The 115,343-nt window shown below is 59.0% G+C and carries 101 protein-coding genes and 5 pseudogenes (2 of these 106 cut by a window edge); 30 read left to right on the top strand and 76 right to left on the bottom strand.

Going from position 1 to position 115,343, the window contains the following annotated elements:
• The 5 genes from araH to OYW20_RS11500 all read right to left on the bottom strand — a co-directional run.
• On the bottom strand, positions 1-187 hold the 5' end (the start) of the coding sequence (gene araH / locus OYW20_RS11520; RefSeq protein WP_268800793.1) for an L-arabinose ABC transporter permease AraH. 779 nt of this gene lie to the left of the window's left edge; the window shows 187 of its 966 coding nt (coding positions 1-187); it begins with the start codon at positions 185-187; its stop codon lies beyond the left edge, outside the window.
• A 39-nt stretch (positions 188-226) separates the two neighbouring features.
• Positions 227-1,765: an L-arabinose ABC transporter ATP-binding protein AraG gene (gene araG / locus OYW20_RS11515; RefSeq protein WP_268800792.1), complete on the bottom strand. Its 1,539-nt coding sequence runs from the start codon at positions 1,763-1,765 to the stop codon at positions 227-229.
• A gap of 111 nt (positions 1,766-1,876) precedes the next feature.
• The gene (locus tag OYW20_RS11510) at positions 1,877-2,881 is read right to left on the bottom strand and encodes a substrate-binding domain-containing protein (protein WP_268800791.1); all 1,005 of its coding nucleotides are present in this window, start codon (positions 2,879-2,881) and stop codon (positions 1,877-1,879) included.
• Between the two features lie 174 nt (positions 2,882-3,055).
• Positions 3,056-3,934, bottom strand: coding sequence for an SMP-30/gluconolactonase/LRE family protein (locus OYW20_RS11505; protein ID WP_268800790.1), 879 nt, complete (start codon positions 3,932-3,934; stop codon positions 3,056-3,058).
• 75 nt (positions 3,935-4,009) lie between these two features.
• Positions 4,010-4,717 carry a FadR/GntR family transcriptional regulator gene (locus OYW20_RS11500; RefSeq protein ID WP_268800789.1) on the bottom strand — a complete coding sequence of 236 codons (708 nt, stop codon included), beginning with the start codon at positions 4,715-4,717 and terminating at the stop codon, positions 4,010-4,012.
• A 333-nt stretch (positions 4,718-5,050) separates the two neighbouring features.
• Here OYW20_RS11500 and OYW20_RS11495 point away from each other — a divergent pair, with 333 nt between their 5' ends.
• Positions 5,051-6,193 (top strand): aldose epimerase family protein, encoded by a 1,143-nt coding sequence (locus OYW20_RS11495; protein WP_268800788.1) that lies wholly within the window; start codon positions 5,051-5,053, stop codon positions 6,191-6,193.
• A 363-nt stretch (positions 6,194-6,556) separates the two neighbouring features.
• Positions 6,557-6,781 (top strand): DUF6555 family protein, encoded by a 225-nt coding sequence (locus OYW20_RS11490; RefSeq protein WP_268800787.1) that lies wholly within the window; start codon positions 6,557-6,559, stop codon positions 6,779-6,781.
• A 114-nt stretch (positions 6,782-6,895) separates the two neighbouring features.
• Here the strand turns inward: OYW20_RS11490 and OYW20_RS11485 are convergent, their stop codons facing one another.
• The 3 genes from OYW20_RS11485 to OYW20_RS11475 form a co-directional block, all read right to left on the bottom strand.
• Entirely contained in the window at positions 6,896-7,774 is an 879-nt protein-coding gene (locus OYW20_RS11485) for a LysR family transcriptional regulator (protein WP_268800786.1), read from the bottom strand.
• A gap of 318 nt (positions 7,775-8,092) precedes the next feature.
• Positions 8,093-8,677, bottom strand: coding sequence for a GNAT family N-acetyltransferase (locus OYW20_RS11480; RefSeq protein ID WP_268800785.1), 585 nt, complete (start codon positions 8,675-8,677; stop codon positions 8,093-8,095).
• A gap of 277 nt (positions 8,678-8,954) precedes the next feature.
• The gene (locus OYW20_RS11475) at positions 8,955-9,740 is read right to left on the bottom strand and encodes a sulfite exporter TauE/SafE family protein (protein ID WP_268801105.1); all 786 of its coding nucleotides are present in this window, start codon (positions 9,738-9,740) and stop codon (positions 8,955-8,957) included.
• Between the two features lie 522 nt (positions 9,741-10,262).
• On the opposite strand from OYW20_RS11475, the gene OYW20_RS11470 reads away from it, so the two are divergent.
• Both OYW20_RS11470 and sodC read left to right on the top strand, forming a co-directional pair.
• On the top strand, positions 10,263-10,595 hold the full coding sequence (locus OYW20_RS11470) for a hypothetical protein (protein WP_268800784.1): 333 nt from the start codon (positions 10,263-10,265) through the stop codon (positions 10,593-10,595).
• 298 nt (positions 10,596-10,893) lie between these two features.
• Positions 10,894-11,412 carry a superoxide dismutase [Cu-Zn] SodC gene (sodC, locus tag OYW20_RS11465; RefSeq protein ID WP_268800783.1) on the top strand — a complete coding sequence of 173 codons (519 nt, stop codon included), beginning with the start codon at positions 10,894-10,896 and terminating at the stop codon, positions 11,410-11,412.
• A 52-nt stretch (positions 11,413-11,464) separates the two neighbouring features.
• Here the strand turns inward: sodC and OYW20_RS11460 are convergent, their stop codons facing one another.
• A complete protein-coding gene (locus tag OYW20_RS11460) occupies positions 11,465-11,995 on the bottom strand; it encodes a sterol desaturase family protein (RefSeq protein WP_268800782.1) in 531 nt (176 codons plus the stop codon).
• Between the two features lie 251 nt (positions 11,996-12,246).
• Here OYW20_RS11460 and ppnN point away from each other — a divergent pair, with 251 nt between their 5' ends.
• Together ppnN and OYW20_RS11450 are read left to right on the top strand one after the other, a co-directional pair.
• On the top strand, positions 12,247-13,620 hold the full coding sequence (gene ppnN, locus OYW20_RS11455) for a nucleotide 5'-monophosphate nucleosidase PpnN (RefSeq protein ID WP_268800781.1): 1,374 nt from the start codon (positions 12,247-12,249) through the stop codon (positions 13,618-13,620).
• A 128-nt stretch (positions 13,621-13,748) separates the two neighbouring features.
• Complete coding sequence (locus OYW20_RS11450) at positions 13,749-14,336, top strand: GNAT family N-acetyltransferase (protein WP_268800780.1); 588 nt, start codon at positions 13,749-13,751, stop codon at positions 14,334-14,336.
• Positions 14,337-14,361: 25 nt separating this feature from the next.
• Here the strand turns inward: OYW20_RS11450 and OYW20_RS11445 are convergent, their stop codons facing one another.
• Positions 14,362-17,880 carry a patatin-like phospholipase domain-containing protein gene (locus OYW20_RS11445; RefSeq protein WP_268800779.1) on the bottom strand — a complete coding sequence of 1,173 codons (3,519 nt, stop codon included), beginning with the start codon at positions 17,878-17,880 and terminating at the stop codon, positions 14,362-14,364.
• Between the two features lie 461 nt (positions 17,881-18,341).
• On the opposite strand from OYW20_RS11445, the gene OYW20_RS11440 reads away from it, so the two are divergent.
• Both OYW20_RS11440 and OYW20_RS11435 read left to right on the top strand, forming a co-directional pair.
• Positions 18,342-18,788: a CBS domain-containing protein gene (locus OYW20_RS11440; protein ID WP_268800778.1), complete on the top strand. Its 447-nt coding sequence runs from the start codon at positions 18,342-18,344 to the stop codon at positions 18,786-18,788.
• Between the two features lie 23 nt (positions 18,789-18,811).
• Positions 18,812-19,339 (top strand): GNAT family N-acetyltransferase, encoded by a 528-nt coding sequence (locus tag OYW20_RS11435; RefSeq protein ID WP_268800777.1) that lies wholly within the window; start codon positions 18,812-18,814, stop codon positions 19,337-19,339.
• A 28-nt stretch (positions 19,340-19,367) separates the two neighbouring features.
• On the opposite strand, the pseudogene OYW20_RS26215 reads toward OYW20_RS11435, so the two are convergent.
• Positions 19,368-19,916 (bottom strand): annotated as a pseudogene (locus OYW20_RS26215) (methyl-accepting chemotaxis protein); the annotation flags it as partial.
• A gap of 372 nt (positions 19,917-20,288) precedes the next feature.
• A pseudogene (locus OYW20_RS26210) lies at positions 20,289-21,050 on the bottom strand (cache domain-containing protein); the annotation flags it as partial.
• 540 nt (positions 21,051-21,590) lie between these two features.
• Between OYW20_RS26210 and mltA the strand changes: the two are divergent.
• Positions 21,591-22,757 carry a murein transglycosylase A gene (gene mltA, locus OYW20_RS11425; protein ID WP_268800775.1) on the top strand — a complete coding sequence of 389 codons (1,167 nt, stop codon included), beginning with the start codon at positions 21,591-21,593 and terminating at the stop codon, positions 22,755-22,757.
• Positions 22,758-23,160: 403 nt separating this feature from the next.
• Positions 23,161-24,486, top strand: coding sequence for an OprD family porin (locus OYW20_RS11420; protein ID WP_268800774.1), 1,326 nt, complete (start codon positions 23,161-23,163; stop codon positions 24,484-24,486).
• Positions 24,487-25,077: 591 nt separating this feature from the next.
• On the opposite strand, the gene OYW20_RS11415 is transcribed toward OYW20_RS11420, so the two are convergent.
• The 4 genes from OYW20_RS11415 to OYW20_RS11400 all read right to left on the bottom strand — a co-directional run bounded on the left by OYW20_RS11415 (position 25,078) and on the right by OYW20_RS11400 (position 28,783).
• A complete protein-coding gene (locus tag OYW20_RS11415) occupies positions 25,078-26,460 on the bottom strand; it encodes an ATP-binding protein (protein WP_268800773.1) in 1,383 nt (460 codons plus the stop codon).
• Positions 26,450-27,139 (bottom strand): response regulator transcription factor, encoded by a 690-nt coding sequence (locus tag OYW20_RS11410; RefSeq protein WP_268800772.1) that lies wholly within the window; start codon positions 27,137-27,139, stop codon positions 26,450-26,452. The genes OYW20_RS11415 and OYW20_RS11410 overlap by 11 nt, the downstream gene beginning before the upstream one ends.
• A gap of 139 nt (positions 27,140-27,278) precedes the next feature.
• Complete coding sequence (locus OYW20_RS11405) at positions 27,279-28,073, bottom strand: ABC transporter permease (protein WP_268800771.1); 795 nt, start codon at positions 28,071-28,073, stop codon at positions 27,279-27,281.
• Complete coding sequence (locus OYW20_RS11400) at positions 28,070-28,783, bottom strand: ABC transporter ATP-binding protein (protein ID WP_268800770.1); 714 nt, start codon at positions 28,781-28,783, stop codon at positions 28,070-28,072. The genes OYW20_RS11405 and OYW20_RS11400 overlap by 4 nt, the downstream gene beginning before the upstream one ends.
• Before the next feature lie 98 nt (positions 28,784-28,881).
• On the opposite strand from OYW20_RS11400, the gene OYW20_RS11395 reads away from it, so the two are divergent.
• Positions 28,882-29,487 carry a DinB family protein gene (locus OYW20_RS11395; protein ID WP_328284816.1) on the top strand — a complete coding sequence of 202 codons (606 nt, stop codon included), beginning with the start codon at positions 28,882-28,884 and terminating at the stop codon, positions 29,485-29,487.
• A gap of 54 nt (positions 29,488-29,541) precedes the next feature.
• Here OYW20_RS11395 and mntP read toward each other — a convergent pair whose 3' ends face one another.
• From mntP to OYW20_RS11370, 5 genes are all read right to left on the bottom strand, one after another.
• Positions 29,542-30,105: a manganese efflux pump MntP gene (gene mntP / locus OYW20_RS11390; protein WP_268800769.1), complete on the bottom strand. Its 564-nt coding sequence runs from the start codon at positions 30,103-30,105 to the stop codon at positions 29,542-29,544.
• A gap of 345 nt (positions 30,106-30,450) precedes the next feature.
• Entirely contained in the window at positions 30,451-30,576 is a 126-nt protein-coding gene (locus tag OYW20_RS11385) for a hypothetical protein (RefSeq protein ID WP_268800768.1), read from the bottom strand.
• Between the two features lie 13 nt (positions 30,577-30,589).
• A complete protein-coding gene (locus tag OYW20_RS11380) occupies positions 30,590-31,741 on the bottom strand; it encodes an arsenic transporter (protein ID WP_328284823.1) in 1,152 nt (383 codons plus the stop codon).
• A gap of 95 nt (positions 31,742-31,836) precedes the next feature.
• Positions 31,837-32,958 (bottom strand): metallophosphoesterase family protein, encoded by a 1,122-nt coding sequence (locus OYW20_RS11375; RefSeq protein ID WP_268800767.1) that lies wholly within the window; start codon positions 32,956-32,958, stop codon positions 31,837-31,839.
• 183 nt (positions 32,959-33,141) lie between these two features.
• Positions 33,142-35,511, bottom strand: a complete 2,370-nt coding sequence (locus OYW20_RS11370) for a DNA polymerase II (RefSeq protein ID WP_268800766.1) — start codon at positions 35,509-35,511, stop codon at positions 33,142-33,144.
• A 167-nt stretch (positions 35,512-35,678) separates the two neighbouring features.
• On the opposite strand from OYW20_RS11370, the gene OYW20_RS11365 reads away from it, so the two are divergent.
• A complete protein-coding gene (locus OYW20_RS11365) occupies positions 35,679-36,926 on the top strand; it encodes a M20/M25/M40 family metallo-hydrolase (RefSeq protein WP_268800765.1) in 1,248 nt (415 codons plus the stop codon).
• Positions 36,927-37,100: 174 nt separating this feature from the next.
• Positions 37,101-37,823, top strand: a complete 723-nt coding sequence (gene pcsA / locus OYW20_RS11360; protein WP_268800764.1) for a phosphatidylcholine synthase — start codon at positions 37,101-37,103, stop codon at positions 37,821-37,823.
• Between the two features lie 72 nt (positions 37,824-37,895).
• Here pcsA and OYW20_RS11355 read toward each other — a convergent pair whose 3' ends face one another.
• Positions 37,896-39,143 carry an aspartate aminotransferase family protein gene (locus OYW20_RS11355; RefSeq protein WP_268800763.1) on the bottom strand — a complete coding sequence of 416 codons (1,248 nt, stop codon included), beginning with the start codon at positions 39,141-39,143 and terminating at the stop codon, positions 37,896-37,898.
• Positions 39,144-39,240: 97 nt separating this feature from the next.
• On the opposite strand from OYW20_RS11355, the gene OYW20_RS11350 reads away from it, so the two are divergent.
• Together OYW20_RS11350 and OYW20_RS11345 are read left to right on the top strand one after the other, a co-directional pair.
• On the top strand, positions 39,241-40,143 hold the full coding sequence (locus OYW20_RS11350; protein WP_268801102.1) for a LysR family transcriptional regulator: 903 nt from the start codon (positions 39,241-39,243) through the stop codon (positions 40,141-40,143).
• Positions 40,144-40,230: 87 nt separating this feature from the next.
• Entirely contained in the window at positions 40,231-40,797 is a 567-nt protein-coding gene (locus OYW20_RS11345; RefSeq protein WP_268800762.1) for a GNAT family N-acetyltransferase, read from the top strand.
• A gap of 343 nt (positions 40,798-41,140) precedes the next feature.
• On the opposite strand, the gene OYW20_RS11340 is transcribed toward OYW20_RS11345, so the two are convergent.
• The 4 genes from OYW20_RS11340 to OYW20_RS11325 form a co-directional block, all read right to left on the bottom strand.
• On the bottom strand, positions 41,141-41,668 hold the full coding sequence (locus OYW20_RS11340; RefSeq protein WP_268800761.1) for a DUF3833 domain-containing protein: 528 nt from the start codon (positions 41,666-41,668) through the stop codon (positions 41,141-41,143).
• Positions 41,669-41,732: 64 nt separating this feature from the next.
• Positions 41,733-42,041 carry a class I SAM-dependent methyltransferase gene (locus tag OYW20_RS11335; protein WP_268800760.1) on the bottom strand — a complete coding sequence of 103 codons (309 nt, stop codon included), beginning with the start codon at positions 42,039-42,041 and terminating at the stop codon, positions 41,733-41,735.
• Positions 42,042-42,298: 257 nt separating this feature from the next.
• Entirely contained in the window at positions 42,299-42,733 is a 435-nt protein-coding gene (locus tag OYW20_RS11330; RefSeq protein WP_268800759.1) for a DoxX family protein, read from the bottom strand.
• A gap of 102 nt (positions 42,734-42,835) precedes the next feature.
• A complete protein-coding gene (locus tag OYW20_RS11325; protein ID WP_268800758.1) occupies positions 42,836-44,257 on the bottom strand; it encodes an MltF family protein in 1,422 nt (473 codons plus the stop codon).
• Positions 44,258-44,443: 186 nt separating this feature from the next.
• Here OYW20_RS11325 and OYW20_RS11320 point away from each other — a divergent pair, with 186 nt between their 5' ends.
• Entirely contained in the window at positions 44,444-45,271 is an 828-nt protein-coding gene (locus OYW20_RS11320) for a TatD family hydrolase (protein ID WP_268800757.1), read from the top strand.
• 522 nt (positions 45,272-45,793) lie between these two features.
• Positions 45,794-46,015 (top strand): hypothetical protein, encoded by a 222-nt coding sequence (locus tag OYW20_RS11315; protein ID WP_268800756.1) that lies wholly within the window; start codon positions 45,794-45,796, stop codon positions 46,013-46,015.
• Positions 46,016-46,111: 96 nt separating this feature from the next.
• Here OYW20_RS11315 and OYW20_RS11310 read toward each other — a convergent pair whose 3' ends face one another.
• From OYW20_RS11310 to OYW20_RS11285, 6 genes are all read right to left on the bottom strand, one after another.
• The gene (locus OYW20_RS11310; RefSeq protein WP_268800755.1) at positions 46,112-46,906 is read right to left on the bottom strand and encodes an acyl-CoA thioesterase; all 795 of its coding nucleotides are present in this window, start codon (positions 46,904-46,906) and stop codon (positions 46,112-46,114) included.
• Positions 46,907-47,016: 110 nt separating this feature from the next.
• Positions 47,017-47,784, bottom strand: a complete 768-nt coding sequence (locus OYW20_RS11305; RefSeq protein ID WP_268801101.1) for a CHAD domain-containing protein — start codon at positions 47,782-47,784, stop codon at positions 47,017-47,019.
• Positions 47,785-47,832: 48 nt separating this feature from the next.
• Positions 47,833-49,833: a transglutaminase TgpA family protein gene (locus tag OYW20_RS11300; protein WP_268800754.1), complete on the bottom strand. Its 2,001-nt coding sequence runs from the start codon at positions 49,831-49,833 to the stop codon at positions 47,833-47,835.
• A gap of 13 nt (positions 49,834-49,846) precedes the next feature.
• Positions 49,847-50,830 carry a DUF58 domain-containing protein gene (locus OYW20_RS11295; RefSeq protein WP_268800753.1) on the bottom strand — a complete coding sequence of 328 codons (984 nt, stop codon included), beginning with the start codon at positions 50,828-50,830 and terminating at the stop codon, positions 49,847-49,849.
• Positions 50,800-51,717, bottom strand: a complete 918-nt coding sequence (locus tag OYW20_RS11290) for an AAA family ATPase (protein WP_268800752.1) — start codon at positions 51,715-51,717, stop codon at positions 50,800-50,802. The genes OYW20_RS11295 and OYW20_RS11290 overlap by 31 nt, the downstream gene beginning before the upstream one ends.
• 227 nt (positions 51,718-51,944) lie before the next feature.
• Entirely contained in the window at positions 51,945-52,223 is a 279-nt protein-coding gene (locus tag OYW20_RS11285) for a hypothetical protein (protein WP_268800751.1), read from the bottom strand.
• A 172-nt stretch (positions 52,224-52,395) separates the two neighbouring features.
• On the opposite strand from OYW20_RS11285, the gene OYW20_RS11280 reads away from it, so the two are divergent.
• Positions 52,396-53,454: a patatin-like phospholipase family protein gene (locus OYW20_RS11280; RefSeq protein ID WP_268800750.1), complete on the top strand. Its 1,059-nt coding sequence runs from the start codon at positions 52,396-52,398 to the stop codon at positions 53,452-53,454.
• A gap of 266 nt (positions 53,455-53,720) precedes the next feature.
• Here OYW20_RS11280 and OYW20_RS11275 read toward each other — a convergent pair.
• The 7 genes and pseudogenes from OYW20_RS11275 to kdpF form a co-directional block, all read right to left on the bottom strand.
• Positions 53,721-55,122: pseudogene (locus OYW20_RS11275) on the bottom strand (IS1182 family transposase).
• 367 nt (positions 55,123-55,489) lie between these two features.
• A complete protein-coding gene (locus OYW20_RS11270) occupies positions 55,490-56,179 on the bottom strand; it encodes a response regulator (RefSeq protein ID WP_268800749.1) in 690 nt (229 codons plus the stop codon).
• Positions 56,180-56,228: 49 nt separating this feature from the next.
• Positions 56,229-58,886: a sensor histidine kinase gene (locus OYW20_RS11265; RefSeq protein WP_268800748.1), complete on the bottom strand. Its 2,658-nt coding sequence runs from the start codon at positions 58,884-58,886 to the stop codon at positions 56,229-56,231.
• A 153-nt stretch (positions 58,887-59,039) separates the two neighbouring features.
• A complete protein-coding gene (gene kdpC, locus OYW20_RS11260; protein WP_268800747.1) occupies positions 59,040-59,606 on the bottom strand; it encodes a potassium-transporting ATPase subunit KdpC in 567 nt (188 codons plus the stop codon).
• A 97-nt stretch (positions 59,607-59,703) separates the two neighbouring features.
• Complete coding sequence (kdpB, locus tag OYW20_RS11255; protein WP_268800746.1) at positions 59,704-61,776, bottom strand: potassium-transporting ATPase subunit KdpB; 2,073 nt, start codon at positions 61,774-61,776, stop codon at positions 59,704-59,706.
• Between the two features lie 10 nt (positions 61,777-61,786).
• Positions 61,787-63,481 (bottom strand): potassium-transporting ATPase subunit KdpA, encoded by a 1,695-nt coding sequence (gene kdpA / locus OYW20_RS11250; protein ID WP_268800745.1) that lies wholly within the window; start codon positions 63,479-63,481, stop codon positions 61,787-61,789.
• Between the two features lie 5 nt (positions 63,482-63,486).
• Positions 63,487-63,582 (bottom strand): K(+)-transporting ATPase subunit F, encoded by a 96-nt coding sequence (gene kdpF / locus OYW20_RS11245; RefSeq protein WP_268800744.1) that lies wholly within the window; start codon positions 63,580-63,582, stop codon positions 63,487-63,489.
• Positions 63,583-63,930: 348 nt separating this feature from the next.
• Here kdpF and OYW20_RS11240 point away from each other — a divergent pair.
• From OYW20_RS11240 to OYW20_RS11230, 3 genes and pseudogenes are all read left to right on the top strand, one after another.
• A pseudogene (locus tag OYW20_RS11240) lies at positions 63,931-64,681 on the top strand (response regulator).
• A pseudogene (locus tag OYW20_RS11235) lies at positions 64,678-64,953 on the top strand (two-component sensor histidine kinase); the annotation flags it as partial. The pseudogenes OYW20_RS11240 and OYW20_RS11235, both read left to right, overlap by 4 nt.
• 7 nt (positions 64,954-64,960) lie before the next feature.
• Positions 64,961-65,212: a hypothetical protein gene (locus OYW20_RS11230; protein WP_268800743.1), complete on the top strand. Its 252-nt coding sequence runs from the start codon at positions 64,961-64,963 to the stop codon at positions 65,210-65,212.
• 64 nt (positions 65,213-65,276) lie between these two features.
• Here the strand turns inward: OYW20_RS11230 and OYW20_RS11225 are convergent, their stop codons facing one another.
• The 9 genes from OYW20_RS11225 to OYW20_RS11185 all read right to left on the bottom strand — a co-directional run bounded on the left by OYW20_RS11225 (position 65,277) and on the right by OYW20_RS11185 (position 72,070).
• On the bottom strand, positions 65,277-66,329 hold the full coding sequence (locus OYW20_RS11225) for an AI-2E family transporter (RefSeq protein WP_268800742.1): 1,053 nt from the start codon (positions 66,327-66,329) through the stop codon (positions 65,277-65,279).
• A 117-nt stretch (positions 66,330-66,446) separates the two neighbouring features.
• The gene (locus OYW20_RS11220) at positions 66,447-67,238 is read right to left on the bottom strand and encodes a DUF4892 domain-containing protein (RefSeq protein ID WP_268801100.1); all 792 of its coding nucleotides are present in this window, start codon (positions 67,236-67,238) and stop codon (positions 66,447-66,449) included.
• Positions 67,239-67,428: 190 nt separating this feature from the next.
• Positions 67,429-68,283, bottom strand: coding sequence for an alpha/beta hydrolase (locus OYW20_RS11215; RefSeq protein ID WP_268800741.1), 855 nt, complete (start codon positions 68,281-68,283; stop codon positions 67,429-67,431).
• On the bottom strand, positions 68,280-69,113 hold the full coding sequence (locus tag OYW20_RS11210) for an alpha/beta fold hydrolase (RefSeq protein ID WP_268800740.1): 834 nt from the start codon (positions 69,111-69,113) through the stop codon (positions 68,280-68,282). Before OYW20_RS11210 ends, OYW20_RS11215 begins: the two co-directional genes overlap by 4 nt.
• Before the next feature lie 120 nt (positions 69,114-69,233).
• Positions 69,234-69,554: a hypothetical protein gene (locus OYW20_RS11205; protein ID WP_268800739.1), complete on the bottom strand. Its 321-nt coding sequence runs from the start codon at positions 69,552-69,554 to the stop codon at positions 69,234-69,236.
• Between the two features lie 119 nt (positions 69,555-69,673).
• A complete protein-coding gene (locus OYW20_RS11200; protein ID WP_268800738.1) occupies positions 69,674-70,117 on the bottom strand; it encodes a hotdog fold thioesterase in 444 nt (147 codons plus the stop codon).
• 69 nt (positions 70,118-70,186) lie between these two features.
• Positions 70,187-70,645 carry a phosphohistidine phosphatase SixA gene (sixA, locus tag OYW20_RS11195; protein WP_268800737.1) on the bottom strand — a complete coding sequence of 153 codons (459 nt, stop codon included), beginning with the start codon at positions 70,643-70,645 and terminating at the stop codon, positions 70,187-70,189.
• Positions 70,642-70,968 (bottom strand): DUF4389 domain-containing protein, encoded by a 327-nt coding sequence (locus OYW20_RS11190; protein ID WP_408005510.1) that lies wholly within the window; start codon positions 70,966-70,968, stop codon positions 70,642-70,644. The genes sixA and OYW20_RS11190 overlap by 4 nt, the downstream gene beginning before the upstream one ends.
• Positions 70,969-71,044: 76 nt before the next feature.
• Positions 71,045-72,070, bottom strand: coding sequence for an NAD(P)H-dependent glycerol-3-phosphate dehydrogenase (locus OYW20_RS11185; RefSeq protein WP_268800735.1), 1,026 nt, complete (start codon positions 72,068-72,070; stop codon positions 71,045-71,047).
• A 221-nt stretch (positions 72,071-72,291) separates the two neighbouring features.
• Here OYW20_RS11185 and OYW20_RS11180 point away from each other — a divergent pair, with 221 nt between their 5' ends.
• The 4 genes from OYW20_RS11180 to OYW20_RS11165 all read left to right on the top strand — a co-directional run bounded on the left by OYW20_RS11180 (position 72,292) and on the right by OYW20_RS11165 (position 77,206).
• Positions 72,292-74,214 carry a response regulator gene (locus tag OYW20_RS11180; RefSeq protein ID WP_268800734.1) on the top strand — a complete coding sequence of 641 codons (1,923 nt, stop codon included), beginning with the start codon at positions 72,292-72,294 and terminating at the stop codon, positions 74,212-74,214.
• 210 nt (positions 74,215-74,424) lie between these two features.
• Positions 74,425-74,940: a 3-hydroxyacyl-[acyl-carrier-protein] dehydratase FabA gene (gene fabA / locus OYW20_RS11175; RefSeq protein ID WP_268800733.1), complete on the top strand. Its 516-nt coding sequence runs from the start codon at positions 74,425-74,427 to the stop codon at positions 74,938-74,940.
• Positions 74,941-74,950: 10 nt separating this feature from the next.
• Complete coding sequence (gene fabB / locus OYW20_RS11170; protein ID WP_268800732.1) at positions 74,951-76,171, top strand: beta-ketoacyl-ACP synthase I; 1,221 nt, start codon at positions 74,951-74,953, stop codon at positions 76,169-76,171.
• A gap of 153 nt (positions 76,172-76,324) precedes the next feature.
• A complete protein-coding gene (locus OYW20_RS11165) occupies positions 76,325-77,206 on the top strand; it encodes a pirin family protein (protein ID WP_268800731.1) in 882 nt (293 codons plus the stop codon).
• A 116-nt stretch (positions 77,207-77,322) separates the two neighbouring features.
• Here OYW20_RS11165 and OYW20_RS11160 read toward each other — a convergent pair whose 3' ends face one another.
• Together OYW20_RS11160 and htpG are read right to left on the bottom strand one after the other, a co-directional pair.
• Entirely contained in the window at positions 77,323-78,048 is a 726-nt protein-coding gene (locus OYW20_RS11160; protein WP_268800730.1) for a dienelactone hydrolase family protein, read from the bottom strand.
• Positions 78,049-78,126: 78 nt separating this feature from the next.
• Complete coding sequence (htpG, locus tag OYW20_RS11155) at positions 78,127-80,031, bottom strand: molecular chaperone HtpG (RefSeq protein WP_268800729.1); 1,905 nt, start codon at positions 80,029-80,031, stop codon at positions 78,127-78,129.
• Positions 80,032-80,364: 333 nt separating this feature from the next.
• Here htpG and OYW20_RS11150 point away from each other — a divergent pair, with 333 nt between their 5' ends.
• Positions 80,365-80,595 carry a hypothetical protein gene (locus OYW20_RS11150; RefSeq protein ID WP_268800728.1) on the top strand — a complete coding sequence of 77 codons (231 nt, stop codon included), beginning with the start codon at positions 80,365-80,367 and terminating at the stop codon, positions 80,593-80,595.
• Positions 80,596-80,708: 113 nt separating this feature from the next.
• Here OYW20_RS11150 and brnQ read toward each other — a convergent pair whose 3' ends face one another.
• The 10 genes from brnQ to sdhC all read right to left on the bottom strand — a co-directional run bounded on the left by brnQ (position 80,709) and on the right by sdhC (position 93,916).
• Complete coding sequence (brnQ, locus tag OYW20_RS11145; protein ID WP_268800727.1) at positions 80,709-82,022, bottom strand: branched-chain amino acid transport system II carrier protein; 1,314 nt, start codon at positions 82,020-82,022, stop codon at positions 80,709-80,711.
• A 405-nt stretch (positions 82,023-82,427) separates the two neighbouring features.
• Positions 82,428-83,315: a succinate--CoA ligase subunit alpha gene (gene sucD / locus OYW20_RS11140; RefSeq protein ID WP_265389343.1), complete on the bottom strand. Its 888-nt coding sequence runs from the start codon at positions 83,313-83,315 to the stop codon at positions 82,428-82,430.
• Positions 83,315-84,481 (bottom strand): ADP-forming succinate--CoA ligase subunit beta, encoded by a 1,167-nt coding sequence (gene sucC, locus OYW20_RS11135; protein WP_268800726.1) that lies wholly within the window; start codon positions 84,479-84,481, stop codon positions 83,315-83,317. Before sucC ends, sucD begins: the two co-directional genes overlap by 1 nt.
• A gap of 206 nt (positions 84,482-84,687) precedes the next feature.
• Positions 84,688-86,124, bottom strand: a complete 1,437-nt coding sequence (lpdA, locus tag OYW20_RS11130; protein WP_268800725.1) for a dihydrolipoyl dehydrogenase — start codon at positions 86,122-86,124, stop codon at positions 84,688-84,690.
• 172 nt (positions 86,125-86,296) lie between these two features.
• The gene (odhB, locus tag OYW20_RS11125; protein WP_268800724.1) at positions 86,297-87,541 is read right to left on the bottom strand and encodes a 2-oxoglutarate dehydrogenase complex dihydrolipoyllysine-residue succinyltransferase; all 1,245 of its coding nucleotides are present in this window, start codon (positions 87,539-87,541) and stop codon (positions 86,297-86,299) included.
• Positions 87,542-87,582: 41 nt separating this feature from the next.
• Positions 87,583-90,414, bottom strand: a complete 2,832-nt coding sequence (locus tag OYW20_RS11120) for a 2-oxoglutarate dehydrogenase E1 component (protein WP_268800723.1) — start codon at positions 90,412-90,414, stop codon at positions 87,583-87,585.
• Positions 90,415-90,687: 273 nt separating this feature from the next.
• Positions 90,688-91,392 carry a succinate dehydrogenase iron-sulfur subunit gene (locus OYW20_RS11115; RefSeq protein ID WP_268800722.1) on the bottom strand — a complete coding sequence of 235 codons (705 nt, stop codon included), beginning with the start codon at positions 91,390-91,392 and terminating at the stop codon, positions 90,688-90,690.
• An 11-nt stretch (positions 91,393-91,403) separates the two neighbouring features.
• On the bottom strand, positions 91,404-93,176 hold the full coding sequence (gene sdhA, locus OYW20_RS11110; protein ID WP_268800721.1) for a succinate dehydrogenase flavoprotein subunit: 1,773 nt from the start codon (positions 93,174-93,176) through the stop codon (positions 91,404-91,406).
• Positions 93,177-93,179: 3 nt separating this feature from the next.
• Entirely contained in the window at positions 93,180-93,548 is a 369-nt protein-coding gene (gene sdhD, locus OYW20_RS11105) for a succinate dehydrogenase, hydrophobic membrane anchor protein (RefSeq protein ID WP_268800720.1), read from the bottom strand.
• Complete coding sequence (gene sdhC / locus OYW20_RS11100) at positions 93,542-93,916, bottom strand: succinate dehydrogenase, cytochrome b556 subunit (protein ID WP_268800719.1); 375 nt, start codon at positions 93,914-93,916, stop codon at positions 93,542-93,544. Before sdhC ends, sdhD begins: the two co-directional genes overlap by 7 nt.
• A gap of 365 nt (positions 93,917-94,281) precedes the next feature.
• On the opposite strand from sdhC, the gene gltA reads away from it, so the two are divergent.
• Entirely contained in the window at positions 94,282-95,571 is a 1,290-nt protein-coding gene (gltA, locus tag OYW20_RS11095) for a citrate synthase (RefSeq protein ID WP_268800718.1), read from the top strand.
• A gap of 80 nt (positions 95,572-95,651) precedes the next feature.
• Here gltA and OYW20_RS11090 read toward each other — a convergent pair whose 3' ends face one another.
• The 9 genes from OYW20_RS11090 to OYW20_RS11050 all read right to left on the bottom strand — a co-directional run bounded on the left by OYW20_RS11090 (position 95,652) and on the right by OYW20_RS11050 (position 102,944).
• Positions 95,652-96,257: an START domain-containing protein gene (locus tag OYW20_RS11090; RefSeq protein ID WP_268800717.1), complete on the bottom strand. Its 606-nt coding sequence runs from the start codon at positions 96,255-96,257 to the stop codon at positions 95,652-95,654.
• Between the two features lie 50 nt (positions 96,258-96,307).
• Positions 96,308-96,568 carry a YkgJ family cysteine cluster protein gene (locus OYW20_RS11085; protein ID WP_268800716.1) on the bottom strand — a complete coding sequence of 87 codons (261 nt, stop codon included), beginning with the start codon at positions 96,566-96,568 and terminating at the stop codon, positions 96,308-96,310.
• A gap of 91 nt (positions 96,569-96,659) precedes the next feature.
• Positions 96,660-97,322, bottom strand: coding sequence for a translation initiation factor 2 (locus OYW20_RS11080; protein ID WP_268800715.1), 663 nt, complete (start codon positions 97,320-97,322; stop codon positions 96,660-96,662).
• Between the two features lie 139 nt (positions 97,323-97,461).
• Entirely contained in the window at positions 97,462-98,901 is a 1,440-nt protein-coding gene (locus tag OYW20_RS11075) for an aminotransferase-like domain-containing protein (RefSeq protein ID WP_268800714.1), read from the bottom strand.
• A gap of 218 nt (positions 98,902-99,119) precedes the next feature.
• Entirely contained in the window at positions 99,120-99,935 is an 816-nt protein-coding gene (locus OYW20_RS11070) for an OmpA family protein (RefSeq protein WP_268800713.1), read from the bottom strand.
• Positions 99,932-100,285 (bottom strand): DUF4398 domain-containing protein, encoded by a 354-nt coding sequence (locus tag OYW20_RS11065; RefSeq protein WP_268800712.1) that lies wholly within the window; start codon positions 100,283-100,285, stop codon positions 99,932-99,934. Before OYW20_RS11065 ends, OYW20_RS11070 begins: the two co-directional genes overlap by 4 nt.
• Before the next feature lie 11 nt (positions 100,286-100,296).
• Positions 100,297-101,118: a substrate-binding periplasmic protein gene (locus OYW20_RS11060; protein WP_268800711.1), complete on the bottom strand. Its 822-nt coding sequence runs from the start codon at positions 101,116-101,118 to the stop codon at positions 100,297-100,299.
• Between the two features lie 149 nt (positions 101,119-101,267).
• Entirely contained in the window at positions 101,268-102,194 is a 927-nt protein-coding gene (locus OYW20_RS11055) for an electron transfer flavoprotein subunit alpha/FixB family protein (protein WP_268800710.1), read from the bottom strand.
• Positions 102,195-102,944 (bottom strand): electron transfer flavoprotein subunit beta/FixA family protein, encoded by a 750-nt coding sequence (locus tag OYW20_RS11050; protein WP_268800709.1) that lies wholly within the window; start codon positions 102,942-102,944, stop codon positions 102,195-102,197.
• 528 nt (positions 102,945-103,472) lie between these two features.
• Here OYW20_RS11050 and OYW20_RS11045 point away from each other — a divergent pair.
• Positions 103,473-105,128, top strand: coding sequence for an electron transfer flavoprotein-ubiquinone oxidoreductase (locus OYW20_RS11045; protein WP_268800708.1), 1,656 nt, complete (start codon positions 103,473-103,475; stop codon positions 105,126-105,128).
• A 54-nt stretch (positions 105,129-105,182) separates the two neighbouring features.
• Here the strand turns inward: OYW20_RS11045 and OYW20_RS11040 are convergent, their stop codons facing one another.
• The gene (locus tag OYW20_RS11040) at positions 105,183-106,085 is read right to left on the bottom strand and encodes an AraC family transcriptional regulator (RefSeq protein WP_268800707.1); all 903 of its coding nucleotides are present in this window, start codon (positions 106,083-106,085) and stop codon (positions 105,183-105,185) included.
• Positions 106,086-106,262: 177 nt separating this feature from the next.
• On the opposite strand from OYW20_RS11040, the gene OYW20_RS11035 reads away from it, so the two are divergent.
• On the top strand, positions 106,263-107,315 hold the full coding sequence (locus OYW20_RS11035; RefSeq protein ID WP_268800706.1) for an NAD(P)-dependent alcohol dehydrogenase: 1,053 nt from the start codon (positions 106,263-106,265) through the stop codon (positions 107,313-107,315).
• A 121-nt stretch (positions 107,316-107,436) separates the two neighbouring features.
• Here the strand turns inward: OYW20_RS11035 and OYW20_RS11030 are convergent, their stop codons facing one another.
• From OYW20_RS11030 to OYW20_RS11010, 5 genes are all read right to left on the bottom strand, one after another.
• Positions 107,437-108,243: an IclR family transcriptional regulator gene (locus OYW20_RS11030; protein ID WP_268800705.1), complete on the bottom strand. Its 807-nt coding sequence runs from the start codon at positions 108,241-108,243 to the stop codon at positions 107,437-107,439.
• A 102-nt stretch (positions 108,244-108,345) separates the two neighbouring features.
• Positions 108,346-109,659: an MFS transporter gene (locus OYW20_RS11025; RefSeq protein WP_268800704.1), complete on the bottom strand. Its 1,314-nt coding sequence runs from the start codon at positions 109,657-109,659 to the stop codon at positions 108,346-108,348.
• Between the two features lie 195 nt (positions 109,660-109,854).
• On the bottom strand, positions 109,855-111,003 hold the full coding sequence (gene dgoD / locus OYW20_RS11020) for a galactonate dehydratase (RefSeq protein ID WP_268800703.1): 1,149 nt from the start codon (positions 111,001-111,003) through the stop codon (positions 109,855-109,857).
• Between the two features lie 49 nt (positions 111,004-111,052).
• Positions 111,053-111,691, bottom strand: coding sequence for a 2-dehydro-3-deoxy-6-phosphogalactonate aldolase (locus OYW20_RS11015; RefSeq protein WP_268800702.1), 639 nt, complete (start codon positions 111,689-111,691; stop codon positions 111,053-111,055).
• Position 111,692: 1 nt separating this feature from the next.
• Positions 111,693-112,697, bottom strand: a complete 1,005-nt coding sequence (locus OYW20_RS11010; RefSeq protein ID WP_268800701.1) for a 2-dehydro-3-deoxygalactonokinase — start codon at positions 112,695-112,697, stop codon at positions 111,693-111,695.
• Positions 112,698-113,023: 326 nt separating this feature from the next.
• Here OYW20_RS11010 and OYW20_RS11005 point away from each other — a divergent pair, with 326 nt between their 5' ends.
• On the top strand, positions 113,024-114,187 hold the full coding sequence (locus OYW20_RS11005) for an acyltransferase family protein (protein WP_268800700.1): 1,164 nt from the start codon (positions 113,024-113,026) through the stop codon (positions 114,185-114,187).
• An 87-nt stretch (positions 114,188-114,274) separates the two neighbouring features.
• On the opposite strand, the gene asd is transcribed toward OYW20_RS11005, so the two are convergent.
• On the bottom strand, positions 114,275-115,343 hold the 3' portion of the coding sequence (gene asd, locus OYW20_RS11000; protein WP_268800699.1) for an aspartate-semialdehyde dehydrogenase. It continues 44 nt past the right edge of the window; 1,069 of the gene's 1,113 nt are visible here — the last part of the coding sequence; the start codon falls outside the window, past its right edge; its stop codon occupies positions 114,275-114,277.

Below are 115,343 nucleotides of genomic sequence, written 5' to 3'. Positions count from 1 at the left end.
CGGCAATGCCGACCGTTGAAATCGCCAGGCCCAGCCCGCGCATGTTCAGCGGCGACATGAAGTTGTCGATCAGCAGCGCACACAATACAAAGATGCCCAGTGCGGCCAACAGCATGGCCCAGTCGTCGAGAAAACGACGCATATTCATGCCTTGTCGTGGAGACGTCAGGCTGGTTTCGGTTGACATACGCACCTCATTTTTATTTTTCACGTCGTTAAGCCAGTTTCAACCGCGGGTTCGCGGCAGTGCCAATTGCAGCAAGCGAGACTCGTTGGCCTCGTCGCGAGACAACTCGCCAGTAATTGCGCCCTCACTCATGACCAGAATCCGGTCTGAAATACCCATCACTTCCATCAAGTCGCTGGACACCACGATCACGGCAATGCCGTCGGCGGCCAGGTTATGGATGATCTGGTAAATCTCGGACTTGGCGCCGATGTCGATACCCCGCGTCGGTTCGTCGAGCAGCAGCACCTTCATCGGCATCGACAGCCAGCGGCCCAGAATGGCTTTCTGCTGATTACCGCCGGACAGGAACAGCATCTGCTGATCGGGCGAAGGGGTTTTCACGTTCATCGAGCGAATCTGCGACTGCGCGTTTTCCTTTTCCCAGCGGCCTTGAATCAGGCAGCCAAGGGTCACGTGCCGAGGACGCGCGCCAATGTTGATGTTTTCGGCCACGCTCGACAGCGGCACGATGCCTTCCTTCTTGCGATCCTCGGGGCACAGCAGAATCCCGGCAGAAATCGCGTCGCGCGGGGACCTTAGGTTCAGCGGTTTACCATCCAGTTGCAGCGTGCCTGCCTGGGTGCGGGTCAAACCCGAGAGCAACCGGAACATCTCTGTGCGCCCCGCCCCGACCAGCCCAAAAAAGCCCAGCACTTCGCCCTTCTCCACCGCAAAACTGACGGGTTCCTGCAGCCCCGGCCCTAACAGCCCCGTCACGCGCAGGCTCGGGCCTTGGTGCTGGCGCGGTCGGTAGTTGTAGATGTCCTGAATGTCGCGGCCGACCATGCAAGTCACTAATCGATCGTGGTCCAGATCGGCCATGTCTTCGAACGTGCGGACAAAGCGCCCGTCCTTGAAAACGGTCACGGCATCGCACACCCGGAAGATTTCTTCCATGCGGTGCGAGACGTAGAGAATCACCCGGCCTTCGTCGCGCAGCTTGACGATGATCGCCATCAGGCGGTCGATCTCCCGCGCCGACAAGCTGCTGGTCGGCTCATCGAAGGCAATGACGTGCGCGTTGCGCGACATGGCTTTGGCGATTTCCACCAGTTGCCGCTGACCCAGGGACAGGTCGCCAAGACGTGTGTTCGGGTCGATTTCGTCGGCGAGCCCTTTGAGCAGTTCGCGGCCGCGACGGACCATTGCCCGCCGATTGACCATGCCCCAGCGATTGGGCATATGGCCCAACAGCAGGTTCTCCGCCACGGTCATTTCCGGAACCAGTTGCAGCTCCTGGTGAATCACCGCAATGCCGGCACCGATGCTTTCGGCTGTCGACTTGAAAAGGTAGTGGTTGTCGCCCACTTGCAGGTCGCCGCTGTTGGGCTGGTACGACCCACCGAGGATTTTCAGCAGCGTGGATTTGCCCGCGCCGTTTTCCCCCATCAACGCGTGAACGCTGCCGGGATGCGCCTCGAAGGTGATGTCCGATAGCGCCTTGACGCCTGGGAAGGTTTTGCCGATCCCGTTGAAGCGCAGGCTGCCGCCCGGAAAGGATGCTTGGACTGCCGGTTGTTGAACGGTGTGTTGCATGGAACCCTCCTCCTCGCCCCGCCGGATGTCTGGCGGAGCGAGGCCTTGCAGATGTCAGCCTGAGGAGTGCTCAGGCGTCCCGACTCACACGCCGCAATGCGGCCTGACGCGTTACTTCCAGAGACCGATTTTGGTCAGCACTTCCTGGAAGTTGGCACGCGTGATCAGCGTCACGTCATCCATTGCGGTGTATTTCGCAGGCTCTTTGCCAGTGGTCACCCACTCGTACATCTGCAGGGCGGTGTTGTAGCCCTCTTTGTCCGGGCTCGGCAGCATCGAACCGAAGAAGCCACTTTCTTTCTTCTTCAACTCATCGATGGCGTCGGTGCCGTTGATGCCGATCCCGATCACGTTTTTAGGGCTGAAACCCGCACCGGCCGTGGCGCGCACACCACCCAGGACAGTGTTGTCGTTCATGCCGCCCACGATCAGGTTCTTCGCACCGCTTGGCAGTTTAGGCAACGCGGCGTTGGTGGAGTCCATGCTGCCGGGTACATCGAGGGTTTTCTGAGGGGTGAAGAGGATATGGTCTTCGGGCAGGCCGGCTTTCTTCAGCGCATCCACCGAACCGTCGGTGCGCTTCTTGCCAGTGTCCAGCTCGTTGTAAGTATTGATGATGGCGTAAGTTTCTTTAAAGTCCCAGTTGCGATTCTTCGCTTCTGTGGCCATGGCGGCGCCCTGCTTCTGACCGACCTCAAATGCAGCCATGCCCAGGTACGGCACGTCTTCCATGAAGTTGCCCTTGGCGTCGACGAAACGGTCATCGACGGCCATGACTTTCATGCCATTTGCTTTGGCTTTGGCGACGATCGAAGGGCCCAGTGAAACATCAGGCGGGCAAATGACGAAGCCCTTGGCGCCGTTGGCGGCGAGGCTGTCGATGGCAGAGAGGGTTTTTTCGCCGTCGGGCACGGCAATCTTGATCACTTCAAAGCCGTGGTCTTTTCCGGCTTTTTCCGCAAATGCCCATTCAGTCTGGAACCATGGCTCTTCAGCCTGCTTGACCAGAAAGCCGATTTTGACCTTATCGGCAGCATAACCACTGCCACTCATGCCCAGGATGGCAGTGGCGACAGCGGCACAGCACAGGGAACGAATCCCGTGGCGACTCAACATAGCTAACTCCTTATTTTTATTGAATAGCTACAGCGTCCAACATTTAGTGTCGGTCCAGGCACTCGCCAACCAGACGAGTGCTGAAACGACTGCGAACAGTCATATCATATTATCAATGGAGCGAATGTAACCGAGTGTCACGCCCGCCCCGAGTGCAGCAACAACGTTTTCAACTCAACCCGCGAAGCGATGAGACGCCAGACCGGTGATGCCCGTTTCCATCGACAGCACTGCACCGTCCAGCGCCAGCGCACCAGTGGACGGCCGGGCGCTGGTGACAAACAGCGTGGTCATGTCCGGGCCGCCAAATACACAACTGGTGGGATGACTGACCGGCAAATCGATCACACGATCAACGCTGCCATCGGGTGCGAAACGTATCAGGCAGTTGCCACCCCAGCGGGCGTTCCAGATATAGCCGTCGGTGTCCATCGCCGAGCCATCCGGGTCGCCACGCTCGTGACTTGCGGCCCATACGGTACGCTCGCCGAGCGCACCGTCGGGCTCAAGCGCGTAGCGGTAGATCACGCCGTCGAGGCTGTCGGCGGTCAACAATGAGTCCGCGCTTGCCGGCCACAGCAGGGTGTTGACGATGCCTTGACCACTCAGTAAGTGGGTGACCCCAGCCGTGGCGTCGACTTTGAACAGTCCGCCCGAACGCCGCTCGATCGGTAAGTCCCCGCCTTCGCTGTCCAGGTTGTTTTGCATGCTCCCCAACCAAAGCCTGCCCTGCGCGTCGCAACGGGCCTCGTTGGCGCGATTGCCTGACACTGGATCGGCCACGCAAAACAGCGTGACGCGGGGGCTATGTGGGGGAGAAGACAGGTCCAGGCGGTAAATGCCGCTGGCCAGGGTGACCAGTGCATCGTCGTTTACGGTGGGGATGAATGCGGACACGGGCTCATTGAATTGCCAGTGGCGAAGCTCGCCTTGATGGAGGCGCAACGCACGGAAACCGGCGATATCTACCCAATACAACGCCTGTTGGGCGTCATCCCAGAACGGTCCCTCCGCCAGTGTGTAACGCTGGTCTACGACAGGCAGCCACGTCATCGAAATCTTCCTGTTTTTTATTGTTGTCTACGGTGCAGGCAATCGCCGTGGGCGGTTCATGCCGTGCGCGCCGGTTCAGGTGCGCGGAGATTGCTGTGCGAATGAGCGGGCAATCACCTCATCCGCATTTTCGATCAAACTCATACACGCCCAGACGCCGCGGGCTGTATCACGTGTTGCAATGGCATCTGCCAGATCCTTGTGCAATGGCAAGGTGCGGCCCAGTTCGCCCGGCACACCGGACGACACTTCAAACGAAATCGCGAGCAGCGCGCCCAAGGCGGGCAACATCTGCTCGATAAACTGGTTGTGACTCGCCGCAAGGACCGCTTCGTGAAAACGCTGGTCGGCGTTGTTGTAGTCACCTTTGTCCGTCACGCTGGCCTCAAGCACCTGATACGCCGCCTGCACCTCAGCAATCTGCTGAGGGCTGGCACGCTCACAAGCCCAGCGTACCGCCATCGGCTCGATGGCCCGACGCAAGTCCAGCAAGTCCTTGACGAAGCTTTCCGACAAACCTTTCTCTGCCAGCCAGCCCACCACCTGGGGGTCAAACAGGTTCCAGCTGCGAACCGGCAATACCCGCGTTCCGACTTTGGGTCCAACTTCCAGCATCCCTTTGGCGACCAGCGTCTTGATGGCCTCCCGGATGACCGTACGGCTAACGCCAAACTCTTCGCCCAGCGCCGATTCTACTTTCAGCGACTGACCCGGCAACACGCTACCCTGAACGATCCAGGCCCCTAACCGGTCCACTGTTGACGCATGAAAACTGCTGCTCATGGCTCAGCCTCTGTCCACGGTTGTTCCGCGACGCGAGGCTAATCATCACATGATTGGCTGTCAAACGACCTGTACAGCCCTCCAATCGTGGGCTACACCTGTTGCTCAGCCTGACAAGCCTTAGCTGAGCCAAATAGTATTACAATTTAATTTAAATGGAAGTGGATTTGATCTATAAATTACAGCGGCGGGCTAAATACTCACCAATAGCATGACTATTTTGGAGCGCCGTCCGACCTCATGCTTCACACAGTCTTGCGCTGTCGGTACCCCTCCGGCGTTTCAGACTGCTGCTCACCGCCGCCCATAACAACAACAGAAAGGAACGCACCGATGCGCAACAAACTTATCCCCGGAATCGGACTGTCACTGATGATCGCAGCCCTGCACGCAAACGCCGCCGGCCTCACCAGCGAACACGCAGCGTTCGGCAAATTGCCGGACGGCACTGCCATCGAAAAATACACGCTGCGCAATAGCGACGGCATGCAAGCCACCATCATCACCTATGGCGGCACATTGCAGTCGCTGCTGGTGCCAGACAAGCACGGCAAAACAGAAGACGTGGTGCTGGGCTTCGACGACATCGAAGGTTACCTGAAAGGCACCTCGTACTTTGGCGCCACCATCGGCCGCTTCGGCAACCGCCTGGCAGACGGCAAATTCTCGCTGGACGGCAAAACCTACCAGGTGCCACAGAACGACAAGACCAACTCCCTGCACGGTGGGCCGCAAGGCTTTGACAAGCGCGTCTGGAAAGCCGAAAGCGTCAAAGACAAGAACTCGGTCGGGGTCAAGCTCAGCTACGTGTCGGTAGATGGCGAGATGGGCTTCCCCGGTACGCTGAAAACCGAGGTCACCTACAGCCTCAACGAGAAGAACGAGCTGCGCGTCCAATATCACGCCACCACTGATAAACCCACGGTGCTGAACCTCACCAACCACAGCTACTTCAACCTGGCTGGCGCAGGTAACGGCGACATCCTCGACCAGGTGGCCACGGTGCACGCAGCGCGTTACACGCCAGTCAACGGCAAGTTGATCCCGACCGGCGAATTGGCGCCAGTCGCTGGCACGCCAATGGATTTCCTCAAGCCGGTGGCGTTCGGCAAGCGTATTCGTGAAGACAATGCGCAGTTGAAGTTCGCCGAGCCGAACGAAGGCGGGTACGACTTCAACTGGGTGCTGGACAACAAAGGCGACGTGAAGAAGCTGGCCGCTGAAGTTAGCGATCCGAAATCTGGTCGTCGACTGCAGCTGTTCACCACGGAGCCGGGCGTACAGCTCTACACCGGCAATTTTCTGGACGGCACGGTGAAAGGCAAAGCCGGCAAGATCTATCCGCACTGGGGCGCGTTCACCCTCGAAACACAGCACTTTCCTGATGCACCGAACCAACCTGACTTCCCGTCTACTCGCCTGGACCCAGGAAAAGCCTACACGCAGACTGTGGTGTTCAAGTTCCTCAACAAGTAACACCCACAACTAACAACGCTGAACAAGGGGATGCCGGATTGGCATCCCCTTTAATATTCTTTCCGCACTTCTCGCGTCAGTCCTTTCATGTTCCAGCGCCGTGCAAAATGCACGGACTGTCCTGCAAAACGCACGATCCAATACTTCCCTTAGTACCTTTTCTGCATGTGGCTGACCCAATACCTGCCCCCTTCCAGATGATCTCCATTTCACTCATACATCCATTCGGAAGGTTTTTTCTTGCAGGACACTTCTTGCTGTACCACTTGTAAGCTTTTGGTGACTTGGGAGTTATTTAAAGTGAATTTTCCAAAGCGCTACGACTCAGTGAATTGATAGCGATTGATAGGGAGGTTTCCGAACGTGGGACAATACAAGCATTACCGGATCGATTATTTGCTACACGGTAAGTACAAAAGCTTCTATATCAGCGCGTCCGACATGGACAATGCTGAAGCGTGGCACTGGGCGTCTGTTGATGCGGGATTTGGCCAGATCCCCAAATACCGATCAGACCGTGTTCCCAAGGTCAGCAAGCCCAAAGCCGAGCAGTTGGGCCTTACCGACGTCGAATGGGCGGCGTCCTGAGTGTCCGAGTAGTTACGGCACCTGAACCATTAGATGTAAGCATTCAGAGGGGGAGTGATTAAAAAGTCACTTCCCCTCTTTTTATTGCCAGGATGGCAGCGATACGCCTGGCGCTCAGGGATACAGCTCTGTCAGCACCCGCAAAAATGCCTGTTTGCGCGGATTGTCTGTCGAGTTCCATGCCACTGCGATGCCAGTCCCGGCCATGTCGATCGCCAGAGGACGGGTCACCACTGCTGGGGGCAAGGCGGACGCCGCCCATTCCGGGACGATGCCCAACCCCATCCCTGATGCAACCAGCGCCAGCATGGTCGTGAACTCACCCAGCTCGCGACTGATGCGCAACGTAACGTCGCGCACGTGGAACGCCACCAGCATGTGATCGTAAAGCCCGGGACAGAACTTGCGGGCCAACACGCAGACCTCACGATTGATCAGGTCTGCCGGCTCTATGATTGCTTTGCCGCTCAGCGGATCGTCCAGCGGCATCGCCACCATCAGCGGCTCCTCGAACAGCAGACGCGCATTGAGCCCGGCCGGCTGAAACGGCAAGCGCACCAGCCCGAAATCCAGCTTATCGGCACGCAGGGCGTCGAGTTGCTCGGGGGACGGCATGTCCTTGAGCTCCAGCTCGATGCCCGGCAACCGTTCGTTGAGGGTGCGCAGCAATCGCGGCAGCAGTTCTGCGAGCACCGAGGACACGAATGCGATCTTCAACCGACCGACCTCTCCGGCACCCGACCGCGCCACCACGTCTCGGGCGCGTGCCGCCTGAGCCAGCGTGGCGTGGGCCTCGGGGAGCAGGAGACGGCCTTCTTCAGTGAGCACCACCTTGTGCCGGTCTCGCTCGAAAAGCGCTGCGCCGAGGCTTTTTTCCAGTGCCCGGATCTGCGCGCTTAACGCTGGCTGCACGATGTGCAAACGCTCCGCAGATCGGCCGAAGTGCAATTCCTCGGCCAGTACGGCAAACGCCCGTAAATGTTTCAGCTCCACGTTTTGATTCCTGTCCAGGGCAACCAGCGGTCCGATCGCGCCCGTCCGGTGGAAGCCACGCAGCGTTTCGGAGCGCCTATTCGAAAGGGTGCCTACCGGCGGAAGATGGCACCCATGCGGTTAATAGCAAAAACTGATCATTAAACGATCATTCGCCGAAAGGCCGCTTACTTACCGGTCTACAGCCAGTTATCCACAGACATATTCACCCTTTCCGTGGACAACTATTTGTAACCTGATGCGTTGACTTTTAAATGCAAGGGTTTACCAGGCGATAGCGCAAAGAATAGGTGCTTGGTTGCTCTGTGCGCATCCCATTCAGCGGTGAACGGGGTTGATCAATGAGTTAAGCACGTGGTCAGCCCACTCACCGTTGATGTGCAGATACGCACGGGCCAGCCCTTCACGCTCGAAACCCATGGCGGCGAGAACTCGCTCACTGCGCAGGTTTTCCGGCACGTGACTGGCCATGACCCGATGCAGTCCCAGCGCCTCAAACACATAGGCGATCCCTGCGGTCAGCGCTTCGCGCATCAACCCTTTGCCTTCGGCATGCGCAGCCAGTGAATAACCCAGATGGCAAGCCTGGAAGACGCCCAGCACGATATTGCTGAAATTGCACTCGCCAACCAGCTCACCTTCGTGGCCATCGACTGGCCGGGTCAGCACCAGCAAGTGCAACGCGCGTCCGGCGAGCCTTTCCTGCTCAACGTATTCGATCCTTTGCTCGACAGCCTTGAGCCCGAAGAAACTGACAGACCGCAACGGCTGCCAAGGTTGAAGATGGTGACGATTGACGATGTGGTACTGCTGAATCGCCAACGCATCGGCAGGTACAGGGGGACGCAGGACAAGGCGCTTTGTGGTGAGCTGGATCAACGCGGGGTCAGCGATAACGTCCATCAACGCCGCCCCGAAGATGGGCTAGCCGGGCGATTGCCGGCGTGTGAAGCGAGGGCATCGGAATGTGGCATGGGGTGTCCCCGTGAGGATCAAAAGCTGGACGTCAGTGCGGGTTAACCCGCATGGAGGCTCGCCAATTAAGTTGGCTGCTATCAACCAAGTCTGAACAATTTCTACAGCTATCCGCAATCAATGCAAGAGCGTACGGGCAACGCGAGGACGCAATGGGCTGCCCAGCAGCCCTGAAACCAGAAAGCCTGGCGTTACCTCACTTACTTCAAAACGCCAGCTTATACCCGATCACCACCAGCATAAGCGCCAGACAGGGGCGCAGGATGTTGTCCGGAATCCGACCGGTCAGGTGGCTGCCGATGTAAATACCCGGCAGCGAGCCCATCAACAGGAAGCCCAGCATCGACCAGTCCATGTTGCCCATGCTCGCGTGCCCAAGGCCTGCGACCAGTGTCAGCGGCACTGCGTGAGCGATCTCGGTGCCGACCAGACGCCGTGTATCGAGAAACGGATACAGCAGAAACAATGCCACCGTGCCCAGGGCTCCCGCGCCGATTGACGTCAGCGCCACCATAACCCCGAGGATCACACCGGTAACGACCGTCAACAGATTGAGCGTGCGATCGCTCAATCGATAATGATCGCCCGCATGTTTCTGGGCGAAGGCCAGCAAGCGCTTCTTGAAGAAGATCGCCAGCGCTGTCAGCAACAGCACAACCCCCAACGCCTGCTTGATAATAGAGTTCATGGCATCGGGCGCGGTGTGCAAGGTACTCAGGAACAACAGCGTGAGCGCCGCTGCGGGCACACTGCCCAACGTCATCCAGCCGGTAATCTTCCAGTCGATGTTGTCGTTTTTCTTGTGGACCAGTACCCCGCCACTTTTAGTAATGGCCGCATACAGCAAATCAGTGCCCACCGCGGTGGCCGGATTGATGCCAAACCAGAGCAGGATCGGTGTCATCAACGACCCGCCACCGACCCCGGTCATGCCTACGATAAAGCCCACTACCAACCCTGCGACGACAAAACCCGCGTTGCCAAAATCCATTGCGATACCCGAAACGTGCAAGACAGCGAAAAAACTGGGACGCAGCATATCGATGTTCTTATGAAGAACCTATATCGAAACGCTCTAACGTTATAACCAGATGCTTAAAAATCAGGGCATTTCCAACCTATTCGACGCCCCCCCCATCAACCACGTCGATGAGCACCATGCATCCTGTTGAGTTTTGATTCGAGCGTGGATCGGTAACATAGCGGCCACGCCCACTCGACCGGACTACGTACCATGCTCATTCACGCGATCAACCTCATTGCCCTCACCGCCATTACTGTCTACGCCGTAAACCGTTATTTCTTTTTTGCCGATCTGGTTAAAGCAGCCACCATCGAAGCCGACGAGTGACCCCCCTCTCCGTCGGCCCCCGACAGCGAGCCTGGTCCACCAAGCCGCATCGTGATCTGCCTTTCTATTTTTTCAGCAGCCGTTCACCATAGGCGCCTTTCATGGCGCGCTTTACGGCGAGCCACTACAGTCAGATGCTCCGACGGTTTCAGGATGAAATTGATGCGCTCTATATTGATGACCAGTTCGCTTTTCTTGTTTCTGGCCGGCTGCGGCTCCACTCCCAACAATCCGTCCGTTACCCTGGACACCCAGAAATCGCCTGCTGATTACGCCGCCTGCGTTTTCCCAAAGTGGCAGAAGGCCAAGCCTGATGCGACCCTGACCGAATCCAAAGGTCATTACCGAATTCTGGTTCCGAGCAAAGTTGCCGCTGACGAAATACTCGAAGTCTACAAGGGCAACCCCAATACCCGCGTGTTCATCTACCAGCGCGTCCCCCTGTCCGGGCTGCTTCACGGCAAACTCGAAACTGCCGCCCGCGATTGTCTTTGACAGGACAGGGCCTCGTTAATAGCGAGGCCCTTCAAACCTATAAATTCATCCAGTTACCGCTCGACTGAATACTCTGTTTTTTATTGAACTTATTTTGATGAAGGCAACTAATGCGCATCCCCACGCATTGTGACTTAGTCGTTTTAAATTATTACCTATTCAGATTGGACGAACACCGTCCAGCTCCCTATTCTCAAGAGCGTCTACTCCCGCTGCACGGCGCGCTGTATAGACTTCATCTAATACTCGATCTATTCCAGCGCATTGAAACCATCAGCTAATGACTCTCGAGGCAACTATGAAACGCTATCTCTGGCTCGGACTGCTCGGCACGTTATCCTTCGGCGCACATGCGGCGTCCATCGAAGTCCCCATCAATCTGGTCAGTGCCGACGGCGCACCCAAGGCCATCGGCGAAATTACTGTCAGCGAGACCGCTTACGGTCTTGAGTTCACCCCCAAACTGAACTCACTGCCAGCGGGCGTGCATGGTTTTCACGTCCATGAAAACGGTAGCTGCGAGGCCGGCACCAAAGACGGCGTGAAAGTTGCTGCACTCGCTGCAGGCGGTCACTTCGATCCGGGCAAAACCGGCAAGCACCTGGGGCCCTACGCCGACGGCCATCTGGGGGATCTCCCGGCCATTTACGTGACTGCGGACGGCATGGCGACCAACCCGGTACTTGCCCCTCGCTTGAAGAAGATTTCAGAAATCAAAGGCCATGCCTTGATGGTTCACGCCGGGGGTGACAACCACTCCGACATGCCAAAACCACTGGGCGGTGGCGGTGACCGGATGGCCTGCGGCGTAATCTGATCAGCAATTCCCGCTGCAAGTGGAATCCAGCAGGTAGCGGCCGCTGCCGATGTCAGGCACGGCTGCCACTGTCGGCGTCCAGCTGCAAGCCCGGCTCGTCCAGATGCTCTGGCTGCAGCGGGCGATGGCGTAACTCACGCAGCTGTCGCTTGAGCGTTGCGGTCGACGGTGCATAAAGGAAGCCAAACGATACGCTGTTTTGCCGTCCTTTTACCGCGTGATGCATCAAATGGGCGTGGTATAGGCGGCGCAGATAGCGATGACGCGGTTTGGGCCGAACCGGCCAGTGCCGGTGAACGATGCCGTCATGCACCACCACGTAGATCAGCCCGAATGCCGCCACGCCGGCGCCCACCCACTGCAACGGCTCATGCCCGCTGTTACCCAGCACGATCAGCCCGATGGCCACCGCCGCCAGCACCATCAGATAAACATCGTTGCTTTCGAGGACGCCGAGATGCTCTTCGTGATGCGACCGATGCAGCCACCAGCCGCAGCCGTGCATTACATACTTGTGGCCGAGGTAGCCAGCACCCTCCATGGCGACCAGGGTGCAGAGAAAAATGGCGAAATTGAACATCATCGGCTAACAGTCACTCATCTACGTCATGGACGACCCACTTGACCGCGCCACCTTAGCGCCTTGCGCCGAGGCCTTCCAGCGCTATGGCGACAGATAAACCTGGCGGCGCGGCAACCTTTTCCATCATGTCGTTTGCTTTCCCCACCAAACGCCGTAGAAAATACCGGCCATGCGTGGGCGTCGCGAATGCCCACTGTTCTACTGCCACCCGCCACTGCCGGCCAGGTGGTACCGCTTTCAGGGAATTCAGAATGGCTTCAAGACACGTCATCAATGCCTCGGTCAGCCCCAAGGGTAGCCTCGAAACACTTTCCCAACGTGAAGTCCATCAGTTGAGCGAAGCGGGTTCGGGCAGCATTTACAACCTGTTCCGCCAATGCGCGCTGGCGATCCTCAACACCGGCGCTCACGTCGACAACGCTAAAACCATCCTTGAGGCGTACAAGGATTTCGAAGTCCGTATTCATCAGCAAGACCGTGGCGTGCGCCTTGAACTGCTCAATGCGCCCGCCGATGCCTTTGTCGACGGCGAAATGATCGCCAGCACTCGCGAGATGCTGTTCAGCGCACTGCGCGACATCGTCTATACCGAAAGCGAGCTGGACAGCCAGCGTATTGACCTGAGCACCTCGCAGGGAATCACCGACTACGTGTTTCACCTGCTGCGCAACGCCCGCACCCTGCGCGCAGGCGTCGAGCCGAAAATGGTGGTCTGCTGGGGCGGTCACTCGATCAACACCGAAGAATACAAATACACCAAGAAGGTCGGCCACGAGCTGGGCCTGCGTAAACTGGATATCTGCACCGGTTGCGGCCCCGGCGTCATGAAAGGCCCGATGAAGGGCGCGACCATTGCTCACGCCAAACAGCGCATCAACGGGGGCCGCTACCTGGGCCTGACCGAGCCCGGCATCATTGCCGCCGAAGCGCCCAACCCCATCGTCAACGAGCTGGTGATCCTGCCGGACATCGAGAAGCGTCTGGAAGCCTTCGTGCGTGTGGGCCACGGGATCATCATCTTCCCGGGTGGCGCGGGCACGGCCGAAGAGTTCTTGTACCTGCTGGGCATTCTGATGCACCCGGACAACCAGGGGCTGCCGTTCCCGGTGATTCTCACCGGCCCCAAAAGCACCGCACCGTACCTGGAGCAATTGCACGCCTTTGTCGGTGCAACACTGGGCGAAGAGGCGCAGCGGCATTACGAAATCATCATCGACGACCCGGCCCAGGTCGCACGCCAGATGACTGAAGGCCTGAAGGCCGTTCGACAGTTCCGCCGTGAGCGCAACGACGCGTTCCACTTCAACTGGATGCTGAAGATCGAAGAAGGCTTCCAGCGTCCGTTCGATCCGACCCACGAAAACATGGCGGCCTTGCAACTGAGCCGCGACCTGCCCCCGCACCAACTGGCGGCTAACCTGCGTCGCGCGTTCTCCGGGATCGTGGCGGGGAACGTCAAGGACAAGGGCATCCGTTTGATCGAAGAGCACGGCCCATACGAAATCCATGGCGATGCCGCCGTGATGCAGCCGCTGGACAAGCTGCTGCAGGCGTTCGTCGAACAGCACCGCATGAAGCTGCCCGGCGGCGCTGCCTACGAGCCTTGTTACCGCGTTGTTTCCTAAATCGGCCCCTCACCTGTAGGAGCGCGCTTGCCCGCGAAAACGATTTGCCTGTCTGCATCAACGTCGTAGACAGATCGCCATCGCGGGCAAGCTCGCTCCTACAGTTTCACCTCTTAGCCGGATTCCCCATGATCACCATCCGCCCCATGACCCTCGATGATTTCGAGGCATTCTGGCCCACGTTTCAGGCGGTCGTCGTCGCTCAGCAAACTTACGCCTACGACCCTGCACTGACGCAGGACGACGCTCGGCATCTATGGCTGGACTACCCGCTGCAGACGCTGATCGCTGAAGAAGACGGCGTGTTGCTCGGCAGCTATTACCTCAAGGCCAACGCAGCCGGGCCAGGCAGCCACGTCAGCAACTGCGGTTACATGGTCACTGAAGCCGCCCGCGGACGCGGGATTGCCCGGATGATGTGCGAGCACTCGCAACAACTGGCTCGCGAGCACGGCTTTCAGGCCATGCAGTTCAATTCGGTGGTGGCGACCAACGAAGTGGCCGTCGCGCTCTGGCAAAAGCTCGGTTTCGACGTGGTCGGCCGCCTGCCCCGCGCTTATCGCCATAAGCAACTGGGGCTGGTGGATTGTCTGGTGATGTACAAATGGCTGGGCGAGCCGGACACCTCACGCAAAGCCAAAAGCCCGTTATTGATTGGCCGCAAGAACATCGAGTCCGTGGTGTCCCGACCTCAGCGCGGGCATCAGCCAGGCTGATGCAGTTGCGCTGGGCGCAGTGGGATTACTGAACTTGAGTGGAGGGTGGCAGCCATACCTCGATCACGTTTTTTTGTGGTTTCAGCCCTTCAGCCAGCGGCACGACGTTCCATTGAGTCGAGCCACCGTTGGACCGCAAGGCGTTGGCGCACGCCAGCGAATCGGCGGTGTGATAAATAATGGTCGGCACCGGATATGGCGTGGGCGCACGACGATTGGCACGGCGAGCGGTGTCCTGTACATCCTCGATGGGCGGCACCGATGCCCTGAGCTCTTCGCGCCAAGGCCCGCGCAATGAACGACTGTAATCACGCAATTGTGGCCCGTAGATTTGCAGGTAAACCGTCTGCCCTTCGCAGACCGGCGCTGCGGCTTGAGGGGCAGCCGAGAAACCCGCGTTTGGTTCGTCAATGGATTCCTCGACAGAAACAGGTGCCGGGGCTGGCATCGGTGCCGAGGACGCCCAGTCTGTGGTTTCGGTGATAGTGCTCACACGGCCCACCGGCCAGCAGTTGGACGCTGACAGCGGCTTAACCGACCAATCACGAATCCAGTAAGTCGGCTCGCACACCGGACGCGGCGAAGTCTGCAAGCACTCAGGCGCATCGTCACCGAGTAACACCGCACACGATGGGTGTGGGCTTGGCGATTCACTGCATGCCTCCCTGGTTTTTTCGACCATGAATCGCATCTGCCGCGAGCCGAGAAACGCGTCGATATTGCGCTTGGTGCAAACCTGCTCTCCTACCCGCCACAGCTCGGTCGCCATTTCGCCCAACGGCCCGTCCATGTTCGGATCAGCCCCAGGCCCCGCTGGCGGTAATCTGGCAAAGATCGACGTGAGCTGCCTGAACGCAGTGGGTTCGATTTTCTTCTGCGACGTTTGTTGGGTCATCTCACTGTTAATCATCTGCCAACCCGCCAGCCCCACCGAAGCAATCGCTCCCAGACTGATCGACGCCGACACTGCACCCGTTGAGGCAATTCGCGAAGAAATTCGCTTCGATGAAAACCGCAATCCCACGCTGCCGTCTTCTTTCGTCACGCGGATGGCGCCGTCGTCATCGACGAAGTGGTCCTGGGCAAATGCGCAGATGTCCTTCAACTGCTTGAGTTCGATATTGCACCCCAACGTTTGGCCCAGCTGAAAATAGCTTTCCCACTGCGCTTCGCTAAAGGATTGGTCGGTTGTGGGTTCTTGCGGAAACAACGGGTTGTCCGCCTTGAAATTGACAAGATCGACCGAGGCCCCGTGACACATGTTTGGCTTGACGATGATCATGTGGCCTTTTCGCCGAGTGCGGCCGTAATCTACTCGGGCCAGCGCGAGACAGGCCTGGCTGTCCGCAGAGCCAAGCTCGTTGAGCGAGCCAAACGCCGTAGGCAAACGTGGATCAGCATGTTTGGGGCGCAGAAACGTGATTTCCACCTGCAGGTCGATGCGCGCCTTGCGCACCAGATTTTCTAGATCACCGAAGGCATAGCGCGGGTCAGCGCCACAATCGGCCACCACAATGACCTCGCACTCTTCGCGCAGCAGCGCATAACTGGCGGTGTTTTCAAAATGCCCGCCGTCGCTGAGAAACCAGTCCTGCCGCTGGTCGCCGCTGAACCGGCCGCGCAATTCACTCCACAACTGTCCGTATTTGCCGATACGGCTGACCTTGGACTTTCCCCCGATGCCGGCGCTGTCCCACCAATAACCCAGGCGGATCCCGGCGATGGTCAGCAGCGCAGCGATGCCCGAGCGGGTTGAAGCGCCCAGACCGGGGGCTACGGCGGCACCTGAAATGGCGACCCAGGCGCCCAGACTCAAACTGTTCTCGGGGCAGCCGGGATGCCAGACGTTTTCTGCCTGGGACACGCACCCATCAGAACGCACGGTCAACAGCGTGCCCTTGCGATCCTGGTTGAACAGGCCGCCCAGCGCGTCGCTCGTCTGGTTGACGCACACATTGATCAGATGAACCGGACCGCCTCCCTGATCAGGTCGGTAATCGCTCATCGCCAGATCGTCGCCGCTGTCGACCTGACTCACGCGCAGCGGCAACGTCTGACTGACGGCCTTGCCGGTGCAGCTGCTTTGCTGGCCTGGCGCTGACGGAAATCGCCCCGGATTGGCTGCCCCCAGATAACTGCGAATCAACCGTGCGCGGTAAAAGGCATACAGCGAGGATCGATTGAGGAAATCGCGGTTACCCGCAGACACCAGCACCATGAGCAGCGGCGCAATGCACAGCCAACCCACTGATTGCCACGCCGACCCGAACTGCAAGCCCGCCACACTAGTATCAAACAGCACAACGGTCGCGGCCCGATGTACAACGCTGACCCAGAACACCACCAGCATGAACGTGATCACCACGCCCGCGAGGTTGATGATCTCCATGACCACGCGCCGCGTTCCGGGGATCAGGCTCTTGGGCAGGTCGGAGATCATCGGAACGGTCGCCCTCAGCGCCACGGCAATCACCGCCAGTGTTCCGCCCAACTGGCCTTGAACCACGGTATTGACGTTGGCCAGCATCCACGCCAGAAAATCGATAATGCCCAGCAACACCACGCCCAGCGACAGCTTCAACATTAAGGCCAGGGCATGGGTCAATCGGTTGCGTATGCGGTCCGGGTCGCTCCCCGACTTGAACGTCAGCACGCTGGCCAGGCCAATGCCCAGTATCCATGCCCCCATCAGCGCGATGGCCAGCGCCACCCAACCGCCAGGCAGTATGAGCGTGCCGGTGAAATCAGGCAGAAAAGCCAAAGTGCTGGTTGAGTGACGCAGCAGGATTACGATGCCAAGACCGGCCATCAGCGCCGTACAGGCGCGCTGCATGGCCAGAAAACGGCGCTTGCCCGTCGGCATCGCCCAATAAGTACAGGACAGGATTGCCGCGACCCAGGCGACCGGTATCAGTGCCATCCACACCGTCGGCCAGTTCGAGAAAAAATCGATCACTGTCAGATCCAGCCACTGCGGGCCATCGCAGCCGCCACCAGGCGCCAGACAGTCAGCCCAGCCCCACACGCCCAGGTCGATGCACAACAGCAATCCGGCGAGTATCAACGACATCAGAGCGAGTTCGACGTGAACGCCCAGCAGGTTGCGGCCAAAGTTGGCAATTGCTAAAAGTAAGTCTTGTAATCCCCTGGGAATCAGGTAACGACCATTGGCGCGAAGCCAAAGCGCAAACCAGCGCGCCTGCGCACTTGCAATGTCTTTTTCGAGCTTCATCGGATCCGGCGCGCCGGTCTTGCCTTCGTTGTGAAACAGCTTGCCCAGCGTCGAGCCGATATAACCACCACCTGAAACCGTCGACAGCAGATCAATACGGTGCAGCAGGCCTTTCTCGGCAAGGGCTTTGATCAAACCAAAACAGAACGTGGCGCTGCGGATGCCGCCACCAGACAGCGCCAGCCCCCAAGGTCGCGCGGACAATGAAGCGCGAACGTCGGGAGGAAGTTTTTTACGGCGCTCTTCAAAGAGAAATTTAAGGTCGGAGGGCGGTGTCGTGCCAGAGGCATGTGGGGTGTTGGGGGTCGTCATCTTTGCGATCCTTACCTGGAAGCAAGACGAGGCGAAAACCGGGACAGCACCTGAAGGCCAGTCTCGCTCGCTGTCGTGCCAGAGGCATGTGGGGTGTTGGGGGTCGTCATCTTTGCGATCCTTACCTGGAAGCAAGACGAGGCGAAAACCGGGACAGCACCTGAAGGCCAGTCTCGCTCGCTGCTGAAAGAATGAACGGGTAAGGCACTGCGACGAATGCCGCAGTAAGGCACACCAGGCGTGAGCGTGTGATCGACTTCTTTGGTACGGACCTGAAGCAGAGAGAGCGAAATCAGCCAGCGCACGTAAAACTTACGATAGTCCAGAGTTCGTAGCGGCGCATTTGATTTGATCGGACGACGCTTTCGCACTTGCCTGATTGCCATCTCTCTACGATTCTCTATCCACGGCCCGATCCACACCTGCGGCCGCCCTGACGAATAAGCGCCGGAGAGGCCAGCATGAAGACCGTAGCCGAACTACTGAAGCTCAAAGCCCATCATCACGGGGAAGTCCACACTGTCACGCCTGAGCACATGGTGATCGACGCGCTCAAGTTGATGGCCGACAAGAACATCGGTGCCGTGCCCGTGGTCAAGGATGGGCGCGTGGTCGGCATCCTCAGCGAACGCGATTACGCGCGCAAACTGGTGCTCAAGGGGCTTTCATCCATTGGCACGCCGGTCAGCGACATCATGACGCGCGAGGTCAGAACCGTTGACCCGCAGCACACGCTGGACACGTGCATGGGCATCATGACCGACCTGCGCCTGCGCCATTTACCCGTGGTCGAGGAAGGCAAATTGGTGGGTTTGCTGTCCATCGGCGATCTGGTCAAAGAGGCGATTGCCGAGCAAGCCGAGTTGATCAAGACCATGGAGCAGTACATACGCGGTGAGATTTCCTGAGTGCGCCACATTTGATGCCGAGCATGAGTCCAGCCGTGAGCTATCGCCTCGCCACTGCAGATGATGCGCTGTGCATCGGCGCGCTCGGGACGCAGGTGTGGCTGGATACCTACGCCACGGAGGGCATCCGCCCAGCGTTGGCGAACGTGGTGCTTGAGCATTTCAGCCCTCACGCGGTGTCGGTGACCCTCTCCCAGGCAGACGTTAGCGTGGTAGTGGCTGAACGCGCAGGCCATTTAGTGGGGTTCGCGCAGATACGCCTGGGCGTTGACCACCCGCACACCAACGCCGAGGCCAGTGCAGAACTGGAGCGTCTTTACGTACAGGAGCGCTTTACAGGACAAGGCATCGGCGGAGCGTTGCTCACACAATCAGAAGACCTGGCATGCGAGCGTGGGGCACGCGTTTTGTGGCTGACCGCGTGGGTGCGCAACACTCGCGCGCTAGCCTTTTACCCACGTCAGGGTTACGAAGATACAGGCAGCACGTTCTATTGCTTCAACAATGAGCACTTTGAAAACCGGCTATTCAGCAAACGCCTTGCCGACTGACACCGTCGGCAAGGACGCCACACCACTGTCAGCTCACTTTGAACCGATTGATCATCGCCACCAGTCGCTCATTGGACGCCATCAGCGATTCGACGCTGCTGTCAGTCTGTTTGCCGCAACCGACCAGCTCCCCGACCATGTGCCGGATCGCGACCATGTTCTGGTTGATCTCTTCGGTCACGGCGCTCTGCTGCTCGGCCGCTGTCGCAATGTGTGCGCTGAGGTCGTGAATACGCAGTACTGAACTGGCCATACCATCCAGGCCTTCGTTGACCCGTGAAGTGCGATCGGCGGTCGATTGACAGCTGATCTTGGTTTTTTCCATTGCACCCACGGCCGTGCTCACGCCCTGCTCCAGGCGGTTGAGCATTTCGTTGATCTCCGACGTGCTTTGTTGCGTGCGGCCGGCCAGTGCGCGCACTTCATCGGCCACCACCGCAAAGCCCCTGCCCTGCTCCCCAGCCCGCGCCGCTTCGATGGCAGCGTTGAGTGCCAACAGGTTGGTTTGCTGTGCAATCCCGCCAATCACCCCCAGTACGTCGGTGATGCGCTTGGCATCGACCTGCATTTCCTGAACATATTGGGTCGCATCTTCAACCTCGGCCACCAACGCCAGAACGCTCACCGAAGCCTGCTCCACGACGTCGCGCGAGTGTTGCGCGGCGTCGTTGGCCGACTGAGTGAAACCGGCGGTTTCGTTGGCGCTCTGGGCAACGCTGTCGGCCGTGGCGCTCATTTCGTTGATCGCGGTCACGGCCTGATCGGTTTCCGACGCATGCCTGTTGAGGATCTGGTTGATGTTGCGCGATTGAGCCTGGAGCTGACCCAATTCCAGCGAAATCTGCTCGGTGCCGGCGCGTACGTCGACGATCATGCTCTGTTGGTAGGCGATGAAGGTGTTGACCGACTTGCCCACCGCGTCCAGTTCATCTTCGCCATGAATCGGAATGCGTTTGGTCAGATCGGCTTCACCCGAGGACAACGCATCGATATTGGTACGCAGCACGCCCAGCCGCGTCATCAAGCGGTGAAACGCAAAACCCAGCACCGCGAACAGCAACAGCATCAGCGGAATCTGCATGACGCCGAGGATTTTCAGCACCTCGTCGCTGCGCGCTGTCAGCATGGAGGTCGGCAACGCAGTGGCGATCAACCAGGGCGTGCCCACCACCGGGCGCAGGTAAAAGGTCAGGTCGCCCAGCGCGGGATCATTGTATTCACGGGTATAGACGCCCTCGCCAGACACACGCCCGAGGCCGTCCTGAATCTCTTTGGCGAAGATCGACTGATTGCTGAAGCCGGAGATGTTCTTGAGGATGATTTCCCCCGGAATACGGCTTTGGTTGGTGAGGATCTTGCCGTCACGCTCGACGATCATCACCTGGCCGCTGATGTCTTTTTCTTTCTCCTGGATCAGTCCGTTGAAAAAACCCAGGGTCACGTCGATGGTCGACACACCGTACAGAGCGCCATCTTTATAGATGCCCATCGCGCAGTTCGTGCGCGGTTGCGGGCTGGCCTCGTCCTGATACGCCGCCGCCCAGGCGCATTTGCCTTTGGGTGCATTCTGTCCGGCCTTGTGCCAAGGCTGTTCCCAATAGTTGGGCGCCGGGTCGGAGTTCCAGTAGGTGCTGACCACCAACTGACCGGACGCATCGCGGTGGAAGAAACTGCTGTGCTTGTTACGGCCAGGCGTGCGTTTGTCCGGCATTGGCCAGACGCCACCGCCAAACACCTTGGCGTCACCGTACTGATCCACCAGCCCCGGCAGCACCTTGTCGATGGCATCGCTTTCGAGCAGCGGGACTGCCTGGGTAATGCCGCGCGACTGCGCCTCGACGCGGACCAGATCGGTCAGGATGCGAGTGCCTATCTGATCGACCTTATCCAGCACCACTTGCTCATCGGAGGCACGCACTTTGGGCGTAACGAACCGCTCGATGCCTTGCTCGGTGATCAACCCAATGGCGCCGATCAAGGCAATGAAAATAACCGTGTATCGCGCCTGCACCGTCTTGAACATCGCTTTCCCCTAGTCTTGTTATAGTAGTTTTGCAAAACGTTACAGGATTATCGGCCCGTAATCGCTGAGGTTTAGGGGCGCCGATGAAGGAATACAGACTTTATTTTCGAGCGCTTGAACACGCACGTCGTGAGAGGCCGACTGTATCCGTTGAAGCTTCTGATTTGACGTGATCGCGCAGTTTCACCAAGCTACCGCTCTCGATTTGCCTTTCAGGAAATATCCTGCGTGATAAAGCCAAGCCTGCACTGGCGCCGTTTTGCATTCTGCGTCGCCCCTCTGATTGCCCTGCTTGCTGCCTGCGACGGCGGTGCGCCCAAGCCCAAACCCTCTGAAGTCACCACCTATGTCAGTGTGGCGTGGGACACGCTGCCCACGGTCTCCGATCAAGACCTGGTGGCAGGCTACAACAGCTGGTTCTCGGCGTGCAAGCGTCTGGCCAAAGACCCCGTCTGGGGCAGCACCTGCGCTGCGGCTGCGCAGGTACCGCTGGAGCCGCTGGCTATCCGGGATTTCCTCAAGAACCAGTTGCAGGTCTACAGCCTGCGGTCATCCGAGCATGGCGCCAATGGCCTGATCACCGGCTACTACGAACCCATCTATAAAGGCAGCGAGCAGCGTAACGACGCGCACCAGGTGCCCATCTATGGCGTGCCGGACGACCTGATCATCGTCAATCTGGACAGCATCTATCCCGAACTCAAAGGCAAACGCTTGCGCGGTCGTCTCGATGGTCGTGTGCTGCGCCCTTACGATGATGCCGCCACCATTGGCGAGAAAGGCGTCAACGCGCCGGTATTGGCGTGGCTGGGCTACCCGATGGATTTGCAGTTCCTGCAGATTCAGGGTTCGGGGCGGGTTCAACTGGAGAACGGCCGGCAGTTGCGTATCGCCTACGCCGACCAGAACGGCCATCCCTATAAACCCATCGGCCGTTGGCTGGTCGATCAAGGCCAGTTGAAAAAAGACGAGGTCTCGATGGGCAAGATCCGCGCCTGGGCAGTCGCCAACCCGGACAAGGTGCCAGAACTGCTGGGTAGCAACCCGAGCTACGTGTTCTTTACCCTGCGCCCCGACAGCGATGAAGGCCCGCGCGGGTCGCTTAACGTGCCACTGACTGCGGGCTACAGCGTGGCTATCGACCGCAAGGTCATCCCGCTCGGCAGCCTGTTGTGGCTGTCTTCGTCACGCCCCGACGGCACGCCGCTCACGCGTCCGGTTGCCGCTCAGGACACCGGCGGCGCGATTGCCGGCGAAGTGCGTGCCGACATGTTCTGGGGCACTGGAGATGCCGCCGGCGACCTCGCTGGGAACATGAAGCAGCAAGGGCAGATCTGGATGCTCTGGCCAAAAGGCGCGGCCCTGCCCAATGCGGAAAAACCCGCAAAACCCTGATCGGCGTCCAAAAAAAACCGCCACTAAAACCAGTGGCGGTAACTGCAGAGCAGAAACAATGAAGCGATAAATAAGAGCAAATCGAGCGATGAGAGCCTCAACTTGATTTAACGCTAACATTGTTCAGTACGTCCCTTTGGTTAAATATTATTAACCCTGTTCAGGGCACTTTTTGACTCCCGCTGCACGGCCAGCATGATACAAAGACGGCACGCACGGACGGGATTCAATTGCGCAAACACCTGAGCTCCCGATACCCATAACACCGTGCGACGTAACCGCTGCACTCATAAAGACTTAGCCAAAACTGCCGCTTCGTGCCCGCCATCTGACGAAATCGTTGATGTCGATCAACTCGACGTGGGCACTGTTTGGGCGTCAATAAATCCAGGGGAATGAAACAATGAACGTAAAGCATTGGAGCGCCATTGCACTTGCCGTTTCGTCGGCAGCGTCGCAAATGGCATTGGCAGAAACTGTCAGCAATCAGGCCGATGCCAAAGGATTTATCAAAGACGCCAGCGCCACTGCATTATTGCGCAACTATTACTTCAATCGGGACAGCAAAAGTGGCGGCGTCGATAGCCGCGACTGGACCCAGGGCATTCAAACCAACTTCAGCTCAGGTTTCACTCAGGGCACGGTGGGCTTCGGTGTAGATGCCTACGCCAATGGCGGCCTGAAACTTGATGGTCAACACCAATACGCCGGCACCGGCAACTTGCCCACCGACAATCACGGTAATCCCGAGGACAGCTACGGTTCCATCGGCGGCGATGTCAAAGTGCGTATTTCCAAAACCCAGCTCAAGTACGGCAACATGCAGCCTACTGCGCCCGTCTTTGGAGTGGGCGGCAGCCGTCTGTTGCCACAGACAGCCACCGGCTTCAACCTCAACAGCAGCGAGTTCGACGGGCTTGATCTGGAAGCTGGCCGTTACACCAGTGCTGACAGCGGCCTGACCAGCAACCACAGCCATGACATCTTTGCGACCTATGCAAATGTGACGGCAGACAGTGCAACGTTCGCGGGCGGTAAGTACACAATCAGCCCCAACTGGACCGCAACCCTTTATGGATCGGAGTTCGAGGACGTGTGGCGCCAGTACTACGCCAACACCAACTACACCCTGCCGCTCACAGACGATCAGTCGCTGAACTTCGACTTCAACCTGTATCGCACCCTTGATGAAGGTCAGGCCAAAGCCGGCTCGATCAACAACACCACGTATTCGGCGGCAGTGGCGTACTCGTTCCTGGCGGCCCATACCGTGACGCTGTCGTTTCAGAAAGTCGACGGCGATACCCCGTTCGACTACGTCGGCACCGGCGATAACGGTGGCGGCGAAGGCGGCGACTCGATCTTCCTCAACAACTCGGTGCAGTGGTCGGACTTCAACGCTCCGAACGAGCGCTCGCTCGGCATACGTTATGACCTGAACATGGCGACCTACGGCGTACCGGGCCTGAGCTTCATGGCCCGTTACCTGAATGGTTCGAACATCGACGGCACGCATACTCCGGCCAACAGCGCCTATGCCGATGTGTACGGTGAAGATGGCAAACACCACGAGACCGATCTCGAGGCCAAGTACGTGGTGCAGCAAGGCCCGGCAAAAGACCTGTCGTTCCGTATCCGTCAGGCTTTCCACACCGCCAACGCCGATCAGGGTGAAGGCGATCTCAGTGAGTTCCGCCTGATCGTCGATTACCCGATCACGCTGATGTAAGGCAGCACAGGAGCCAAATTCGTTGGCGAGGCGAAGCCATGGCATAAGTCAGAGCTGGCGCCTCGCGAATGAATTCGCTTTCATCAAACATCAGAGATGTCGTTGATTTAAGAGGCGCTAAAATTTCGCTTCTGCCGCAGGTGTGGGAGCTAGCCGGGCGGCGTCTGAACGACGGGGGATCTCCTACAGTCCTCGGGCAGAATCCACATCCCGAGAACAGCGCAAAACCCTGTAGGAGCGCACGAGCAGCGCGAGGCCGCGATGGCCGCGCAGCGGCCCCAAAACCAGACACCTCGGTTGTGCCTGAAACACCGCGTGTGCGGGATTTGCTGCCGGTGCCCGGCAGATCGTCAGCAAGCTGGACTCCTGCGCCCTTCGGGCAGAAGCAAAATCCAAGAGCACCGCAAAACCCTGTAGGAGCGCACGAGCAGCGCGAGGCCGCGATGGGCCGCGCAGCGGCCCCAAAACCAGACACCTCGGTTGTGCCTGAAACACCGCGTTTTCAGGGTTTGATGCGCGACCGCGCGGCGTCTGGACGACGGGGATCTCCAACAGGATTGGATACAGCGTTCTTGAGCAGGCTATTGCCGGTTAACGGTAAGAGTCACCACCACCGGCAACCATCACCAACACCACCCGCAAACCGGGCGCGGCGTCTTCCAGACGTAAGTCATAGCGATGAGTGCGCGCCACCGCAGCCACAATTGCCAGCCCCAGTCCCCCGCCTGTAACACCCTGCCCCTGCTCGCCCCTGTAGGACTTCTGCATCACGTCTTCACGCTCGTTTTGAGCGATGCCTGGGCCGCTATCCTGCACCTCGATTCGTGTTCCGCGATCATCGTTCAACAACCGCAACACCACGCAACCCCCGGACGGCGTGAACTTCAGCGCGTTGTCGAGGATATTCATCAGCGCCTCGGCGAGCATTTCTCGGTCGCCCAACAGCGGCGCCACGGACGCTTGAGACAACTGAAGATCAATGCCGGCTTCCTGCGCGACGCCCTCATAGTCCTCGAACATCTCGCGCAGCAAATCACCCGTTGAAAACAAGGTCATGCCCGCGCGTCGAGCCTGGCTGTCGATCTCGGCAATGCGCTGCAACGCACGAAACCTGCGCAGCAACACATCAGTGGCCGTCAGGGCTTTCTCGAGCCGCGCCTGTTGTTTCTCCGAAGACGCGTGCCCCCACTGCTCCAGCGTTCGGTGCAGCTGCATGCGCAGGGTATTCAACGGTGTGCGCAGATCGTGAGCGACGTTATCGCCAACACTTTTGACGTTATCAAGCAGCCGCTCGACCTCCTCCATCATCTGGTTGACCAGCGACGACAGCATATCCAGCTCATCACCGCGCCTGGACAACGGCAGACGCTGCGACAGATCGCCCCCGGCAATCCTCTGGCTGACCACCTGCAACTTCGCGACGCGGCGCAACGGCCTGTAGCCGAGAAAAGTGCCCACCGCCAGACCGCCCAGCACGATCAGCGTCGCACTGAGCAACAGTGCGTGCAGCAGGATGCGCCGCAAATGGCTCAGGGTCTTGGTATCAAAGCCTACGAACAGAATCTGCCCCTGGGCCAGACGTTGCCCCAACGCACGGGCGCCTTGCTGGAACCCCGGCGCTTGCCATTCGTAGGACTTGCCGTTAAGCGGCAGGCCTTTGGGCAACGTCTGCACTTCGCCCCCAAGATGCTGACCGCTGGCGCTGAACAGGCCGTAGTAATAGACGTTGCGGAGGTCGCCAATCGCCAGGCGGTCCATCTCGGCAGGCAGCTGGTCCGGGCTCAGGTACAACAACGAGCGCATCTGGCCTTGCAGATTGCCGTCCGCCTGGCGCGTCAGGTACGTGGAAATCTGCCAGTAGATCAGGCTGACCAGCGCCACCACGCCCAAGAGCAGCGCTGCGGAGTAGATCACCGACAATCGAAATGTAGTGGTGCGACGCAGACGCGGAATAGCTTTGCGTTCATGCAGCATCGGGGCGCCCGAGCCTGAACCCCGACCCGCGCAGCGTAGTGATCGTCATCTCGCAGCCCAGGCTTTCGAGCCGGCGCCGCAAGCGCGTCAGGTGAACATCGATGAGCTTGGTGCCAGGATCGAAGTGATAACCCCAGACCGACTCGAAAATCAGCGGCCGCGTTACCACCTTGCCCGCGTTGCGCATCAGAAACTCCAGGAGGCGAAACTCGGTGGCCGGCAGCGCAGCCTGTTGATCGTTGCACGCCACTGTGCGCTGCAACAAATCCAGTTGCAGGTCGTCGATGCGAAGCCAGGTTTCCCTGCTTTCGAGGGGGGCATTGCGGCGCAACAGCACCTCGACCCGGGTGGTCATTTCTTCCGACACGAACGGCTTTACGAGGTAATCATCACCCCCGGCACGCAGTCCGCGAATGCGGTCGTCCACATCGCTAAGAGCGCTGATCATCAATACAGGCGTGCGATTGCCTGCTTCACGCAGGCCGGTGACCACGGCCAGACCGTCGATCCCCGGCAGCATCCGGTCCAGCGTGATGACGTCGAACTGTGACTGCAACGCCCTTTCAAGCCCTCGTGAACCATCATTGACACACTCCACCTGGAACCCGCCGCGACTGAGCTCCGAGGCAATCTCTTGAGCGGTGTCTGTGTCGTCTTCTATGCAAAGTGCTGTACGCATCACATCCTTCCATTTCCGTCAGCCAACAAGCGTAAAGCAACCGCGATGCGATCACTACGCCCGGTTTGGCATGCGAAAACCGTGCACAGCCCTGAGGCTATGCGCGGCCTTGCGCCATCGCCGCTGCCAACGCGGGCGATCAGGCCCGAGATTTCAGCTTGAACAGTAAAAACCGATGGTCCGCCGAGAACAGGCGTCGGTAGGTCAACAACACCGCGCCCACCGTGCCCAGCGCAGAGGCGGCAGCGATCAGAAACATGATCACGATCTGGTAGCGCACCGCGTCCTGCGGGTTCTCGCCGGCCAGCACCTGACCGGTCATCATCCCCGGCAAGCTGACGATACCCACCACCGTCATCTGGTTGAGCGTGGGCATCATGCCGGCCCTGACTGCTTGCCGTGCCGCCTGCTGCGCGGCTTCCCATCGTGTGCCGCCCGACGCCAGAATCATTTCAAGGGTGCCGCGCCCGCTGGTCAACTCCTGCGTCATGCGCTCCATGCCCAGCGACACGCCGGTCAGCGTATTGCCCAGAATCATGCCCAGAATCGGGATCGCATACTGCGGCTCGTACCAGGGATGGATGCGAATCACCGCAAACAACCCGACCGCTGTCACCAGCCACGAGCTGATCCACACCGAAGCGATGCTGTCCAGACGCTGCCCGGCATAGGTGCGCTTGCCGCGTCCTGCCGCCGAGGTTCCGGCGATCAGCGTCATCAGGCACATCAGTGGCAAGACCACATACCAGTAAGCGAACTCGAACACCCAGCCCAACACGTAACCAATAGCCAGCAATTGCACCACCGTCCGGACCGAAGCCCAGATGAGCTGGCGTTCGAGGCCGAGCCTGAGCAGCAGCGACAGTGCGCCATTGATGAGGATCAGGCTGGCGGCGATGGCCATGTCCAGGGCGGTAAGGTTTTGGTAATTCATGAGGTGGCGAGCCCGGCGAGCGTGCCGGCCTCCATGGTCAGACGCCGGTTGCTCATGCGTTGCGCCTGCTCCTCGTCATGCGACACCCAGACGTAGGCCCGCGCTGATGCGGGCTGCCGGTCAAACCAGCTTTGCACCAGATGCTCGACCGCACGCGATGAAGCAGGGTCCAGTGCGGCCGTTGGCTCATCGAGCAACATGACCTGCGGGTCCGTCTGCAGCATCCTGATCAGGGCGACCAACTGGGCTTCGCCGCCAGATAAATCCGCGCTCGACTGCTCCAGAAATCCGGCAGGCTTTCCAGCGGCCGCCAGCAACTCGATGGCGGCCTGTTTGCTGAACCGCTCGCCGGCGAACACCTTGAGGCCGTAAGGCAGGCGCAAGTTGTCTTCCACCGTGCCGTCGATCATCGCCGGCCGCTGCGCCACGTAACACACACGGCGTCGATACTGTGGCACGCGGGCGCTTGTGACCCGCTGACCCTGCCAGAGCAGCTCACCCGAATCAGGCGCATCGAGCAGCGCCAACGCGCGCAGCAATACGCTTTTTCCAGAGCCGGAAGGGCCGGTAATCGCAACGCGGTCCCCGTCGCACAACTGAAAATCCACCGCATGGAGCAGCATTGCATCGCGACGAGCGTCCGCGCGCACAAGGTCTTTGATGTCTATTAAAACGCTGTCTGAGGAAACAGCCGTCGCAGTGCTAATCATGAGTACAGGCCCTGGAGAACGACGTGCAGGATAAACCAAGGCGTGTCAAAAGCAGGTCAAGCATCACTCGCCGGCAGAAGATCGCCTGGGGCTAATCGATGTCCTCTCACCTCTTGCGCTCGACTATGCTGATCGAAACGCTGCCCCAGCACAGAGAACAGGCCATGAACTACTTCCTCGCACAAGCCTTCAACAATCTCTGGGCCAATCATCGTTTGCTGAGCGCCTGTGAAGCGCTGAGCGAAACTGAGTACAAGGCGCCCAGACCCAGCTTTTTTCCGTCGATCCAGTGCACGTTGTGCCACATCCTGGATGTCGACGATTACTACCTGGCTGCGCTTTCAGAGGACCTTGCCGGACAGGATCAGCCCTCATGCCCTGGCAGGACGTTTCTGGAACTGGCAGCGCAACAGCGCACCACCGACCGACTGCTGGTGGCCCTGTGCAGAGAGGTAACGGGCGAAGCCGCCGCGCGGCCGGTCAGACTGGACCGCGCGGACGGCTTGTTCATTGAGCGTGTCGACCGCGTGTTGTTGCACCTGTTCCAGCACCAGATCCACCATCGTGGGCAGGTCCACGGCATGCTCTCCGAGACCAGCGTAGCCCCGCCGCAGCTCGATGAGTTTTTTCTTCGGGCCGATGCGCGATTGCGCGAAGAGGAGATGCGCGTACTGGGCCTTGATGAAACTGACGTGTGGCGATAACAGGCGCGACGTAAATGGCGTCGGCGCCTGCAATTATGCGAAAGCAGCCGTCGATCAGGCCGACAAATGCTCGTAGAGGATCGTTGCGCCGACCAGCATCAACACCACGCCGCCGATGATTTCAGCTCGCTTGCCCACCACGGTCCCGAGCACTCGGCCCAACATCACCCCGATTGTCACCATGGTCATGGTCGCCACACCAATGGCCGCCGCTGCGACAAAGATGTTCACGTCAACAAACGCAAGCCCAACGCCGACCGCCAGCGCATCGATGCTGGTAGCAAAAGCGGTGACCGCAAGGACCATGAACGAGTGCTGGCTCTGCTTCTCTTCGTGCTCGTCTTCGTCTTTCAGCCCGTTGTAGATCATGTGCAAGCCGAGAATCAGCAGCAGCGTGAAGGCGATCCAGTGATCCCAGCTTTCGACAAACTGCGTGGCAGCCTGACCAATCACCCAGCCAATGATCGGCGTGATGGCTTCGATCACACCAAAGATGAGGCCAGTGCGCAGGGCTTCGATAAAACGGGGTTTGTGCAGCGCGGAACCTTTACCGATGGCGGCCGCGAATGCGTCCGTTGACATGGCAAGGGCGAGAAAAATCAGGGAAATGGGATTCACGGTTACGTCCAGTCGGGCTATGAGTCAACGACACAACCACACGCCCGACTTTAGGCATGGATGTGTCGCTGGTCTCACCAACCGAAAAACGGTGTCCGCACCACGGCAGGTTGCCGAGAATGTTGATACGAACGCTTCCAGAACCACTCAGAAGCAGGCTACTCCCCAACGAAGGCCCGCATTCTAGTGTCTTATTTGTGAAAAAAACATTAAGACGTGCCTGTTTGATTTGATTGAGGAGAAAGCACGGAGCGCAGGCGCTTACGCTTCTCCCCGCATCATTCAGAACCTGGCGATAAGAGCGACCCCTGCGATCATCAGTACCGCGCCGATAGCACGTCCGGGCTAAGCGACGGAGGTCGCCATCCAGGGATTGTGCAGCGTCTTGTTGAGTTCTCCACCCATTGCAGCACCCACTGCCTGCAACATGCCCGCCAAGAAGATAAATGGGAAAGCCCAGGAAGCATTCATATCGCTTGTCCTCTCAACCGATGAGCAATCTGATAAGCAGGGCGGCTGCGAGAGCCGGGATCATTGTCACGGTGCCGATTTTGAGGAACGACCAGAACCCGACATCCTCGCCTTCACGACGGATCGCGTTCAGCCAGAGGATCGTTGCCAGCGATCCGGTGATGGACAGGTTAGGCCCGATGTCCACACCGATCAGCAACGCGTCGACCACCAGTGTCGGCGGATGTGCCTGAGCGACCGCCATACTGGCCACAAGGCCTGCGGGCAGGTTGTTCATCAGGTTTGAAGAGAACGCCAGCACAGTGCCTGAAACGCCAGCAGCCCAAATCGGATCTGCGGATGCCTGACGAAGCACATCGGCCACCTGTGCAATGACGCCGGTACGATCCAGTGCCTCGACCAGCACAAACAACCCCGCGACAAGCGGCAGGACTGCCCACGACACCGACTTCATCAGTTTCACCGGCGAGCGCTTCGCCAGTGCACACACACCGAGCATCGTTAGCACGCCTGCGATACAGGTCGGCAAGCCCAGTGGCAGGTCAAGCGCGGACATGCCAATCAGCAGCGCAGCGGTCAAGGCGATTCCGCCAAACGCAGCTTTACCACCCATCGAAAGCGGTTCGCGCTCGACATTGCTTTCACAGGTTCCGGCCAGTCGACTGCGCTGCACCCAGCGCAGTGCGAAGTACGTGACCACGATGGATGCTAGCGCGGGCAGCGCAAAGGAGCCAAACCACTGACTGAGCGGCGGCATCTTGCCGCCATACATCACAAGGTTGGCAGGGTTGGAGATAGGCAACACGAAACTCGCCGCGTTGGCGATCAGTGCACACGCAAAAAGCAGAGGCAGCGGATCAGCCTTGGCCTTTTTCGCGGCGGCATACACTGCCGGCGTCAATACGACCGCTGTGGCATCGTTGGACAAAAAGGTCGTCGTGATAATCCCCGTCACATACACGAACGTGAACAACCGTACGTTCGATCCCTTGGCGTGAATGGCGGCGGTGGACGCCACCCAGTCGAACAAGCCCTGCTCCCGGGCGGTCTCGCTGAGCAGCATCATGCCAATCAGGAAAAGATAGACGTCCATGCCCTTGCCCACCGCGCTCACGGCAGAGTCGATGGGCATGAGTCCGAACACTAATAGCAGCACTGCTCCCATTACCGCCCAGATAGCCTCCGGCAAACGAAACGGTCGGGTGATGACTGCAGCAGTTGAGGCGGCGCATATTCCCCATGTCACGCCGGTCGCCAGGATCACCAGTGCATACCGTTTTTATTAGGGCCCAGTTGCGCTCCCTCCAGGCCATGTTCGGGCCACGCCCCAATGGAATGGACGTCACAACCAAGGGCGACAGGCATGCCGCGCTGGGGGATATTGTCTGGCTCGCGGACGAGAAGCCTGATCGTGTCACGGTCACTGCCGTTGGCCACGGTCACGGCGTGCATGCCCGCGTCGAGATGAACGACACCAGACCACAGCGCAGCATCAGCGAGCGCCGTCATCTCGATGCCTGGAAGATCGTCGCAGGTCAGCATGACGGGACCGTCGGGAACGCCGAAGAGCTTGGCTATTATTTCGATTTTTCCGGGACGGGGAATCTGCTGCGGATCGGCTGGCCGCGTGACCATGCGCAGGTCTGCCGGTGACACGATTTGCACAAATGGCCAAGGCGTATCTGTCTCCTTGAAGCGCCAGCTCGGCACTCGCCCATAGACAGTGATCAGCGAGTAACCGGGTTTGCCGCCGCCCTCCTCGATCTGTCCGGTTGATCTTGTCGCCCCATAAATAACGCGCCCGTCATTGAGCAATTCACTGTAGTGGGTGTGACCGGTGTCGACAAAGGCGACGCGCGCATCGGCTAAGGCCTGTGCGATCAAATCACCTTCGGCAGCGAGATCCCCAGGATAAGCGTGCATGAACACGAGCGGCACTTGCGCTTGAGCTTCCGCGCGGGCCAGTTCTTCCATCAGACGCTTACGGTGGTGCATGGTGAGACGGAAATCCGGGCCGCCTGCACCTTTAGAAATGATGTCCAGAAAAATACACCGGTAGCCCGCAATGACCTCTACTTCAGAGCGATTCTGCTCGGGAAAGCCAGCGTGGTAATTGTCGAGATTACCCGGCTCGAAATCGTGGTCTCCGGTGATCACCCGGTAAGGCAATTGCAGCGGTGCCAAGGCATCCGTGATCGCCCTGTATTGCTCGGGAGTTGCGTGGTTCGCGTTGTCGCCCGGCAGAAAAACAAAGTCGGCAGCGACGCCGATATGCTCGTTGATCTCGCTTACGATTCCCTGCAACCGGTCGCGGCTTTGCCAACCGTCCTCCTCGTCCATGTGTAAATCGCCGATATGCACCCAGGTGATCGCTTGAGTCATCCGCTATTTCTCTCTTCAGTGTTTTTGGCTACTGCACATGCGGGACGTAGCGTGCAAGCGACGCCGAATCAAACTCGACGCTGGCGATATCGAACTGCCCAAAATATAGAAGGTGGGGTAATAGCCGAGTTCCGGTGCAAGACCATGATTTTTTGCTGACCGCATCAACCGGTTAAAGCAGCATCAAAAATCAAAGCTTTGCTGATCTTGGGAACTGAGATCGATTGTCCGGAAAAGCACGAATGGCAAGATGGCGTCGGCAATCGGCTGGAGCTGACGGGAGACGTAGTGGTCGTAGTCAATCGGCGCGGTACGGATCTCCAGCGGTTCCGGGCCGGCGACCGTCATCACGTAACTGATCCAGCCACGGTTCTGATACTGCAGCGGCCTGCCCTGTTGACGGTTATACGCGTCGGCCAGGCGCGCGGCGCGTACGTGCGGCGGGACATTGCGTTCATAGTCGTCCAGTGCGCGACGCAGGCGCTTGCGGTAAACCAACTGGTGGTCAAGGTCGCCCGCCAGCGTGCGCCGCACAAAGTCGCGCACGTAGTCCAGATACGGGCGGCGACTGAAGATGCGCAAATAAAGCTCCTGCTGAAACTCGCGGGCAAGCGGCGACCAGTCGGTGCGCACCGTCTCAAGGCCCTTGTAGACCATTTCATCCTCACCATTGGCGCGGGTGACGAGGCCGGCATAGCGTTTCTTGCTGCCCTCCTCGGCGCCACGGATGGTCGGCATCAGAAAGCGCTTGTAATGCGTTTCGAACTGCAACTCCAGCACGCTTTCCAGCCCGTATTCCTGCAGGACGTGATCGCGCCACCAGACATTTACCTGATCGACCAGCGCCTTGCCGATCTGCGCGGCCTCCTCTTGGTCGTGTGCGCGTTTGAGCCAGACGAAGGTCGAATCGGTGTCGCCATAGATCACCTCATAGCCCAGGCCTTCGATCAACTGCCGGGTCTGGCGCATGATTTCGTGACCGCGAAGGGTGATCGACGAGGCCAGGCGGGTGTCGAAAAACCGGCAGCCGCTGGAACCGAGCACGCCATAAAAGGCGTTCATGATGATTTTCAGCGCTTGTGACAACGGTGCATTACGCTCGCGCTTTGCCGCCTCCCGGCCCTCTGCGACCCGCGACACGATGGCCGGCAGGCAGTGCCGGGTACGAGAAAAGCGTGCCCCGCGAAAACCCGCAACGCTGTGCGCCTCGTCGGGTTCGCGCAGGCCTTCGACCAGCCCTACCGGATCAATGAGAAAGGTGCGGATGATCGACGGGTAAAGGCTCTTGTAATCCAGCACCAGCACGGACTCATACAAACCCGGCCGCGAGTCCATCACAAAACCGCCGGGACTGGCTTGCGGCATGCGCTCGCCCAGATTCGGCGCGACAAAGCCCTGACGATGCATCAGCGGCATATAAAGGTGCTCGAACGCTGCGACCGACCCGCCATTTCGGTCGGCCGGCAGCCCGGTTACCGTCGCCCTTTCGAGCAAAAACGTGAGCAACTCAGTTTTGTGAAAGATCCGCGTCACCAGCTCACAGTCCTTGAGGTTGTAAGTAGCCAGCGCCGGCTTGTCCTCGGCGAACATGCGGTTGATCTCGTCCATCCGCTGATACGGATTGTTGATGGCTTTGCCTTCACCAAGCAGCGTCTGCGCAACGTTTTCAAGGCTGAATGAAGGAAAACTCCACGTCGCGGAACGCAGCCCTTCAATGCCGTCGATGATCAGACGCCCTGGCGCCGAGGCGAAAAAATGGTTGTTTTGAGCGCCATGTTCGCGCCATCCCATTACCTCGCCCCCCCGGCCCAGACGTAAAGGCACTTTCAAGCGCTGCGAATGCTCGTGCAGCACTCGCAGGTCAAACTGTATGACGTTCCAGCCGATGATCGCGTCGGGATCGTGCAACGCGATCCACGCGTTCAGTCGCTCCAGCAACTGCTTGCGGCTGTCGCAATAGTCGAGCTTGAAATCCACGAGCCCATCGTCGCCATTGGCCGGGCCGAGCATGTACACCTGACGCTCGCCGCAACCTTCAAGCGCAATGGAGTACAGCTCACCTCGTTCAGTGGTTTCGATGTCCAGTGAGCAGAGTTTCAGGGTTGGACGGTAGTCGTTGGCAGGCTTGAGTTGCGCGTCCAGCAGCACGCCGTCGGCGTCGGGCGTACCACTGAACAACACCGGCGCGGTAATGAAGCGCTCCATCAGGTAGCGCTCTGGCGGCCGCACGTCCGCTTCGTAGACATCGACGCTGGCGCGGCGCAAGTCTTTTTCCAGGTTCATCAGTTGCCGATGCTGCCGGGTGTAGAGCCCGAGGACCGGACGATGACGAAAATCACACAGCTGCAGCGGCTTGAGTTCAACGTCACGCTCGTTGCACAACACGGCTTGCGCACGCTCCCGATGGGCCTCCGGGATGAATGCCACGGACGTTTGAAACGGCAGACGCAGGCGCCTGGGGCCGTCGTCGGTTGCCAGCCAGAACTCGACTTCCGTGCCAGCGGCCGTGTCCCGCCAATGCCGGGTCAGGACAAAACCCTGCTGAAAATCCACCGATACACCCTCACAAAGCCAAAGCTGAATGCGCGATTCTACGTTTATCGCGGTGGGAAAGCGCGGATGCGTCGGTTAGACATCGGGCATCATTTTTGCGATGCCGGGAACAATGCCCAGCGGTGGACTATCACAGCATCACTCGCACACTTTCTGAGGGATCCAGCATGCTCGTACGACGTTCACCGCTCATGGCTGCCATCGCGCTGTCGATGTTTTCACTGACAGCCCTTGCCGCCAGCCTGCCACCCGATCAGTTGCTGAAAAGCGCCGAAGCCGAACAAAAAGCCTACCTCGCCACCGTCAAACAACTGGTCGACATCGACACCGGAACGGGCCAGGCCCCGGGCCTGAAGACAGTCAGCGCAGTGCTTGTCGAGCGTCTCAAGGCATTGGGGGCCGAGGTCAAGACCACGCCAGCCAGCCCTTCGACCGGTGACAACATCGTGGGCACGATCAAGGGCAACGGCAGCAAAAGCTTTTTGCTGATGATTCATTACGACACGGTCTTCGGCCCCGGCACAGCCGCCAAACGTCCGTTCAAAGTTGACGGCGAGCGCGCTTATGGCCCAGGCGTAGCGGACGCCAAAGGTGGCGTAGCGGTAGTGCTGCACTCCCTGAAACTGCTGCAGGATGAGAAATTCAAAGACTTCGGCACCCTCACCGTGCTGTTCAATCCGGATGAAGAAACCGGCTCCAGCGGCTCGAAGAAAATCATCGCCGAACTCGCCCGTCAGCACGACTACGTGTTCTCTTACGAGCCGCCTGACAAAGACGCGGTCACTGTCGCGACAAATGGCATCAATGGCGTGTTTCTCGACGTCAAGGGCAAGTCGTCCCATGCAGGTTCAGCGCCCGAAGCCGGACGCAATGCGGCCATGGAACTGGCGCACCAGATGTTGCAATTAAAAGACCTCGGCGATCCGGCCAAAGGCACCACCGTCAACTGGACGCTGATCAAGGGCGGAGAAAAGCGCAACATCATCCCGTCCAGTGCATCGGCTGAAGGCGACATGCGATATTCAGACCTGAGCGAGACCGATCGGGTGCTCGCTGACGGGCAGCGCATCGTCCAGAAAACACTCATCGACGGCACCGAAGTCACCTTCCGCCTCGATAAAGGGCGCCCGCCGCTGGCGAAGAATCCGGGTTCCGAGCAATTGGCAAAAACCGCGCAGGCGCTGTACGGCAAAATTGGCCGCGATATCGAACCTATCGCCATGCGCTTCGGCACCGACGCCGGCTACGCTTACGTACCTGACAGCGCTAAACCCGCCGTGCTGGAGACCATGGGCGTGGTGGGCGCAGGCTTGCACGCCGATGATGAGTACATCGAGTTGTCGAGCATCGCGCCACGTCTGTACCTGACCACGGCGCTGATCATGCAACTTTCCAACGCTGCGACAAACCCCTGAAGCGGTCGTTATACGAGGCTGTCCGGCGTTGCGGGCATTTGATACTGGACAGCGTTGCCATGGTCAGTGAACCTTAGCGCCGAACCACCGGTCGATAGTTGCAACTTTTACCCGTCCACCCCAACGCGCCAGCGTTTTGGAGTGGGTCGGCCTTACTCGCAGGAGAGAACCCTTTTGATATCCGAACAACGCAAAGCCAGGCTGAAAGCGTGGGGTGCGCACGGTTTTACTGCCACCGGTGTGGTCATCGCTTTCCTGGCGACCATCGCCTTGTTCGACGACTCACCCAAGGGTTGCATGCTGTGGCTGGGCCTGGCGCTGGTGGTCGACGGCATCGACGGCTCCCTGGCCCGTAAATTCAACGTGCAGTCAGTCCTGCCCAATTTTGACGGTTCGGTACTGGATCTGGTGATCGACTACCTGACCTACGTCTTCATCCCCGCGCTGTTCATCTACCGCTACATTCCGCTGCCTGAATACACGCTCTTCCTGTGTACGGCGATCATTCTGGTGTCGTCGTTGTTTTGCTTCTGCAACGTCGAGATGAAGAGCAAGGACAACTACTTTCAAGGCTTCCCTGCGGCCTGGAACGTGGTCGCCTTGTGCGTTTACATCATCTGGCCGGCGCCGTGGGTCACTCTCCTGACCATCATTGGTTTGGCCCTTCTGACCCTGACCCGCATGAAGTTTCTGCATCCGTTCCGGGTGCGCCGCTTCATGCCGATCAACATCGCCGTGACCACCGTGTGGTTACTTTGCAGCCTGGGCCTGGTGATCAAACACCCTGACAACAGCGGGTTCCTGATGGGCTTGTGGTCCCTGGCGTCGGCGTATTTCCTCGGCGTGTGCTTCTGGCGAACCTCGCTTGAGTGGTTCGGCAAAGTGCGGGATCGCTGAGCATTGCTGGTCGTGGCTGACACCTGTCGCCACGACCCATCAGCAACGTTCCCTTGAGGGCCGCCTCTGCGGTCACTGCCAAACCGGAGCGGCTGTCTCGCCAACGGGCGCGCTCCTGATGATGGGACGCGCTGACCGATACACAGATTGCTTCCCCAATACCCCCGCCACTCCTTCGACAATCATCTGCACCTCATGCCGGTCAATGATCAACGGTGGCACCAGACGAATCGTCTGACCCCGCGTGACGTTGATCAGCAGACCGAAATCGCGAGCGGCGACCCGCGTAAGATCAGGTATTGCGCGACTCAGCTCGATACCGATCATCAAGCCTTGTCCGCGCACCTCGACCACATCCGGATGCCCCGCGAGCGCCTCGGTCAGCCCACTGAGTAAATGCGCGCCCTGCTCTGCCGCCTTCTCGCACACGCCTTCCTGCTCGATGATCTCCAGCACGGTGAACGCCACCCGACACGCCAGTGGGTTACCGCCAAAGGTGCTGCCGTGGCTACCCGGAGTGAACAGTCGCGCAGCCGCCCCTCGCGCCAGGCATGCGCCGATGGGCAAGCCGTTTGCCAGGCCTTTGGCGAGCGTCATCACGTCCGGCAGGACGCCGTGATGCTGATACGCGAACCAGCGCCCGGTGCGGCCCATGCCGGTCTGGATCTCGTCCAGCATCATCAGCCAGCCGCGCCGGGTGCACAGCGCACGCACGTTGTTCAGGTAATCGGCCGGTGGTAACAGCACGCCGCTTTCGCCCTGAATGGGCTCCATCAGTACTGCGACGATCCGCTCGCCATGCGCCCGGCCTGCCGCTTCAAGCGCAGCGATGTCGCCGAACGCCACGCGGATGAATTCGCCTGGCAGCGGCTGATAGCCCAGACGCACGGTGCCGTTGTCGCTGGCCGACATCGTGCCCAGCGTGCGGCCGTGAAACGCGTTGTCCATCACCACCACCAGCGGCTGGCGAATGCCTTTCGACCAGCCGTGCAGCCTGGCGAGCTTGAGCGCGGTCTCGTTTGCCTCAGCGCCGGAGTTATTGAAGAACGCCTGTTCCATCCCCGACAACTGCGTGAGCCTGTGCGCCAGCCGTTGTTGCCAGGCAATCTGGTAGTGATTGGACGTGTGCAGGAGCAATCCGGCTTGCTCGCGAATGACCTCGACGATACGCGGGTGGCAATGCCCCACATTGGTCACGGCGACGCCTGCGATTGCGTCGAGGTATTCGCGGTTGTCTTCGTCCCAGAGTCGCGCGCCCAAGCCCCTGACGAAGCTCAACGGCAGCGGTTTGTAGGTGTTCATCAGGCAATTGGCGGCCATGTCGTGCGCTCCTTCGTGGATGTACGAGGAGTATCGTCAGCCCGCGCTGGTGTATAAAGATGGCTTTTCTTCAGTGTCTTTAAAGCAGGCCTTGATAATGGACGTATTCCAGTCGATGTCGGTGTTTGTGCAGGTCGTCGAAAGCGGCAGCATGACGGCGGCGGCCCGGCAGTGTGAAATGTCGACAACCATGGTCGGCAACCATCTCAAGGCGCTTGAGCAGCGACTGGGCATCAGCCTGCTGCAACGCACCACGCGGCGGCAAAACCTCACCGAATTTGGCGTGCAGTATTACCGCCGCTGCATAGAAGTGCTGGGGCTGGTCGCTGACTCTGACCGTCTCGCCGAACAGGCGCAGAGCCTGCCTGCCGGAACCCTGCGCATCACCGCGCCCCCTGCTTTCGGTGCAGAGCGGCTGGCGCCGATGCTCAGTGATTTCGTGCAGCAATGTCCGCAGGTCAAACTTGAGGTGGTGCTGAGCAATCAGGTGATGGACCTGCTGGAGCACGGCTTTGACGCCGCGATTCGCCTCGGCAATCCTGAAACCTCGAACCTGATCGCCCGTCCGCTGCAGGATTACACGCTGACCATCTGCGCCTCGCCCGATTACCTGAGACGTCACGGTACGCCGATGAACGCCAACGACCTGCGGCGCCATAACTGCCTGGCTTTTGCGTATCCGGCCGGGGATGAATGGCGCGCGTCGGGAAAGCTGTGGAAGCTCACCGGGCCAGAAGGCGTGATGGAAATTCCGGTGTCAGGCCCGATGACCGTTAACAGTACGCAGGCGCTTCGGCAGGCAGCCGTTGCCGGAATGGGTGTGGCGATGTTGCCGGACGTGCTGATCCGCGATGACTTGCTGGCGGGCAGGCTGGTGCCGTTTTTGCAGGACTATCAACCGCCCAGCCGTCCGATGTTTCTGATGTACGCGCAAGACCGTTATCGCCTGCCCAAGGTCAGGCATTTCGTTGAGTTTGCGTTGGCGGCCTGGGGCAAGTAACCGGCACATCGCGCTCGAGCAGCACTCGTCAGGAGCACACCCATGCGCACAATGTAATGTCCCGTTTCACCTATAGACGACCTTCAAGTGGTTGCCCTTCCCCTTGATGACGAACCCAGGGTTCAGGCGTTTTTCGAGGCAAATCCCGGCTATTTCCACACGTGCAATGGCGAGCCGCTCACACCTGGGGAAGCGCTGGAGAAACTCAAAGGTGAGCTGCCCGAGGGCTGGGAATACGACAGGCGCTGGATATGGGGTTATGTCGACCGGCATGGGGATCTGGCGGCGCTGGTCACGGTTATCTCTGACCTGTGGGCACCGGCGGTCTGGCACATCGCTTTCTTTATCGTGGCCTCTTCCCGGCACGGTACCGGCGAGGCTGAGTTGATTCACGCCGAGATCGAGCGCTGGGCTCAACAGCACGGCGCACAATGGATGCGCCTTGCGGTGGTGCAAGGCAACCACAAGGCAGAGCGCTTCTGGGCAAAGCTCGGCTACCAGCAGACCCGCACCCGCGAGGGCATCGAGATGGGCAAACGGATCAATACCGTACGAATGATGATCCGCCCTCTGGCGGGCCGCACCGTGCAGGAACACCTGCAACGGGTGCCCAGGGATCGCCCCGAAGTCGGCGTCTCGGGATTTCAGGGGTGAGCGAATCTCGCGCTTTATTGAAGCGAGGCTGGCCTGCGAAGCTTTTGGTTCTGCCCGGAGGGCGCAGGAGCGTGGCTTGTCTCTGGGCCGCATTCGGACGATCTGCCGCGCAGCGGCAGTGATCCCTGTGTATGCGGTTTTCCAGATGGAAACGAGGCGTATGGTTTGGGGCTGCTGCGTACCCCACACCGGCCTCGCGTCGCTCGTGCGCTCCTACAGAGATTTGCGGCACTCTTGGGCTTCTTGATTCTGCCCGAAGGGCGTAGGAGCGCGCTTGCCCGCGAAGAGATCAGCAAGAGCGACGCGCACGCCCTGGTTTATCAACACAGCCTCTTGCATCTGATCAATCAACTTTTTTTCGGAAGAACAACGTCACCTGCCCTACCTCAAAACCGAACTTGGTGAGGTACGAACGGTTCGCCAGGGTATTTTCATCCAGCAAATACATCCAGTCATCGAAGTTAACCTGATAAACCTTGTCGTCCACCGGAAGGCTCAGCACATAGCGCCAGCGCAACGCATTGCCGGACACTTCACCCAGCGCCTCGCCCACCACATCCCCTGCCGTTCCACGCCAGCGGCCCGGACCTTCCGGATGCAGAGTCCAGACACGGGTTTGCTTTGTGCCGTCGCTGTAGGTGAAGTCCTCGTGCATCACGAACTTATCGCCTTCGGAATGGCTGTCGATGTTCACGTGAAAGCGTTTGACTACCTCGCCCGAACGCTTTTGAAACATACCCCAGGCTTCCACGCGGCCGGTGAAAAACTGGCGCAGTTCGAGGGTGGGTTTTTCCTGGCTGTAGTGGTTTACATCAACGCCACTGCAGGCGGCCAGGCTTAGGCAAAACAACAGCGTCAGGGCTTTCAACATGGGTGAACTCCAGAAAACAGATGTTTTGCGAGCAAGGCCGGCAGTGAGCGCTCGGCGTCTCAATCTAGCTTCGCGTGATCAATCCTTGCCGGGCAATCCGGGTGAGGTGGCGAATCACCTCGTCACGGCGCTCGGCTGAAGGGGCTTGCACCACGGCCAGATCAAACTGATCGTTGGTGAAATGTTCAAGGGACTGTTGCTGGTCAATGAATTGAATCAGAAATGCATGCGGGCCGCTCTGACGCCGTGGCCAGCCGTCGAGGTAGCGCAGAAGCGTCGGCTGATGGGAACCGCCCAGCAGAATTTTCGGGTTACGACGGCTCAATTGACCGGCCAGGGGTGTCAGGCGAACGAGGGGGCGCGGGTGGTTCATGATGTGATTGTCTCAGCCTCAGAATTCCGCTGGGCAGCGGTGAGAGGCAACACCGAACCAGCGCTTTAGCGGTATTTGGAAGTCGGTTTGATGACCTCCTGCGCCCCGCAAGTAGCTGTTTAAATCGGCGCAATGCAATGCATCCTAGAGAAGCGCCCACGGGCTTGTCAAATTTGCTCACAAAACAAAAGGGCCCGCACTGCGGCCCCTCGCTTTACATCGTGACAGGTGCTGCGCAATCAAGCGGTGTCAACCGATCAGCCCGCTATCGAGCGGTCCAGCGACAGGCGCCCCGCGCCTTCGAACAACACGGCAATCGCGCCGCCGAGCAACGCCAGTGCGAACTCGTAACCGTTGTTGGCCATGAACAAGCCGTTGTGGATATGTACCGACAAAATCGCGACCACCAGCATTACGATCAGCACCACCGCTGCCGGGCGCGCCAACAGCCCGATCACGAGTGCCAGACCTCCAAAGAACTCGGCGCTGCCGGACATCAAGGCCATCAGGTAGCCCGGCGTCAGGCCCAGGCTTTCCATGTATTGACCGGTGCCTTCAAGGCCATAACCGCCAAACAGGCCAAACAGCTTCTGGCTGCCATGGGCCATGAAGATGATGCCGACGAGGATGCGCAAAACGGTGATGCCGTAGCCAGCGCGGGTGTTGAGCAGGGATTTGATTTGGGTATTCATGCGAGTCGATCCATGTAATTAGCTGAGAGAATGGCGCCATACTAATCGAATAGACAAATATTAGAATCGCAAAATACGCGATATAAATATCGCATCAATCGATCACTGCCGTTTCGTCATCTTCCTTGGTGAAACACTTTCAAGCGCGTCTCGCTCTTGGTCGTACGCCAGATAGTATTTGTTCACACTATTAACGTAGCTGACGACGCCCATTCCCACCTGCTCCATCGCGACCCGTTCAACCTGGAAAAACCATTGATTGGGGTTCAAGCCCTGTCGGCGCGCCTCAGCACGCATGCTTTGTACCCTTTCCGGCCCCAGGTTATAAGCGGCCAGCGAAAAGGCCACGCGCTCTCGCTCATTGATTTTCGGGCTGGAGAAAAACTTGCGGCGGATCATCGCCAGGTATCGGGATGCAGCCTGAACGTTGCCGTCCACGTCGTGAATATTATCGACGCCAACCCGGCGCGCGGCCGAGGGCGTGATCTGCAACAGACCCGTCGCGCCGCTGCCACCCTTGGCGGCGGGGTTGAGCGCGGACTCTTTGAACGCCATTGCAGCCAGGTCCAGCCAGTCCATTTTCTGCGCGTCGGCGTGGCGTTGCAGCACCGGCCGCAGACTTTCAAGCCGCTGGCGATCCCCTTGCGCCAGCGGGTTGTGCACCTGATACAGGTCTTTATAGGCCTTCTGGAACGCCACTTCCTGATTCGCCGGGGTTTTGTAAGTGTCCAGAAACGTATTGATCGCATCGTGCAACTGGCTGGCGTCGCGCCGCACAAACCAATTCATGTCGCTGTGTGCGCTGAGCGTCAGCGAACGATCAACGCGCAATTTGGGCATGATCCGCGCCCAGCGCTCGGCAATCGGCTGCTCCACCACCGTCAGGTGGTAAATGCCGGCCTGAACCATTTCCAGGACGTCTTCAACCGCCAGACTGGGGTCGACCCATTCGATTTTAACCGGTGGCAATTTGCGCAACGTCAGACGCTGGTTCAACTGCAGCACAGCCTCATCGGCGGCACTGCCGTTGGTCAGCATCAGCGTTTTGCCCGACAACTGCTCAATATGTTTGAAACCGCGCTCGCCCTTCACCCCGACCAGCACCAACGGCACCGCGCTGACCACCGGATCGGTCGCTTCCACGTTTAGCGCGGCGCTGCTGTCGAGCAATTCCCCGGGCGCGACGATATCGCCTTCACCCCGTTGCAGCGCGGCGAGCAATTGATCCTTGGCTTTGGGAATGAGTTTCAGCGAGACTTTCTGGCCGTCACGGGCGTGACTGTTGAGGTAGCTTTCGAACGCTTGAAGCCTGCGGTATTCAATGCCGGTGGCTTCGCCTTTCATTTCGCCGGAGCTGTTGCGGCTCTGGTTGACCAATACACGTAACACTTTGCTGCTGCGGATCGCCGGAAGGTCTCTGACCTGGGTCTTCTTGCTGACCAAAGGAGGTCCGGCAGGACGCGCAGCCGCGTGGGCCGGCACGAGCACCAGACACAGCAGTGAAATGACCGACGCTCGGATCATTGACGCTCCCGAAAATGCCGAAAGTACGGCATGAATTTTGTGAGTCCGTTGCGCCGGCCCTGATCAAGCAGGTTTCAGAGCATGGGAGATCACATCAATCTATGGGCACAAGCAGTTGAGACAGCTCATTTTTTATAACGATGGACGGTCTGCTATCCTAGGCGGCCGTTAGCTGGAGATCGAAACATGCAACTAATCGATATCGGCGTCAACCTGACCAATACCAGCTTTATCGGCAAGGAGCGTGAGATTCTTAACCGCGCTTACGAAGCCGGTGTCGGTCAATTGGTACTCACGGGGACCAGTGTCGAGAACAGCGAACAGGCGATGCAACTGAGCCATGAACTGGATGAAAGCGCCACTCGGTTGTTCTGCACGGCCGGTGTACACCCGCATTCGGCAAGCGACTGGACCGCTGACACGGAGAAACAGTTACGCGCGCTGCTCGGCGAACGACGCGTGCTTGCCGTGGGCGAATGCGGGCTGGATTTCAATCGAGATTTCTCTCCGCGCCTGCAGCAGGAAAAAGCGCTGGAAGCGCACCTTGCGCTGGCCGTCGAGTTGCAGATGCCGGTTTTTCTGCACGAGCGTGACGCCAACGAGCGCTTGCTGGAGATTCTGCGCGACTACCGTGACCGTTTGCCGGCGGCTGTGGTGCATTGCTTCACCGGGGAAAAACGCGCGTTGTTCAGCTACCTGGACCTGGACCTGCACATCGGGATCACCGGCTGGATTTGCGATGAACGCCGCGGCACGCATCTACATCCTCTGGTTCGGGAAATCCCGCGGGGGCGCTTGATGCTGGAAAGCGACGCGCCGTATTTACTCCCGCGCACCTTGCGTCCAAAACCGAAAAACGGTCGCAATGAACCAGCGTACTTGCCAGAAGTGCTGCGCGAAGTGGCATTGCATCGCGATGAAACCCTGGCAGATGTCGCCGCACACACCACCGCCTGCGCGCAGGCGTTCTTTGGATTGCCTGAGATTCAAAGCACGCCGAATCAAACTGACTGATCTGCCAAACCTGCCGATATCAATCGGACGCCGCAGGAGTATTGCGGTGTGCCTGACGCACCGCAATCGCGGCCTCGCGCTGGCTCGTCAACGCCTACACAAAGCACTTGCCCAGTCTCGTAGACCCTGCGGCTGTGCGAATGAATTCACGCCTACAGATTCGGTGCCCGAAAGGCGAAACGATGTCGCTTGTGAGCTGACGAGCCCTGGCGAGGCCGCGATGCAATCTGCCTGACACACCGCATCGCTGCCGCGCGCTGGCTCGTCAACTCCTGCAGAAGCTGTTTGCTCCGGCCCGAGAATCCAGCGTCTCGCAAATGAATTCGGATCTGCAAGCGCAGCGATCTGACGAGCTCTATCCATCCCGGCTTATGGCGAATGCACAGCCACCTGCAGGCGGCTATCACTGCAATAGCAAACGTCGATTCGCGATGCTCCGATGTCGCGCCTATTCTCCAGACAGTGAAAACCGTTCTTATTCGGCTCTGCTTCAATCGCCAGACCGGATTCAGGAGAAAGACCATGCCCAAGTTCATCACCGACCTGCACCTGGAAACCTTCTTGCGCAATGCCGAGCCCTCCACCGATTCCACGGCCAGCGTGACATCTGCGATTGCCCTTGCACTGTCAGTCGTATCGGGGCTGTTGCTGCTGGCCGGAGCATTCAGTTCGAGCGTGACGTCCCTGGCCATCGGCGTGCTGGGGTTGGTCGCAGCCCAGGCGATAAAAACCCGAGTCCAATAAGAACTCAGGTTGCTTGCTCTGCCGATCAGGCTCGGAATTTATGAGCGGTATTCAGACTGCATCACCCGCCACCTGCAGATGCAAAAACCTCGGCACTCACCCAAACACGGTGACGGTTTGACGGCTGATCGCTATCAGCTCGCCATTGGGCGCCCACAGCGCCGCTGCGGTGTGCCCGTACCCATCGCGAGCGTGCTCGATCACTGCGCGATACTGGGTCCAGTCATGGGTGGTCAGCGCAGGCAACGGCTGAACAAACTCAATTGTCCACGTCAACGAGCTGCCAGGCGCAGGCTTGTTCAAATGCGGCAGCGTGGCAGGTGGCCAGGCGTCAACCAGCGCTAACAGATGCGCCTCGGTCAACGGCTCTTCCTGCACATCCTTAAGCCTTGCGTAACCGCCGATCGCTGGAGATTGAGTGTTGGAAAAAGGCATGCCGCCCAATGCCCAGCGCAGGCCGATAAAGCGCAGATAGTCAGGCATGAGGCCGGAGACGAACGGAAAGTCGGCCACCTCCTCCACCGGTTTAAACGACGGCGCTGGCTCAGCCGCCACAGCAATCATGGAATCACGCGGTGCGCCGAAACTGCCCTGTACAAGCGTCATCACTTCACCGTTCTGAGTGGCTCGGCCCAGCACCTGGCTGACCGCCTTGCCGTCGCGCAGCACTTCCACATCAAAACGAATAGGCGCACCCGGTACGGGCGGCCCGACGAAGCTGATCCCGAGCGATCTGACGGGCCTGCCATCGGGGACTTTGGCGCGCATCGCTTCAAACAGTAGCGCTGCCATCAACCCTCCAAAACAGGCGCGCCCCTGCGACCACTCCTGGGGGATCGTCACCGATTGCGGGTTGTCACGCACCGCGTCGAGCAATTCAGAAAACTTCATGCGCACTCCTGTGGCAAGTAAAGATGGCCGACTTTCATGGCGGCAATCTTAACCAGCGAGCCCTGATCATGCAGAGTCCATATGCGCCAATTGAGCGGCCTGAATCCAGATCAGTGCGCTGTCTTGCCAAAACACGCTTTACCCAACTCCAGCAGTGCCTGATCCGACTCGGCTTCTGCACGCAAAATGCCCAACTCCCAGCCTGCAGTACACGGCGCGAGGTCCACTTGCTGCCCCGCCTGCGCCAACCATTGCAGGTGGTCGTGCCAGTCGCCCAAAGCACCTTGCGCCTCTTTCAAACGCCGCTGCATGCCTTTGCGCTGGTGACTCAGCTCCGGATAAGCCTCGGCTGCGTAACGCACACGTTTGATCAGCAGCCGCAGACGATGCCTGTCATGTTCAGGATCCGCCATGGCATCCCTGAGTTTTTTCCACTGTTTGTCCAGGCGTTTTTCAATGCGTTTGCACAATTGATTGAGCAAACCGTGACGCTGCTGCGTGCGTAAAAATGTAGGCAATTGGTCGAGCACGCCGAACAGACGGTTCAACTCCGGCGAGGTCGTAACACGCGGACAGGCCTGTTCCAGATAGCGCGAGCGCTTGAGCGCTGGCGCATCAAAACCCTGTTCGTAAAGAAATGCGGCGAGCACCTGCATATCACGCAACGGCGTCGTCAGGTCACCGACACCTTTGGCGGCTTCTTCGACCTGATCCAGCCCGGGCAGGTCGCGCAACGGCCGCAGTACACTGCGCAATCGCCGCACGGTGGTGCGCAAGTCGTGCAATGCCTCGCTGTCGGTGGACGCCGCCAAACGCGCGTGGCAGGACATTAATTTGACGTTGAGACTGATAATCTCGGCGATCAGGTGATCGACCATGGCTGACATGAACCGCTCCTTTTATGACCGTGTGCAGAATGAGGGCCGCTAACGTGAGTCTCTGACCGCAGACAGGCGCCATGGGAAGCTGCGGCGCAAATGCTTGAGGCTACGCCGTAACTGCGTTGTAGAACCTGAACCCGCGCCATACCGCTGCGCTTCGAACTCTCGGGCGAATGCATCGATTGCCTGAGCATGCGCCGGAAAAATCACCGCAGCGCGCCGGGCAAACGCCTGAGCACCTTCGCCCTGTTGCCTTTTCAGACCATGGCGCGCCAACAAGCGTTCGAATCGGTTGAACACGCGTAGCTGCGAATCGCTTTCGCGCTGCCAAGGTTTGAACAACCACAGCGCCAGCAACGCCAGAACAGCCAACACACCGCTGACGAAAACCGGCGCATCGAATCCGGAGAACCAGCGCCCGAGCACCTGTAACTGCTGCTGGCCCTGATAACCCAGCACCCAGCGTTGCCAGCCGTAATTGAGGTTGTCCCAGCTCAAGCGCACGCTGTTGAGCCACGACACGTTGCGATAACGCAGCACCGACATGGGCGAGTCCGCCAGGAACGCTTCGTCCGCAGCCAGCGCTTGCTCCAGCCCCTGCTCGATCCGCGAGGGCGCAACGGCGGCAGTCGGGTCCACACTGCGCCAGCCGACGCCGGCCTGCCAGTACTCGACCCACGCATGGGCATCGAACTGACGAACGCTGATGTAGTTGCCGTTCGGATTCAGTTCCCCGCCCTGATAACCTGCGACCACGCGCGCGGGGATTCCGGCGGCGCGCAGCACAAACGTCATGGCCCCGGCGTAATGCGCGCAAAAACCCTGGCGACTGCTGAACAGGAAGTCATCGATGCTGTTGGCACCCAAGGTCGGCGGTTTGAGCGTGTAGTGATAAGGCTCGGCAGTGAAATGGCTGAGCATCGCGCTGACCAGCGCATCAGGCTTAGGGTACTGGCGGTGTAATTGAGCAGCCCAATCCCGCGCCTGCGGATTGCCCTTGGTAGGCAATTGAAGGTTTTGCAATCGTGCACCGTCGCTGAGCGTGGTTTCGCGTACGGCATCGGGCCACGACCTTGCCTCGTACAACACCGACTGCTCGATGGGACGCCGACGTTGCCAGCGGAAATCGCTCATTTGCCGCACGCCCGCCAGTTGTGTCTCGGCAACGTCCAGCGTCATCAACCAGGGTTTGCCACTGGGTTCCATCACGACGCTGTAAGCAACCGCATCGCCCTGCTTGCTCCAGCCTGGCGCGTCAGCCACCTGCGCCCGCGACGACTGCGACCAGCGTCGGCCATCGAACTGTTCAAGCGTCAGCCCGCGCCAATACTGCTGGTCACTCAGTGGGACCGGCCCTTCGAAACTGGCGCGAAACACCAGTGCAGCCGACCGGGCCAACTCGGCGATATCCCCCGGCGCCATGTTGTCGGAAAGCCCCGTCAGCCCCTTGTTACTCGGTTGCGGCAGCGACCATAGCGGTTCCAGGCGCGGAAAAAACAGAAACAACAACAGCATCAGCGGTGCAGCCTGCGCCAACAGCTTGAGCGCCAGCTTCAAGGTGCCGACCGGGCGGCTAGCCAGGTTCGATTGTTGCAGGCCGATCAACGCAGCGAGCAAGGTGCTGACGGGCAGCAGGGTGAACAGTCCCCACAGCAGATCATCTTCGAACAGGTAGCCAACCACCACGCAAAAGAACCCGAGGAAGATCAGCACCAGCGCATCGCGGCGGGTTTGCATTTCGAGCATTTTGAGAATGAACGCCGCAATCAGCAGCGCCGCGCCCGCATCCAGCCCTACCAGGCTGCCGCGCGCCAGATAAATCCCCCCGGCCGTGCCAACCAATAGACCGGACTTGATCCAGGTGCCGGGACTGCGTACGCGCATGCGGAAGATCTGAATACGCCAGAAGGTGCACGCCAGCCACAACACAATCAGCGCAACCGGGACGTGCAGGGCAAACGGCACGATCACCAGCGCCTGAGCAACGAGCAGCCAGTTGAGACTGATCCTCGGGATCGGTTGGGTGAGCGCGTTTGTGATGTTCATCGGCAGCGCCCGCTCATGCCCGCGCTCCATACAGCGCGAGTGCGCGCAAACAGGTTTCGCGGTGCTCGTCGCCGCTGTCCACCGACGAGAGATACCCCGGCAACCGCAGGGCAAAGGGTTGTTGACGGTGCGACAACTCCAACACCCAGTAACACAAGCGCGAAAGGCGATCCTCAATGTCACCGGCCAGCGCCATGAAATCCAGGCACACATCGTTGCCGATCAACGCCGAGAAATCCTTGACCAGCAACCCCTGACCTCTGGAATAGGCTTTCCAGTGCATGCGACGCCGCGAATCCCCCGGTTGATAAACACGCAGCCCCTGATAGTCGTCGACGCCCTGCCCGCGCGTGGCCTGGCCGTTGTCCTCCACACTCGGTTGGGCGCCCTCGAGCAACGGCATCGTCCCCGCCACCGGGCGCGGATAGATCAGCACGGTCTGCTCAAGATCCAGCCAGCTCCAGGCGCGCAAGATGCTCAGCGGGAACACGCTCTCGACACGCAGGCGGGGTGCTCGCAGCCAACCCCGATTGACAGCGGGCAGGCTTAACTCGACTTCACTCAGGCGCTGGGCGTCGACATCGATTTGCTGCAACTGCTCGCTGTCCCAGCCCAGCGCAATGGCCTGATGGGCATGACCGAGGCTCTCCAGGCGCAAGCGTAGCTGCACGGGCTCGCCGACGAACACCGAGCGTGCAGACCCTGCGCTGAGCACCAGCCCACTGAGGTTTCGGTACGTGTGCAGAATCGCGAGCACGCCCACTGACAGCATCAGAAACGTCAGGCCATAGGCGAGGCTGTTCTGGTAATTGATCGACACCAGCAACATCAAAAACAGCACAAGTGCGTAGGTGCCGCCGACCCGGGTCGGCAGAATGAAAATTCGGCGGTGATCCAGTTCGATCCGCGAAGCCGGGGGAATGCGTCGAACCACCCAGCGCTGCCAGATCGGTTTCAACCGTTCGATCAAAGCGCAGGCACCTCGCGCAACAGCCATTGCACCAACGCTCCGCCGCCATGCCCGGTGGGGTCGGTGCGTTCGCGCAGGCGATGACCGATCACCGAAGGCAGGATCGCCTGGACATCTTCCGGAATCACGTAATCACGCCCCATCAGCAACGCCCACGCCCTTGCCGCCGCGAGGATCGCCAGACTGGCGCGCGGCGAAAGCCCATACGCAAATTGCGGCTGACTGCGCGTCGCGTCCACCAGCCGCAAGACGTAATCGACCAACGCATCGGTGGCACGCACCTGCCGCGCTTCGGCCTGTAAGACGGCGAGTTCGGCGTGGTCGAGAATCGGCTCGATGCGCGGCAGCAGTTCACGCCGGGAGGTGCCCAGCAGCAAGGCTTTCTCGGCAGAGCGCGCGGGATACCCCAGCGACAGGCGCATCAGAAAACGGTCGAGCTGAGATTCCGGTAGCGCAAACGTACCGCCCTGACTGAAAGGGTTTTGTGTGGCGATGACAAAAAACGGATCAGGCAGCAGGCGGGTCGCGCCCTCGATGGTGACCTGACCTTCTTCCATCGCTTCGAGCAGCGCACTCTGGCTTTTGGGGGTGGCGCGATTGATCTCGTCGGCCAGCACCAGCTCGGCAAATATCGGCCCTGGATGAAAGGTGAACTGCCCGGTGTCGCGATCAAACACCGAGGTGCCAAGAATGTCACCCGGCAGTAGGTCGGAGGTGAATTGGATACGTTGAAAACTCAGTCCCAGCACCCGCGCCAAGGTATGACTGAGCGTGGTCTTGCCCATGCCTGGTAAATCCTCGATCAGCAAATGCCCACCACCCAACAGGCAGGTCATGGCCAGTCGAACCTGCGGCTCCTTACCCAGAATCACTTCGTTGATCGCGTTTAGACATGCATCCAGTTTTCTGCCCATCGGAAAGTCTCCCAGGCGACTGCTCATGGCGGATAAGACTGCGACAGAGGCCAGACGTGCAGCCACTTTAAGGTCAGCTTAGGCGTTTTCGCCAGAGGGGAATGCAGGTTTTAAAGCGCGGCATGGAACAGGGGATGAAAATGCAAGATGTGTGGCGGTAGAACTGACGTCATCGCGGGCAAGCGCGCTCCTACAAGAGGCGCGTTTGCCCGCGAAAAGCTGTTGGCTTAACGACCGGCGCGGGACTCTTTAATGTAGAAGCGCGCTTTCTCGGCTTTTTCAGAACAACCCTCGAACGCTTCGAACTGTTGTTGAGTCTTGGCTCCGGTCAGTAACGACAGGGCTTTTGAGTAGCTGACGGTGCCGGCAAAACCTTCGGCCTTGGCCAGATCCAGTTCCTGCCAGGCGCTGTCCAGTTGCGTGGCACAGCTATCGCGGTAGGCGGTTTTACCGGCACAACCTGTGAGCATCAGGGCCAGCAATGGCAGGCAGATCCACGCTTTCATCGGGTGTTACCTCAACAAGGGAAATCGACAGTGCGGCTTTGACGGTTGCGCGTTGCAAAAGTGCCATGACCGGCGCGCAGAGTAGCGGTTTTATCGCTTGACGGTGACCGCTATTTCAGAGGAAACAGGAGGTGTTTCAACCTGTAAATGAATGATGACCGGGAAACGGCAAATGAAAAAAAGAATTGCGCTGGTATTGGGGTCAGGGGGCGCACGGGGCTATGCACACATTGGCGTAATCGAGGAGCTGGAAAGACGCGGTTATGACATCGCCTGTATCGCCGGTTGCTCGATGGGCGCGGTGGTCGGCGGGATCTACGCGGCGGGCAAGTTGCCCGAGTATAGAAGCTGGATCGAAAGCCTGGACTACCTTGATGTGCTGCGCCTGGTGGACGTCAGCTTCAGGCTGGGGGCGATCAGGGGGGAGAAGGTGTTTGGTCAGATCCGCGAAATCGTCGGCGAAATCAACATTGAGGATCTGCGCATCCCTTACACGGCCGTGGCCACCGACCTCACCAATCAGCAGGAAATCTGGTTCCAGGAAGGCAGCCTGCATTCAGCCATGCGCGCCTCGGCGGCCATTCCCAGCCTCTTCACGCCGGTGATCCAGGGCAATCGCATGCTGGTCGATGGCGGACTGTTGAACCCGCTGCCGATCGTGCCGGTGGTGTCGTCGCACTGCGATCTGATCATCGCGGTCAACCTCAATTCCACCAGCCAGACCCACTATCAATTGCCAGTGATCGAGCGCCCGCCGGCGGTCAAGAAGCGGTTCGACAGCCTGATCAATTCGATTGGCTCGCACCTGCCCTTCAAACGCAAGCTGGACGTGGCAGATGGCAACCCGCTGCGGTTAGAGCAAGACAGCCTGAAGGCGTCCGCAGCCAAAATTGCCAATCCCTGGCTGGCCACCGAATCTGCAGACCCGCACGGCCAGCAACCCGCCGCCGCACCTCAGGCAGCGGGCGCTCCCAAGTCTGCGAGCGGCTCGATCATCCTCGATAACGTCGGGCCGGCTTCATTGCTGGACTTGATCAACCAGAGTTTTGAGGTGATGCAGACCTCACTGGCGCAGTACAAGATTGCCGGTTACCCGCCGGACATCCTGATCAACGTACCTAAACGCGTGTGCCGCTTTTTCGAGTTCTACAAAGCGCCGGAGCTGATCGCACTGGGCAGGATGATCGCCAGCGACACCCTCGACCGTTACGAACGCGAGCATGATCACTGAACGCGAAACGCCTGCTCCAACGCCACGCGAATGAATTCGCGTCTACAGGCCTTCGCCGATCTGTAGGAGCCAACTTGTTGGCGATGCAGTGTCATGGGTTGAATCAGTTCCAACGCCACGCGAATGAATTCGCGTCTACAGATGTCAGGCACACCTCACGCTTCTGTACAGACCGTGTGAAAACCAGATAACCAGCAGCTAACCAAAAAAATGCCCCGATCACCTCGGGGCATTTCCCATTTATACAGAGAGAAAAAAGGCCTTCCTCAGGCCAGCAACTCAATCATTCGGCGCACGCCCAGGACGTTGATAGCCCTTTTCAGGTTATAGGCGTTATCGCAAGCGCCATTTCCGTTCGCGCACCCTTTAGCTGGCGAAGCAAGAACCGGCCATTGCCGTAGATCCATTGTTGAGGGCCAAACGGGTCGACGATGCTCTTCGGGCATCAACCATCTCAGGATGTGCCTGCATTCGCTGCTTCATTCTTTCAAAAGCTTCTTCGTGAACGTGTCGCTTGATCGAGCGATAGCGGCTCTTGGTGCATCGATGTTTAAGGGGGCAGGAGCCGCAGTCATTAGCGTTTGCGCGGTAGATTCGCTGTCCCTTGTTCAGTTGCAGCAGGGGCAAAAAACGGCCGGGCATTGGTAGCGGTCGTTTTGCTGGTCGTAGTTAAAATCGTCCGGCCAAAAGAAGTGGGGTCTTCAATGTTGTTGCCCCGATTAATCGGTACGTACGCCGTGATGCCGGCGTCATCACAGGCCTGAAAATGCTCGCCGTTTGAATAGCCGGCATCTGCAGTAACGGTCAGATTCGGTTGTTCAAGGACTTCCTGAGTCGCTTTTGCCATCGGCTCCAGTTGCTTGCGATCATCGCCTTCCTGAGTCACTTCGTGGTGCACGATCAGGCTGTTTTCAGCGTCGACTGCGGTCTGCACGTTGTAGGCAACGGCCATGCCCTGCGGGGCTCGCATCATCCGCGCGTCGCTTTCGGTGCTGATGAATTGGGTGATCTGCAGTTCGTCCATCAGCGCCTGGCAGGTCAGGTAGTCGTCCCGTTTGGCGGTCAGTTTCGCCAGCACCGTCTTAACAGCGCTTCGATCAACCACCTCTTCATTTTCGTCGCGATCTGCGCAGTCCAAATCCTCTAGATACTTGGCTATGCGGCGGTCCAATTTTTCCTGATCGCGCTTGAGGTGCTTGGTGCTGATGTGACGACGGGCCGAAGCGACAGCCTTGAATTTGCTGCCATTGGCGACCAGATCACCTTTGACCAAGCTGCGGTTCGGCAGAACTGAACAAACGCGCGGCAGGTTGCAGAGAACGCGGTGGCGTTATCCTTGCGGAAGTCGGCGATGGTTTTGAAGTCCGGCGCGAGGCGGTTGAGCAGCCACATGACTTCGATGTTGCGTTGGCACTCAGCTTCGAGCCGGCGCGAAGACCGTATGCGCTGGAAATAACCGTAGATGTAGAGCTTGAGCAGATCGGCGGGGTTGTAAGGTGGACGTCCGTTGCCTTTGGGGATGGCTTTATCAAAACCCAGAACCCGGAGATCAAGGCGCGAAACATAGGCATCAATGACCCGGACGAGATGGTCTTCGGGAATGACTTCGTCGATGGAAACCGGAAACAGGCTGGTCTGGTTTCGAGATTCGCCCTGGATGTACGCCATAAGAAAATGCCCCGCATCTTTCGATGCGGGGCATTTTCTTAGATCTGGGGCGGGTTGGCTAGGTTTTCACACAGTCTGTGTAGGAGCCAACTTGTTGGCGATGCAGTGTCATGGGTTGAATCAGTTCCAACGCCACGCGAATGAATTCGCGTCTACAGATGTCAGGCACACCTCACGCTTCTGTAGGAGCCAACTTGTTGGCGAGGCGATGTCATGGGTTGAATCAGTTCCAACGCCACGCGAATGAATTCGCGTCTACAGATGTCAGGCGCACCTCACGCTTCTGTAGGAGCCAACTTGTTGGCGAGCCGTCATCAGCACGAACCCGGCAATCCCCCACGCGAATGAATTCGCGTCTACAGGCAATTCAGCTTTCAACCAGCCGGTACCCGACTCCCGCCTCGGTGACGATGAACCTCGGGGCGGCGGGGTCGTCGGCGAGTTTCTGCCGCAGGTGGCCGACCACAATGCGAAGGTAATGGGTGTCTTCGGTGTGGGTCGGGCCCCAGATATCCTTGAGCAACTGCTGCTGCGTGATGACCCGGCCCGGATGGCGCGCCAGTTGCGCCAGCACGGCGTATTCCTTGCGCGTCAGGCCCACTTCGACACCGTCCAGGGAAACGCGCCGGTAGGCCAGATCAATGGTCAACGGGCCAATCACCAGCGCCGACTCAGGCTGTCCGCTGTCCGGGGACTGGCGCAGAAGCGCACGCACCCGTGCCAGAAACTCCTGAATGCCAAACGGTTTGGTCACGTAATCATTGGCGCCGGCGTCCAGAGCACGCACTTTCTCGCTTTCACTGGCGCGCACCGACAGCACCAGCACAGGCACCGTCGACCACTCGCGAAAGCCAATGAGCACGTCCTGCCCGTCCATGTCCGGCAAACCCAGGTCAAGCACCAGCAAATCGGGTTTGTTCAGCGCGGCCTGGCTCAAACCCTCGGTGCCTGTCCCGGCCTCAATCACTTTGTAGCCCTGTGAAGCGAGGCTGATGCGCAGAAATTTTCGAATCTGCGGCTCGTCATCGATCACCAGAATGGTTGCCGTCTGGCTCATGGTTGTCCTGTCGTGACTGAAGAAAACGAGAGCGTAACGCAAAGCCCGCTCACACTGCCTGCTCCGATTGCGCGTCGGGTTGCGCGGGCAACGGCAGGTGCAGACTGATCCGGGTGCCGCGACCCTCGATGCCTTCACTGACCGTGATGCGCCCGCCATGGGCGCCGACCATCCCCTGACAGATCGCCAGTCCCAGACCGGTGCCCTGCCCACCTCGATCGCCCCGGGCTGCGGTGTAGAACATGTCGAAAATCTTTGCCCGTTCGGCTTCCGGAATGCCGGGACCTTCGTCGCTGACCGCGAAGATCACCTCCTCCTGATCCGCGTCTGCCGTCAGTTGCAGACGGCCCTGCTGGGGAGAAAAGCGCGCAGCGTTTTCAATCACGTTGACCAGCGCTTGCTCAATCAACGCGGCGTGTACATACAAAAGTGGCAAGTCAGGCGCGAGCTGCGTGCTGACCTGCAGCGGCGCCAGCACGGCGCGCAGACGGTTCAAGGCGCTGCAGACAATGTCACCCGGCGATACCCAGTCGCGGGCCAGCTTCAAGGCGCCGTGACCGAGACGGGTCATGTCCAGCAGGTTCTGAATGTAACGGTCCAGACGTTCGGCTTCATCGCGGGTGCCTTCGAGCAGCTCTCGACGATCTTCCAGCGGTATCGCCTCACCCAGCGCAAGCAGGCTGTCGATGCTGCCGCGCATGGATGTCAACGGTGTGCGCAGATCGTGGGAGACGGACGCCAGCAACGCGCTGCGCAACTGTTCGGTTTCACCGTGCAGACGCGCTGCTTCGAGGTCATCAGCCAGTCGCACGCGGGCCAGTGCCTGACCGATGGGCTGGCTGAGCGCGGTGAGCAGACGCCGGCGTTGCGGGGTAAATATCTGCCCCTCTCTGGCACAGACACCGAGCAACGCCAGCGGCGCATCGTCGACCCACAATGGCAACCACCACCAGCGCCCGGACGGCAATGTCCCTGTGCCCTTGCCCGCTGGCTGGCCGTGTTGCCAGGCCCAGTCCGCAGCAGCGCGCTCAAACTCCGAGAACTCCAGCGGCCCGCCGATTTCGACGGTCCAGCCCTGGTGGCCGTCAGGGTTCAGCACGCACAGTTGCAGCTCCTTCCAGCCACCCAAATGTTGCTCGGCGGCGCTGAGCACGGCCTGACGGTCCGTGGCGGCCGTCAGTTTGCGTGACAGCTCGAGCATTTCGCTGGTTTCTTCCTGAGTGTCACGCAACGCGCGCAACTGACCCCGCTGGCGGGCCGCGAGGTTGCCGGTGACACCCGCCATCAGCAGGAAAAACAACAGCGTGAGCACATCCTCTTCACGCTGGATGCTCAGGGAGAAATTCGGCGGAATGAACAGAAAATCGTAAGCCAGAAACGACGCCACAGCGCACACCAGCGCCGGGCCGAGGCTGCTGCGCACGGCCACCAGCAGCACCGCCGCCAGAAAGACCAGTGAGATGTTCGGCAGCGCCAGCACGCCGGACACCGCCCAGGCAAGTACGCTCGCACCCACGGTCGCGAGCAGGGCCAGGGCGTAGTCGAATCCAACCAACGCCCGAGGTGACGTCGAACGCGGCTGGTCCGGGCGCGCTTCGCTGTCCAGCACGTTGATTTCCAGGCCATGGGCATTGCGCAACAAGCGCGCAGCCAAGCCTCCACCGAGAACGCGACGGCGCCAGCTCGGCCGGGATTGTCCGACCAGCACCAGACTCGCCCGGCGCTCGGCGGCGTGCTGAATCAGGGTTTTTGCCACCTCCGGCGCACGCAGCACCACCACTTCGCCGCCCAGCCGTTCAGCCAGTTGTTGCGCGTTTTGCAGACGGGTGCGCGCCAGTTCATCGAAAAACCGGCCGTTGTCGATGTGCACCAGACTCCAAGGCAGATGCCGACGCTGGGCCACCCGGCTGGCATGGCGCACCAGTCTTTCAGCCTGGGCGTCGCCGTCCACGCCCACCAGCAAGCGGCCGCGCACCGCAGGGGCCGCTTGCCCCAGCTGGCGGTAGCCCTGCGCCAGATCGTTATCGACCTGCGCGGCGGCGGTCTGCATGGCCAGTTCGCGCAGCGCATTGAGGTTGGTTTGCGAAAAGAACGCATCGATGGCAGCGCGGGCCTGCTCAGGTACATAGACCTTGCCATCGCGCAGGCGCTCAAGCAGTTCCCTCGGCGGCAGGTCGATCAGCACCAGTTCATACGCTTCTTGCAGCACCCAGTCGGGCAGGGTTTCGCGCACCAGCACGCCGGTGATGCCGCGCACCTGGTCGTTGAGGCTTTCGAGGTGCTGGACGTTGACCGTGGTGTAGACGTCGATGCCCGCCGAGAGCAGCTCCTGGATATCTTGCCAGCGCTTGGCGTGACGACTGCCGGGGGCGTTGCTGTGGGCCAGTTCGTCAACCAGTGCCAGTCCCGGCGCGGCCTTGAGCAGACCGTCGAGGTCCATTTCTTCGAGAATTACGCCACGGTATTCGGAGCGCAGCAGCGGTTGCTGCGCGATGCCACCGAGCAAGGCTTCGGTTTCGCTGCGGCCATGGGTTTCCACCACGCCCGCCAGCACTGCAACGCCCTGGCGCATCTGAGTGTGCGCCGCCTGCAACATCGCGTACGTCTTGCCGACACCGGGCGCGGCGCCCAGAAACACTTTCAGCCGGCCACGCCCCTCCCGAGGCAGGTTGGCCAGAATGGCGTCGGCACGGGTGGTCGAATTCACGATGTGTTGTTCCTTACTCATTATTCCAGTCTGCCGCAGGGCTGCAGGAGCAAACTTGTTCGCGAAGCGTCCCGCCTCACACAGCGCATAAACCGCTTCGCCAACAAGTTGGCTCCTACAGATTCAGCAAGCCCTCTCCCACCAGATCGTCGATCAATTCACGGATTTGGCAGAAGGTAACCCATTGAGCGCCTGATTCAAGCTTAAAACGTTGACCACTGGCGGACCGATCAACGGGCGATAGGTATTGGCCTCAACAATCCCCTGCACGGCGTCCGGGGAAACATTACGCGCCGCTGCAACACGGCTGACCTGATAAGCAGCGGCTTGGGGCGAAACATGCGGGTCAAGGCCACTGCCAGAGGTGGTCAAGAGGTTCAGCGGCACAGGGCCTTGCCCGTCCACCACGTTTTTGGCGGCATCATCGGCCACGCGCTGAGCCAACGCCGGATTACTCGGTGCCAGGTTGCTCGCGCCGCTGGAGACGGTTGCATAAGCGCCTGCCGAAGGACGTGGGTGAAACCATTCTTCGCCGGTGAAATTCTGTGCGATCAGCTCGGAACCGCGCACCTTCTCCTGATCGTCATAGATCAGGCTGCCGTTGGCCTGCTCAGGAAACGCCACTTGCGCAATACCCGTCACCACCAGTGGGTAGGCGACGCCGGTGATCAGGGTCATCAGAACAATCAGGCTTATGGCTGGACGAATTACAGTCGACATCATCAAATCCTCAATCAAAAGTGAGCGCCGCAGACCTTGGTTGCAGCACCCGATGGCTCCTGCGCTGCGAACCGGTGTCCGCAGCGCAGGTGCCGCCTTACACCAGATGCAACGCGGTCAGCAGCATGTCGATGGCCTTGATCCCCACGAATGGCACGGCAATCCCGCCCAGCCCGTAGATCAGCAGGTTACGTCGCAGCAACGCCGCCGCGCTCGCCGCCTGAACCCGCACGCCACGAAGCGCCAGCGGGATCAGCACCACAATGATCAGCGCGTTGAAGACGATGGCCGAAAGGATCGCGCTCTGCGGGCTGGTCAGGTGCATGATATTGAGCACGCCCAGCTGCGGGTAGATCGAGGCGAACAGCGCCGGCAGGATGGCGAAGTATTTGGCCACGTCGTTGGCAATCGAGAACGTCGTCAGCGCGCCGCGTGTAACCAGCAATTCCTTGCCGATCTGCACCACGTCCAGCAGCTTGGTCGGGTCGCTGTCGAGATCGACCATGTTGGCCGCCTCGCGCGCCGCCTGCGTGCCGTCGTTCATCGCCATGCCGACATCGGCCTGAGCCAGCGCCGGGGCGTCGTTGGCGCCGTCGCCGCACATGGCAACCAGACGCCCGTCGTTCTGCTCCTGACGAATACGCTCGAGCTTTTTCTCCGGCGTCGCTTCGGCCAGCACGTCGTCCACGCCCGCCTCAGCGGCAATCGCAGCAGCAGTCAACGGGTTGTCGCCGGTCACCATCACCGTGCGAATGCCCAGTTTGCGCAATTCTTCAAAGCGCTCACGGATGCCGGGCTTGACCACGTCTTTCAGGTGGATGGCGCCCAGCAGCTTGCCGTCGCCACAGACCAGCAACGGGGTGCCGCCGGTTTTGGCGATCTTGTCGATTTCACGCGCCAGCACCGACGGCAGATCACTGCGATCACGGCCCAGGAAATTCAGCAGCGAATCGACGGCACCCTTGCGAAACACCCGGCCGTCATAGTCGACACCGGACAAACGGGTTTCAGCGGTGAACGGCACCGGGGTCAATTGGCTGGGTGCAGGTTCGACCATCGGGTGCAAGCCGCGCAGGTACTCGACGATGGATTTACCTTCTGCCGTATCGTCCGCCAGCGAGGCCAGCAACGTTCCTTCACTCAGCTCTTTGGGGCTCACACCCGGTGCGGCATACACCGCTGCACAACGGCGGTTACCGAAAGTGATGGTGCCGGTCTTGTCCAGCAGCAGCACATGTACGTCGCCGGCTGCTTCCACGGCGCGCCCGGATTTGGCGATGACGTTCAGGCGCACCAGGCGATCCATCCCGGCGATACCGATGGCTGACAGCAAACCGCCGATGGTGGTCGGGATCAGCGTGACCAACAGCGCGACCAAAAACACCAGCGGCAGATTGCCCCCGGCGAAGTGAGCGAACGGCTGCAAAGTCACGACGACCAGCAGGAAGATCAGCGTCAGGCCGATCAGCAGGATGTCGAGTGCGACTTCGTTGGGTGTTTTCTGGCGTTTGGCGCCTTCCACCAACGCGATCATGCGGTCCAGGGTCGACTCGCCGGGGTTGGCACTGATGCGCACCATCAACCAGTCGGACACCAGCCGGGTGTTGCCGGTGACAGCCGAACGGTCGCCGCCGGATTCACGAATCACCGGCGCGGACTCACCGGTGATGGCCGCTTCGTTGACCGCCGCGATGCCTTCGATGACTTCGCCGTCGCCTGGGATCATCTCCCCGGCCTCGACGCGTACCACGTCACCCTTGCGCAGGCTGCTGGCGCTGACCATTTCAAACGCGCCGTTGCTGCCTTTCAAGCGTGCCTTCAGGCCTTCGGTACCGGCCTTCAAGCTGTCAGCCCGCGCTTTACCGCGGCCTTCGGCCAACGCTTCGGCGAAGTTGGCGAACAGCACGGTGAACCACAGCCAGACTGCAATCTGCACCGCGACGAAGGTCGGTACGGCCGGATCAGGGATCAGGCACAAAACGGTGGTGAGGATGGCGGTCAGCTCCACCACCAGCATCACCGGCGCCCGTTTCAACTGGCGCGGGTCAAGTTTGACGAAGGCCTGGACCAGCGCAGGTCGCCACAGGTCGGCTATTGCGGTCTTGGCTGGCGACGCCACAGGTGTTGGCTGTTCGGCGTTTTTATTTGTAGCAGGAATCTGCATGTTCATGATTCGTTCCTCAGAAGCCCAGGCTCAGATGTTCGGCAATCGGCCCCAGTGCAAGGGTCGGCAGGAACGTAAGCCCGCCCACCAGCAAAATGGTCACCGTCAGCAGGGTCACGAACAAGGGGCCGTGGGTCGGAAAGCTGTTCTGGTTGAGCGGCGCGGTTTTCTTCGCCGCCAGACTGCCCGCCAATGCCAGCACCGGCAGGATGTAGCCGAAGCGACCGAGGAACATCGAGAGGCTGAGCATCAGGTTGTGGAACATCGTGTTGGCGCTGAAACCGCCGAACGCTGAGCCGTTGTTGGCCGTGGCCGAGGTGTAGGCGTACAGCAACTGGCTGAAGCCATGCGGGCCGGGGTTGCTCACCGCGCCGGCCGGGCCAGGCAACGACGCCGCCAATGCACCAAACACCAGCACGCCCACCGGCATCACGATCAGGGTCGCGACCAGGAGCTTGACCTCACGCGCCTGGAGTTTTTTGCCCAGGTATTCCGGCGTACGTCCGATCATCAAGCCGGCGAGGAACACCGCGATCAGCACGTTCAGCAGCATGCCATACAGCCCTGCGCCGACGCCGCCAAAGATCACTTCGCCGACCATCATGTTCGCCAGCGCCACCATACCGCTCAGCGGATTGAGGCTGTCGTGCATGCCGTTGACGGAGCCGTTGGAAGCAGCGGTAGTCGCGCTTGCCCACAGCACGGTCGCGGTGGTGCCAAAACGCGTTTCCTTGCCTTCCATCGGTGCAGTCTGTTCAACGGAAGCCATGCTCAGCGTCGGGTTGGGCTGATATTCCGCCCACAGCATGGTCGCACCACCAATCAGGAACAACGCCAGCATGCAGGCGATGATCGCCCGGCTCTGACGCAGGTCCTTGACGTAATGGCCGAAGGTGAACACCAGCGCTACCGGGATCAGGATGATCGATACCAGCTCGAACAGGTTGCTCCAGGCGGTCGGGTTCTCGAACGGATGCGCCGAGTTGACGCCGAAGAAACCGCCGCCGTTGGTGCCCAGTTGTTTGATTGCGATCTGGCTGGCAGCCGGGCCGAGCGGAATACTCTGGTCGGCGCCTTGCAGAGTCACGGCGTCCACGTAATGGGCGAAGGTCTGCGGCACGCCCTGCCACACCAGAAAAAGCGCCAGGATGATGCACAACGGCAACAGCCCGTAAAGGGTTGCGCGGGTCATGTCGGTCCAGAAGTTCCCCAGGCTTTGCGTCGAGCGGCGGCTGATGCCACGGCAGAATGCAACCAGCACGGCGATGCCGGTTGCGGCACTGACGAAGTTTTGCACGGTCAGGCCGGCCATCTGGCTCAGGTAGCTGAGGGACGCTTCGCCGCTGTAATTCTGCCAGTTAGTGTTAGTGACAAAACTCATTGCGGTGTTGAAGGCCAGCGACCATTCCATACCCGGCAGCGCTTGCGGGTTGAGTGGCAGAGAGCCCTGAAACAGCAGGATCGCGAACAACGCGACGAAGCCAGCCAGGTTGAAGGCCAGCAAGGCCAGTGTGTAGGTTTTCCAGTTGTGCTCAATCTTGGGGTCTACGCCGGAAATGCGATAGCAAATGCGCTCGACCGGCCCCATGACCGGGGTCAGAAAAGTGCGCTCACCTTCCATGACCTTGTAGTAGAAACGCCCCAGCATCGGCGCTGGCAACAGCACCAGTGCAAAGAACGCGATGATCAGCAGATAGTCGTAACCGTGCATGCCCGTCACTCCTCGACCTGGCCGGCGCGCAGTAACGCCACCAGCAAGTACACGAACAACCCTGCCGCCAACAGCAGGGACACCCCATCCAGAACACTCATGGAAACTCTCCGTCATACGGCGATTGCCGCTTGGGGTCATTGTCCGTAGCAGGGGCGTAAAGGAACGAGAGCGAGGGAGGTCGCCGGGCATAAAGAATGCGTAAAGCCCGGCGTCAAACGCAGTCCCTGTAGGAGCTGCCGAGCAGCAGTAGGCGTAAACGCCGAACTTTACGCCGCTGCATGCTTGCCGCTCGAAGCTTACGGCTTGTAGCTTTCCTGATACATTTCCGACAATCGCCCGACACCCGCGCCCTGCACCCTTCCGCCTGACTCGCCAGCGCAGTGGCATGGGGCGTCGTTCCTTACTTGCGGCCAGTCGATGGCGGCTCCACATGGCGGCAGCAGTACATGCAAACCCTTTCCGACAGCAACACCGCTACTGGCGCTGACGAACGCCGCTGGACCACTCGCGCGCTGATCGTCGATGACGACGTGCCGATTCGCGAGCTGTTGTGCGATTACCTCGCACGCTTCAACATTCACAGCACCGGCGTCATCGATGGCACTGCCATGCGCCAGGCGCTGTCGGAAGGCACGTTTGACGTCATAGTCCTGGACTTGATGCTGCCCGGTGAAGACGGCCTGTCGCTGTGTCGCTGGCTGCGCGGTTCCTCCGACATCCCGATCCTGATGCTGACCGCCCGCTGCGAGCCCACCGACCGCATCATCGGTCTGGATCTGGGCGCCGACGACTACATGGCCAAACCGTTCGAACCGCGTGAACTGGTTGCACGCATCCAGACCATCCTGCGCCGGGTACGCGACGAACGCAGCGAAGAGCGCACCCACATCCGTTTCGACAACTGGCGGCTCAATAGCGTATTGCGCCAATTGACCGCACCCGATGGTCTGGTGGTGCCGCTGTCCAACGCTGAGTTCAGCGTTGTTGCGCGTGTTCCTCGAGCGTCCGCGCCGCGTGCTCAATCGCGAGCAACTGCTGGATGCAGCACGTGGTCGTTCGATCGAAGCCTTTGATCGCAGCATCGATTTACTGGTCTCACGGTTGCGGCAGAAACTGGGCGATGACCCCAAATCGCCACAACTGATCAAGACAGTGCGCGGTGAAGGCTACCTGTTCGACGCCAGGGACATCGGTTGATCCGTTCGGCTGACACACTGTTCGCCCGCCTGTTCGGCGGCGCGCTGCTGGCTATCATCCTGGCGCACCTGCTGGCATTTGGCTGGTTCAGCTTTTACGGTTTTCGGCCTCCACCTCCACCTCCACCTCCACCTCCGCCGGAGCATTCTCAGGCGGGCGATACACAGCAAGCGCCCATGATGGGCGAGAGGCCACGCGAGCACCGCCCGCCGCCGCTGGGTGGGCCTATCGTGCCGCTGATCTTTCAATTGATCACCCTGATCATCGCCGCCGCCACCTATGCAGATGGACGCAAGCAGCTCAACTGCCAATAACGCGCAAAACCTGCTGAGCGCGCTGGACGGCGACGGTGACGGCGGGATCAGCTCCAGCGAACTGACGTCGGCGCTGTCCTCCAACAGCAACAGTCAGCAGCAAAGCAGCAGCAGCCAGTCGGCCGAAGCATTGAGCCGGATCGTTGCCGCCATCAGCGACAGCTACAACCTGACCAGCAGCGCCACTGCCGGCAAGTACGTCAGCGTTTCTGCCTGACGCGGGTGCAAAAAAAAACGCCGCCGGACGTAAGTCCGACGGCGGTTTTTTCAGGTGACGATTGTCAAGTGCGCGGTTGCTGCGCCCGACTGCTGCCCACCCAGTCCAGCAGCAGGCTATAGGACACCGCCAGCAATGTCGGGCCGATGAACAGGCCGATGAATCCGAATGCCAGCAAACCGCCAAAAACCCCCAGCAGCACGATGACCAGTGGAAGATTGCCACCACGACTGATCAGGTACGGCTTCAGTACGTTGTCAACACCGCTGACGATGAACGTACCCCAGAGCCCAAGGAAAATCGCCATACCGTAATCACCTTTCCAGGCAAGCCAGGCGGTGGCCGGAATCCAGATCAGCGGCGGACCCATCGGCACCAGACTCAGCAGGAATGTGCCAATACCCAGCACCAGCGCGCCCGGCACACCGGCAATCAGAAAACCGATCAGGGCCAGCAGCGCCTGAGCGGCGGCGGTACCGATCACTCCGTTGACAACCCGCTGTACCGTGCCAGCCACCAGATCTACGTAATATTGCGCGCGATCACCGATCAGGCGTTCCAGCAGGCTCAATACGAAAGCCGCCAGCCTCGGGCCGTCGCGATAGAAAAAGAACACGAACACGATGCTCAATGTCAGCTCGAGAATGCCGCCGCCGATCTGAGCACTTCGCGCCAGCAGAAAGTTACCGACTTGCCCCAGATACGGCCGCACATTGGCGAGCATCGCCGCGCCTTGCTGATCGATCGTGTTCCAGAAGCTCACCAGACGCTCCCCCACCAACGGCACGCTGGCCAGCCAGGTCGGAGGGTCCGGCAGACCGTCCACTTGCACATCTTTGATGAAGACCGTCGCATCTCGCACGTGATCGGCCAGATTGAAGCCCAGCCACACCAGCGGCGCGAGCACCAGCACTGCCCAGCCGAGGGTCAGCAACGCGGCGGCCAGCGATTCTCGGCCCTTGAGCCAACGCGTCAACAGGCGCATCAGCGGCCAGCTGGCAAAGGCCAGCACAGCGCCCCAGAACAGCGCCGACCAGAACGGCGCCATTACCCACAGGCAGGCACCGAGCAACGCCAGGAGCAGAATCTGCACCAAGAGGCGATCATTATTGAGCATGGTTCATCCTGCAGAATTTACATGAGTGGCGACAGCATAACGGCGAACGCCGGTCTTGCCAGCGTTCATCATGAGGCGACTACAGTGCGGTGCGCAGCGACACCTACAGATAGTCCTTCAGCGGATCAGTTCAATGGCCAGGCCCTTTGCCTCGCCATTGCCCGCCTCGAGTCGCGCCGCGCGCACGCCTTTGCCGGTCAGTGCCTGACGCCACGCTTCGGCGTCCTTGCCCGATACCGTCACTCGAAGGCCGCTGTCCAGGTTCAGGCCGCGCGAGAGTAACGTAATCCAAGGTTCCTGCGGGGTGCCGGTGAGCATGGGCAAATCCAGTTCACCGGTGCTTTTAAGCTGCCGCAACAACGTGGCGGAGGTCGGCAACAGCTCCCCCAAGGGCGCCGCTGCCTGAAACTGCTCCACATGCAGGTAAGCGCGTCGATTGCCACGGGTGATGCTGTACAACGCTACAAGCGTGTCGTTCTCGGGGGCCGCCAGACGCAACAGCAGATACGCTTGCTGGTCGTCGGCGCCGTACAACTTGGCGTTGCCGAATACTTCATTGGCCCAGAGGCTGCTCTCTCCGCAGTCACGCGCCTGGCACCAGAACAGCAACTGTGCGTCCTGCTTCTGCAGCGCTTCGCGTGCCGCGGTGAAGGCTTCATCGGAGGTGTGTTCGGAGGGAATCTGGTAGGTGATGGCGGTGACGTTGCCTCGAGCGCCGACTTGCCCGTCAAAACGCAGCTGACCGCTGATCTTGCGAATCGAGCCCATGGGGTAAACCCGTTCCAGCTCGGTGGCCGGGCGGTAATCAACGATTTCGGCATCGGCCAGCCGGGGTAATTTGGGCAGGTCCAGGCTGCCGGGCACATCATCCGCATGGCTGAGTGTGCTGAGCGTGGCAAGGCAAAGCATCAACCCGAAGGCACTGGTGAAACGCATGGGTGCTTTCATCGGCTCGATGTCGGAAAAGGAAGGTTACGGAGCGAGCCTGAAATAAGGCTCGCTGAAATTCCGGCAGGGTTGCCAGGGGCGGCGCGTTGTTGGTCCGTCATGGGTGTCTCCTGTCTTAACCCGCTCAGCCTCGGCAGTTGCCGGTCGCAAGTCAAGGAACAGCGAAAAACCGTTTGAAACAGTCTGCAACAGAGCTCGCGCCAGCCTCGTCGTTGAGGTGCAGGTGATGCCCGCCGGGCAAGTGTTTGACCTCAAATGGCAGGGCGGACAAGAGCGCCTGGTTTTTCGCCAGCATGCCGTCTTCGGCGACGATCAACTGAGTGGGGCAAGCGATGGCCTCGACATAGGCCATTGCCTGGGCACGGCTAAAACGGGTAGACGACGGGAGGGTCAGACGGCTATCGCTGCGCCAGGTGTAGCCACCGGGCACCGGCATCAAACCGCGCTGCGCCAGCAGCTCAGCGGCCTCGCGGCTGACCGCAACCAGGCCCTGCATGCGGGCCTCAACGGCGCGATCAATCTCGGCATAAACCGGCTTGCGCTTGTTGAACTGGCTTAACTGCGCCTGCAACGCCGCACCCATACGTTGCGCGGCGCTGTCTGCTTCACCGAGCGGCGGGATCAACCCGTCGATCATTGCCAGGCGGTTAATACGTTGGGGCAGCGCGCCGGCGATGATCACTGAAATGATCGCGCCTAACGAATGCCCCAGCAGTGAAAACTTTTCCCAACCCAATTGGTCCGCGACCTGCAGCACATCGTGGGCATAGTCCGGCAGGCTGTAACCTGCGCCAATCGGACGGTGGTCGGAATGGCCATGCCCGGCCAGATCCAACGCCACGATACGCAGCCCTTCGAGTTTGGGCGCCAGTCGGGCGAAGCTGTTGGCGTTATCAAGCCAGCCATGCAACGCGATCACCGGCCTACCGTCCGGAGGACCGAACAGATGGGCCGCCAACTCGATATGCGGCAAGCTCAGCCGCACTTCTTCAACCCGGCAACTCATGCCTGGGCACGCTCGCAGGCCTGCGCGCCTTCGGCTGACTCACGCCGCGCGCTCCAGCGGGCGAACAAGGTTTTAAGCATCTGAGCGGTCGCTTCGGGATGTTCCAGCGGAAACATATGCCCGCCCGGCATCGACAGGTATTCCCCTTCCCGCATGCTTTTGACCGAATAGGCGTGGTGTCGCCTGACCACTTGACTGTGCTCGCCGCGCACCACTGCCAACGGCACTCGCAACTGACGAGCGAGCCCAGGACTGGTGTGCGGCACGCTGCGATAAATGCTGATCTCGGTGGCGGGATCAAAGCGCAGGCGCAGTTGACCGCCGTCCGCTTGCAGCCCGTGCAAGAGATAGGCTTCAAAGCACTCCGGATCGAATCGGCGAAACAGGGTTTTACCCGAGAAATAGTGCCGTGCGGCGTCAATATCAGAGAACACTTCGCGGCGCCCCAGCGTGCGCCCGGCCGGGGTTAGGCGATCGATGAAACCGAACCGCTTGGCAGCGCGAATCATCCACTGATCGAACACGGTCAGAACGGGTGAGTCCAGCATCACAACGCCCCTGTAAAGCTCGGGGCAACGCAGCGCCGCGTGGTAATGCAACACACCGCCGAGAGAGTGACCCACGCCCCAGACGGGCTGAGGCTGGTGGCGAAGATGGTGAATGAGCTCATCGACCAGATCCGCCCAATTATCAGTCACCGGGAAACGAGGATCGTGAGCATGCTGCTCCAGATGAGCGACCTGAAATCCGTCGCCCAGCGCAGCAAACAACTTGCCGTAGGTCGCAGAAGGAAAGCCATTGGCGTGAGCGAAAAAGACAGGTTGAGTCATGCAAGCGCATCCCGGTGAGTGCAGATCAGGCTGCAATTGTGGGCACGCGCCACTCACCCCGCAATGACCGGAAGCGCCATCGACAGTGGCACTCCGGTCATGGGAAGAGTTACTTGGGATTTACAACGTTTGAGTGAACCGATCAAGGCACGCCTTGATGTAGGCGACCTGAAAACCAAAACCCTCCTTGACCTGCGCTTTAACCTCCTCGGATGGCTTGGTTTTCTTCACTGCAAGAATGCTGCTCTGCATGGACTGGACTGTTTCGTCGGCAAGCTTCTGAAACGCAGGCAGATCAGGCACGCCCGGCAGTGCCGCGCTCATCCCTTCATAGACCATATCCGCCTCGTCTCGCAAGGCCTGAAATTCAGTGTTGGTCAGCACTTTGTCTGCGTAGATATCCGTCACCCACGCCTCAAGCCCTACGGGTTGATTAGCCATTTCCTTCCTCCTTGAACAATGTGTGTCGCACCATGAGACGCGTTCACAGTAGACGCAAAGGAAAAAGGCGGCAAAGACCGTATCGCTCGAACGAATGGGCTGCAAATAGCGAATCGAAATTAGCGGCCGGGCGGTTGCTCGCCATGGGGCACGACGGCAACGGTCAGGCGGGAGATACAGCAGGCCTTGCCTTCGTCGCTGGTCAGACGAATGTCCCAGACGTGGGTGGTGCGGCCGATATGCACCGGCCGGGCAATCGCGGTGACGCGGCCGTTGCGCAGGCCACGCAGATGGTTGGCGTTGACTTCCAGGCCCACGCAAAAATATTTGCTGGTATCGATCACCAGATAACTGGCGGTGGAGCCGACTGTTTCCGCCAGCACCACAGAAGCGCCGCCGTGCAGCAGGCCATAGGGCTGATGAGTACGGTGATCGACCACCATGCTCGCGGTGAGTGAGTCGTCATCGGCAGATTCGAAACGAATATCCAGAACCTCGCCGATGGTGTTTTTCTGCATTGCATTAAGGGCGTCGATACTTGGAGGGCTGCGCCAGATCGTCATGTTCATTCCTTTGTTGTTGTGTAGGGACTTACCTGGGGTAATTCTTCGGGCAACTGATGCCCGTATGCATCACTGAACGTGATGCACGCTGACCAATTCCATGGCGCCAGCGAGCGGGAAATCTCCCTCCAGCTCCGCAAGACTGGCCGTCTGCATGGGTTGAGCCTGTTGCGTGCTGCCGTGGACAGCCAGTCCGATCAGCGCACCTACTAAAGGTTGATGGCTGACCAGCAGGACGTTATCGCCCGCGTACATATCCAGATTGACCAGCACCTTGCGCGGATCGCTGTCAGGCGTCAGCCAAGGGACTGTTATTACGCTGTCGCTAAAGCCCAGCGCCTGGCGCACCAGCTCGGCAGTCTGCTGAGCACGAACGTACGGGCTGGCGATGATGAAGCGCAGCGGCTGGCCCAACAGCTGCGCCGCGCTATTCAGGACTTCTTCGCGGCCGTTGACGGTGAGCTCGCGACCAGCATCACTGCGCGCGCGGTTTTGCGCTTCGCCGTGCCGCAAAATCCACACCGTCATAGTTTGGGCTCTTCGTCACGCACAGGTTGCTCAGCGGCAGCGTGCGCAGCGGCAGGTCCAGCTTGCTCAGCGGCAGGCACTGAATGGGGCGCCTCGCCTTCTGGCGGTCGCGGTGTCGGCCAGTCGGCAAAAGGCCAGGGCTTCTGGTCGGTGTGAAACGTACCGAAACGGCCTATTTGCACGAGGAACTGACTCAGGCTATCGCCAAATTGCATCAGGCTCAGGCTCGGGGCGCCGTAGAACAGACGGTAGGCCAGTTGCACCAGAACCACCACGGCGAGCACCAATTCGGCCACCTGCCATACCACGACAAACACCACCATCCAGAGGATGCGCAGCAATATCGACTCGTTTTGCTTGAATCTGGAATCGTTCAAGGGCTTCTCCACACGGATTTATTCAGTTGAAACCGCTGGTCGAAATGAAATCGACATCGGTTTTGGGTTCGGCGCGCATCAGCAGCTCAATCACCTGTTCGAGGGTACGGCCCTCAAAGAGAATCGCATGCAGACCCGCAACCAGTGGCATGTACACCTGAAGCTCCTGAGCCTTCACCTTGAGCACCTTGAGGGTGTTCACGCCTTCCGCGACTTCGCCAAGGCGGGTAACGGCTTCATCGAGGCTCAAACCCTGGCCCAGCGCAAAGCCCACTTGATAGTTACGGCTTTTAGGCGATGAGCAGGTGACGATCAGATCGCCTACCCCTGCCAGCCCCAGGAAGGTCATCGGGTTAGCACCCTGACTGACGGCAAAGCGGGTCATCTCGGCCAGCGCGCGGGTGATGAGCATGCTTTTGGTGTTCTCACCCATGCCCAGCGCCACAGCCATGCCGGCGATGATCGCGTAGACGTTTTTCAGCGCCCCGCCCAGCTCAACGCCAAAACGGTCGGCACTGGCGTACACGCGGAACGTGCGGCCATGCAAAGCAGCCTGCACATTCTGGCAAAGGTCTTCGTCTTCGCTGGCGACCACCGTCGCGGTCAATGCGTGCTCGGCGATTTCGCGTGCAAGGTTTGGCCCCGACAACACACCAATGCGAGACTGCGGGGCGATGTCCTCGAGGATTTCACTCATCAGTTTGAAGGTCTGCGCCTCGATGCCCTTGGTCAGGCTGACGAGCATCTTGCCGTCCAGCAACTGCACGTGCGGCGTGAGCACCGTGCGCAACGCGCTGGAAGGCAGCGCAACAAAGATCAGCTCACAGGCTTCAAGGGTGGCCTGGAGGTCGGTCACCGGCTCGACGCCTTCAAGCACCTTGATACCCTTTAGATAGCGGGGGTTTTCACGGTTGACACGAATCGCCTCGGCTTGCTCAGGGTCGCGCATCCACTGCATGACTCGCTGGCCGTTGGCTGCCAGCAGATTGGCCACAGCGGTACCGAAGCTGCCGCCGCCGAGTACTGCGATAGGTTGCTGCGGGTTCATAAGACAATCCAGTCAGGGCCATCACATCTGGCGATGGCCGCATTATACGGAGCGCTGCGAATGCGACCAGCGGCAAACGCTGCGCGACAGTCATCTCATCCAAAGCCTACGGCGGCCAACGAAAATAACTACAGCTCGGTTAAGATGCCGTGCCTCCATGAAAATTCATGTTGTCTGCCCATCATCTGTCGATACGACATCGCCCCAGGAGAACCGATTCGATGACACTGCGGCGCAGCTGGAACATCAGCACTCGTACGCAAATTCTCAGCCTGGGCCCTGCCCTGTTGTTGACGTTGCTGCTGATCAGTTTCTTCACCGTGGTGCGAATTCAGGACTTGCGTCAGGAGCTCAACCACACCGGTCAGTTGATCGCCAACCAGCTGGCCCCGGCATCTGAATACGGCGTCATCGTCGGCAATAACAGCGTATTGGAAAGCCTGATGAAGGCCACCATGGCAACCCCCCATGTGCGCTTTCTGGAAGTGCAGAACAGCAGTGGTCAGGTGCTGGTCCACGTCGAACAAGTGGGTGACAAGCAAACACCGCCGCGCCAGATCGAGGTGTTTCAGTCGCCGATTCGACTACAACGCTCAAGGCTTGGGAACGCCATAGTGCCCGACGCGGCGGATGCCCGCCCGCTTGAGAATTACCTGGGCCGGGTGCTGGTGGGGATGTCCAGCGAGGCGTTCAACCAGCGTGAGCAGGAAATCCTGCTCAAAGCCGGAATACTCGCGCTCTTCGCCCTGCTGTTCACCTACATGCTGGCGCGTCGTCTGGCACTCAGCCTGTCCGAGCCCATTAGCGCAATGAGTGATGCGGTCAAAGCCATCCAGCAGGGTGACTACACCACGCCGCTGCCGGTGGCCGATGATGCGGAGCTGGGCAACCTCGCCCGCCACATCAACAACCTTGCCTTCGGCCTCGAAAAAGCCAGCCGCGAGCAGAAAAAAGCCATGGACGAGTTGATCAGAACGCGCGAAGAAGCCGAGCGCGCCAACAGCGCCAAGTCGGAGTTTCTGGCCATGATGAGCCACGAGTTGCGCACGCCCATGAACGGCGTTCTTGGCATGCTGCAACTGATGGAAACCACAAAAATGACCGAGGAGCAGACGGAATATGCGGCGCTGGCCACCGAGTCAACCGAGCACTTGCTCCGGGTCATCAACGACATCCTCGACTTCTCTCGCTTCGAGCGCGATGCACTGGAACTGGAAAACATCGCCTTTGGCATGGCCGACCTGATCGCCACCTCGGTTCAGGCCTTTGCACATGACGCCCAGCAGCGCTCTCTGGAGCTGAAACTGCATTCGCAACCGGGCTTTGATCAACTGCGGGTCAAGGGCGATCCGACGCGCATTCGTCAGGTGCTGGTCAATTTGATCGGTAATGCACTCAAATTCACGGAGTTTGGCAGCGTGCGTGTTGATAGCGCATGGAGCCCGTCAGACAGTCACACCATTATGTTCACCTGTGCCGTGCGTGACAGTGGCATCGGTATCTCACCTGACCTGCTTGAATCAATGTTCGACGCCTTTCAGCAGGCAGACAATTCCATCTCGCGTCGGTATGGCGGTACGGGGTTGGGCCTGCCCATTGCGCGCAATCTCGCCGAACGCATGGGCGGCACGTTGACCGCTGAAAGCAACGAGGGTCTGGGTTCGGTCTTTACCCTGAAGATCCCGCTGCAAAGGATGGAAGAGGAAGAAATCGCCACTGAGCCAATGCCGGTCAGCGATCAACAGGCAAGCCGCGATGGCTGTGTGCTGCTGGTAGAGGACAATCCGGTGAACCGCACCGTGGTTGAAGCCATGCTGCGCAGCCTCGGGCTTGAGGTGAGCGTTGCAGGCGACGGCGCGCAGGCAGTGAGCATGGCGAGCAAGGAGAAATTTGCGCTGGTGCTGATGGATTGTCGGTTGCCGGTCATGGATGGATATGAAGCGACACGCCGCATTCGGGCGCTGCCGGGCCTTGAGTCTTTACCGATCATTGCCCTTACCGCAAATGCTCGGCAGGGGGATCGAGAGATATGCTTGCAGGCAGGAATGAACGATTACCTGGCCAAGCCGTTCAAACGTACTGATTTACAGCAGGTTTTACAGCGCTGGCTGACCATTAGGGCATCTGCGACTGGCGATAAATGATAAATTGCGGCAGTCTTGTGTGCCGATTCGACCCACGTGAACGTGTGGACGAAAAATTTCAGTGCACAGGTGTACATTCATTTCGCCCGTGCTGTGACTTTCACTACAACGAAATAGTCTATGAGTAGGCTGCCAGCACCGGGATTACCCGCTGGTCAGATTGGGTAAGCATCGCTACACCCTGCCGCACAGGATTATCGAGGAGCTCGCATGACCAAACAAAACGCCTTTACCCGGGAAGACTTGCTGCGCTGCAGTCGCGGCGAGCTGTTCGGCCCAGGTAACGCGCAACTGCCCGCCCCCAACATGCTGATGGTGGATCGCATCACCCACATCAGTGAAGAAGGCGGCAAGTTCGGCAAAGGTGAATTGGTCGCCGAACTGGATATAACGCCTGACCTGTGGTTTTTCGCCTGTCACTTCGAGGGTGATCCGGTGATGCCAGGTTGCCTTGGCCTTGACGCCATGTGGCAGTTGGTCGGCTTCTTCCTAGGCTGGCAAGGCTTGCCGGGCCGGGGCCGCGCCCTGGGGTCGGGCGAAGTCAAGTTTTTCGGCCAGGTGCTTCCAACCGCCAAGAAAGTCACTTACAACATCCACATCAAACGCGTGCTGCGCGGCAAGCTGAACCTGGCCATCGCCGATGGTTCGGTCAGCGTCGACGGCCGTGAGATCTACACTGCCGAAGGCCTTCGGGTCGGCGTGTTCACTTCCACTGAAAATTTCTAAGGGTATTCGCATGCGCCGCGTCGTTATCACTGGTCTGGGCATTGTTTCCTGCTTGGGCAATGACAAAGACACCGTCTCCGCCAACCTGCGTGCAAGCCGCCCTGGCATCCGATTCAACCCGGAATACGCCGAAAGGGGTTTGCGCAGCCAGGTTTCCGGTTCCATTGACCTTAACCTCGAGGAGCTGATCGATCGTAAGATCTATCGCTTTGTCGGTCACGCTGCGGCCTATGCCTATCTGGCAATGAAAGACGCCATAGCTGACTCGGGCCTTACCGAGGAGCAGGTTTCCAATCCACGCACCGGTCTGGTTGCAGGCTCAGGCGGCGCATCTACGCTGAACCAGATGGAAGCGCTGGACATCCTCCGTGAGAAAGGCGTCAAGCGTGTAGGCCCCTACCGTGTAACGCGCACCATGAGCAGCACGGTGTCAGCGTGCCTGGCCACCCCGTTCAAGATCAAAGGCCTGAACTACTCCATCGCTTCTGCCTGCGCCACCAGTGCTCACTGCATCGGTACGGCCATGGAGCAGATCCAGATGGGCAAGCAAGACATCGTATTCGCCGGTGGTGGTGAAGAAGAGCATTGGAGCCAGTCGTTCCTGTTCGACGCCATGGGCGCACTGTCGAGCAAACGCAACGACACGCCTGAGAAGGCATCGCGTGCCTACGACGCAGACCGTGACGGTTTCGTCATCGCAGGCGGCGGCGGCATGGTCGTGGTCGAGGAGCTGGAGCATGCTCTGGCCCGCGGCGCAAAAATCTACGCAGAGCTGGTGGGTTACGGCGCAACCTCCGACGGTTACGACATGGTCGCGCCAAGCGGCGAAGGCGCCATCCGCTGTATGCAGCAGGCGCTGTCCACCGTTGAAGGCCCAATCGACTACCTGAACACCCACGGCACTTCCACCCCTGTCGGCGACGTCAAGGAAATGGAAGGCGTGCGTGAAGTGTTTGCCGGCAATGCTCCTGCCATCAGCTCCACCAAGAGCCTGTCGGGTCACTCTTTGGGCGCCGCGGGCGTTCACGAAGCGATCTACTGCATGTTGATGATGGAAGGCAACTTCATGGCCGGTTCCGCCAACATCGACGAGCTGGACCCAGCAGTTGCCGACATGCCGATCCTGACCAAAACTCGCGAAAACGCAGAGATCAATCAGGTTATGAGCAACAGCTTCGGCTTCGGCGGCACCAACGCCACGCTGGTCATGAAGCGCTGGACTGGTAAGTAAGTCGAGCTCACGTAACACCTGAAAAGGCGCCTTTCGAGGCGCCTTTTTTTGCTTTGGAGAACACCAATCGTTTGCTGACCTGAGCCCTACTGCAAAGAGCGCGCTCCATGGCTTAAGCTTTGTCCATGCCAGTTTCCCTTCGAGAGCCAAGCCATGCTGACGATTAAACCCCGAGCCGAAGACGTTGAAGGACAGCCTATTCTTCGCCCGCTGCCGAGCGCCAGGTGCCGAAGCGTGGGGCCGTTCGTTTTCTTCGATCACATGCTGGAAACCCAATACCCTGCCGGCAGCGGTATGGATGTAGGCCAGCACCCTCACATTGGTTTGTCGACGCTGACCTACTTGTTCGAGGGACACATCCAGCACAAGGACAGCCTGGGCAGCGACCAACATGTTCGCCCGGGAGAAGTCAGCTGGATGACGGCCGGGCGTGCGATCGCACACGTCGAGCGCACGCCTGACACTCTGCTGCACAGCGGCTCGCGATTGCACGGCCTGCAAGTCTGGTTGGCGTCACCCAGGGCTCATGAGCAAGGAGACGGTCACTACAGCCATTACCCGGCGGACGAACTGCCAGTCAGCGACAACATGGGCATCAGGATTCGTATCATCGCCGGGAATGGTTTCTGCCTGAGCTCGCCCGTTCCCGTGCTATCACCCACCCTTTACGCCGAAGTGACGATGCAGAACGCCACGACACTGCTCATCCCCAATGAATATCAAGAGCGAGCGCTGTACGTGATTGAAGGCCAGATGATGCTCAATGGCGTACCCGTTGAGCCGCGCACATTGGTGGTGTTCACGCCCGGTGACGAGCCGACACTGTGTGCGGAAAGTGACAGCCACGCAGTGTTGATTGGCGGTGCGGCGCTGGACGGACCAAGGCGTATGAACTGGAATTTCGTAGCTAGCGATCAGCGACTGATTGATCAGGCCCGTGCCAGGTGGGCTGCAGGTGACTGGCCGACGGTGGCGGGAGAAGTTGAGCGTATAGCATTGCCAGCAGGCCCAAAGCCTAAACCACAGCCTCTGTGAGATGAAACTCAATCTGTAGGAGCGAACTCATTAGCGAGGCGTTATTGCAGCCAGCCTGGTGCATTGGATGCCCCGAAGTCTCGCGAACACGTTCGCTCCTACAGTGGGTGATGCATTTACTGGGCGAACACTTCGTCCAGCAGGTTGTACATCGACTGGAACGCGCGGTCCGAGATCTTTTTGTTGTACATCTGGTTGCCGGGGTTGTTCGCTTCCGGATCGGTGAACGAGTGGTAAGCGCCGCCGTAACTCAGCAACTGCCAATCCACATTCGCAGCATTCATCTCGTCCTCGAACGCTGGCAGCTGCTCTTTGGGCACCAACGGGTCCGAGGCGCCATGCATCACCAGCACCGAACCGTTGATGTTGTTGGCAGCTGCTGGATCAGGCGTATCCAGTGTGCCGTGGAAAGACACCGCAGCCTTCAAGGGCGCGCCGGTGCGAGCCAATTCAAGAGAGCAGCAACCACCGAAGCAGAAGCCGAATGAGGCGAGCTTATCTGTGTCGACGGACGCATCTTTCTGTGCGGTCAGTTGATCCAGTGCGGCCTTCATGCGGGCGTTCAACAGCACGCGATCGTTTTTCAGCGGCATCATGGCCGCCGCTGCTTCGTCGCCATTTTCAGGACGTACGCTCTGGCCGTACAGGTCGGCCAGAAGCACCACATAACCCTTGGCTGCCACATTTTTTGCTATCTGCTCAGCGCCTTCACTGACACCCATCCAGTTGGGTGCCATCACCAAGCCTGGGCTCGCCGCCGCGCCATCAATGAACGCCAGACGGCTCTCATAGCTCACGCCATCAATCTGGTACACCACGGAACGAACAGTAACGTTGCTCATTGCTGACTCCTGCGTTGTGAAAAAAGGGGATCGCAAAACGACAAAACCCGCCGAAGCGGGTTTTGCGTTCACTCGATGTTAAACCGACAGCTCAACCAACAACTTGTTCAGACGGCGCACATAGGCGGCCGGATCTTTAAGGCTATCGCCCGCTGCCAGAGCAGCCTGATCGAACAGGATGTGCGACAGGTCACCGAAGCGCTCTTCGTTCTGCTCGTTGTCGAGCTTTCCAATCAGCGGATGGCTAGGGTTGAACTCGAAGATCGGCTTGGATTCCGGCACCTTTTGACCGCTGGCTTCGAGGATCTGGCGCATTTGCATGCCCAGGTCCTGCTCACCAATGGCCAGAATGGCGGGGGAATCGGTGAGGCGGTGAGAAACCCGTACTTCACTGACAGCTTCGCCCAGCGCGGCTTTCAAGCGCTCGATAAGACCTTCCTTATCCTTGGCCACTTCCTCTTGAGCTTTCTTGTCTTCCTCGGAATCAAGTTTGCCCAGGTCCAGGTCACCCCGCGCCACATCGACAAAACCCTTGGCGTCGAAGTCGGTGATGTAGCTCATCAGCCACTCATCGATGCGATCAGTCAACAGCAGCACTTCGATGCCTTTCTTGCGGAAGACCTCCAGGTGCGGGCTGTTTTTGACCTGGGCGTAGCTTTCGCCGGTCAGGAAGTAAATCTTGTCCTGACCTTCCTTGGCGCGAGCCAGGTATTCAGCCAAGGATACGCTCTGCTCGCCATCCTCACTTGCGGTTGAAGCGAAACGCAGCAGACCGGCGATTTTTTCCTTGTTGGCGAAGTCTTCAGCCGGACCTTCCTTCATGACCTGGCCGAAGTTTTTCCAGAAGCCTTTGTATTGCTCAGGCTCGTTCTTCGCGAGTTTTTCCAGCATGTCGAGCACGCGCTTGGTCAGTGCTGACTTCATCGAATCGATGATCGGGTCTTTCTGCAGGATTTCACGGGAAACGTTCAGCGACAGATCGTTGGAGTCCACCACGCCTTTGATGAAGCGCAGGTACAGGGGCAAGAATGATTCAGCCTGATCCATCACGAATACGCGCTGTACGTAGAGCTTCAGGCCGCGCGGCGCTTCACGCTGATACAGATCGAACGGAGCACGAGCCGGCACATACAACAGCGAGTTGTATTCCAGCTTGCCTTCGACCTTATTGTGGCTCCAGCTCAGCGGGTTTTCAAAATCGTGGGCAACGTGCTTGTAGAACTCCTGGTATTCCTCGCCCTTCACTTCAGTGCGAGGGCGAGTCCAGAGTGCGCTCGCGCGGTTGACGGTTTCCCACTCAACGGCCGGAGCAGCCTCGCCTTCAGCGGCGGCCTGCTCTTTAGGCACCTCGATCGGCAATGCGATGTGGTCGGAGTACTTCTTGATAATGTTGCGCAAACGGTAGCCGTCAGCAAACTCGGTCTCGGCGGGCTTCAGGTGCAGCACGATACGGGTACCGCGATCGGCCTTCTCGACGGTGGCGATTTCAAACTCACCTTCGCCTTTGGAGGACCAATGCACGCCTTCGCTGGCATCGAGGCCGGCACGACGGCTGTAGACGTCAACTTGATCCGCAACGATGAACGCGGAATAGAAACCGACACCAAACTGACCGATCAGGTGCGAATCTTTTTTCTGATCGCCAGACAGATGCTTCATGAAATCGGCCGTGCCTGACTTCGCGATAGTACCCAGATGGGTGACAGCGTCGTCTCGGCTCATGCCGATGCCATTGTCTTCGAGCGTAACGGTATTGGCGTCCTTATCGAAGCTGACACGAATCTTCAGCTCGGCCCCGCCTTCAAGGAGGTCCGACGTGGACAACGCTTCAAAACGCAATTTATCGACAGCGTCAGAGGCGTTCGAGATCAATTCGCGGAGAAAAATCTCCTTGTTCGAATACAGCGAATGGATCATGAGGTGCAGCAGTTGCTTTACCTCGGTCTGGAAGCCCAGGGTTTCCTTTTGAGTTTCCACACTCATGGTCATCAAACTCCGATCAGATGGCATTAGGCACCAGCTCAGTTCAAAACCTGAGCGTGGCAGCGGGTTGTCATCAAAATGGGGGCTAGGACGAGGATTTCAAGAGGCGGTAAAAACAGCAAAGGGCAATCTTCTGGTTCGTTACGCGCTCCTGAAGAAAATACCGATGCTCAACACTGGCATTTATTCTACGAAAATGTGCAACGGACGGCACAGCACACGTGGACTTCAAAGTGGCTGAAACATTATTTATTAAAGATCCAGGCACACGGAACTTAATTTATCGACCCACGCTCGAAAGGCTCGTAGATATTCAATAAGGAGAAACACCCCATGCGTAAATCTTTAGCTATCGCCCTGATGCTTTCTGCCACCCTCGGTCTCGCTGCCTGCGATAAAAAATCCGAAGACAAACAACAGGATGCAAACAAGGCTGCTCAGCAGTCGCAAGAGTCCATGCAAAAAGCCCAGGACAAAGTGAACGACGCTGCCAAAGAAAGTCAGGAAGCGGCTCAGAAAAATGCCGAAGCTGCGCAAGAGCGCGCTAAAGAGGCTAACCAGTAAGCGCCTGCACCCACTAAGCAGTAAGTACTCAAGTTTCAAAACAATAAAGCCCGCTGATTGCGGGCTTTGTTGTTTCCGGCAAGTGGCGAGCGCTGTTTACCCTCGCCCTCCCCTCAGGCCAACGCCCCGTTGCGCTTTCCCAGCACCCGATCCACGACAATCGCAGCAAACAGGGTAATCAACGCCGGCACCAGCCACGCCAGCCCTTGGTCGCTTAGCGGCAGATGCACGAACATCGCTGGCAGGTAATCGCTGAAACCTGCGCCCTTGAACGCGTCGACCATCCCGAAGATCAGGGAAACCAGCATGACCGGTGCAACGATGCGGCTCTGCTCATGCCAGAAATCCTTGCAGAAGCTCAGCGCTACCAGGGCGATGCACGGCGGATAGATGGCGGTCAGGACCGGGATGGAAAACTGGATAAGGTTGGTCAACCCCAGGTTGGAAACGAGCAGCGAGAACGCTGCCAGCATGATCACCAGGGTCTTATAGGACAAGGGGAGCACGCGGCTGAAGTATTCAGCACAGGCGCAGGTGAGCCCGACCGCAGTGACCAGACAGGCCAGCGAAATCAAAACGGCGAGAAAACCACTGCCCAGTGACCCGAAGGTGTGTTGCACGTAAGCATGCAGGACTGCAGCGCCATTGCTTGCACCGGCGGCAACCGCGTGACTACCGGCACCCAGGCGAAACAGACTGATGTACACCAGCGCCAGCCCCACGCCAGCGATGAGTCCGGCAATGATCGCGTAACGCGTGATCAAACGAGGTGAGTCGACACCGCGTGAACGGATCGCATTGACGATAACGATGCCGAAAACAAGAGCGCCCAAGGTGTCCATGGTCAGGTAGCCGTTGATGAACCCTTGCGAGAACGGCGCGGACATATAGGCAGGCTCGGCGGAGCCAATGTCACCCGCCGGCAATGCGAACGCCGCGATACCAAGGACTGCCAGTGCAATTATCTTCAGAGGTGCGAGGAAACGCCCTACCGTATCCAGAAGACGACCTGGATACAGCGACACCCAGAACACCAATAAAAAATAAACCAGGCTGTAGAGAAACAGAGCCAGCGGGCTTTCACCGGTCAGCGGCGCCAGTCCAACTTCAAAAGAAACGGTCGCCGTGCGCGGCGTCGCGAACAACGGCCCGACCGCCAGATAGGCAACGGCTGCGAGCACACCACCCGCTACCTTGCCAATCGGACTGCTCAGCGCGTCCATTGCGCCACCGACCTTGGCCAGTGCGATGACCGTCACTACCGGCAGGCCCACCGCTGTCACCAGAAAGCCCAACGCCGCCATCCACACGTGCGGTCCGGCCTGCAAGCCAACGATAGGGGGAAATATGATGTTGCCGGCGCCCACGAACAAGGCGAATGTCATGAAACCTAATGCCAGGATGTCCTGACCTTTCAAAACTTTCATCAAAGAAACCACACTGCTGAATCGGAATTAAGAGGAGGATTTCCCTGAGGATGGGGGAAATGCTGCCGGTCCTTTTAGGAGCGGCCCGTCGCGCAATACGGGTCCTTGTGGGACAGGCGTTGCAAAATGGCGGCTAGCCTACCTTATTTTCCGCACCGATACAGGGCGTGACGACCGATGCCTGCACGTTCGCGTCGCATCTCGGACATCTCCTACAAATCTACCGCGGCCTGTAGGAGCTAACTTGTTGGCGAGGGGCAGTTCGCAGCGCCAGATCGATTGCTTCGCGAACAAGTTCGCTCCTAAATATATATGGGAGCGGGGATGACCGCGAAGCCAGCGCATCAGAAACACAAAAGCCACCCGAAGGTGGCTTCTGTCGATCAAGCAGTGTTCAGAGGGCGATTAAGCCTTCTTCACTTCCCAACCAGTCAGCTCAGCCAAAGCTTTGCCGATGTCTGCCAGCGAACGCACGGTTTTAACGCCTGCGTCTTCCAGTGCTGCGAACTTCTCGTCTGCAGTACCTTTGCCACCAGAGATGATTGCGCCAGCATGGCCCATGCGTTTGCCCGCAGGGGCAGTCACACCAGCAATGTAGGAAACAACCGGCTTGGTCACGTGTGCCTTGATGTAGGCAGCCGCTTCTTCTTCAGCCGAACCGCCGATCTCGCCGATCATGACGATCGCTTCGGTCTTCGGGTCTTCCTGGAACAGCTTCAGGATGTCGATGAAGTTCGAGCCTGGAATCGGGTCACCACCGATACCAACGCAAGTAGACTGACCGAAACCGGCGTCAGTGGTCTGCTTCACAGCTTCGTAAGTCAGGGTGCCGGAACGCGACACGATACCGACTTTGCCTGGCAAGTGAATGTGACCTGGCATGATGCCGATCTTGCATTCGCCCGGTGTGATCACGCCTGGGCAGTTAGGCCCGATCAGGACAACACCCAGCTCGTCGCACTTGACCTTGGCATCCAGCATATCCAGGGTAGGAATGCCTTCAGTGATGCAGACGATCAGCTTGATGCCGGCGAATGCTGCTTCCAGGATCGAGTCTTTGCAGAAAGGAGCAGGAACGTAGATAACCGAAGCAGTTGCGCCGGTCTTTTCAACAGCTTCGCTCACAGTGTTGAACACTGGCAGGTTCAGGTGCGTGGTGCCGCCTTTGCCTGGAGTCACGCCGCCAACCATCTTAGTGCCGTAGGCAATGGCTTGCTCGGAGTGGAAAGTACCTTGCGAACCAGTGAAACCCTGGCAGATAACTTTGGTGTCTTTGTTGATCAGGACGCTCATTATTTGCCCTCCGCAGCTTTGACGACTTGTTGAGCAGCGTCGGTCAGGCTGGTAGCTGCGATGATGTTCAAGCCGCTTTCTGCCAGTACTTTAGCGCCCAGCTCAGCGTTGTTGCCTTCAAGACGCACAACGACCGGGATTTTAACACCTACTTCTTTCACTGCGCCGATGATGCCTTCAGCAATCATGTCGCAACGAACGATACCGCCGAAGATGTTGACCAGAACGGCTGCAACATTGCTGTCGGACAGGATGATCTTGAACGCTTCGGTAACGCGTTCTTTGGTAGCGCCACCGCCAACGTCGAGGAAGTTGGCCGGTTTGCCACCGTGCAGATTGACGATATCCATGGTACCCATGGCCAGGCCAGCACCGTTGACCATGCAGCCGATGTTGCCTTCCAGTGCCACGTAGTTCAGTTCGAACTTGGCAGCATGGGCTTCACGCGGGTCATCTTGCGATGGGTCGTGGAAAGCCTTCAGCTTTGGCTGACGGTACATAGCGTTGGCATCGATGTTGATCTTGGCGTCGAGGCAATGCAGATCGCCATCAGCCTTGATAACCAGCGGGTTCACTTCCAGCAGAGCCAGGTCATGGTCCTGGAACAGTTTGGCCAGACCGGTGAAGATCTTGGCGAACTGAGTGACCTGCTTGCCTTCCAGACCCAGCTGGAAAGCCAGATCGCGACCCTGGAATGGCTGAGCGCCAACCAGTGGATCGATAGTAGCCTTGAGAATCTTCTCAGGAGTGTCGTGAGCGATCTTCTCGATGTCCACGCCACCTTCGGTGGAAGCCATGAAAACGATACGACGGCTAGAACGATCGACTACAGCGCCCAGGTACAGCTCTTTGGCGATGTCAGTGCAGGATTCAACCAGGATCTTGGTGACGGGTTGACCGGCGGCGTCAGTCTGGTAAGTCACCAGACGCTTGCCCAGCCACTGCTGTGCGAACGCAGCTGCGTCTTCTTTGCTGCGAACCAGCTTAACGCCGCCCGCTTTACCGCGGCCACCGGCGTGAACCTGTGCCTTGACGACCCATTCGGTGCCGCCAATCTTGTCGCAAGCGTCTGCTGCTGCTTCCGGGGTGTCGACTGCGTAGCCTTTGGATACTGGCAGGCCGTACTCAGCGAACAGCTGCTTACCCTGATACTCGTGAAGATTCATGCTTATTACCGTCTTCGTTAGGTACTGCGCATTCGGTGCTGCGCGTCGAAACGTGCCGCACCACCTGTGACCGCTACTCTCGACTACACTGCCGATCGCAGCTTTGCGTTCTGCAGCGTGCCGAAGGGTCGAGTCCAACGGACTTTCCGCGGTGAACCCTGCTTGCAAGGCTCACGACGGGCCGCCCGTTGTGGTTTCTTTTTGTCTTAGCGTTTTTTCTTGTTCTGGATGTGGATGGCGCCGCCATTCACTGCCAGAGCTGCTTCGTGCAACGCTTCGGACAACGTCGGGTGGGAGAAGACCATCATGCCGATGTCTTCGGCACTGGTGCCGAACTCCATACCGATCGCGCCTTGCTGAACCAGTTCTGCTGCGCCCGGACCAATCACGTGAACACCCAGTACGCGATCTGTCTTGGCATCAGCGATGACTTTGACGAAACCGCCTGTGTCATTTGCAGCCATTGCACGGCCACTTGCCGCGAACGGGAAGCTGCCGACATTAACTTCAACGCCTTCGGCCTTCAAGGTCTGCTCGGTTTTGCCAACCCATGCGATTTCCGGGTGGGTGTAAATAACCGAAGGGACCAGGTCGTAGTTCAACTGGGTCTTGTGACCCTTGATGCGCTCGACAACCATGATGCCTTCTTCAGATGCCTTGTGCGCCAGCATCAGACCGCGCACCACGTCGCCAATGGCGTAGACACCCGGCACGCTGGTTTCGCATTGATCATTAACGAAGATAAAGCCGCGCTCGTCGATGTCCACGCCGCTGTCCGAAGCCAGCAGATCGGTGGTCACAGGACGACGGCCAACGGCCACGATGACGCGATCAAACGTGATGTTCTGCTCGCCATCCTTGTCGGTGTAAGTCACGACGACTTCGTCACCGTTGACTTTGGAACCGGTAACGCGAGCGCCCAGTTTGATGTCCAGACCTTGCTTGGCGAAGGTCTTGTGCGCTTCTTTGGCAACGGCTTCATCAGCAGCAGGCAGGAACTTCTCCAGCGCTTCCAGAACGGTAACCTTAGAGCCCAGACGAGCCCAGACCGAACCAAGCTCCAGACCGATCACACCGGCACCGATCACGCACAGGCGCTCAGGCACGGCCGGGAATTCCAGCGCGCCTGTAGAATCAACGATGGTTTTCTGGTCGACCGGAGCAGGCGGAATGTCGATAGGACGCGAGCCGGAAGCCAGGATCACGTGATCGGCCTCAATGATCTCAACAGTGCCATCAACGCCGGTCAGCTCGACTTTCTTTCCAGCCAGCAGCTTGCCGTGGCCTTGCAGCGAGGTCACGCCGTTAGCTTTGAACAGGCTGGCAACGCCGCCGGTCAGGCCTTTGACGATCTGCGCCTTGCGGCCAATCATGGCGGCGATGTCCATCTTCAGTTCAGAAGTGGAAATACCGTGAACAGCAAAGCCGTTTTTGGCTTCGTAGAATTTCCAGGAGCTGTCCAGCAGCGCCTTGGATGGAATGCAGCCGACGTTCAGGCAAGTACCGCCCAGGGCCAGTTTGCCCTCCTTGTCCTGATATTTCTCGATGCAGGCAGTCTTGAGACCAAGTTGCGCAGCTTTGATAGCGGCAACATAACCGCCAGGGCCTGCGCCAATCACTACCACGTCGAATTTCTGGGACATAACAAAGAGTTCCTCTTTAGCTGCGAGCTTCAAGCCACAAGCTGCAAGCTGATCCGTGATGCTTTACAGACGAGTTGCAGCCTGCTCATTAGGATGTTGCGACGGCCCAAGCACCGGCGCCAGGCTGCTTTTACTTGCAGCTTGGCGCTCGCGGCTTGCAGCTGCCCTTGAATCAGATGTCCAGCAACAGACGAGCCGGATCTTCCAGCAGGTTCTTGATGGTCACCAGGAACGTCACGGCTTCTTTACCGTCGATCAAACGGTGATCGTAGGACAGAGCCAGGTACATCATCGGACGAATCACAACCTGGCCGTTGATCGCCATCGGACGCTGCAGAATGTTGTGCATACCCAGAATGGCCGCTTGTGGCGGGTTAACGATCGGGGTCGACATCATCGAACCGAAGGTACCACCGTTAGTGATGGTGAACGTGCCACCGGTCATCTCGTCGATGGACAGCTTGCCGTCACGGGCTTTCTTGCCGTAGGCCGCGATCCCGCCTTCGATTTCAGCCAGGCTCATCTGCTCGGCGTTACGCAGAACCGGCACTACCAGTCCACGATCGCTGGATACCGCAACACCGACGTCGGCATAACCGTGGTAGACGATGTCGGAACCGTCGATCGATGCGTTGACAGCCGGGAAGCGCTTCAACGCCTCGGTGGCGGCCTTGACGAAGAAAGACATGAAGCCAAGACGAACACCGTTGTGGGACTTCTCGAACAGGTCCTTGTACTTCGAACGCAGTGCCATGACTTCAGTCATGTCGACTTCGTTGAAAGTCGTCAGCATCGCCATGTTCGACTGTGCTTCAACCAGACGCTTGGCAACGGTGGCACGTACGCGGGTCATCGGTACCCGCTTCTCGGTGCGCTCGCCAGCAGCAACAACCGGAGCAGCAGCGGCAGCAGGCTTGGCGGCCGGTGCAGCGGCGGGTGCAGATTTCTTCGCTTCAACCGCGGCGACAATGTCTTCCTTGGTGACGCGACCGTCTTTGCCGGTGCCTTTCACGCTGGCCAGGTTGATGCCGTTTTCTTCGGCCAGCTTGCGAGCAGCCGGACCGCCGATGGCGTCATCATCAGTAGCGGAAGCAGCCTGAACTGGGGAAGCAGCAGGCGCCGAAGCCGCAGGTGCCGCAGCGGCAGCGGCAGCGGCAGCCGGAGCGGCCGACGCAGTGCCGCCCGCGTCCAGGGTTGCAATCAGTTCATTGGAGAGAACGGTTTCGCCCTCGCCTTTTACGATCGATGCCAGTACGCCGTCGGCTTCGGCCAGAACTTCGAGGACCACTTTGTCAGTCTCGATGTCGACCAGCAGCTCATCACGTTTTACCGCTTCGCCCGGCTGCTTGTGCCATTTGGAAATGGTGCCGTCGGCAACAGATTCCGGGAAAGACGGGGCTTTGATCTCAATAGCCATTGTTCAAAATTCCTTAATTCGGTTTCAAATGCGCGAAAGCGTTAAACAGTAAACGCGTCTTTCAGCAGTTTTTCCTGCTGCTCGGCGTGCATCGATGCGTAACCACAAGCAGGGGCAGCAGAGGCGTCACGACCGGCATACTCGAGCACGAGATTGCGATTGTGGTTGCCGATGCTACGGCGCAAGTGATGCTGACTGCTGTACCAGGCGCCCTGGTTCATCGGTTCTTCCTGACACCAGACGACATTCGTCAGATTGGTGTACGACGCAATCGCGTCCATCAGGTCGTCTTCCGGGAACGGGTAGAGTTGTTCGATACGCACGACGGCGATATCTTCACGGCCTTCGGCACGACGTTTTTCCAGAAGGTCGTAGTAAACCTTGCCACTGCACATCACAAGACGGGTCACTTTGGCGGCATCAAGGGTATCGATTTCCGGAATGACCGTCTGGAAGGAGCCGTGAGCCAGGTCTTCAAGCGTCGAGATGGCCAGCTTGTGGCGCAGCAGCGACTTGGGCGTCAGCACGATCAACGGCTTACGCAGCGGACGGATCACTTGACGGCGCAGCAAATGGTAGATCTGAGCCGGAGTGGTGGGTACGCAAACCTGAATGTTGTGCTCGGCGCAGCCCTGCAAGTAACGCTCAAGCCGTGCAGAGGAGTGCTCCGGCCCCTGCCCTTCATAACCGTGCGGCAGCAACATGGTCAGACCGCACAAACGGCCCCACTTGTGTTCGCCACTGGTGATGAACTGGTCGATCACAACCTGAGCGCCGTTGGCGAAGTCACCGAACTGGGCTTCCCAGATGACCAGCGCGCTTGGCTGAGTGGTCGAATAGCCGTATTCGAACGCCAGCACGGCTTCTTCCGACAGGAAGGAATCGTACAAATCGAAGCGCGGCTGACCGGAATACAGGTTCTGCAGAGGGATGTAAGTACTTGCATCCTTCTGGTTGTGCAGCACGGCGTGACGGTGCGAGAACGTGCCACGACCAACGTCCTGACCCGTGAGACGCACCTGGTGGCCTTCGAACGCCAAGGTCGCGTACGCCATGGTTTCAGCGTAACCCCAGTTGATCGGCAGGCCGCCCTGTTGCATTTTCTGACGGTCTTCGTAGATCTTCTGAACCTGACGCTGAACTACAAAACCTTCTGGCAATTCCATCAGCTTGGCTGACAGCTCCTGCAGGGTCTTGAGGTCAAAGCTTGTGTCGTGACGCGCAGTCCAGGCGTGGCCCAGATAAGGACGCCAGTCGACGAACAGCTCTTTGTTGGGCTCTTTAACCAGACTTTTGACGACGTGCATGCCATTGTCGAGCGCGTTGCGGTACTCGTCGACTTTGGCTTGTGCAGCTGCGGCATCGAGAATGCCGGCGTTGGCCAGAAACTCGGCGTACAGCTCACGTGTGGTGCGCTGCTTGGCGATCTGCTGGTACATCAACGGCTGGGTGCCGCTTGGTTCGTCAGCTTCGTTATGACCGCGACGGCGGTAGCAAACGAGGTCGATCACAACGTCACGCTTGAACTGCATGCGGTAGTCGATGGCCAACTGAGTGACGAACACAACCGCTTCTGGGTCATCGCCATTCACGTGAAGGATTGGCGCCTGGATCATCTTTGCAACGTCGGTCGCGTACTCGGTAGAACGCGAGTCTTCCTGGTTGCTGATGGTGAAACCAACCTGGTTGTTGATCACGATGTGAATCGTGCCACCGGTCTTGAAGCCGCGAGTCTGCGACATCTGGAAGGTTTCAAGCACAACGCCCTGACCTGCGAACGCGGCATCGCCGTGCAGCGAGATAGGCAGTACTTTTTCACCGGTGACATCGTTGCGACGATCCTGGCGTGCGCGGACCGACCCTTCTACCACCGGAGAAACAATCTCCAGGTGAGACGGGTTGAAAGCCATCGCCAAGTGAACTTCGCCACCCGTTGTCATCACGTTCGAGGAGAAGCCCTGGTGGTATTTGACGTCACCGGAACCTAGCTCGACCTTTTTCTTGCCTTCGAACTCGTCGAACAACTCACGAGGGTTTTTACCGAAGGTATTGACCAAAACGTTGAGGCGGCCACGGTGAGCCATGCCGATGACGATTTCCTTGGTCCCGTACGAGCCGGAACGCTGAATCAATTCATCGAGCATAGGAATGAGGCTCTCGCCGCCTTCCAGACCAAAACGCTTGGTGCCGGGGTATTTGGTGCCCAGGTATTTTTCCAGACCCTCAGCCGCGGTGACGCGCTCGAGCAGATGGCTCTGAATGTCGGCGGAGAATGCTGGACGACCGCGCACGCTTTCGAGGCGCTGCATAAACCAGTTGCGCTGGGTGGAATCGACGATATGCGTAAACTCGGCACCGATGGTGCGGCAATATGTCTTCTGCAAGGCGTCAACGATTTCGCGTAGGCTCGCTTCCTCCTTGCCGATATACAGGTCGCCGGCACGGAATGTGGTGTCGAGGTCAGCGTCGGTCAAACCGTAGTGGTTGATCGACAGGTCAGCTGGCGCAGTGCGCTTCCACAAACCCAGAGGATCGAGTTGCGCACCCTGATGGCCGCGCATACGGAACGCCTGGATAAGCCGCAGTACTTCAACTTGCTTCTTCTCGTGCTCGCTGCTCACGCTGCCGGCAGATACCGGTTGAGCGCGGCGCTGGTTTTTACCCAGCAACACGAAATGATCGCGAATCGTCGAATGCGATACATCGGTGGCAGTGCTGCCGTCAGCTGGCAGCTTCTGAAAGTAGGTGCGCCACTCTTCTGGCACAGCGTTAGGGTCGTGCAGGTAGAGCTCATAAAGCTCTTCCACATAGGCAGCGTTACCACCGGATAGGTGGGCACTGTTCCACATGCGCTGCATCACGCTTTCTTGCATGCTTGGTCACCCTCGGTAAGGGGACACCACCGGCGACGAAACCGCAGCGAGCTTGAAATAGTCCATTTGCAGCGACTGTAACAAGCCACCAGGGATCACGCAGATAGTCCGGGTACCAGCCCGGATGCCCCTGCTGGTCTCATTTCTTCAAAATAAGAGCCGCAGCCACAGCAGCTGCTGCTCAGGTTAAAACTACGGCGCCGGTTGAAGCCTGCGCCGCAGCGGTTACGGGTAAAGCGTTTGCAGATACATCTATGTACGGGTGTAACGAACTCAGACGCCGTTGGACAGCAGCATGCTGCGAACGTGACCGATTGCCTTTGTCGGGTTGAGGCCTTTAGGGCAAACGTTCACGCAGTTCATGATCCCGCGGCAGCGGAATACGCTGAACGGATCATCCAGTGATGCAAGGCGCTCTGCGGTTTTGGTATCACGGCTGTCTGCCAGGAAACGGTACGCCTGCAACAGCGCGGCCGGACCGAGGAACTTGTCGGGGTTCCACCAGAAGGACGGGCACGACGTAGAGCAGCAAGCGCACAGGATGCACTCGTACAGGCCGTCCAGCTTTTCACGCTCTTCCGGAGACTGAAGACGCTCAATGGCCGGAGCCGGCGTATCGTTCAACAGGAACGGCTTCACCTTCTCGTACTGCTTGTAGAAGATGCTCATATCGACGACCAGGTCACGGATGACCGGCAAGCCAGGCAGCGGACGAACCACCAGCTTGTTGCCTTTGATCACAGCCGAGAGAGGCGTGATGCACGCCAGGCCGTTTTTACCGTTGATGTTCATGCCATCGGAGCCGCAAACACCCTCACGGCAAGAGCGACGATAGGAGAAGCCCTCGTCCTGCTCTTTGATCAGCGCAAGCACATCCAGCACCATCAGGTCTTTACCGTTGGTATTGACCTGAAACTCCTGCATGAACGGCGCAGCGTCTTGATCCGGGTTGTAGCGATAAACACTGACTTGCAACATATCGGCCACCCTTAGTAAGTACGAATCATGGGTTCGAAAGTCGGAACAGTCTTCGGTGAGAAGTTCACAGCACGCTTGGCTACACGCTTGTCACCCGGGAAATAAAGGGTGTGGCAGAGCCAGTTCACGTCGTCACGGTCCTCGAAGTCTTCACGGGCATGAGCGCCACGGGATTCCTTGCGATTTTCTGCGGCGATAGCTGTGGCTTCCGCCACTTCCAGCAGGTTTTGCAGTTCAAGCGCTTCGATCCGGGCAGTGTTGAACGCCTGGCTCTTGTCGTTGATCTTGACGTTGGCGATACGCTGACGCAGGTCGTCGAGCTGGGCGATACCCTTCTGCATGTATTCGCCTGTGCGGAATACACCGAAGTAGTTCTGCATGCAGCTCTGCAACTCTTTGCGCAGGGTCGCAACGTCTTCGCCATCGGTACGGTTGTTCAGGCTGCTGAGGCGGGCCAGCGCAACGTCGATGTCGGTTTCGGAGGCGCGACGGTAGTCGATACCTTCGTTGAGTGCCTGCTCCAGATGCAGACCGGCGGCACGACCAAAGACCACCAGGTCGAGCAACGAGTTACCGCCCAGACGGTTGGCGCCGTGAACCGATACGCAGGCCACTTCACCAACCGCAAACAGGCCAGGGATAATGGCGTCGACGCCCGCGGCGTCCTGAGTGATAGCCTGACCATGGATGTTGGTGGCGACGCCGCCCATCATGTAGTGGCAGGTCGGAACGACAGGGATCGGCGCAACGGCCGGATCGACGTGAGCGAATGTCTTGGACAGCTCCATGATCCCCGGGAGGCGACTGTGAAGCACTTCCTCGCCAAGGTGGTCGAGCTTGAGCATTACGTGATCGCCATCGGGGCCACAGCCGTTACCGGCAATGATCTCTTTGACCATCGAACGCGCTACCACATCGCGACCGGCAAGGTCTTTCGCGTTCGGAGCGTAACGCTCCATGAAACGCTCGCCGTGCTTGTTGATCAGATAGCCGCCTTCACCACGGCAACCTTCTGTGACCAGTACACCTGCGCCGGCGATGCCGGTCGGGTGGAATTGCCACATCTCGATGTCCTGAACCGGAACACCTGCGCGCAGCGCCATGCCAACGCCGTCGCCGGTGTTGATCAGAGCATTGGTAGTAGAGGAGTAGATACGGCCAGCGCCACCGGTTGCCAGTACCGTTGCATTAGCGCGAATGTAGGAGGTCTCGCCCGTTTCGATGCAGATTGCAATGATCCCGACGAATGCGCCGTCCTGGTTCTTGACCAGATCGACCGCGTAGTACTCGTTGAGAAAAACAGTGCCGGCTTTGAGGTTGGCCTGGTACAGCGTGTGCAACAGAGCATGACCGGTACGGTCGGCAGCAGCGCATGTACGCGCGGCCTGACCGCCCTTGCCGAAGTCTTTCGACTGACCGCCGAACGGACGCTGATAGATGCGGCCTTGCTCGGTGCGCGAGAACGGCAGACCCATGTGCTCAAGCTCGAACACCGCTTCCGGCCCTACGGAACACATGTACTCGATAGCGTCCTGATCGCCGATGTAATCGGAGCCCTTGACGGTGTCGTACATATGCCAGCGCCAATCATCGTTTGGATCGGCAGAAGCGATTGCGCAAGTGATGCCACCCTGCGCGGACACGGTGTGCGAGCGGGTCGGAAACACCTTGGTGACTACGGCAGTCTTGTGGCCGCCCTGAGCCAGCTGCAGTGCGGCGCGCATGCCCGCACCACCGCCGCCAATGATAATCGCGTCGAATGAAAGCGTATTAATGTTAGCCATGAATCAGATACCCCAAAGAATCTGCACACCCCAGACGAAGTACGCGAACATCGTAACGCCGCATACAGCCTGAAAAAGAAAACGCACGGCAGTTGCGGACTTGCCCAGCGCCATCGGCGTCAGGTAGTCAGTCGCAATGGTCCACATGCCGACCCAGGCGTGAGCGCCGAGAGCAACAAGGGCCAGCACACTGAAGATACGCATCCAGTTGCTGGAGAACAGGGCGTGCCAGTGGGCGTAATCAATGCCCGGGTGTGCAACGAGGTATCCGATCAGGAAAATGAAATAGGCCGCGAGCACGACCGCAGATACGCGCTGCGCCATCCAGTCATAAAGGCCCGAACGCGACAGGTTAGTGACGTTGGTTACCATATCCATACTCCTGCCAGAACGATTACCACCAATGAGACGGCGATAACGATTTTGGAGCCCAGCTTGCCGCCTTCCAGCGTCTCGCCAATGCCCGCGTCCATGATCAAGTGACGAATGCCTGCTACAAGGTGATACAGCAGGGCAGACAGCAGGGCCCAGATCACGAGCTTGGCCAGCGGACTGGTCAGCCATGCTTTCACCTGACCGAAGCCCTCTTCCGAGCCCAGCGATACGTCCAGTGCATAAAGCATGATGGCGACGCCGACAAAGAGGATGACTCCGGAAATACGGTGAAGAATGGACGTGTAAGCAGTGACTGGGAGTTTGATGGTCCTTAGGTCTAGGTTTACAGGTCGTTGGCTATTCACGGCTTTTTTTCACACTAAAGAGCCCCTCACAATCAGGGCAAAGTTGTTGGGAAGTGCACTGGTCAGGTACCCACCACCCATAGAGTGACGACCCCCAGAAAAACGGGTCTGAAAGCCCTTGGGGGTCGGACTCAGAGTATAGACAGTTAGGTTACTAATGACAACGCGCAGCCCCCCACCTGACAGCGGATTGCTTTAGCTGGATAAAAGGCGTAGACGGCAGGGAAATTCGAGGAAAAAGCATAGCTCAAACCCTTCTGCGACGGGACTTTAGGCAAATTGACTTTACAATTTATCTCACTATAGTGGTGCGGGCCCTGCGTGGGGGGTCTGTCTGATGATTTGAAGCATAAATAGGAGGCCACATGGCTGACAAAAAAGCGCAGTTGATCATCGAGGGCGCAGCCCCCGTCGAGCTGCCCATTCTGACCGGCACAGTTGGTCCCGATGTAATCGACGTACGCGGGCTGACCGCCACCGGACGCTTCACATTCGACCCAGGCTTCATGTCCACCGCCTCATGCGAATCCAAGATTACGTACATCGACGGTGACAACGGCATTTTGTTGCACCGCGGCTACCCGATCGAGCAATTGGCCGAGCAATCCGATTATCTGGAAACCTGCTATCTGCTGCTCAATGGCGAATTGCCGAACGCCGAGCAAAAAGCCCAATTCGTTATCAACGTGAAGAACCACACGATGGTGCACGAGCAGTTGAAGACCTTCTTCAACGGCTTTCGTCGTGACGCGCACCCGATGGCCGTTATGTGCGGCGTGGTGGGTGCCCTCTCGGCGTTCTATCACGACTCGCTGGACATCAATAATCCGCAACACCGCGAAATCTCCGCGATCCGCCTGGTCGCAAAGATGCCGACCCTGGCCGCAATGGTTTACAAGTACTCCATGGGCCAACCCATGATGTACCCGCGCAATGACCTGAGCTACGCTGAAAACTTCCTGCACATGATGTTCAACACCCCGTGCGAGATCAAACCGATCAGCCCGACGCTGGCCAAGGCAATGGACCGGATCTTCATCCTCCACGCCGACCACGAACAGAACGCCTCGACATCCACCGTGCGCATGGCTGGCTCCTCGGGCGCGAACCCTTTCGCCTGCATTGCGGCCGGCATCGCAGCACTCTGGGGCCCCGCTCACGGCGGCGCCAACGAAGCTGTACTGACCATGCTCGATGAGATTGGCGATGTCTCGAACATCGACACTTATATCGCCAAGGCCAAGGACAAGAACGATCCGTTCAAGCTGATGGGCTTCGGTCACCGCGTTTACAAAAACCGCGACCCGCGCGCCACGGTCATGAAGCAGACCTGCGATGAGGTCCTGCGTGAACTGGGCATCACCAATGATCCGCAGTTGGAACTGGCCATGCGTCTCGAAGAGATCGCGTTGACCGATCCGTACTTCATTGAGCGCTCGCTGTACCCGAACGTCGACTTCTACTCGGGAATCATCCTCAAGGCGATCGGCATTCCGACCAGCATGTTCACTGTGATCTTCGCCCTGGCACGTACTGTCGGCTGGATCTCGCACTGGAAAGAAATGCTCTCCAGCCCCTACAAAATCGGTCGTCCACGCCAGCTGTACACCGGCGAAGTGTCTCGCGACATCGTGCCACTGGCTGACCGCAAGTAAGCGAGTCTCCAAACAAAAAGGCTGCCAGTGGCAGCCTTTTTTGTGGATGGTGAAAACTGTACCGCTCGGAACGCCGTCGGTTACTGTTCAGCCCTTGCCTTCAACGCTTTCAAGGTGTTGAAAGGCGCATCAACGACAAACTTATTTGCCAACCACGATGGAACGCTGCCGCCAGGCTCAGTATGCACCTGGTAGGTAACCTCGGTTTCGCCCGCACCCTTGGGCACAAACTTCCAGAAACCTTCGACTTGAGACACGCGCACGAAACCCTTTTCTTCGGGTATGTATTTGGGCTGCTCTTCAAGATTACGGGTCAAGGTACCGTCGGCACCCTGAACCGTGGTGATCTGCAGCACAGAATCACGCGGTGTCACCGGCCAAGGCGTGTTGAACTGGCTGTAAGTCCAGGCTTTGTCGCCTTCAACTTTCAGCACCTTCTGCAATTTACATTCGTGAATCCAGGCACATGCTCCAGCAACATCCTCCTGCAAGGCACGTAGTTTAGCGATGTTCGCCTTGATGACCGTGACGCCGCGGTACGCTTTGTATTTCGAGCCTGCAACTTCACTCAACGACACTTTTATACCGTCTTCATCCTTCGCAACCTGCCACTCCTCGGCATGAGCCGCAGACGCGAGCACCATGCTGAAACCCAGCCCCAACGCAATCCGATGCAACGAACCCATGTCTTATTCCTTATTGTCTTAAGTTCAGATGAGTCGATCAGACAGGACACTCAGCAAGCGACTGTCGTGACCTGCTCCCACCACCCAATCAAGCGGATCGCCTCTTCCTGATTATCGCCGCACACCTCGGGATCAGCCTTGAACTGGCTGCAAACGGCGGGCCGCCCAGCCTGACCGAATAAGGCGCAGAGCATGTCGAGCGACAGGTGCAGGCAGCGTTCACCTGTAGGCTTGCCCTGAGGCATACCCGGAATCGGCGAAGAAATAGACGGTGCGATGCAACACGCACCGCAGCCCGGGCGGCACTCCATGAACGATTTCTCTTGGAAAGGTGAGAGATGAAAGGATATTACTCGCTAAAACAGCTGTTTGAAAACGTGACAAGGACATCCCTAAGATCGATCACTGCTTAAACGTGAAATCCACAGCAGCACCTTCCACCTCACGCCGTGATTCGTTGCGCAGTTGCAGCTGCATTTCATTACTCAAAAGCCGTCCGTTGAGTTGAAAGTCGGGATCGCTTTGGGAGTCGGGAAACATCTTTGGCAGCAGCGTTTTCGAACGATGCGCAGCCGTAATCACCTTACTTGGCGGAGTCATCTGCTTGACCATTTCTGGCGGCAGACTGAGATCCAGAGAGGCCTTCGGCAGGCGCGTTTCCTTGAAGACTTGGGCGGGTGGTTTGCTTTTGCTCGCGACCGTCGGACGATGCGCGACCTCGGCGTTGTCCTCCCTGATCTTGGCTGACCTGGCATTGCCCGCTGCAATCTTCGCGGCCGCGCCTGAAGACGCCTTGGAGGGCTCGGCAGGCTTGCTGGCGGCAACAACCGGCACTACTGAAACATTGGGTGCCATGGCATGGACCGGCGCGCTATTCTTTTCAGGCTCAACAGACGCTCGCGCGGCCGGAACTTCTGGAACTTTAGCGGCGGCAACCGAAGCCGCCTTGGTCTCAGGAGCACTGTTTGTATTGGCAACTGCGGCGGCATGAGCCTTGGCCTCCACAGCGACCTTGGGCGCAGGCGGCGGCTGTTTGTCAGCGTCACACCCAGCCAGCAGCAACACAATCAGTAATCCAGCACTACGAAATGAGTTCATAGATCAAAAACGGCAAAAATGGCAGAAGCCGTATGCTGGCCCGATACATCCTTCGCGGCAAGTCGACATCCGTGCAATAAACAATCTGAAACATTCCAACGCTTGCTCACCACGCCTGTACCGCCTCCTGACATAACTGTTTTGCAAGCATCCCGACCGTCATCAATGCCCGTTCCGCCTCGCGATTCCAGGGCATTCCACAGTTGAGGCGTATGCAGTGGTTGAACTGTTCTGTGTTACTGAAGATAAGACCCGGCGCGATACTGATGCCCTGCTCCAGCGCTCTTACATGCAGTTCCTGAGTGTTCACCCTCCCCGGCAGGCTGATCCAGAGGATGAAACCGCCGAGAGGCCGACTGATCTGCGTACCCTCGGGGAACATCTGCTGCACCGCAAGCTGAAAGGCGCTGAGATTCTTTCGATGCTCTTGCCGGATGTAGCGTAGATGCCGGTCGTAGCCACCGTTCTCGAGGTAGGACGCTACCCCCATTTGCGTCACGCTGCATGCGGAATGGGTGCTGAACGTCTGCAATCGTTGTATCTCGGCCTGATACTTCCCGGCAATCATCCAGCCGATCCGCACGCCGGGCGAAAGGGTTTTCGAAAAACTCGAGCAGTAGATGACACGCCCTAGCCGGTCGAACGCCTTGAGGGCTTTGGTCTTGCCCTGCTCATACATCAGCTCGCCGTAGATATCGTCCTCGATGATCTGGATATCAAAATCAGACGCCAGGCGTAGCAAATGCTTCTGACGTTCTTCGGGCATGGTGCTGCCCAACGGATTACTCAAACGCGAGGTCAGCACCAAGGCCTTGATCGACCACTGATTGGCCGCCAGTTGCAGGGCCTCAAGGCTGATACCGGTGGTCGGATCGCTTGGGATTTCGATGACTTTCAGACCCAGCAGGTCTGCCAGTTGCAACAGTCCGTAGTACGTGGGCGATTCGGCAGCGATCAGATCTCCCGGGCTTGTCAGTACCCGCAACGACATTTGCAATGCGTCAACGCAGCCGTGAGTGATCACCACTTCGGACGGATCAACCACCACACCGGCATCACGCATGCGGATAGCCACCTGGCGGCGCAACGGCTCAAAACCTGGGCTGAACATGTAGCTGAATGCACGCGGACTCTGGAAACGAGTGACTTTGGCCAACTGTTGATGCAGCGCGCGGACCGGCAAGTAATCGACATGGGGCACAGCGGCGCCGAACGCGAACACGCCTTCGCGCCGCGACTCCACCAACACCTGCTGAATGATGCTCGCCCGCGTCACCAGCCCGGGACGCTCGACACGCGCAATATCGGGAGTGGGCGCCGTCAGCGCAGGGGTTTGGTGAACGTAATAGCCGGACTGTGGACGCGCGCGAATCAGCCCCTGATCTTCAAGATTTGCATACGCCTGAAGCACCGTCGCATGGCTCACATTGAGCTGTGAGCTCATTTTCCTTACTGAAGGCACTCGCTCGCCAGGTTGATAAACACCACGGCGAATGTCTTCCGCAAGCTGTTGGGCGATACGTTGATACAGGAGAAGATTGGTCATTTTCGCGTCCCTCGATGCCACTCTTGATCACATGCCCAGGCGATCTCTGAAATGGACCACCGTAACAGTTGTAAAGTGTACGGGGGCAGTTCAAGCCGCCGCCAGTATTAAGTGTGAGTGCGCGAAAATTTAATGCGCCATATCCGCCAACCTCACGGACAAATGCCCATAAAAAAGCCCGGCAGCGTATAGCGATGCCGGGCCTTGGCGAAAATAATTTATCGGGGAGCGCTTAACCGGCCTTTTTCATCTGAAAAAACGATCTCGACGCGACGGTTCTGGGCCCTGCCCCGCTCTGACGTATTAGCGTCCACGGCATATTGATCGCCGTAACCTTCGACCTGGATGCGGTCTTCCTCTATTCCCAGATCAACCAACACATCAGCGACTGACTGAGCGCGATCTTGAGAAAGCTGACGGTTTTCCTGGCGGTCTCCCGTGCTGTCCGTATAGCCCTCGATTCTCATGACCCGCTTTGGATTGAGCTGAAGAAACTGCACCACTTTGAGGACGGTACGGTTGGCGGAGGCTTTGAGTTCGGCACGCCCGGTGTCGAACAACATGTCGCCCAGGGTCATGACTAAGCCACGCTCGGTCTGGTTGGTGGACAGACTGATGATCTGGTCTTCCGCCCATTTGCCTTGTTGCTGCGCGCCTGCCAGTTTTTGCTCTCGCAACGCAAGCTGCAGCCGTTGACGCTCCAGCTCCAGTCGCGCCAGCCGCTCCTGATTGAGCAGCAAATTGCTGTGCTCGCGGGCAATCGCGCTGTAACGACTGCTCAGATAAGCATAGTGACTGACGTCTTGACCGCTGCCGATGTAACCCGACAACCGCTCCGCCCGGCCCAACAACTCGCCGGCGCGGATGACATCCTTGGGAGCACTGCGCAGCACGTTGGTGTCTTCCTTGACCTTTTGAAAGTCGGTGCTGGCGGATTGCAAAGCGGCATCGCTGTTTTGATGGCCTGCGCAACCGTACAACCCTGCCGCGCCCATCAATAGACAAGCACTCAACGCACGTGGAATCAGGTTCACTGGGACTCCCCCAATTGCTTGCGCAAACGATTGAGCCGGGTATTCATCTGGGCCAATTGCTCCTCACTTTTGGAGGTGAGCACCCGCGCCTCGGCCAAACGGGCATCCAGCTCCGCCTGCTCGGCTTGCATGCGCGCATCCTTGTAGGATTCGTCCTGCATCTCTGCACGAGCCTGCTTGAGTTTGGATTCTGCCAGCGCCATGTCCGGCTCCTCACCCGTCGCACCTACCGCGGTCGCCTGACTGACGGCCTGCTCAGTGAGCTTCAGTTGCTCGGAGGGCGCGGGATCGTTCGCGCAGCCGAACAGAGAGGCGAGCGCCATGGCTGCGAATAAAGGTCGAATTTTCAAAAAAAACATTCCTACTGATGTGTGGCGCTGACTGGCTGCTGAAGCTGAGCTTTCCACAGCTCGACATTGCGTGTTATCGCTTCAGCGGAGCGGCCCGATGCGGCCAATTCTGTCATTTTTTTCGCCAGCTGTCCGCGCAGCCATGAATCGTTGCATGCCGAATTGAACGACAGCGCAAGGTAAAGGCCGGGTTTGTCCAGCACCAACGGTTGTGAAACCAGATCACCTGACGGGCTCAAAGTCTGCGCCATCGCCATGCCCGCATAACGGCCGGCGAGCACATACTCGACTTTCCCCGCCAGCAGTTGCTGAAATGTCAGCGTGAGGTTGGGCTGTTTTTCGAGGGTCAAGTGCTCCTTGATGGCAGCTTCGAATGACGGGGTGATGCGGGTTTTCTCTGACAGGGCGCCCGGATGCCCATGCAGGTCCGCCAAGAGATTAAACGGCACCGCCTGGCTCTTGTGGGTCCAGACCATGATCTCGTTCTGAACGATGGCCGGATGAATAAAATCCAGGGCCTCAAGCTCGGCACTGTTAAGAGGCGTGTCCGCCAACATGTCCATACGCCCTGTGCGAACCTCGTCAAGCGCCTGGCTCCGTTTGCCCGCGTACATCAGCTCGACTTTGACGCCTATCTGCGCGGCTGCCTCTTTCATCAGATCAGCGTTGGCACCCATCAAATGTTTGGGGTCCTGCGGGTCACGCCACAGATAAGGAGGCGCATCGGGGCTGCCGGTTACGATAAGTCGCTCGCACTTCCCTGAAGCCAGTGCCATTAACGGTAGCAAGGCCAGACTCAAAACCAGTGATGCCAGCGGCAGCCGTGGCGACATGGTGCTTCCCTTTCTTCTGATCAAATAATCACCCAATAAAAAGCCCGCTCGATAGCGACTGGTCAATGCGTACATCACCGATCCACGATGACCTGACGCATTGGAACAGCCGTAACGAGCGGGCTCTCTTTATAAGTCAGAGGACTGGATTAAACCAGTTTCTCCAACTCGGGTATGGCTTCGAACAAGTCTGCCACCAGGCCGTAATCAGCTACCTGGAAAATTGGCGCCTCTTCGTCCTTGTTGATCGCAACGATCACTTTGGAGTCTTTCATGCCAGCCAGATGCTGGATCGCGCCGGAAATACCGACTGCGATGTACAACTGTGGCGCAACGATCTTGCCGGTCTGGCCCACCTGCATGTCGTTCGGGACGAAGCCCGCGTCAACCGCAGCGCGTGAAGCGCCAACCGCGGCGCCCAGCTTGTCGGCCAGGGCGTACAGGTGCTTGAAGTTTTCACCGTTCTGCATGCCACGACCACCGGAGACGACGATCTTGGCTGCGGTCAGCTCCGGACGGTCCGACTTGGCCAGCGCTTCACTGACGAAAGCCGATTTGCCAGCATCGTGGGCAGCCGATACGGCTTCAACAGCGGCCGAGCCACCTTCAGCGGCAACAGCGTCGAAACCAGTGGCACGCACGGTGATGACTTTCACAGCGGCAGAAGACTGCACGGTTGCGATGGCGTTACCGGCGTAGATCGGACGCTTGAACGTATCAGCGCTTTCAACGGCGATGATCTCGGAGATCTGATCGACATCCAGTTGCGCAGCAACGCGCGGAAGGATGTTTTTACCGTTGGATGTCGCTGCTGCCAGAACGTGGCTGTAGCCGGAAGCCAGCTCGACCACCAGTGGCGCAACGTTTTCAGGCAGTTGGTGAGCGTAGGCTGCATTGTCAGCAACGAATACCTTGGCCACACCAGCGATTTTTGCAGCAGCTTCGCCAACGGCACCAACGCCTTGGCCAGCGACCAGTATGTGGATGTCGCCGCCGATCTGTGCAGCAGCGGCAACGGTGTTCAACGTGGCGGGAGCAATCGCGCCATTTTCGTGCTCAGCGATAACCAGGATCATTTAGATTACCTTCGCTTCGTTTTTCAGTTTCTCGACCAGTTCAGCCACCGACTTGACCTTGATGCCTGCGCTGCGAGCAGCCGGGGCTTCTACTTTCAGGGTCTTGTTGGTCGAAGCGGTGGATACACCCAGAGCATCGGGTGTCAGCACTTCGAGAGGTTTTTTCTTGGCTTTCATGATGTTGGGTAGCGACGCGTAGCGCGGCTCGTTCAGACGCAAGTCTGTGGTCACGATAGCTGGCAGCTTCAGCGAGACGGTCTGTGCGCCGGCGTCTACTTCACGGGTGACGCTTACGCTGTCGCCCGACACTTCGACCTTGGAGGCGAAGGTGCCTTGTGCGTAACCACTCAGGGCCGCGAGCATCTGGCCGGTCTGGTTGTTATCGCTATCGATGGCCTGTTTGCCGAGAATGACCAGTTGCGGCTGCTCTTTGTCGACCACTGCCTTGAGCAGCTTGGCTATAGCAAGAGAGGTCAAGTCTTCGGTGGATTCGACGAGGATGGCGCGATCGGCACCCAGTGCCAGTGCAGTACGCAATTGCTCCTGAGCGGTGGTCGGGCCGATGGAGACGACGACGATTTCAGTCGCGACGCCTTTCTCTTTAAGACGTACCGCTTCTTCCACGGCGATCTCGCAGAAGGGGTTCATCGACATTTTGACGTTGGCAAGATCGACGCCGGAGTTGTCCGCTTTGACGCGAACCTTGACGTTGTAGTCGACCACTCGTTTGACAGCTACAAGAACCTTCATGGATTCCTCGTTACTCTCCGGTGAAAAGAAGTCGCCAGGTCTTGCCCGGCGATGAGTACGTGTCAGTGTAAAGAACACCTCTGAAAACAGCGTATTCGTGCTTGCTGAAAGGTGAGTTAGGCAAAAACAGTGACCCACGCCCGGCAATCGAAGCCAGACGCCAGCAGGGTGTGTAAACTGCACACCGCCCGCGATCCCGTGAAACCGGGCCTGCTTTGCTACACAATGCCCGCAATGCCTTTAGAGGTGTTCTTGCAGACCTGCTCAGCCTACGGCGAGCGCAAAACCGCCCGTATCTTGACCGGAACACCTAATCGGGTCAATACGACAAAAACGCCACTCACAAGCCGCGCACCTAGGATTTATCCGCCCTGCGGCCATTTCAAACAAACGTTTGTATTGGACCTCGTGGGTGGTGTAGATATAATGCGCCCCTTTGTGATGACGCCCGGGTGAGCCTGTCGCCGTGTGTCGGTTTTAATGCCTCATATAAAAAAATACTGTTGAGCCCTGAGTAGGAGATAGCCTGTGGAACGCGAATACATGGAATTCGACGTCGTCATCGTCGGAGCCGGCCCCGCCGGGCTTTCCGCCGCTTGCCGCCTGAAGCAAAAGGCCGCGCAAGCAGGCCAGGAAATCAGCGTCTGCGTGGTCGAGAAAGGCTCTGAAGTAGGCGCACACATCCTCTCGGGAGCTGTTTTCGAACCCCGCGCCCTTAACGAATTGTTTCCTGACTGGAAGGCGCTCGGCGCCCCGCTGAACACACCGGTCAAACGCGACGACATCTATGTCCTCAAAGACCCGGAAGCCTCGAACAAGGTGCCGGGCTTTTTTGTGCCCAAGACGATGCACAACGAAGGCAATTACATAATTTCACTGGGCAACCTGTGCCGCTGGCTGGCCCAGCAGGCCGAGAACCTGGGCGTAGAAATCTACCCCGGCTTCGCTGCCCAGGAAGCGCTTATCGATGAAAACGGCGTCGTGCGCGGGATTCTGACGGGTGACCTCGGCGTGGACCGCGAAGGCAATCCGAAAGAGGGCCTGTACACCCCCGGCATGGAGTTGCGCGGCAAATACACGCTCTTCGCCGAGGGCTGCCGTGGACACATCGGCAAACAACTGATCAAGCGCTTCAACCTCGACAGCGACGCCGATGCCCAGCATTACGGCATTGGCCTCAAAGAAATCTGGGAAGTCGATCCGGCCAGGCACGAGCAGGGCCTGGTGGTGCACACCGCTGGCTGGCCGCTGAACGATGAGAACGTTGGCGGCTCCTTCCTTTATCACCTGGAGAACAATCAGGTGGTCGTCGGCCTGATCGTTGACCTCTCTTACAGCAACCCGTACCTGTCGCCGTTTGACGAGTTTCAGCGGCTCAAGCACCACCCGGTGTTCAAGCAATACCTGGAAGGCGGCAAGCGCATCAGCTACGGCGCCCGCGCGATCTGCAAAGGCGGTCTGAATTCCTTGCCGAAGATGGTCTTCCCGGGCGGCGCACTGATCGGCTGTGACCTGGGCACCCTGAACTTCGCGAAGATCAAGGGCAGCCACACCGCGATGAAGTCAGGCATGCTGGCTGCAGAATCGGTGGCCGACGCGTTGTTCGCCGGCAACGAAGGCGGCGATGCGTTGAACACTTACGTCGACGCCTTCAAGGCCAGCTGGCTGCACGAAGAACTGTTCACCAGCCGTAACTTCGGCCCGGCGATCCATAAGTTCGGCGCGATCATGGGCGGTGCGTTCAACTTCATCGACCAGAACATTTTTGGTGGCAAGATTCCCTTCACGCTGCACGACACCACGCCCGACTATGCCTGCCTGAAGCTGGCCGCCGACTCGAAGAAGATCGACTACCCGCGACCCGACGGCAAACTGAGCTTCGATAAACTCAGTTCGGTGTTCATCTCCGGGACCAACCACGAAGAAGAACAGCCGTGCCACCTGAAGCTTAAAGATCCGAGCATCCCGATCAGCGTCAACCTGCCCAAATACGACGAGCCCGCGCAGCGTTATTGCCCGGCTGGCGTATATGAGGTGGTGACTCAGGAAAACGGCGAAAAACGCTTCCAGATCAATGCGCAGAACTGCGTGCACTGCAAGACGTGCGACATCAAAGATCCTTCGCAGAACATCACCTGGGTGGCACCGGAAGGCGCAGGCGGACCGACTTACCCGAATATGTAGGAAAAGCAGCTGCAAGCTTCAAGCCGCAAGCCCGTTGCTTGCAGCTTGTAGCTTTCAGCTCGCATCTCTTTGCACCCCCTCCTCCCCCGGATTGCGCTCGAAGTAGCGCTTGTACTCGCGGCTGAACTGCGACGTACTCTGATAACCCACCTTGTGCGCCACCTGCGCAACCCCCAGACCTTCTCCGACCAGCATCTGCTGCGCCATCAGCAGGCGTACCCGCTTGAGGTACTGCACCGGGGACAGCAACGTGCTGCGCTTGAAATGCTCATGAAATGTCGAAGCACTCATATTGGCGCAACTGGCCAGGTCGTCGACGCTCAATGCCTGATCGTAGTGATCGCGCAAGTGCTGCAACGAGGCCGCGATGCGTGCGAAATGTCCCTGCTGCTCCACCAGTGCACGCAGCACACCTGCCTGCGGCCCACGCAACGCGACATACAGAACCTCGCGCAAACGGGCCGCCCCCATCACCTGGCAATCGAGAGGATCATGCAGGCAGCGCAGCAAGCGCTCTACGCTCTCGCGCATGGCCGCATCCAGCGTTGCAGAAGTCATCGACTCAGGTGTTTGCGCCCTGACGGCGGCATCCGGCAGCAGGTCCATCGCCTGAACCAGTTCGCCCAGCACCAGACGATCAATCGCCACGGAAACGCCGTACAAAGGCTCCTCGACCGTGGCGAAGGTCTCGCACATGAACGGCACCGACAGGGCCTGCACCAAGTAATGGCCGGCGCCGTACTCCAGCGTTCGCGGACCCAGACGCGCCAGTTTGCTGCCTTGGGCAAGGATGATCAGGCTGGGCTCGTAGATCTGTGGGCTGCTGGCCACGTAGTGATCCCACGACAGCATCTGCACGCCGGGCAGACGTGTGTCGACAAAGCCAGGACGCGTGGCGAGGGGTTTGATCAATGAGACAAGGGCAGCATCGGAGGCAAAGGTTTGAGAAGACGGCATGGGCAACCAGACAGAGGATTAGACACCGGCATGATCGCAGATAAGCAGCCTGCGGCGATGATCAACCGATGAACGCCGGAGGATTAGGCATGACACACGTAGGAATGGTCATGGCCGCGAGCGCCTCGCTTGTCCAGAATAGCCAGCCTCATTTGTCATCTCCCCGCGAGGCTCCACATGTACACAGCAATCGGTTATGCCGCCCAATCGGCCACTGCCCCCCTCGCCCCCATGTCTTTCGAACGCCGCGACCCGCGCGTCGACGACGTGGCCATCGAAATCATGTACTGCGGCGTCTGCCACTCCGACATTCACCAGGCACGCAATGAATGGGGTATCGCGGTGTATCCGCTGATGCCGGGCCATGAAATCGTCGGCAAGGTCACCGCTGTGGGTGCCAACGTCACGCGGCACAAGGTCGGCGATCTGGTCGGTGTGGGCTGCATGGTTGACTCGTGCCGCCACTGCGAAGCCTGCGCTCAGGACCTGGAGCAATACTGCCTGGAAGGCGCGACCATGACCTACGCCACCCCGGACCGTATCGACGGCACCAACACCATGGGCGGCTACTCCAACAGTATCGTGGTCAGCGAGCACTTCGTCGTCCGTATCCCGGAAAAGCTCGACCTCGCCGCTGCCGCACCGATTCTCTGCGCTGGCATCACCACTTACTCGCCGCTCAAGCATTACGGCGTAGAACCTGGCGACAAGGTAGGGATTCTGGGCATGGGCGGCCTGGGCCACATGGGTATCAAATTCGCCAAGGCCATGGGCGCGGAAGTCACGCTGTTCACCCGCTCGGCCAGCAAAGCTGAAGAAGCACGTCGTCAGGGCGCAGATCATGTGATCGTTTCCACCGACGCCGAGCAGATGAAAGCCGCTGCCGGTCATTTCGACTTCCTGCTCGACACCATTCCGGTGCAGCACGACCTCAACCCCTACCTGGAAACCCTGCGCTTTGATGGCGTGCACATTCTGGTGGGCTTGATCGAACCGGTTGATCCGGCATTGCACGCAGCCAATCTGGTGATGAAGCGCCGCGTGTTGGCTGGCTCGCTGATCGGCGGGATTGCAGAGACTCAGGAAGTGCTGGATTTCTGCGCTGAGCACGGCATTACCTGCGACATCGAGATGCTCGACATCAAGAACATCAACGAGGCCTACACCCGTATGATCGCCGGCGACGTGAAATACCGTTTCGTGATCGACATGGCCACGCTGAAGGCCTGATACAGAGAGCCCTCTGTAGGAGCGCTTGCCCGCGATGCGATTATTCAGTCACTGCATGCATGACTGGTCGATTGCCATCGCGGGCGAGCGCGCGCCTACAGGTTAAGAGGCCCGTCCACTATCACCCACCCAACTCCGCCGACAACCTCGCCGCCGCCTGCTTGATCACCGGCACCAGTTCGGCCATCTTTTCCAGCGGCATGTATGGCAGCGTACTGGCAATGCTGATGCCAGCGACGATGTGCTTGCTTGCATCCCTGACCGGCGCCGCGACGCAGCGGATTGACGGCTCGTTGTCCTCCAGATCAAACGCATAACCGCCTTCCACGTATTCACGCATACGCTGACGAATCTGCTCCCAGGACTGCTCCTGATGCGCGGGCCACAGCGGGTTGCGCCCCCCTTCCGGCTGACTGAGCTGATAAAGACGCAGCCATTCGCTTTCCGGACTGTCGAGCAGCAGCGCCTTGCCGATGCCGGTCCGGGCCAACGGCATGCGATGTCCCACGCGGGAGCGCATTTCGGGGCCGTTGCGGCCTGGATTTTTCTGCAAGTACAGCACCTCGTCACTGTCACGCACTGCCAGATGCACGGTGTCGCCGGTCAATGCGGACAGCTCATCGAGAAACGGTCGGGCCAGCATGGCCAACGGCACTTCGTCGCGCGCCTGAAAACCCAGCTCGATCAGCTTCGGCCCCAGCAGATAACCCACCTGCGGCAACACCCGCAGGTAGCGCTCATCGACCAGGCAACTGACCAGCCGATGCGTAGTGCTGCGGGTGGTGCCGGTCAGGCGCGCGATTTCCTTGAGGTCACGCGCGCCACTCGCCACGGCCTGCACCGCGCCCAGGCCGCGAAGCAAGGTTTGCGTCCCGGTAGGCGCGGCATCTTTGCTGGCAACGCTTGGGGTATCGGAAGTGTCTTGCATATCGCGCTTTGTCCATCCTGAAAGAAACCATCAAAAAGCCGGCGGCATTATCGTTGCCAGCCCACAGGGCTGCAAACGGCAGCCGCCCCCTTCCTGCAAGCGTTAGAGCTCGATGCGCTCCACCTTGCCCACCAGCAGGATGTAAGACAAAGCACCCAATAAGGCCAGTACGGCGATGTAGGTGATGGCGGGAGCGAACGAATCCCCCGTGGCCAGAAAGCCAATCACGATTGGCGTGGCAATCGCCGCGAGGTTGCCGATCAGGTTGAACGTCCCTCCGGTGAGCCCCAGCAGCCGTGCAGGTGCCAGGGTCGACACCAGCGACCAGGTGATCGACGCCAGACCGTTACCAAAGAACGCCAACGCCAGGAAGGCGATCACCAACGGCGTCGATTCAACGTAATTGGCACCGATAATCGAGGTAGAAATCAACAACCCGGCAATGATCGGCAGCTTGCGGGCGAAGCCAACGGTGTGCCCGCGACGGATCAGCCAGTCAGAGAAAAACCCTGAGCACAGCACGCCGACGAAGGCCGCCAGGAACGGCAGCGACGCGAGCAGCCCGGACTTGATGAAGTCCATGCCGCGGTACTTCACCAGATAGGTGGGGAACCAGGTCAGGAAAAACCACAGGGTCGAGTTCAGGCAGAACTGCCCCAGGTAAATCCCCCAGAGCTTGCGCCTGGTCAGCACGATGCCCAGGTCCATCCAGCTGAAACCCTGTTTGGCTTTGGCGGTGTCGGCCTGGATATCGACCAGCCCCCCACCCTCGGTAATCAGATCGATTTCCGCCTGGTTGGCACCTTTGAAATCCCGGGGTTCGCGATAGACCCTGTACCAGATCGCAGCCCAGATCACGCCGACCGCCCCCGTCGCAACGAAGACCATATGCCAGCCATAAGTGGCTTGCAGCCATGCCAGTACCGGCGTCAGGAACGCAAGGCCAACGAACTGCCCTGACGTATAGAACCCAACCGCCGTTGCCCTCTCCCGCTCGGGAAACCAGGTGGTAACGACGCGGCTGTTGATCGGATAGGCCGGTGCTTCCAGCGCGCCCACCAGCATTCGCAGGATGAACAGCCCGATAAAGCTGCCCACGAAACCCAGCATGATGGTTGCCAGCGACCACAAGGCCAGCGCGACGGTGTAGAGAATGCGCGGCGGCACGCGATCCACCAGCCAGCCGCCGGGCAGTTGCATGGCGACGTAGGTCCAGCCGAACGCAGAGAAGATCAGGCCAACATGCACCGGATCGATGCCTAGCTCAGTGGTCAGGGCCGGTGCGGCGATGGACAGGTTGCTGCGGTCCAGGTAGTTGATGACCACGGTGATGAACAACAACACCATGATGAAGAAACGCTTACGCGTGGGCGTGGCGGTCGTGGCCCGCGCCTGTGCAAGGGTTTGTGCGCGCATGGGGCATGCCTCTTTTTATGTTTATCTGAGGTCTGGCGGTAGGTGCTTTGTACATTCGGAGCGCGTGCTGGCCTCATCGCGGGCAAGCTTCCTCCAACGGGTGCTGTGCCGGTCACCTATCCATTGTGGGGGGGAGCTTGCTCGCAATAGGCCCGTTCGGTCAGCGCAGGGCGACAGACCGAACCAAAAACCGCATCACCACTCGGCAAAGCTGCCATCGGCATGGCGCCAGATCGGATTGCGCCAGCGGTGGCCGATGGCAGCGCGCTCCTTGACGTATTCCTCGTTGATCTCGATGCCCAGGCCGGGACCGTTGGGGATCTTCACCATGCCCTTGTCGTAGTCGAAGACTTCCGGGTTCTTGATGTAATCGAGCAGGTCGTTGCTCTCGTTGTAGTGGATGCCCAGGCTCTGTTCCTGAATGAACGCGTTGTAGCAAACCGCATCCAGTTGCAGGCACGCGGCCAGCGCAATCGGCCCCAACGGGCAGTGCAAGGCCAGCGCTACGTCGTAAGCCTCGGCCATGTTGGCGATCTTGCGGGTTTCAGTGATGCCCCCCGCGTGAGAGGCATCCGGCTGAATGATGTCAACGTAGCCTTCGCTCAATACGCGCTTGAAATCCCAGCGCGAGAACAGACGTTCGCCCAGCGCAATAGGAGTGCTGGTCAGCGGCGCCAACTCCTTGAGTGCTTCGTAGTTCTCGCTTAGAACGGGCTCCTCGATGAACATCAACTTGTACGGGTCCAGCTCTTTCATCAGCACCTTGGCCATGGGCTTGTGCACCCGACCATGGAAGTCGACGCCAATGCCGACGTTCGGGCCGACGGCATCACGCACCGCAGCGACGTTTGCCAGCGCCAGATCGACCTTGTCGAAGGTGTCGAGAAACTGCAGCTCTTCAGTGCCATTCATTTTTATGGCGGTAAAGCCGCGCTCGACGGCTTCTTTTGCGGCACGCGCGGTGTCGGCCGGTCGGTCGCCGCCAATCCACGAGTACACACGAATCTTGTCGCGTACCTGACCGCCCAGCAGATCGCTGACCGACACACCAAGAGCCTTGCCCTTGATGTCCCACAGCGCCTGATCGATACCGGCCAGCGCGCTCATGTGAATGGCGCCACCACGGTAGAAGCCGCCGCGATAGAGCACAGTCCAGATATCTTCGATGTTGCGTGGGTCTTTGCCGATCAGGTAGTCGGCCAATTCCTCGACTGCCGCAGCAACGGTATGCGCGCGGCCCTCTACAACAGGCTCACCCCAGCCGGTGACGCCCTGATCGGTTTCGACCTTCAGGAAGCACCAGCGCGGTGGAACAATGAAAGTCGTGAGTTTGGTGATTTTCATTTTTATCTCTCTTATTCAAATTCAACGATACATGCGCACTGCCGCGCGATTACTGGGTGTCACCGGCCTGGCTGGACTGCTTCCAGCCGGCGACGTACGCCTTGGCGCGCTCAGCCACGTCATCGGCGCTCATACCCGGTTTGAAAAGCCCGGACCCCAAACCGAAGCCCGAAACGCCGGCATCCAGGAACGGCTTCATGTTGTCCGGGGTGATGCCGCCCACCGGTATCAACGCAGTTCCGGCCGGCAATACTGCCAGCCACGCCTTGACCACTGCAGGTCCCATTTGCTCGGCAGGGAACAGCTTCAGTACATCGGCACCGTTGGCCAGCGCCGCAAACGCCTCAGTGGGCGTGGCCACACCGGGCGACAGAAACAGACCCAACTCCTTGGCGGCGCGCAGTACCTCAGGATCGCTGTGAGGCATGACAATGACTTGCCCGCCCGCCTCCTTCACCAGCCGCACTTGTTCAGGGGTCAGCACCGTACCGGCGCCAATCAGGCAATCGGCAGGAAGGCTCTGACGCAGTAAACGAATGCTGTCGTACGGTTGCGGGGAGTTGAGCGGGACTTCGATGACCCGAAAACCGGCCTGATACAGCACATCGCCAATGGCTGGAGCCTCTTCCGGGCGCAGGCCACGCAGGATGGCCACCAGACCGTTTTGCACGAGGGCTTGCTTAAGCATGTCAGTTCTCTACGTGATGAGGCAGTGGGTTGGAGAGGAGCAAGCCGGCTTGTACCGCGACCTGCCACAGACCGTGTTCCGTGGCCTGCTCGGCCTGGGTGACCTTTGCAAATCCGCAGGCGTAAAGAGCGCGCTGATAACGCGAGAGCAAGGCGTCGCTGCCGATCAGAATCACCGAAGGCAACGCTTGCCCCGACGCCTGCAACAAAGTGCGCAAGGCAACCAGCTCATGGCCGATCAGCAGACCGGAGAGGTAGTCGGGCTGTGCGCTGCCAGGCAATTCGCCCGTCAGACCCAGGGTTCGGCAGCTGAAGATGGTGGACAGCAGCCCGGCAGCGCCACTGGGCGACAGAGCCACGGACACGCCTCGATCAAACGCGGCGTCATCGAAAACGTCGCTGCGGCTCATGGTGCGGCCGAGAATGGTGTGCGTCGACAGCGCAGCGTAGACCTCGCCGGTCATGAACGTATCAAAATGGACGATGCAGCCGTCGACTGCCCGCACCCACTTGGAATGGCTGCCCGGCAGGCCTATCAGTAAAGGGCTGTTGGCGGCATCTCCGCCGAGGGTGCTAAGGATGCCAAGGACCTGGGTTTCTTCGCCGCGCATGACATTGGGCAACTCCGAGCGTTGAAGCACACCGGGGATGATGTGCACCTCAACGCCACGCAGGCTGCGGACCGTCACCAGCGCAGAGCTGAGGGCGGCAACGCTGGCGGGCGTTTCGCGGTACGGCGCCTCACGCCAGCCTTGCGCGCTGCCAACCATGCCGCACGCGATGACGGGCAGATCGGGTTGTGCGTCAAGCCAGTCGCCGCAAGCCTCGTCAAAGGCCAGCTCGAATCCGTCGCTGCAGACCTGGCCTGCAATTGAACGGGGGGTCGAAGGGAGCTGCATGATGCCCGCGCTTAGTGCGCGTTGTTCCAGCACTCGACCCTGTTCGCCGAGTCGATAAGCCCGAAGGGAGGTGGTCCCCCAGTCGAGCGCGATCAATTGCGCCTGCATTGCTTCACCTGATTGTTTTTAAATAGTGAGTGCGCGCCGACTATAAACCTGGGGCAAGATAAATCTCAATATATAACTTTTAGTCTCATATTGTGGGACGCTTTGTTCCCGGGCATTCGCTGCGATAGACCCATTCCTGCAGCCTGCGCCATACTGCCCAAGGCCTTTCGCTGCCTCGCTCATCCGCCTTCACGTGCGGAAGGTGGTAACCATCCCTTCGCCTCAACCTCCGTCTGACCTCATGCCCCTTTCCACGAGCCATTAGCCCGTCGCGAGCTGCCGTGCTGTGCAACCGGCCGGGCTCAATTTGCAAAAGGATCCGTAAGATGACGCGTTTTCCCGTATTCGACAGCCTGCGCGGGCTGTGTGCGTTGGCGCTGATCGTTCACCACTCCCACATCGAGCGCAGCCTCACAGAGCTTGCGCTGTTCAAGCAGGCCAGCTACTTCGTCGAACTGTTCTTCGCCATCAGCGGTTTTTTGCTGTACCGCCAGTACATCAACCACCTCAATACGCCGCGCCAGTTGCGCGACTTCGCCATCACTCAGACCTTCAGGGTTTATCCCCTGCACGTCTTGACGCTGCTGGTATTCATCGGTTTCGAATGCGCAAAACTGGTGCTGGAGCGCACGGGACTGACGCTGGGCGGGCCGGCGTTCAGCGGGGATCGGGCGCCAGCGGAAATCCTTCCCAACCTGTTGCTGATTCAAGCCTGGTGGCCCGGTTTCAACGCGCTCTCCTTCAGCTACCCCTCATGGTTTGTCAGCGTCCTTTATTACGTGGCGCTGCTGTTTGGCCTTATGGTTTTCGCAGTGCCCGGGCTGTCGAGGATCATCGTTGCCCTGCTGGCGGTGCTCGGCTGCGCGGCTTTGTTCACACACAGCACGTTGCTGACGCCCAACGTGCAGTGGGGCGTGGCGGCTTTCTTTGGCGGGGCGATGACGTACCGTCTGTACGTGAGATTGCACAGCTTCAAGCCTGGACGAGCGTTGTCCAGCGTCCTGGAACTAGCGCTGCTGGTTTTGACTTACAGGGTGCTGACCGGAAGCGAGGAGCAGCGCCCGCTGAAGTTGGTACTGCTGTTGTGCGGTGCGGTTCTGGTGTTCGCGTTCCAGGCGGGGATCATTTCGCAACTGCTCCAAGGCAGCCTGTTGAGGGGCATCGGCAGGCTGTGGTTCTCGATCTACATGATCCACGCGGCAGTGATCTTCGTGATGGGCACTGCGCTACAGATCATTGCCAGACAAAGTGGTATGACTTTGTTCGCCGACATGCCAGCACAGACAGCGGGGACGGTGGTGCGCTATATCAGCACTGGCAGCGTGATCAACGACAATCTGATGCTGCTGTTCCTGGTGCTCTCGGTGCTGGTGCTCGCCATGCTGGTGCATCGTTTCGTCGAGGTGCCAGGCATCATGCTCGGCAAACGCTGGATCGCCGGAAGGATCATTGACCAACGCCAGGGCCCGAGCACCAGCGGGTCTGTCTGAGCAACGGTCTGCCTCTTTCACTTGGCAGCACCCATAAAAAAACCGCCCTCACAGGCGGTTTTTCGTTTGCAGCGATCAGGCGTGGGATCAACGCTCAAGCAGAATGCGCAGCATCCGACGCAGCGGTTCTGCAGCGCCCCAGAGCAACTGATCACCCACGGTGAACGCGCCCAGGTACTGCGAACCCATGTTCAGCTTGCGCAGACGCCCGACCGGAATATTCAGAGTGCCGGTGACCGATGTCGGGCTCAGCTCCTGAATGCTCGCCTCACGGGTGTTCGGCACCAGCTTCACCCAAGGGTTGTGCTGGCTGATCATGCCTTCGATGTCGGCGATCGGCACGTCCTTGTTCAGCTTGATGGTCAGCGCCTGGCTGTGGCAACGCATGGCGCCGATGCGCACGCAGATGCCGTCCACCGGGATAGGGCTTTTGAAGCGACCAAGAATCTTGTTGGTCTCAGCCTGACCTTTCCACTCTTCGCGGCTCTGACCGTTGGGCAGTTCTTTGTCGATCCACGGGATCAGGCTGCCCGCCAGTGGCACGCCGAAGTTTTCCGTCGGGAACCCGTCGCCGCGCATGGCTTCTGCCACTTTGCGGTCGATGTCCAGAATCGCGCTGGCAGGGTTTGCCAGTTCGTCGGCCACCGAGGCATTGATCGCGCCCATCTGCTTGATCAGCTCACGCATGTTCTGCGCGCCAGCACCGGATGCCGCCTGATACGTCATGACGTTCATCCATTCGACCAGACCGGCTTCGAACAGACCGCCCAGCCCCATCAGCATCAGGCTGACCGTGCAGTTACCGCCGATGTAGTTCTTCGTACCGGCATCAAGCTGCTGGTCGATGACCTTGCGGTTGACCGGATCGAGGATGATGACAGCGTCATCCTGCATGCGCAGCGAAGAGGCGGCATCGATCCAGTAGCCCTTCCAGCCTGCTTCGCGCAGTTTGGGGAACACCTCGTTGGTGTAGTCGCCGCCCTGACACGTGAGCACGATGTCGAGGGTCTTGAGATCGTCGATGCTGTAGGCATCTTTGAGCGGAGCAATGTCCTTGCCCACCGACGGGCCTTGCCCACCGACGTTGGAGGTGGTGAAAAAAACCGGCTCGATCAGATCGAAATCCTGCTCTTCAAGCATCCGTTGCATGAGCACG

This window comes from Pseudomonas sp. BSw22131 (genome assembly GCF_026810445.1).
Taxonomy (GTDB): Bacteria; Pseudomonadota; Gammaproteobacteria; order Pseudomonadales; family Pseudomonadaceae; genus Aquipseudomonas; species Aquipseudomonas huanghezhanensis.
Note: the sequence above shows the minus strand (reverse complement) of the source record. Positions and strands in the feature narration are given on the sequence as shown.

What these genes read in the sequence shown, in the direction of transcription:
- araG (WP_268800792.1), bottom strand. Translation starts at nt 1,765, where the DNA reads ATGCAACACACCGTTCAACAACCGGCAGTCCAAGCATCCTTTCCGGGC.
- OYW20_RS11510 (WP_268800791.1), bottom strand. Translation starts at nt 2,881, where the DNA reads ATGTTGAGTCGCCACGGGATTCGTTCCCTGTGCTGTGCCGCTGTCGCC.
- OYW20_RS11505 (WP_268800790.1), bottom strand. Translation starts at nt 3,934, where the DNA reads ATGACGTGGCTGCCTGTCGTAGACCAGCGTTACACACTGGCGGAGGGA.
- OYW20_RS11500 (WP_268800789.1), bottom strand. Translation starts at nt 4,717, where the DNA reads ATGAGCAGCAGTTTTCATGCGTCAACAGTGGACCGGTTAGGGGCCTGG.
- OYW20_RS11495 (WP_268800788.1), top strand. Translation starts at nt 5,051, where the DNA reads ATGCGCAACAAACTTATCCCCGGAATCGGACTGTCACTGATGATCGCA.
- OYW20_RS11480 (WP_268800785.1), bottom strand. Translation starts at nt 8,677, where the DNA reads ATGGACGTTATCGCTGACCCCGCGTTGATCCAGCTCACCACAAAGCGC.
- OYW20_RS11475 (WP_268801105.1), bottom strand. Translation starts at nt 9,740, where the DNA reads ATGGATTTTGGCAACGCGGGTTTTGTCGTCGCAGGGTTGGTAGTGGGC.
- OYW20_RS11470 (WP_268800784.1), top strand. Translation starts at nt 10,263, where the DNA reads ATGCGCTCTATATTGATGACCAGTTCGCTTTTCTTGTTTCTGGCCGGC.
- sodC (WP_268800783.1), top strand. Translation starts at nt 10,894, where the DNA reads ATGAAACGCTATCTCTGGCTCGGACTGCTCGGCACGTTATCCTTCGGC.
- OYW20_RS11460 (WP_268800782.1), bottom strand. Translation starts at nt 11,995, where the DNA reads ATGATGTTCAATTTCGCCATTTTTCTCTGCACCCTGGTCGCCATGGAG.
- ppnN (WP_268800781.1), top strand. Translation starts at nt 12,247, where the DNA reads ATGGCTTCAAGACACGTCATCAATGCCTCGGTCAGCCCCAAGGGTAGC.
- OYW20_RS11450 (WP_268800780.1), top strand. Translation starts at nt 13,749, where the DNA reads ATGATCACCATCCGCCCCATGACCCTCGATGATTTCGAGGCATTCTGG.
- OYW20_RS11445 (WP_268800779.1), bottom strand. Translation starts at nt 17,880, where the DNA reads ATGACGACCCCCAACACCCCACATGCCTCTGGCACGACACCGCCCTCC.
- OYW20_RS11440 (WP_268800778.1), top strand. Translation starts at nt 18,342, where the DNA reads ATGAAGACCGTAGCCGAACTACTGAAGCTCAAAGCCCATCATCACGGG.
- OYW20_RS11435 (WP_268800777.1), top strand. Translation starts at nt 18,812, where the DNA reads ATGAGTCCAGCCGTGAGCTATCGCCTCGCCACTGCAGATGATGCGCTG.
- OYW20_RS11420 (WP_268800774.1), top strand. Translation starts at nt 23,161, where the DNA reads ATGAACGTAAAGCATTGGAGCGCCATTGCACTTGCCGTTTCGTCGGCA.
- OYW20_RS11415 (WP_268800773.1), bottom strand. Translation starts at nt 26,460, where the DNA reads ATGCTGCATGAACGCAAAGCTATTCCGCGTCTGCGTCGCACCACTACA.
- OYW20_RS11410 (WP_268800772.1), bottom strand. Translation starts at nt 27,139, where the DNA reads ATGCGTACAGCACTTTGCATAGAAGACGACACAGACACCGCTCAAGAG.
- OYW20_RS11405 (WP_268800771.1), bottom strand. Translation starts at nt 28,073, where the DNA reads ATGAATTACCAAAACCTTACCGCCCTGGACATGGCCATCGCCGCCAGC.
- OYW20_RS11400 (WP_268800770.1), bottom strand. Translation starts at nt 28,783, where the DNA reads ATGATTAGCACTGCGACGGCTGTTTCCTCAGACAGCGTTTTAATAGAC.
- OYW20_RS11395 (WP_328284816.1), top strand. Translation starts at nt 28,882, where the DNA reads ATGTCCTCTCACCTCTTGCGCTCGACTATGCTGATCGAAACGCTGCCC.
- OYW20_RS11385 (WP_268800768.1), bottom strand. Translation starts at nt 30,576, where the DNA reads ATGAATGCTTCCTGGGCTTTCCCATTTATCTTCTTGGCGGGCATGTTG.
- OYW20_RS11380 (WP_328284823.1), bottom strand. Translation starts at nt 31,741, where the DNA reads ATGGGAGCAGTGCTGCTATTAGTGTTCGGACTCATGCCCATCGACTCT.
- OYW20_RS11375 (WP_268800767.1), bottom strand. Translation starts at nt 32,958, where the DNA reads ATGACTCAAGCGATCACCTGGGTGCATATCGGCGATTTACACATGGAC.
- OYW20_RS11365 (WP_268800765.1), top strand. Translation starts at nt 35,679, where the DNA reads ATGCTCGTACGACGTTCACCGCTCATGGCTGCCATCGCGCTGTCGATG.
- OYW20_RS11355 (WP_268800763.1), bottom strand. Translation starts at nt 39,143, where the DNA reads ATGGCCGCCAATTGCCTGATGAACACCTACAAACCGCTGCCGTTGAGC.
- OYW20_RS11350 (WP_268801102.1), top strand. Translation starts at nt 39,241, where the DNA reads ATGGACGTATTCCAGTCGATGTCGGTGTTTGTGCAGGTCGTCGAAAGC.
- OYW20_RS11340 (WP_268800761.1), bottom strand. Translation starts at nt 41,668, where the DNA reads ATGTTGAAAGCCCTGACGCTGTTGTTTTGCCTAAGCCTGGCCGCCTGC.
- OYW20_RS11335 (WP_268800760.1), bottom strand. Translation starts at nt 42,041, where the DNA reads ATGAACCACCCGCGCCCCCTCGTTCGCCTGACACCCCTGGCCGGTCAA.
- OYW20_RS11330 (WP_268800759.1), bottom strand. Translation starts at nt 42,733, where the DNA reads ATGAATACCCAAATCAAATCCCTGCTCAACACCCGCGCTGGCTACGGC.
- OYW20_RS11325 (WP_268800758.1), bottom strand. Translation starts at nt 44,257, where the DNA reads ATGATCCGAGCGTCGGTCATTTCACTGCTGTGTCTGGTGCTCGTGCCG.
- OYW20_RS11320 (WP_268800757.1), top strand. Translation starts at nt 44,444, where the DNA reads ATGCAACTAATCGATATCGGCGTCAACCTGACCAATACCAGCTTTATC.
- OYW20_RS11315 (WP_268800756.1), top strand. Translation starts at nt 45,794, where the DNA reads ATGCCCAAGTTCATCACCGACCTGCACCTGGAAACCTTCTTGCGCAAT.
- OYW20_RS11310 (WP_268800755.1), bottom strand. Translation starts at nt 46,906, where the DNA reads ATGAAGTTTTCTGAATTGCTCGACGCGGTGCGTGACAACCCGCAATCG.
- OYW20_RS11305 (WP_268801101.1), bottom strand. Translation starts at nt 47,784, where the DNA reads ATGGTCGATCACCTGATCGCCGAGATTATCAGTCTCAACGTCAAATTA.
- OYW20_RS11300 (WP_268800754.1), bottom strand. Translation starts at nt 49,833, where the DNA reads ATGAACATCACAAACGCGCTCACCCAACCGATCCCGAGGATCAGTCTC.
- OYW20_RS11295 (WP_268800753.1), bottom strand. Translation starts at nt 50,830, where the DNA reads ATGGCTGTTGCGCGAGGTGCCTGCGCTTTGATCGAACGGTTGAAACCG.
- OYW20_RS11290 (WP_268800752.1), bottom strand. Translation starts at nt 51,717, where the DNA reads ATGGGCAGAAAACTGGATGCATGTCTAAACGCGATCAACGAAGTGATT.
- OYW20_RS11285 (WP_268800751.1), bottom strand. Translation starts at nt 52,223, where the DNA reads ATGAAAGCGTGGATCTGCCTGCCATTGCTGGCCCTGATGCTCACAGGT.
- OYW20_RS11280 (WP_268800750.1), top strand. Translation starts at nt 52,396, where the DNA reads ATGAAAAAAAGAATTGCGCTGGTATTGGGGTCAGGGGGCGCACGGGGC.
- OYW20_RS11270 (WP_268800749.1), bottom strand. Translation starts at nt 56,179, where the DNA reads ATGAGCCAGACGGCAACCATTCTGGTGATCGATGACGAGCCGCAGATT.
- kdpC (WP_268800747.1), bottom strand. Translation starts at nt 59,606, where the DNA reads ATGTCGACTGTAATTCGTCCAGCCATAAGCCTGATTGTTCTGATGACC.
- kdpB (WP_268800746.1), bottom strand. Translation starts at nt 61,776, where the DNA reads ATGAACATGCAGATTCCTGCTACAAATAAAAACGCCGAACAGCCAACA.
- kdpA (WP_268800745.1), bottom strand. Translation starts at nt 63,481, where the DNA reads ATGCACGGTTACGACTATCTGCTGATCATCGCGTTCTTTGCACTGGTG.
- kdpF (WP_268800744.1), bottom strand. Translation starts at nt 63,582, where the DNA reads ATGAGTGTTCTGGATGGGGTGTCCCTGCTGTTGGCGGCAGGGTTGTTC.
- OYW20_RS11230 (WP_268800743.1), top strand. Translation starts at nt 64,961, where the DNA reads ATGCAGATGGACGCAAGCAGCTCAACTGCCAATAACGCGCAAAACCTG.
- OYW20_RS11225 (WP_268800742.1), bottom strand. Translation starts at nt 66,329, where the DNA reads ATGCTCAATAATGATCGCCTCTTGGTGCAGATTCTGCTCCTGGCGTTG.
- OYW20_RS11220 (WP_268801100.1), bottom strand. Translation starts at nt 67,238, where the DNA reads ATGCTTTGCCTTGCCACGCTCAGCACACTCAGCCATGCGGATGATGTG.
- OYW20_RS11215 (WP_268800741.1), bottom strand. Translation starts at nt 68,283, where the DNA reads ATGAGTTGCCGGGTTGAAGAAGTGCGGCTGAGCTTGCCGCATATCGAG.
- OYW20_RS11210 (WP_268800740.1), bottom strand. Translation starts at nt 69,113, where the DNA reads ATGACTCAACCTGTCTTTTTCGCTCACGCCAATGGCTTTCCTTCTGCG.
- OYW20_RS11205 (WP_268800739.1), bottom strand. Translation starts at nt 69,554, where the DNA reads ATGGCTAATCAACCCGTAGGGCTTGAGGCGTGGGTGACGGATATCTAC.
- OYW20_RS11200 (WP_268800738.1), bottom strand. Translation starts at nt 70,117, where the DNA reads ATGACGATCTGGCGCAGCCCTCCAAGTATCGACGCCCTTAATGCAATG.
- sixA (WP_268800737.1), bottom strand. Translation starts at nt 70,645, where the DNA reads ATGACGGTGTGGATTTTGCGGCACGGCGAAGCGCAAAACCGCGCGCGC.
- OYW20_RS11190 (WP_408005510.1), bottom strand. Translation starts at nt 70,968, where the DNA reads ATGGTGGTGTTTGTCGTGGTATGGCAGGTGGCCGAATTGGTGCTCGCC.
- OYW20_RS11185 (WP_268800735.1), bottom strand. Translation starts at nt 72,070, where the DNA reads ATGAACCCGCAGCAACCTATCGCAGTACTCGGCGGCGGCAGCTTCGGT.
- OYW20_RS11180 (WP_268800734.1), top strand. Translation starts at nt 72,292, where the DNA reads ATGACACTGCGGCGCAGCTGGAACATCAGCACTCGTACGCAAATTCTC.
- fabA (WP_268800733.1), top strand. Translation starts at nt 74,425, where the DNA reads ATGACCAAACAAAACGCCTTTACCCGGGAAGACTTGCTGCGCTGCAGT.
- fabB (WP_268800732.1), top strand. Translation starts at nt 74,951, where the DNA reads ATGCGCCGCGTCGTTATCACTGGTCTGGGCATTGTTTCCTGCTTGGGC.
- OYW20_RS11165 (WP_268800731.1), top strand. Translation starts at nt 76,325, where the DNA reads ATGCTGACGATTAAACCCCGAGCCGAAGACGTTGAAGGACAGCCTATT.
- OYW20_RS11160 (WP_268800730.1), bottom strand. Translation starts at nt 78,048, where the DNA reads ATGAGCAACGTTACTGTTCGTTCCGTGGTGTACCAGATTGATGGCGTG.
- htpG (WP_268800729.1), bottom strand. Translation starts at nt 80,031, where the DNA reads ATGAGTGTGGAAACTCAAAAGGAAACCCTGGGCTTCCAGACCGAGGTA.
- OYW20_RS11150 (WP_268800728.1), top strand. Translation starts at nt 80,365, where the DNA reads ATGCGTAAATCTTTAGCTATCGCCCTGATGCTTTCTGCCACCCTCGGT.
- brnQ (WP_268800727.1), bottom strand. Translation starts at nt 82,022, where the DNA reads ATGAAAGTTTTGAAAGGTCAGGACATCCTGGCATTAGGTTTCATGACA.
- sucD (WP_265389343.1), bottom strand. Translation starts at nt 83,315, where the DNA reads ATGAGCGTCCTGATCAACAAAGACACCAAAGTTATCTGCCAGGGTTTC.
- sucC (WP_268800726.1), bottom strand. Translation starts at nt 84,481, where the DNA reads ATGAATCTTCACGAGTATCAGGGTAAGCAGCTGTTCGCTGAGTACGGC.
- lpdA (WP_268800725.1), bottom strand. Translation starts at nt 86,124, where the DNA reads ATGTCCCAGAAATTCGACGTGGTAGTGATTGGCGCAGGCCCTGGCGGT.
- odhB (WP_268800724.1), bottom strand. Translation starts at nt 87,541, where the DNA reads ATGGCTATTGAGATCAAAGCCCCGTCTTTCCCGGAATCTGTTGCCGAC.
- OYW20_RS11120 (WP_268800723.1), bottom strand. Translation starts at nt 90,414, where the DNA reads ATGCAAGAAAGCGTGATGCAGCGCATGTGGAACAGTGCCCACCTATCC.
- OYW20_RS11115 (WP_268800722.1), bottom strand. Translation starts at nt 91,392, where the DNA reads ATGTTGCAAGTCAGTGTTTATCGCTACAACCCGGATCAAGACGCTGCG.
- sdhA (WP_268800721.1), bottom strand. Translation starts at nt 93,176, where the DNA reads ATGGCTAACATTAATACGCTTTCATTCGACGCGATTATCATTGGCGGC.
- sdhD (WP_268800720.1), bottom strand. Translation starts at nt 93,548, where the DNA reads ATGGTAACCAACGTCACTAACCTGTCGCGTTCGGGCCTTTATGACTGG.
- gltA (WP_268800718.1), top strand. Translation starts at nt 94,282, where the DNA reads ATGGCTGACAAAAAAGCGCAGTTGATCATCGAGGGCGCAGCCCCCGTC.
- OYW20_RS11090 (WP_268800717.1), bottom strand. Translation starts at nt 96,257, where the DNA reads ATGGGTTCGTTGCATCGGATTGCGTTGGGGCTGGGTTTCAGCATGGTG.
- OYW20_RS11085 (WP_268800716.1), bottom strand. Translation starts at nt 96,568, where the DNA reads ATGGAGTGCCGCCCGGGCTGCGGTGCGTGTTGCATCGCACCGTCTATT.
- OYW20_RS11075 (WP_268800714.1), bottom strand. Translation starts at nt 98,901, where the DNA reads ATGACCAATCTTCTCCTGTATCAACGTATCGCCCAACAGCTTGCGGAA.
- OYW20_RS11060 (WP_268800711.1), bottom strand. Translation starts at nt 101,118, where the DNA reads ATGTCGCCACGGCTGCCGCTGGCATCACTGGTTTTGAGTCTGGCCTTG.
- OYW20_RS11055 (WP_268800710.1), bottom strand. Translation starts at nt 102,194, where the DNA reads ATGATCCTGGTTATCGCTGAGCACGAAAATGGCGCGATTGCTCCCGCC.
- OYW20_RS11050 (WP_268800709.1), bottom strand. Translation starts at nt 102,944, where the DNA reads ATGAAGGTTCTTGTAGCTGTCAAACGAGTGGTCGACTACAACGTCAAG.
- OYW20_RS11040 (WP_268800707.1), bottom strand. Translation starts at nt 106,085, where the DNA reads ATGCCGTCTTCTCAAACCTTTGCCTCCGATGCTGCCCTTGTCTCATTG.
- OYW20_RS11035 (WP_268800706.1), top strand. Translation starts at nt 106,263, where the DNA reads ATGTACACAGCAATCGGTTATGCCGCCCAATCGGCCACTGCCCCCCTC.
- OYW20_RS11030 (WP_268800705.1), bottom strand. Translation starts at nt 108,243, where the DNA reads ATGCAAGACACTTCCGATACCCCAAGCGTTGCCAGCAAAGATGCCGCG.
- OYW20_RS11025 (WP_268800704.1), bottom strand. Translation starts at nt 109,659, where the DNA reads ATGCGCGCACAAACCCTTGCACAGGCGCGGGCCACGACCGCCACGCCC.
- dgoD (WP_268800703.1), bottom strand. Translation starts at nt 111,003, where the DNA reads ATGAAAATCACCAAACTCACGACTTTCATTGTTCCACCGCGCTGGTGC.
- OYW20_RS11015 (WP_268800702.1), bottom strand. Translation starts at nt 111,691, where the DNA reads ATGCTTAAGCAAGCCCTCGTGCAAAACGGTCTGGTGGCCATCCTGCGT.
- OYW20_RS11010 (WP_268800701.1), bottom strand. Translation starts at nt 112,697, where the DNA reads ATGCAGGCGCAATTGATCGCGCTCGACTGGGGGACCACCTCCCTTCGG.
- OYW20_RS11005 (WP_268800700.1), top strand. Translation starts at nt 113,024, where the DNA reads ATGACGCGTTTTCCCGTATTCGACAGCCTGCGCGGGCTGTGTGCGTTG.